The sequence below is a fragment of the Gammaproteobacteria bacterium genome, from assembly GCA_036383255.1.
GTDB lineage: Bacteria > Pseudomonadota > Gammaproteobacteria > Natronospirales > REEB76 > DASUBN01.
The window spans coordinates 1-91,670 of sequence record DASVOS010000005.1; the positions used below are offsets into that span (position 1 = coordinate 1).

The 91,670-nt window shown below is 66.7% G+C and carries 89 protein-coding genes and 1 tRNA gene; 43 read left to right on the forward strand and 47 right to left on the reverse strand.

The window, feature by feature from the left end; translation table 11 throughout:
• The 4 genes from VF651_03195 to prmB form a co-directional block, all read right to left on the reverse strand.
• Positions 1-465 (reverse strand): hypothetical protein (locus VF651_03195; protein HEX7964703.1); only part of this gene is annotated, 465 nt, incomplete at its 3' end.
• Between the two features lie 102 nt (positions 466-567).
• Positions 568-1,587, reverse strand: coding sequence for an aspartate-semialdehyde dehydrogenase (locus tag VF651_03200; protein ID HEX7964704.1), 1,020 nt, complete (start codon positions 1,585-1,587; stop codon positions 568-570).
• Positions 1,588-1,621: 34 nt separating this feature from the next.
• Entirely contained in the window at positions 1,622-2,722 is a 1,101-nt protein-coding gene (gene aroC, locus VF651_03205; GenBank protein ID HEX7964705.1) for a chorismate synthase, read from the reverse strand.
• Positions 2,712-3,647, reverse strand: a complete 936-nt coding sequence (gene prmB, locus VF651_03210) for a 50S ribosomal protein L3 N(5)-glutamine methyltransferase (GenBank protein HEX7964706.1) — start codon at positions 3,645-3,647, stop codon at positions 2,712-2,714. Before prmB ends, aroC begins: the two co-directional genes overlap by 11 nt.
• Positions 3,648-3,719: 72 nt before the next feature.
• Between prmB and VF651_03215 the strand changes: the two genes are divergently transcribed.
• Genes VF651_03215 through asd form a run of 3 tightly spaced genes read left to right on the forward strand, consistent with a single transcriptional unit; the run spans position 3,720 to position 5,664 of the window.
• Positions 3,720-4,358 carry an SCO family protein gene (locus tag VF651_03215; protein HEX7964707.1) on the forward strand — a complete coding sequence of 213 codons (639 nt, stop codon included), beginning with the start codon at positions 3,720-3,722 and terminating at the stop codon, positions 4,356-4,358.
• Complete coding sequence (locus tag VF651_03220) at positions 4,358-4,801, forward strand: copper chaperone PCu(A)C (GenBank protein HEX7964708.1); 444 nt, start codon at positions 4,358-4,360, stop codon at positions 4,799-4,801. Before VF651_03215 ends, VF651_03220 begins: the two co-directional genes overlap by 1 nt.
• Entirely contained in the window at positions 4,801-5,664 is an 864-nt protein-coding gene (asd, locus tag VF651_03225; GenBank protein ID HEX7964709.1) for an archaetidylserine decarboxylase, read from the forward strand. The genes VF651_03220 and asd overlap by 1 nt, the downstream gene beginning before the upstream one ends.
• On the opposite strand, the gene VF651_03230 is transcribed toward asd, so the two are convergent.
• From VF651_03230 to efp, 3 genes are read right to left on the reverse strand one after another with little or no spacing between them, the layout of a single operon-like run.
• Entirely contained in the window at positions 5,657-6,157 is a 501-nt protein-coding gene (locus VF651_03230; GenBank protein HEX7964710.1) for a GAF domain-containing protein, read from the reverse strand. The two genes, asd and VF651_03230, sit on opposite strands and share 8 nt — an antisense overlap.
• Positions 6,158-6,167: 10 nt before the next feature.
• The gene (gene epmA / locus VF651_03235; GenBank protein ID HEX7964711.1) at positions 6,168-7,124 is read right to left on the reverse strand and encodes an EF-P lysine aminoacylase EpmA; all 957 of its coding nucleotides are present in this window, start codon (positions 7,122-7,124) and stop codon (positions 6,168-6,170) included.
• 17 nt (positions 7,125-7,141) lie between these two features.
• Positions 7,142-7,708 carry an elongation factor P gene (gene efp / locus VF651_03240; protein ID HEX7964712.1) on the reverse strand — a complete coding sequence of 189 codons (567 nt, stop codon included), beginning with the start codon at positions 7,706-7,708 and terminating at the stop codon, positions 7,142-7,144.
• A 117-nt stretch (positions 7,709-7,825) separates the two neighbouring features.
• On the opposite strand from efp, the gene epmB reads away from it, so the two are divergent.
• Together epmB and VF651_03250 are read left to right on the forward strand one after the other, a co-directional pair.
• Positions 7,826-8,818 (forward strand): EF-P beta-lysylation protein EpmB, encoded by a 993-nt coding sequence (gene epmB, locus VF651_03245; protein HEX7964713.1) that lies wholly within the window; start codon positions 7,826-7,828, stop codon positions 8,816-8,818.
• A gap of 105 nt (positions 8,819-8,923) precedes the next feature.
• Positions 8,924-11,140 carry an EAL domain-containing protein gene (locus tag VF651_03250; GenBank protein HEX7964714.1) on the forward strand — a complete coding sequence of 739 codons (2,217 nt, stop codon included), beginning with the start codon at positions 8,924-8,926 and terminating at the stop codon, positions 11,138-11,140.
• A gap of 33 nt (positions 11,141-11,173) precedes the next feature.
• On the opposite strand, the gene htpX is transcribed toward VF651_03250, so the two are convergent.
• The 7 genes from htpX to VF651_03285 all read right to left on the reverse strand — a co-directional run bounded on the left by htpX (position 11,174) and on the right by VF651_03285 (position 19,208).
• Entirely contained in the window at positions 11,174-12,091 is a 918-nt protein-coding gene (gene htpX / locus VF651_03255) for a protease HtpX (GenBank protein HEX7964715.1), read from the reverse strand.
• A 27-nt stretch (positions 12,092-12,118) separates the two neighbouring features.
• Positions 12,119-14,404, reverse strand: a complete 2,286-nt coding sequence (gene parC, locus VF651_03260) for a DNA topoisomerase IV subunit A (protein ID HEX7964716.1) — start codon at positions 14,402-14,404, stop codon at positions 12,119-12,121.
• 19 nt (positions 14,405-14,423) lie between these two features.
• Entirely contained in the window at positions 14,424-16,313 is a 1,890-nt protein-coding gene (gene parE / locus VF651_03265; GenBank protein ID HEX7964717.1) for a DNA topoisomerase IV subunit B, read from the reverse strand.
• A gap of 90 nt (positions 16,314-16,403) precedes the next feature.
• Positions 16,404-17,006, reverse strand: a complete 603-nt coding sequence (locus VF651_03270) for a DUF3501 family protein (protein ID HEX7964718.1) — start codon at positions 17,004-17,006, stop codon at positions 16,404-16,406.
• 6 nt (positions 17,007-17,012) lie between these two features.
• Positions 17,013-17,306 carry a ferritin-like domain-containing protein gene (locus tag VF651_03275; protein HEX7964719.1) on the reverse strand — a complete coding sequence of 98 codons (294 nt, stop codon included), beginning with the start codon at positions 17,304-17,306 and terminating at the stop codon, positions 17,013-17,015.
• A 48-nt stretch (positions 17,307-17,354) separates the two neighbouring features.
• Positions 17,355-18,701, reverse strand: a complete 1,347-nt coding sequence (locus VF651_03280) for a heterodisulfide reductase-related iron-sulfur binding cluster (GenBank protein ID HEX7964720.1) — start codon at positions 18,699-18,701, stop codon at positions 17,355-17,357.
• Positions 18,702-18,785: 84 nt separating this feature from the next.
• Complete coding sequence (locus VF651_03285; GenBank protein ID HEX7964721.1) at positions 18,786-19,208, reverse strand: rubrerythrin family protein; 423 nt, start codon at positions 19,206-19,208, stop codon at positions 18,786-18,788.
• Positions 19,209-19,369: 161 nt separating this feature from the next.
• On the opposite strand from VF651_03285, the gene VF651_03290 reads away from it, so the two are divergent.
• From VF651_03290 to dxs, 3 genes are read left to right on the forward strand one after another with little or no spacing between them, the layout of a single operon-like run.
• On the forward strand, positions 19,370-19,627 hold the full coding sequence (locus VF651_03290; GenBank protein HEX7964722.1) for an exodeoxyribonuclease VII small subunit: 258 nt from the start codon (positions 19,370-19,372) through the stop codon (positions 19,625-19,627).
• Complete coding sequence (locus tag VF651_03295) at positions 19,624-20,520, forward strand: farnesyl diphosphate synthase (protein HEX7964723.1); 897 nt, start codon at positions 19,624-19,626, stop codon at positions 20,518-20,520. Before VF651_03290 ends, VF651_03295 begins: the two co-directional genes overlap by 4 nt.
• A gap of 58 nt (positions 20,521-20,578) precedes the next feature.
• Entirely contained in the window at positions 20,579-22,477 is a 1,899-nt protein-coding gene (dxs, locus tag VF651_03300; protein ID HEX7964724.1) for a 1-deoxy-D-xylulose-5-phosphate synthase, read from the forward strand.
• 2 nt (positions 22,478-22,479) lie between these two features.
• On the opposite strand, the gene VF651_03305 is transcribed toward dxs, so the two are convergent.
• Positions 22,480-22,692, reverse strand: a complete 213-nt coding sequence (locus VF651_03305; GenBank protein ID HEX7964725.1) for a DUF2945 domain-containing protein — start codon at positions 22,690-22,692, stop codon at positions 22,480-22,482.
• Positions 22,693-23,012: 320 nt separating this feature from the next.
• Here VF651_03305 and folE2 point away from each other — a divergent pair, with 320 nt between their 5' ends.
• The 3 genes from folE2 (at position 23,013) to VF651_03320 (ending at position 27,032) form a co-directional block, all read left to right on the forward strand.
• Positions 23,013-23,843 carry a GTP cyclohydrolase FolE2 gene (folE2, locus tag VF651_03310; protein HEX7964726.1) on the forward strand — a complete coding sequence of 277 codons (831 nt, stop codon included), beginning with the start codon at positions 23,013-23,015 and terminating at the stop codon, positions 23,841-23,843.
• Between the two features lie 321 nt (positions 23,844-24,164).
• On the forward strand, positions 24,165-25,094 hold the full coding sequence (locus VF651_03315) for a hypothetical protein (GenBank protein HEX7964727.1): 930 nt from the start codon (positions 24,165-24,167) through the stop codon (positions 25,092-25,094).
• 324 nt (positions 25,095-25,418) lie between these two features.
• On the forward strand, positions 25,419-27,032 hold the full coding sequence (locus VF651_03320) for a S53 family peptidase (protein ID HEX7964728.1): 1,614 nt from the start codon (positions 25,419-25,421) through the stop codon (positions 27,030-27,032).
• Between the two features lie 51 nt (positions 27,033-27,083).
• On the opposite strand, the gene VF651_03325 is transcribed toward VF651_03320, so the two are convergent.
• The 11 genes from VF651_03325 to VF651_03375 form a co-directional block, all read right to left on the reverse strand.
• Positions 27,084-28,355 (reverse strand): serine/threonine-protein kinase, encoded by a 1,272-nt coding sequence (locus VF651_03325; GenBank protein HEX7964729.1) that lies wholly within the window; start codon positions 28,353-28,355, stop codon positions 27,084-27,086.
• A 65-nt stretch (positions 28,356-28,420) separates the two neighbouring features.
• Positions 28,421-28,903 carry a phosphatidylglycerophosphatase A gene (locus tag VF651_03330; GenBank protein HEX7964730.1) on the reverse strand — a complete coding sequence of 161 codons (483 nt, stop codon included), beginning with the start codon at positions 28,901-28,903 and terminating at the stop codon, positions 28,421-28,423.
• 10 nt (positions 28,904-28,913) lie between these two features.
• The gene (gene thiL, locus VF651_03335) at positions 28,914-29,864 is read right to left on the reverse strand and encodes a thiamine-phosphate kinase (protein HEX7964731.1); all 951 of its coding nucleotides are present in this window, start codon (positions 29,862-29,864) and stop codon (positions 28,914-28,916) included.
• A 10-nt stretch (positions 29,865-29,874) separates the two neighbouring features.
• A complete protein-coding gene (gene nusB / locus VF651_03340; GenBank protein ID HEX7964732.1) occupies positions 29,875-30,318 on the reverse strand; it encodes a transcription antitermination factor NusB in 444 nt (147 codons plus the stop codon).
• Positions 30,319-30,321: 3 nt separating this feature from the next.
• Entirely contained in the window at positions 30,322-30,798 is a 477-nt protein-coding gene (ribE, locus tag VF651_03345; GenBank protein ID HEX7964733.1) for a 6,7-dimethyl-8-ribityllumazine synthase, read from the reverse strand.
• A 204-nt stretch (positions 30,799-31,002) separates the two neighbouring features.
• Positions 31,003-32,103 (reverse strand): bifunctional 3,4-dihydroxy-2-butanone-4-phosphate synthase/GTP cyclohydrolase II, encoded by a 1,101-nt coding sequence (gene ribBA / locus VF651_03350; GenBank protein ID HEX7964734.1) that lies wholly within the window; start codon positions 32,101-32,103, stop codon positions 31,003-31,005.
• Positions 32,100-32,693 carry a riboflavin synthase gene (locus VF651_03355; GenBank protein ID HEX7964735.1) on the reverse strand — a complete coding sequence of 198 codons (594 nt, stop codon included), beginning with the start codon at positions 32,691-32,693 and terminating at the stop codon, positions 32,100-32,102. Before VF651_03355 ends, ribBA begins: the two co-directional genes overlap by 4 nt.
• A complete protein-coding gene (gene ribD / locus VF651_03360; protein ID HEX7964736.1) occupies positions 32,693-33,799 on the reverse strand; it encodes a bifunctional diaminohydroxyphosphoribosylaminopyrimidine deaminase/5-amino-6-(5-phosphoribosylamino)uracil reductase RibD in 1,107 nt (368 codons plus the stop codon). The genes VF651_03355 and ribD overlap by 1 nt, the downstream gene beginning before the upstream one ends.
• Positions 33,800-33,803: 4 nt before the next feature.
• On the reverse strand, positions 33,804-34,319 hold the full coding sequence (gene nrdR / locus VF651_03365) for a transcriptional regulator NrdR (protein HEX7964737.1): 516 nt from the start codon (positions 34,317-34,319) through the stop codon (positions 33,804-33,806).
• Positions 34,320-34,329: 10 nt separating this feature from the next.
• Complete coding sequence (gene glyA, locus VF651_03370) at positions 34,330-35,598, reverse strand: serine hydroxymethyltransferase (GenBank protein HEX7964738.1); 1,269 nt, start codon at positions 35,596-35,598, stop codon at positions 34,330-34,332.
• Positions 35,599-35,656: 58 nt separating this feature from the next.
• Positions 35,657-36,613 carry an acetoin utilization protein AcuC gene (locus VF651_03375; GenBank protein ID HEX7964739.1) on the reverse strand — a complete coding sequence of 319 codons (957 nt, stop codon included), beginning with the start codon at positions 36,611-36,613 and terminating at the stop codon, positions 35,657-35,659.
• A gap of 68 nt (positions 36,614-36,681) precedes the next feature.
• Between VF651_03375 and VF651_03380 the strand changes: the two genes are divergently transcribed.
• The 3 genes from VF651_03380 (at position 36,682) to ettA (ending at position 39,843) form a co-directional block, all read left to right on the forward strand.
• Positions 36,682-37,167 carry a RimK/LysX family protein gene (locus VF651_03380; GenBank protein ID HEX7964740.1) on the forward strand — a complete coding sequence of 162 codons (486 nt, stop codon included), beginning with the start codon at positions 36,682-36,684 and terminating at the stop codon, positions 37,165-37,167.
• Positions 37,164-38,114 (forward strand): 30S ribosomal protein S6--L-glutamate ligase, encoded by a 951-nt coding sequence (rimK, locus tag VF651_03385; protein ID HEX7964741.1) that lies wholly within the window; start codon positions 37,164-37,166, stop codon positions 38,112-38,114. Before VF651_03380 ends, rimK begins: the two co-directional genes overlap by 4 nt.
• A 61-nt stretch (positions 38,115-38,175) precedes the next feature.
• Positions 38,176-39,843: an energy-dependent translational throttle protein EttA gene (ettA, locus tag VF651_03390; protein HEX7964742.1), complete on the forward strand. Its 1,668-nt coding sequence runs from the start codon at positions 38,176-38,178 to the stop codon at positions 39,841-39,843.
• 48 nt (positions 39,844-39,891) lie between these two features.
• Here ettA and VF651_03395 read toward each other — a convergent pair whose 3' ends face one another.
• On the reverse strand, positions 39,892-40,626 hold the full coding sequence (locus tag VF651_03395) for an FAD-binding oxidoreductase (GenBank protein ID HEX7964743.1): 735 nt from the start codon (positions 40,624-40,626) through the stop codon (positions 39,892-39,894).
• Positions 40,627-40,760: 134 nt separating this feature from the next.
• On the opposite strand from VF651_03395, the gene VF651_03400 reads away from it, so the two are divergent.
• A complete protein-coding gene (locus tag VF651_03400; protein ID HEX7964744.1) occupies positions 40,761-41,558 on the forward strand; it encodes a hypothetical protein in 798 nt (265 codons plus the stop codon).
• Between the two features lie 7 nt (positions 41,559-41,565).
• Positions 41,566-42,375: a methyltransferase gene (locus tag VF651_03405; GenBank protein ID HEX7964745.1), complete on the forward strand. Its 810-nt coding sequence runs from the start codon at positions 41,566-41,568 to the stop codon at positions 42,373-42,375.
• 135 nt (positions 42,376-42,510) lie between these two features.
• Here VF651_03405 and VF651_03410 read toward each other — a convergent pair whose 3' ends face one another.
• Genes VF651_03410 through hutF form a run of 3 tightly spaced genes read right to left on the reverse strand, consistent with a single transcriptional unit; the run spans position 42,511 to position 45,071 of the window.
• Positions 42,511-42,906, reverse strand: a complete 396-nt coding sequence (locus VF651_03410; GenBank protein HEX7964746.1) for a hypothetical protein — start codon at positions 42,904-42,906, stop codon at positions 42,511-42,513.
• Positions 42,903-43,724, reverse strand: a complete 822-nt coding sequence (locus tag VF651_03415) for an N-formylglutamate amidohydrolase (GenBank protein HEX7964747.1) — start codon at positions 43,722-43,724, stop codon at positions 42,903-42,905. The genes VF651_03410 and VF651_03415 overlap by 4 nt, the downstream gene beginning before the upstream one ends.
• Positions 43,725-43,730: 6 nt before the next feature.
• Complete coding sequence (gene hutF, locus VF651_03420) at positions 43,731-45,071, reverse strand: formimidoylglutamate deiminase (protein HEX7964748.1); 1,341 nt, start codon at positions 45,069-45,071, stop codon at positions 43,731-43,733.
• Positions 45,072-45,181: 110 nt separating this feature from the next.
• Here hutF and hutI point away from each other — a divergent pair, with 110 nt between their 5' ends.
• From hutI to VF651_03440, 4 genes are all read left to right on the forward strand, one after another.
• Positions 45,182-46,291, forward strand: a complete 1,110-nt coding sequence (hutI, locus tag VF651_03425; GenBank protein ID HEX7964749.1) for an imidazolonepropionase — start codon at positions 45,182-45,184, stop codon at positions 46,289-46,291.
• Positions 46,288-47,814 carry a histidine ammonia-lyase gene (hutH, locus tag VF651_03430; protein ID HEX7964750.1) on the forward strand — a complete coding sequence of 509 codons (1,527 nt, stop codon included), beginning with the start codon at positions 46,288-46,290 and terminating at the stop codon, positions 47,812-47,814. Before hutI ends, hutH begins: the two co-directional genes overlap by 4 nt.
• 294 nt (positions 47,815-48,108) lie before the next feature.
• The gene (locus VF651_03435) at positions 48,109-48,981 is read left to right on the forward strand and encodes a DUF4382 domain-containing protein (GenBank protein HEX7964751.1); all 873 of its coding nucleotides are present in this window, start codon (positions 48,109-48,111) and stop codon (positions 48,979-48,981) included.
• A gap of 30 nt (positions 48,982-49,011) precedes the next feature.
• Complete coding sequence (locus VF651_03440) at positions 49,012-49,878, forward strand: DUF4382 domain-containing protein (protein HEX7964752.1); 867 nt, start codon at positions 49,012-49,014, stop codon at positions 49,876-49,878.
• Positions 49,879-49,919: 41 nt separating this feature from the next.
• Here the strand turns inward: VF651_03440 and VF651_03445 are convergent, their stop codons facing one another.
• From VF651_03445 to VF651_03470, 6 genes are all read right to left on the reverse strand, one after another.
• A complete protein-coding gene (locus VF651_03445) occupies positions 49,920-50,381 on the reverse strand; it encodes a C40 family peptidase (protein HEX7964753.1) in 462 nt (153 codons plus the stop codon).
• 28 nt (positions 50,382-50,409) lie between these two features.
• Positions 50,410-51,432, reverse strand: coding sequence for a biotin-dependent carboxyltransferase family protein (locus VF651_03450; GenBank protein HEX7964754.1), 1,023 nt, complete (start codon positions 51,430-51,432; stop codon positions 50,410-50,412).
• Positions 51,429-52,025 (reverse strand): allophanate hydrolase subunit 1, encoded by a 597-nt coding sequence (locus tag VF651_03455; protein ID HEX7964755.1) that lies wholly within the window; start codon positions 52,023-52,025, stop codon positions 51,429-51,431. The genes VF651_03450 and VF651_03455 overlap by 4 nt, the downstream gene beginning before the upstream one ends.
• 11 nt (positions 52,026-52,036) lie before the next feature.
• Entirely contained in the window at positions 52,037-52,777 is a 741-nt protein-coding gene (locus tag VF651_03460) for a 5-oxoprolinase subunit PxpA (protein HEX7964756.1), read from the reverse strand.
• Between the two features lie 24 nt (positions 52,778-52,801).
• Positions 52,802-54,472, reverse strand: coding sequence for a urocanate hydratase (hutU, locus tag VF651_03465; protein HEX7964757.1), 1,671 nt, complete (start codon positions 54,470-54,472; stop codon positions 52,802-52,804).
• A 76-nt stretch (positions 54,473-54,548) separates the two neighbouring features.
• Positions 54,549-54,872: a hypothetical protein gene (locus VF651_03470; GenBank protein HEX7964758.1), complete on the reverse strand. Its 324-nt coding sequence runs from the start codon at positions 54,870-54,872 to the stop codon at positions 54,549-54,551.
• A gap of 175 nt (positions 54,873-55,047) precedes the next feature.
• Between VF651_03470 and VF651_03475 the strand changes: the two genes are divergently transcribed.
• A complete protein-coding gene (locus tag VF651_03475) occupies positions 55,048-55,458 on the forward strand; it encodes a BlaI/MecI/CopY family transcriptional regulator (protein ID HEX7964759.1) in 411 nt (136 codons plus the stop codon).
• Positions 55,455-56,888 carry a M56 family metallopeptidase gene (locus tag VF651_03480; GenBank protein ID HEX7964760.1) on the forward strand — a complete coding sequence of 478 codons (1,434 nt, stop codon included), beginning with the start codon at positions 55,455-55,457 and terminating at the stop codon, positions 56,886-56,888. The genes VF651_03475 and VF651_03480 overlap by 4 nt, the downstream gene beginning before the upstream one ends.
• Before the next feature lie 117 nt (positions 56,889-57,005).
• Here the strand turns inward: VF651_03480 and purL are convergent, their stop codons facing one another.
• The 3 genes from purL to VF651_03495 all read right to left on the reverse strand — a co-directional run bounded on the left by purL (position 57,006) and on the right by VF651_03495 (position 62,171).
• Positions 57,006-60,878 (reverse strand): phosphoribosylformylglycinamidine synthase, encoded by a 3,873-nt coding sequence (gene purL / locus VF651_03485; GenBank protein ID HEX7964761.1) that lies wholly within the window; start codon positions 60,876-60,878, stop codon positions 57,006-57,008.
• Positions 60,879-61,076: 198 nt separating this feature from the next.
• On the reverse strand, positions 61,077-61,838 hold the full coding sequence (locus VF651_03490) for an MBL fold metallo-hydrolase (protein HEX7964762.1): 762 nt from the start codon (positions 61,836-61,838) through the stop codon (positions 61,077-61,079).
• 3 nt (positions 61,839-61,841) lie between these two features.
• Entirely contained in the window at positions 61,842-62,171 is a 330-nt protein-coding gene (locus VF651_03495; protein ID HEX7964763.1) for a DUF1820 family protein, read from the reverse strand.
• Between the two features lie 105 nt (positions 62,172-62,276).
• Here VF651_03495 and VF651_03500 point away from each other — a divergent pair.
• Positions 62,277-62,368 (forward strand) — tRNA-Ser (locus VF651_03500).
• Positions 62,369-62,584: 216 nt separating this feature from the next.
• Here the strand turns inward: VF651_03500 and tadA are convergent.
• Positions 62,585-63,037: a tRNA adenosine(34) deaminase TadA gene (gene tadA, locus VF651_03505; protein ID HEX7964764.1), complete on the reverse strand. Its 453-nt coding sequence runs from the start codon at positions 63,035-63,037 to the stop codon at positions 62,585-62,587.
• 172 nt (positions 63,038-63,209) lie between these two features.
• Here tadA and VF651_03510 point away from each other — a divergent pair, with 172 nt between their 5' ends.
• The 5 genes from VF651_03510 to VF651_03530 all read left to right on the forward strand — a co-directional run bounded on the left by VF651_03510 (position 63,210) and on the right by VF651_03530 (position 67,678).
• Positions 63,210-65,828, forward strand: a complete 2,619-nt coding sequence (locus tag VF651_03510) for an AAA family ATPase (protein HEX7964765.1) — start codon at positions 63,210-63,212, stop codon at positions 65,826-65,828.
• A gap of 87 nt (positions 65,829-65,915) precedes the next feature.
• Complete coding sequence (locus VF651_03515; protein ID HEX7964766.1) at positions 65,916-66,191, forward strand: DUF4242 domain-containing protein; 276 nt, start codon at positions 65,916-65,918, stop codon at positions 66,189-66,191.
• Between the two features lie 177 nt (positions 66,192-66,368).
• Entirely contained in the window at positions 66,369-66,557 is a 189-nt protein-coding gene (locus tag VF651_03520; protein ID HEX7964767.1) for a hypothetical protein, read from the forward strand.
• 27 nt (positions 66,558-66,584) lie between these two features.
• Positions 66,585-67,316, forward strand: a complete 732-nt coding sequence (locus VF651_03525) for an NnrU family protein (GenBank protein HEX7964768.1) — start codon at positions 66,585-66,587, stop codon at positions 67,314-67,316.
• Positions 67,317-67,429: 113 nt separating this feature from the next.
• On the forward strand, positions 67,430-67,678 hold the full coding sequence (locus VF651_03530) for a nickel-binding protein (protein ID HEX7964769.1): 249 nt from the start codon (positions 67,430-67,432) through the stop codon (positions 67,676-67,678).
• Between the two features lie 3 nt (positions 67,679-67,681).
• Here VF651_03530 and guaA read toward each other — a convergent pair whose 3' ends face one another.
• Together guaA and guaB are read right to left on the reverse strand one after the other, a co-directional pair.
• A complete protein-coding gene (gene guaA, locus VF651_03535) occupies positions 67,682-69,256 on the reverse strand; it encodes a glutamine-hydrolyzing GMP synthase (protein HEX7964770.1) in 1,575 nt (524 codons plus the stop codon).
• A gap of 50 nt (positions 69,257-69,306) precedes the next feature.
• Entirely contained in the window at positions 69,307-70,773 is a 1,467-nt protein-coding gene (guaB, locus tag VF651_03540; protein ID HEX7964771.1) for an IMP dehydrogenase, read from the reverse strand.
• 97 nt (positions 70,774-70,870) lie between these two features.
• Here guaB and xseA point away from each other — a divergent pair, with 97 nt between their 5' ends.
• Together xseA and VF651_03550 are read left to right on the forward strand one after the other, a co-directional pair.
• Positions 70,871-72,253 (forward strand): exodeoxyribonuclease VII large subunit, encoded by a 1,383-nt coding sequence (gene xseA / locus VF651_03545; GenBank protein ID HEX7964772.1) that lies wholly within the window; start codon positions 70,871-70,873, stop codon positions 72,251-72,253.
• Entirely contained in the window at positions 72,250-73,224 is a 975-nt protein-coding gene (locus VF651_03550; protein HEX7964773.1) for a peptidoglycan DD-metalloendopeptidase family protein, read from the forward strand. The genes xseA and VF651_03550 overlap by 4 nt, the downstream gene beginning before the upstream one ends.
• A 3-nt stretch (positions 73,225-73,227) precedes the next feature.
• Here the strand turns inward: VF651_03550 and VF651_03555 are convergent, their stop codons facing one another.
• From VF651_03555 to VF651_03570, 4 genes are read right to left on the reverse strand one after another with little or no spacing between them, the layout of a single operon-like run.
• Positions 73,228-73,800 (reverse strand): cysteine dioxygenase family protein, encoded by a 573-nt coding sequence (locus VF651_03555; GenBank protein HEX7964774.1) that lies wholly within the window; start codon positions 73,798-73,800, stop codon positions 73,228-73,230.
• Positions 73,797-74,933 carry a homoserine O-acetyltransferase gene (locus VF651_03560; protein HEX7964775.1) on the reverse strand — a complete coding sequence of 379 codons (1,137 nt, stop codon included), beginning with the start codon at positions 74,931-74,933 and terminating at the stop codon, positions 73,797-73,799. The genes VF651_03555 and VF651_03560 overlap by 4 nt, the downstream gene beginning before the upstream one ends.
• A 4-nt stretch (positions 74,934-74,937) precedes the next feature.
• On the reverse strand, positions 74,938-76,044 hold the full coding sequence (locus VF651_03565) for an SLC13 family permease (GenBank protein ID HEX7964776.1): 1,107 nt from the start codon (positions 76,042-76,044) through the stop codon (positions 74,938-74,940).
• Positions 76,041-77,333 (reverse strand): amidohydrolase family protein, encoded by a 1,293-nt coding sequence (locus VF651_03570; protein ID HEX7964777.1) that lies wholly within the window; start codon positions 77,331-77,333, stop codon positions 76,041-76,043. Before VF651_03570 ends, VF651_03565 begins: the two co-directional genes overlap by 4 nt.
• Positions 77,334-77,493: 160 nt before the next feature.
• On the opposite strand from VF651_03570, the gene VF651_03575 reads away from it, so the two are divergent.
• From VF651_03575 to VF651_03635, 13 genes are all read left to right on the forward strand, one after another.
• Positions 77,494-78,033: a GspH/FimT family pseudopilin gene (locus VF651_03575; GenBank protein ID HEX7964778.1), complete on the forward strand. Its 540-nt coding sequence runs from the start codon at positions 77,494-77,496 to the stop codon at positions 78,031-78,033.
• Positions 78,030-78,533, forward strand: coding sequence for a type IV pilus modification protein PilV (gene pilV, locus VF651_03580; protein ID HEX7964779.1), 504 nt, complete (start codon positions 78,030-78,032; stop codon positions 78,531-78,533). Before VF651_03575 ends, pilV begins: the two co-directional genes overlap by 4 nt.
• 2 nt (positions 78,534-78,535) lie before the next feature.
• Positions 78,536-79,705, forward strand: coding sequence for a PilW family protein (locus tag VF651_03585; GenBank protein HEX7964780.1), 1,170 nt, complete (start codon positions 78,536-78,538; stop codon positions 79,703-79,705).
• Positions 79,702-80,250: a PilX N-terminal domain-containing pilus assembly protein gene (locus tag VF651_03590; protein ID HEX7964781.1), complete on the forward strand. Its 549-nt coding sequence runs from the start codon at positions 79,702-79,704 to the stop codon at positions 80,248-80,250. The genes VF651_03585 and VF651_03590 overlap by 4 nt, the downstream gene beginning before the upstream one ends.
• Positions 80,251-80,286: 36 nt before the next feature.
• Positions 80,287-84,204: a PilC/PilY family type IV pilus protein gene (locus VF651_03595; GenBank protein HEX7964782.1), complete on the forward strand. Its 3,918-nt coding sequence runs from the start codon at positions 80,287-80,289 to the stop codon at positions 84,202-84,204.
• Between the two features lie 137 nt (positions 84,205-84,341).
• Positions 84,342-84,743, forward strand: a complete 402-nt coding sequence (locus VF651_03600) for a type IV pilin protein (GenBank protein HEX7964783.1) — start codon at positions 84,342-84,344, stop codon at positions 84,741-84,743.
• A 98-nt stretch (positions 84,744-84,841) separates the two neighbouring features.
• The gene (gene gshA / locus VF651_03605) at positions 84,842-86,440 is read left to right on the forward strand and encodes a glutamate--cysteine ligase (protein ID HEX7964784.1); all 1,599 of its coding nucleotides are present in this window, start codon (positions 84,842-84,844) and stop codon (positions 86,438-86,440) included.
• A 5-nt stretch (positions 86,441-86,445) separates the two neighbouring features.
• Positions 86,446-86,664: a hypothetical protein gene (locus tag VF651_03610; protein HEX7964785.1), complete on the forward strand. Its 219-nt coding sequence runs from the start codon at positions 86,446-86,448 to the stop codon at positions 86,662-86,664.
• On the forward strand, positions 86,665-87,300 hold the full coding sequence (locus VF651_03615) for a DsbA family oxidoreductase (GenBank protein ID HEX7964786.1): 636 nt from the start codon (positions 86,665-86,667) through the stop codon (positions 87,298-87,300). It abuts the gene before it with no gap.
• Between the two features lie 29 nt (positions 87,301-87,329).
• Positions 87,330-88,343, forward strand: a complete 1,014-nt coding sequence (locus VF651_03620; GenBank protein ID HEX7964787.1) for a sodium:calcium antiporter — start codon at positions 87,330-87,332, stop codon at positions 88,341-88,343.
• A gap of 7 nt (positions 88,344-88,350) precedes the next feature.
• On the forward strand, positions 88,351-88,563 hold the full coding sequence (locus VF651_03625) for a DUF1289 domain-containing protein (GenBank protein HEX7964788.1): 213 nt from the start codon (positions 88,351-88,353) through the stop codon (positions 88,561-88,563).
• Between the two features lie 74 nt (positions 88,564-88,637).
• Positions 88,638-89,765: a surface-adhesin E family protein gene (locus VF651_03630; GenBank protein ID HEX7964789.1), complete on the forward strand. Its 1,128-nt coding sequence runs from the start codon at positions 88,638-88,640 to the stop codon at positions 89,763-89,765.
• A complete protein-coding gene (locus tag VF651_03635; GenBank protein ID HEX7964790.1) occupies positions 89,762-91,048 on the forward strand; it encodes a serine/threonine-protein kinase in 1,287 nt (428 codons plus the stop codon). The genes VF651_03630 and VF651_03635 overlap by 4 nt, the downstream gene beginning before the upstream one ends.
• 15 nt (positions 91,049-91,063) lie before the next feature.
• Here VF651_03635 and VF651_03640 read toward each other — a convergent pair.
• On the reverse strand, positions 91,064-91,670 hold a 607-nt coding region (locus VF651_03640; GenBank protein ID HEX7964791.1), incomplete at its 5' end, for a hypothetical protein.

The window sequence follows — 91,670 nt, forward strand, 5'->3', positions numbered from 1 at the left end:
GCTCGGCTGCGCGGCGGGTGCCTGCGCGGGCTGCGGCGCGGCAGCAGTGGGCGCGGCGTTCGCGGTCTGGAACGCCGGCGGGTTGAGCAGCACGGTGTATTCGCGGATCAACTCGCCGTTGTTCCAGTTCGCATCCAAAAGGAAGTCCAGGAACGGCTCGCGCACGGCGGCGTTGCTGGTGATGTGGATGTAGGCGGTGCCGTCAGGATTGCGCACCACCAGGAACTGGAGCTGGCCGAGCACTTCAGGCCGGTCGAGGCCGGCCTGGCTGAACTGGGTTAGGCCTGCGAGCTTGACCTCGAGGCTGTCGAGCTCGTCGCTGGTGGCACCGACCACCGCGATGTCGGCATTGAACTTATCGTTGAGCGCCGAGTTGAGCTTGATCTCGCCCAGGCCAAGCGCATTCGCTGCCATGGGCAGCGCCGCCGACACCAAGGCCAGAAGAACCTTCAGCTTCATGCTCATTACTTTCTTCTCCCCCAAACCCCCCGCCCCCCGGGGGCTCGGAGGCGGGTCAGGACCCTCTCAAGCTAAGAACGCTCTTTACAATGATGGGCTAACTATAGCTTATAAATAGCTTTTCACCAATAACTCGGCTATCTGGACGCTGTTCAGGGCTGCCCCCTTCCGGATGTTGTCGGACACCACCCAGAGGTCTAGACCCCGGGGATGGCTCAAGTCTTCCCGGATCCGGCCTACATAGACCGCGTCCTGGCCGGAGGCCTCGGTGACAGGGGTGGGGTACCCCCCGGGGCGGCGCTCGTCCAGGACCACAACCCCTGGGGCCTTGGCCAGCAGGGCACGCACTTCCCCTGCCCCGATCTTGTCCCGGGTCTCGAGGTGGATGGCCTCGGAATGGCCATAGAAGACCGGCACCCGGACGCAGGTGGCATTCACCTGGATGGCCGGGTCCAGGATCTTGTGGGTCTCCCACACCATCTTCATCTCTTCCCGGGTGTAGCCGTTGTCCTGGAACTCGTCCACCTGGGGCAGCACGTTGAAGGCGATCTGCTTGGGGAACTTGCCGCCCTCTTCCAGGGGCTTGCCGTTGAGCAGCAGCGCCGTCTCCCGGGCCAGGGTCTCGATGGCCGCCCGGCCGGCGCCGGATACCGCCTGGTAGGTCGCGACGTTGATGCGCAGGATGCCGACCGCATCGTGGATGGGCTTCAGGGCCACCACCATCTGCATGGTGCTGCAGTTGGGGTTGGCGATGATGCCGCGGGCCTTGTAGCCGGCGAGCGCCTGCGGGTTCACCTCCGTCACTACCAGCGGCACGTCCGCCTCATAGCGGAACTGCGAGGTGTTGTCGATGACCACGCAGCCGGCGGCGGCGGCCTTGGGCGCGTACGCCTTGGACACGGAGGCGCCGGCGGAGAAGAGACCGATCTGCGCCTGGCCGAAGTCGAACTTGGCGAGGTCCTGCACCACCACCTCGCGGCCGGCGAACTCGATGCGCTCGCCGGCGGAGCGCTCGCTCGCGAGCGCGTACACCTTGCCCACCGGGAACTTGCGCTCGGCGAGGATCTCCAGCAGGGCGGTGCCCACGGCACCGGTGGCGCCCACTACGGCTACATCGAAGGTCTTCACGCGGACTCCAGGTTCAGCATGGGTGGTGCGCGCCTCAGCGCGCGGAAGGCGGGATGGGCTTGAGCGGCGGCGTCACGTCGGCGTTCTGGCCGCGGTGCCTGAGCGCATGGTCCATGAGGGTGAGTGCCAGCATGGCCTCGGCGATGGGCACCGCGCGGATGCCCACCACGGGATCGTGGCGGCCGGTGACCACCACCTCGGCGGGCTCACCCGCCACGTCCACGGTCTCGCCCGGCAGGCGGATGCTGGAAGCAGGCTTGATGGCGAGGCTCACCACGATGTCCTGCCCCGTGGAGATGCCTCCCAGGATGCCGCCCGCATGGTTGCTCTTGAACCCCTGCGGCGTTATCGCGTCCCGGTGCTCGCTGCCCTTCTGCGTCACGGCGCCGAAGCCAGAACCGATCTCCACGCCCTTCACGGCGTTGATGCCCATCATGGCACGGGCCAGGTCTGCGTCCAGCTTGTCGAACACCGGCTCGCCCCAACCCGGCGGCACACCGGCGGCTGACACCGTGACGCGCGCACCGATGGAGTCGCCGGACTTGCGCAGGGTATCCACGTAGTCCTCCAGTTCCTTTACGCGGGAAGGATCCGCGCAGAAGAACGGGTTGGAATCCACCGCGTCGATGTCTTTCATGTCCAGCGCGAGAGGGCCGAGCTGGGCCAGCCAGCCGCGGATGCTGACGCTGTAGCGTTCCTTTAGGTACTTGCGCGCGATGGCGCCGGCGGCGACGCGCATCACCGTCTCCCGGGCCGACGCGCGCCCGCCCCCGCGATGGTCGCGGCGGCCGTATTTCATGAGATAGGTGTAGTCGGCGTGGCCGGGACGGAACTTATCCTGGATGGTCTCGTAGTCCTTGGACCGGGCATCGGTGTTCTCGATCAGCAGGCCGATGGGCGTTCCGGTGGTGACACCCTCGAACACGCCGGAGAGGATCTTCACCGTGTCCGCCTCGTGGCGCTGGGAGGTATGGCGCGAGGTGCCGGTGCGGCGGCGGTCCACGTCGCGCTGGATGTCCGTCTCCGTGAGCGCGAGCCCCGGCGGGCAGCCGTCCACGACGCAGCCCAGCGCCGGTCCATGGCTCTCGCCGAAGGTGGTCACGCTGAACAGGCGGCCGAACGTGTTACCGGACACGCGCCGCCTTCTTCTGGGGCTTGGCCGGCGCGCCGAGCTGGCCGGCGCGCAGCAGGAACACTTCCGCCTGGCCGCGTTCGAACTCGAGCCAGGTGAACGGCAGGTCGGGATAGGCCTGTTCCAGCGCCCAACGGCTGTTGCCCACTTCCACCACCAGGATGCCGTCCGGCGCGAGGTAACGCGGCGCATCCGCGAGGATGTGGCGCACCACGTCCAGGCCGTCCTTCCCCGCCGCGAGTCCTAGCCTGGGCTCGTGCTTGTGCTCGTCAGGGAGAGTCGCCATGTCCTCGGCGTCCACGTAGGGCGGATTGCTCACGATGATGTCGTAAGGCGCTTCCGGCAACCCCTCGAAGACATCGGCCTTGTGCAACAGCACCCGGTCCGCCACATGCAGGCGCTCGGCGTTCATGCGGGCCACCGCCAGCGCGTCGTCGGAGATGTCAGTGGCGTCCACCGCCGCGTCGCCGAAGGCGTGGGCGCAGGCGATGGCGATGCAGCCGCTGCCGGTGCACAGGTCCAGCACCCGGCTCACCCGCTCCGCATCTATCCAGGGCTCGAAGCCGGCCTCGATCAGCTCGGCGATGGGCGAGCGCGGCACCAGCACCCGCTCGTCCACGTAGAAATCCAGGCCGGCGAAACGGGCGGTGTTCGTTATGTAGGCGTAGGGCTTGCGCTCCTCCACGCGGCGGCGGATGAGGTCGTACACCGCGCGCTTCTCGGCGTCGGTCAGGCGGCCGTCCAGCAGCCAGGGCGGGATATCATGGGTGAGGCTCAAGCCATGCAGCACCAGGTTGAGGGCCTCGTCCACCGCGTTGTTGGTGCCGTGCTCGAAATGCAGCTTGGCGCGGCTGAACGCGCTCGCGCCCCAGCGGACGAAGTCCTTGGGCGTCTCCAGGCGTGAGCCGATGTCCTCGAAACGTTCCATCTCGCGCGCGGCCTCAAGGTCGGGAAGCGCCTATGATAAAGGAGTCGCGCACCCTGCTGTTATAATTCCGCCATGAAATCCAAGACCCTGCTGGCTTACGCCGGGCTATGCATCCTGGCGATCGCGGGCGGCCTGCTTGCCGGTTACCTCACTTTCCATCCCCGTCACCCGCGGCCGGTGACCGAGGCGGTGCTGCTGCATGAGGCCAAGCCGTTACCGGAATTCACGCTGAGCGATACCGCAGGTCAGGGCTTCACCCGCGCGGCCCTGCTCGGCCACTGGAGCCTGCTCTACTTCGGCTATACCCACTGTCCGGATGCCTGCCCCACCACCCTCTCGGAACTGGACCACATGCAGGGGCAACTCCGCGGCGTGCCTGCGGCGGACAAGCCCGCCGTGTACTTCATCTCGGTGGACCCGCAGCGGGACGACCTCGCGCTGCTGCGCAACTACGCGCTCTATTTCAACCCGGCCTTCATAGGGGCGACCGGCAACGTCGAGTCGCTAAAGGCGCTGACCGCTCCCCTGGGCGTGGACTTCTCCTACGACCCGGCCGATCGCAAGGGGGACTACGGCGTGAACCACAGCACCTTCGTGGTGCTGGTGGACCCGGAAGCACGGGAGGTGGCGCTGTTCACCCCACCGCTGCAACCCAAGCGCATGGCTGCCGACTACCTTGCGATACTCAAGTACTACGGAGAGAACACCTGATGCCGCGCCGACTGCCCGTCCTGCTGCTCCTGCTCGCTGCCTTCGTCCCTGCCGCTCGAGGCGAGGGTCCCAGCGTGCGCGCCGGCCATGTGTGGATACGCCAGGCGCCCCCGGGCGTGAGCGTGCTTGCGGGTTACTTCAGCATCGAGAACCTCACCGACAAGCCCCTCACGCTCACCTCGGTGAAGAGCCCGGACTTCGGCACGGTGGAGATGCACGAGAGCGTGAGCCAGGGCGGCACGGAGAGCATGCGCCAGGTGGGAGAAGTGGACATCCCCGCGCTGGGCAGCGTCGAGTTCAAGCCCGGCGGCTACCACGTGATGCTGATGCAGCCGAAGAAGAACCTGTTCGCCGGCGACATGGTGTCGCTCACGCTCGCGTTCTCCGACGGTTCCGAGCTCGCGATCCTGGCGCCGGTGCGCCGCGACCCGCCGCAGCGCTGATGTCCGCCTCCCTCGCCGACCGCATCAAGGCCTGGCTGCAGCACCCGCTGCCGCACCATGCCATCTCGCGTCTGACCCACCGCCTCACGCGCGTGCGCCACCGCGGCCTCAAGGACTGGGCGATCCGGGACTTCGCGCGCCGCTTCGGCGTGGACATGAGCGAGGCCGTGCAGGCGGACCTCGGCGCCTATGAGCATTTCAATGCCTTCTTCACCCGGGCGCTGCATCCCCATGCGCGCCCTGTCGCCGCCGGCGCGAAGGACGTGGCCTGCCCCGTGGACGGGGCCGTGAGCCAGATCGGCGCGATCGAAAGCGGCCGAATCTTCCAGGCTAAGGGCCAGGCCTTCACCGCGCTGGAACTCCTCGGCGGCGATGCCGCAGCCGCAGCCCTGTTCGAGCATGGCAGCTTCGCCACGCTCTACCTCTCGCCGAAGGATTACCACCGCATCCACATGCCGCTGGACGGCACGCTCACCCGCATGACCCACGTGCCGGGACGCCTGTTCAGCGTGAACCCGCCCACCACCCGCGTGGTGCCGCGGCTGTTTGCCCGCAACGAGCGGGTCGCTTGCCTGTTCGACACGCCCGCCGGGCCCATGGCCCTGGTGATGGTGGGCGCACTGAACGTGGCCAGCATCGAGACGGTGTGGGCCGGCGAGGTGACTCCGCCCAAGGGCGGGAAGGTCAGGAGCTGGGATTACCAGGCAGGCGAGGTCAGACTAGCCAAGGGCGCCGAGGCGGGCCGCTTCAACATGGGTTCCACGGTGATCCTGCTGTTCGCCCAGGGCCGCATCCGCTGGGAACCTGGCTATCAGCCCGCCTCGTCCGTGCGCATGGGCCGGAAGATCGCCTCTATTATCTGAGGCTATCCAAGAAGACCTTCGCCAGAGCTTCCAACCCAGCCTGATCTTCCTTGTCGAAGCGCGCGAGCTTGGGGCTGTCCAGGTCCAGCACGCCCAGCACCTCGCCCTCGTGGATGAGCGGCACCACCAGCTCCGAGCGGGAATCCCCGTCGCAGAAGATATGGCCCGGGAAGGCGTTCACGTCCGGCACCAGCTGCGTCTCACGGGTCTTAGCGGCGGTGCCGCAGACGCCCTTGCCGAGGGCGATGTGCACGCAGGCAGGCTTGCCTTGGAATGGCCCCACCAGCAGTTCGTCGCCCTGCATGCCCTTGTTGATGAAGTAGAAACCCACCCAGTTCACGTCCGGCAGGCTGTGGTAGAGCAGCGCCGAGAAATTGGCGGCATTGGCCACGCGGTCATGCTCGTCGTGCAGCAGGCCCTTGGCCTGGGACAGGAGGTCCCCGTAGAGATCAGCCTTGCTATCCGCCTTCACCTTCTTCAGCTCGAAACTCATCTCTCTCTCCTCAGGCCCGGTCCGCCGGGAACGCGATCACTTCCTCTATAGACCGGGCACCGGCGGCGATCATTACCAACCGGTCGAAACCCAATGCTACGCCGGCGCAGTCCGGAAGACCTTGCTCCAAACCCGCCAACAGGCCCTCGTCCAGCGGCACCTCCATGAGGCCCTGGGCCTTGCGGTAGGCCCTATCCGCCTCGAAGCGGCGCCGCTGCTCGGCCGCGTCCGAGAGCTCGTGGAAGCCGTTCACCAGCTCCACGCCGCCGATGAAGGCCTCGAAGCGCTCCGCCACCGGCGGCTCGCCGGGCCACACCCGGGCCAGGGCAGCCTGGCTCGCCGGATAGTTATATATAAAGGTGAGGCGCCCCTTGCCGAGCGCCGGGTAGACCAGGTCCCCCGCCACCATGTCCAACCAGCCGTCGTAATCCAACTGGTCCTCGGCCGGCACCTGGCGTCCCGCGCGGTTCAAGGCGGCGATGCAGTCCTTGCTGCCGGCGGTGACCACATCAAAGCCCGCATGGGTCTGGAAGGCCTCCCGGTAGGTGAGGTATTCCGGCGGATCGAGTTCCGGCAGCAGCGCGCCGATCAGCTCCGCCACCTCCGCCATCAGCTGGTGATGGTCGAAACCGATCCGGTACCACTCCAGCATGGTGAACTCGGGGTTGTGCATGCGTCCCGCCTCGCCGCTGCGGAACACCTTGCAGAGCTGGTAGATATCGCCCACGCCTGCGGCGAGCAGGCGCTTCATGGGGAACTCCGGAGAAGTGTGAAGGTACAGATGACCCTTGCGGCCATCCTCGACACGGAAACTCTGGATGTGGCGGTCGGTGGCGCCTGCCCGGGACAGGGCCGGCGTATCCACTTCCAGCACGCCACGGGTGGAAAAGAAAGCGCGGAACTTCGTCAGAAGCTCCGCGCGCAGCTTGAGATTATCTAGCGAGGCTGTGGGCTGCCAGTCAGACATGACTGACGCGCGCGGGCTTACTTAGCCCGGGCGACATACTCCGCAGAACGGGTGTCGACTTTGATCAGGTCGCCTTCGTTGATGAACAGCGGCACCTTCACGGTGGCGCCGGTCTCCAGCTTGGCAGGCTTGCTGCCTCCGGTGACGGTGTCGCCGCGCGCGCCGGGATCCGTCTCGGTGACCTTGAGGATGGCGAAGATGGGCGCGGTCACGGCCAGGGGCTTGCCGTCCCACAGCATGATCTTGCAGAGCTCCTCGCCCTTCAGCCAGTTCTTGGCATCGCCCATGGCGACAGCGTCGGCGGCAAGCTGCTCGAAGTTCTCCGGATTCATGAAATGCCAGAACTGGCCATCGCCATACAGGTACTGCACGTCCAGCTCGGCGATGTCGGCGGCCTCGACGGTATCGCCGGACTTCAGGTTGCGCTCCAGCACCTTGCCGGTCTTGAGGTTGCGGATCTTGATCCGGTTGAAGGCCTGGCCCTTGCCGGGCTTCACGGCTTCGTTCTCGAGGATGGCATAGGGGTCGCCATCCATCATGATCTTGAGACCGGATTTGAATTCGCTGGTGCTGTAGCTGCTCATGGAGATATCCGCCAAGTGTTAAAATGGGCCCGGGCCGCCCCATATCGACAGGTGCCGCCCGAAAAAGCGCGTAATCATACCCTACCGCCCGTCTCCGGGCAGCCCCACGAACCACCCATGACCACCCGCTGGCAGACCGAGATGGCCGAAGCAGTGCGCGACCCCGCCGAGCTGCTGGCGCTGCTGGAACTGGACCCGCGCTGGCTCGAGCCCGCGCGCCGTGCCGCCGCGGGCTTTCCCCTGCGGGTGCCGCGCGCCTTCCTGGCGCGCATCGCCAAGGGCGACCCGGCCGACCCGCTGCTGCGCCAGGTGCTGCCCCTGGGCGAGGAGCTGGCAGCGGCTCCGGGCTACAGCCGCGACCCCGTGGGCGACCTGCCGAGCGTCGCCGCGAAGGGACTGCTCCACAAGTACCGTGGCCGGGTACTGCTCATCACCACGGGCGCCTGCGGCGTGCACTGCCGCTACTGCTTCCGCCGTCACTTCCCCTACGCCGAGGAGAACGCCCGCAGCGGCGAATGGAAGGAGGCGCTGGACTACCTCGCCGCCGACCGGAGCGTGCGCGAGGTGATCCTGAGCGGCGGCGATCCGCTGGCGCTCAGCGACGAGCGCCTGGCGGCCCTGGAGCGGTCGCTCTCGGCCATACCTCATATAAGGAGGTTGCGCATCCACACCCGCCAGCCGGTGGTGCTGCCGTCCCGCGTGGACGAGACGCTGCTCGGCTGGCTCGAGGCCTCGCGGCTGCAGAAGGTGATGGTGCTGCACGTGAACCACGCGCGCGAGATCGACGCCGCGGTGAAGGAAGCCTGCGCGCGGCTGCGCGGGGCCGGCGTCACGCTGCTCAACCAGACCGTACTGTTACGGAAGGTGAACGACTCGGCAGAAGCCCTGGAGGCATTGTCCGAGGCCTTGTTCGAAGCCCAGGTGCTGCCCTACTACCTCAACCTGCTTGATCCGGTGGAAGGCGCCGCGCACTTCGACGTGCCGGAAGCCGAGGCGTTGGCGCTCATGGACGCCATCCGCGCCCGCTTGCCTGGCTATCTCGTGCCCAAGCTGGTGCGGGAAGTGCCGGGGGCTCCGGCTAAAATGCCGGTGTTCCAGCCGGCGAGATAGCCATCGACCGTGACGGTAATCACGGCGCTCACTGGTAAAAGTGTCGTGGATGGGATAAAAATACCCTCCGCAACAAAGAGTTATCGGGTCTTCTAGGGAGTCCTCTTGTCGCCACGCAGCGTCCTGCCTGTCCTCGTCGTCGCGCCCTCGCAGAACGACGCGGAAACCCTCAACAGCACGCTGCGTAACGCGGGACACGCCGTCCGTCCCATCTGGGTGGCGAGCATCGACGCCGCCGAGAAGAGCATCAAGCAGCAGAAGCCCGACCTGATCCTCTGCTCCACCAGCGTGCCGGCGGCACCCTTCGCCGACGTGGTGCGCATGCGCGACATGACCTTGCCGAACGTGCCGATCATCGCCATCGGCGACAGCCTGAAGCCCATGATCGTGGCCGAGATCGTCAACACCGGCGCACGTGACCTCGTGTCCATGGCCCAGGTGGAGCATCTGCAGGCGGTGGTCTCGCGCGAGCTGGAGGTGCTGCAGCTGGCCCGCGACTTCGAGCAGGCCAGCATCAAGCTGCATGAGTACGAGAAGCGCATCAACCTGGTGGTGAAGGAGTCGAAGGACGCCATCAGCTACGTGCACGACGGCATCATCCTCTCCGCCAATCCCGCCTTCCTGGAGCTGTTCGGCCACAAGGAGAGCGCGGATATCGAGGGCACACCCATCCTGGAGTTGTTCGAGAGCGCATCGCAGGGCGCGCTCAAGGAGGCGCTCAAGATCGCCGGCAAGGACCAGGCCGTGGAACCGCTGGAAGTGAAGGGCCTTCCGGCGGAGGGCAAGCCCTTCAGCACCGTGCTCGAGTTCGCGAAGGTGGAGGTGGATGGCGAGCCAGCCATCGCCATCTCCATCCGCAGCGATGCCGGGGCGAAGGAGGCCCAGGCCAAGACCCAGCAGGCGCAGGAGCTCGCCATCAAGGTGCATACCAAGGCCCAGGAGAAGGCGGAAGGTTTCGCGCAGCAGATCGAGCAGCTCACCCAGCAGAACGAGCAGCTCACCCAGAAGCTCGCCGCCAGCGTGCAGCAGCTCACCAGTTTCCGCAACCTCGACCTGTTCACCGGCCTGCTGAACCGCAACCGCTTCCTGGAGGTGCTGAACCAGGCCATGCAGGAACCGCCCAAGGGCGCGGTGCGCGCGCTGGTCATCATCAAGCCGGACAAGTTCACCGCCGTGGCCGAGAAGGTGGGGGTGCTGGCGAGCGACAACATCATCAAGGCGCTCTCGGACCTGATCCGCAGCATGGGCGAGAAGGACGACCAGATAGCCCGCTTCGGCGGCACCGTGTTCATGGCCATGGTGACCCGCGCCAAGCTGCCGGAGGTCGCCGCCTGGGCCGACAAGCTGCGCACCACCGCCGCGAGCCGTATCTTCCAGGCGGGCGGCAAGTCCACCAGCCTGACCATCAGTCTCTCCTATGTGGAGATGGATGCTGCCCGCACCAACGCCGAGAAGCTGCTGGAGGACGCCGAGCAGGCGCACCGCACCGCGCTCCAGCAGGGCGGCAACAAGGTGGTGGGCTGGACGCCCCCGACCGTCGACGCCGAGGGCCGCGTCACCGATACCGAGTGGCAGCGCCGCTTCAACGAGGGCCTCAAGAACAACAAGTTCATCCTGGCTTTCCAGCCGGTGGCGAGCCTCACCGGCGAGGCCACCGACCTGCATGACGTGCTGGTGCGCATGCGCGGTGACAAGGACGAGGAGATACCGCCGAAGGACTTCCTGCCGGCGGCCGAGCGCATCGGCATGATGCCAGCCATCGACCGCTGGATCCTGGAGAACTCGGTGCGGATGCTGGCGGAGCGCGCGAAGGCCGGCAACAAGAGCAGCCTGTTCGTGCGCCTCTCGGACCAGTCGCTCACGGACAAGGGCCTCCTGCCCTGGATCGAGAAGCTGCTCGCGGGCGTCACCGGCATCGCGCCGGGGGCCCTCATCTTCGAGATCCCGGAGAAATCCGCCGAGAAGTACCTCACCGACACCAGCAGCTTCGCCGAGAGCGTCCAGAAGCTGAAATGCGGCTTCGCGCTGGAGCACTTCGGCATCGGCCACGATCCGATGCATACCCTCGACCTCATCAAGGGCGTGAACTACCTCAAGATCGACGGCAGCATCAGCGCGGTGCTGGCCACCGATCCCAAACGCAGCGACATGGTGAAGAAGATCGTGGAGAAGGCGCAGGGCGCCGGCATCAAGACGGTGGCGGAGCGGGTGGAGAAGCCCGAGACCATGGCGGTGCTCTACACCCTAGGCATAGAGTTCATCCAGGGCAACATAGTCCAGGAACCTGAAGTCGTCATGACCGACGCTCGGGCTCCCCGCTAAGGAGCGCCAGCTCCGCATCCCTGCTCCGCTACGTCAAAGATCTTGTTTGAAATTCTGCAGCGCCGCGATGCGCTCTTCCAGCGGCGGATGCGACAGGAACCAGCGGTTCGCGCCCTCGGCCGAATGGTCATGGACGCCGAAGGCCTGCAACGGCTTCGGCAGTGTCCCCTTGTTCCCGGCCGCATCGCCCTCCTCCAGTGTGCCGAGCCGCTTGAGGGCATCGATCATCGCATTCCTGCCCACGAGCTTGGCGCCGCCCGCGTCGGCGCGTAACTCGCGGCGCCGGCAATGAGCCATGACGATGAGCGTGGCCAGGATGCCGAGCGCCGATTGCAGGAATATCACCACCAAGAACACGATGATGGCTGCGCCGATGGAGCGGCCGACCCGGTTCAGGACGGCACCCAATCCCCGCGAGACCAGCCACGAGAAGAAATAGATGAAAGCGTTGAGCACGCCTGTCAGGAGGGTCATGGTGACCATGTCGCCGTTGGCGATGTGGCTCACCTCGTGCCCGATGACGGCCTGTAGTTGCTGGCGGTTCATGTCCCGCATCAGCCTGCTGCTCACGGCCACCAGCGCGTGGTCCCGGTACATGCCGGTGGAGAATGCATTGATCTCATCGGACGGGTAGATGGCGACATCGGGCATGCCGATGCCGGCCTGGCCAGCCAAGCGCTCCACGGTGCTCTTGAGCCAGGCCTCGTCGGGATTGGCAGGCGCCGTGATCGCCTTCGCCTTGGTGAGGCGCAGAGCCGCCCACTTCGAGAGTGCCAAAGATACGAAAGCACCGGTCATGCCCCAGACCAGCCCCACCACGAGGACACTGAAGACGGTGTCGGTACTGAGGTCGACCACCCCGAGCGCTTCGAGCAGGCCCAGGACCAGGCTCATGACGATGAGCACGGCGAAATTGGTGATCAAGAACAGGACGAAACGCCAGGTGATCATGGACTCCCCCTGCCTGACCCAAATAGTCTAATCCTTGCGGGACCTGCCCGGCCAGCGGGATTCGGGGTACAGGGCATCCACGGTGCGGTAGTTCTTGGGCAGCTTGAGGCCCTTGCGGCCGCGGTCGCCCTTGTACTCCGCGAGCTCCTTGGCGGAGAGCGTCATGTGACGGTTGCCGCAGACGATCACCATGCTCTCGCCCGCCGGCACGCTGGTGATGGCCGCCATGGCCTCCTCGCCCGCCGCGTGCTTCTTGGTGTTGATGCCCATGATCTTGTTGCCCTTGCCGCGGGCCAGCTCCGGCAGGTTCTTGATGGCGAAAGCCAGGATGTGGCCCTCGTTGCTCACCGCCACCAGGGTGTCGGTCTTCACGTCCTTCACCGGCGAGGGTACGCTCACCTTGGCGCCCGGCTTCACCTTCAGCACCGCCTTGCCGGCGCGATTGCGGGTGACGAGCTCGGCTAGCTTCACCACGAAGCCGTAACCCAGGTCGTTCGCCACTAACCACAGGTCCGTGGGCTCGCCAATCAGGGCGCCCGCGAAGGTCGCGCCATCCGGCGGGGAGACGCGGCCCGTGAGCGGCTCGCCCTGGCTCCTGGCCGAGGGCAGCGTGTGGGCCGGCAGCGTGTAGGCGCGGCCGGTGGAGTCCAGGAAAACGGCTGGCTGGTTGCTCTTGCCGTAGGCGGCGGTGAGGAAGGCGTCCCCGGACTTGTAACTCAGGGTCGTGGGGTCCAGCTCGTGCCCCTTGGCCGCACGCACCCAGCCCGCCTTCGACAGCACGACCGTGGTCGGCTCGGTGGGCAGGAGCTGGGTCTCGTCGATGGCCTGGGCCGCGATGGCCTTCTCCACCAGGCGCGAACGGCGCTCGTCGCCGAAGGTCTCGGCGTCCGCCGCGAGCTCGGTGCGGATCAGCTTCTTGAGCTTGGCCTTGGAAGCCAGCGTCTCCTCCAGGCTCTTGCGCTCGGCGGCCAGCTCCTTCTGCTCACCCTTGATCTTCATCTCCTCGAGCTTGGCCAGGTGCCGCAGCTTGAGCTCCAGGATCGCCTCGGCCTGGATGTCAGAAAGCTTGAACTTCTTCATCAGCACGGGCTTGGGCTCGTCGTGCTTGCGAATGATGGCGATGACCTCGTCGATGTTGAGGTAGGCCGTCAGCATTCCAGCCAGGATGTGCAGGCGCTTCTGCACCTTGTCGAGGCGGAACTCCAGGCGCCGGGTCACGGTCTTGAGGCGGAACTCCAGCCACTCCTGCAGGAGCTCCTTGAGGTTCTTCACCGCCGGCCGGCCGTCGAGCCCGATCATGTTGAAGTTGACCCGGTAGCTGCGCTCGAGGTCGGTGGTGGCGAAGAGATGCGCCATCAGCTCGTCCGAGTCCACCCGGTTGGAGCGCGGCACGATCACGAGCCGCGTCGGGTTCTCGTGGTCGGACTCGTCGCGCAGGTCCTCCACCATGGGCAGCTTCTTGTTGCGCATCTGGGTGGCGATCTGCTCCAGCACCTTGGCGCCGGACACCTGGTACGGGAGCGCGGTGACCACAATCTCACCGGTGCCCTTCTCGCGGCTCCACTTGGCGCGCACCCGCACGCTGCCGTTGCCCGTGTCGTACATCTGGCGCAGCTCGGTCTTGGGCGTGACGATCTCCGCCGCGGTCGGGAAGTCCGGACCCTTGATGTGCTCGCACAGGTCGCGCACCGTGGCCTTGGGATCATCCAGGAGGTGGATGCAGGCGGTGGCGACCTCGCGCAAGTTGTGGGGCAGGATGTCGGTGGCCATGCCCACGGCGATGCCGGTGGTGCCGTTCAAGAGCACGTTCGGCAGCCGCGCCGGCAGGAGCTTGGGCTCCTCCAGGGTGCCGTCGAAATTCGGCTGCCAGTCCACAGTCCCCTGCCCCAGCTCCGAGAGGAGCACCTCGGCGTACTTGGAGAGCTTGGCCTCGGTGTAGCGCATGGCGGCGAAGGACTTGGGGTCGTCGGTGGAACCCCAGTTGCCCTGGCCCTCGATGATGGGATAGCGGTATGAGAACGGCTGGGCCATGAGCACCATGGCCTCGTAGCAGGCGGAATCGCCGTGCGGATGGTACTTGCCGAGCACGTCGCCCACGGTGCGGGCGGACTTCTTGGGCTTGGACTGCCAGTCCAGCGAGAGCTCTGACATGGCGTACACGATGCGCCGCTGCACGGGCTTGAGGCCGTCGCCGATGTGCGGCAGCGCCCGGTCCAGGATCACGTACATGGAGTAATCCAGGTACGCCTTCTCCGTGAACTCCTTCAGGGGCTGCTGCTCGGCGCCCTTCACCGTATACATCTGCTCGGCCATGGTCACTTACCTATAGATGTCAGATTTCAGCCAGGTTGCCCTTCTTCTCCAGCCAATCCTTGCGGTCGCCGGAGCGCTTCTTCGCCAGCAACATGTCCATGAGCTTGTCGGTCTGGTCCTTCGCCTCCAGCGTGAGCTGCACCAGCCGGCGGGTGTCGGGGGCGATAGTGGTCTCGCGCAGCTGAGACGGGCTCATCTCGCCCAGACCCTTGAAGCGCATCACCGTCGGCTTGCCTCGCACCTTGTCCTTCACGAGCTTGTCCAGCACCGCCTTCTTCTCATCGTCGTCCAGTGCGTAGAACACCTGTTTGCCGATGTCGATGCGGTAGAGGGGCGGCATGGCCACGAACACGTGGCCGGCCGTCACCAGCGGCCGGAAGTGGCGCACGAACAGCGCGCACAGGAGTGTGGCGATGTGCTTGCCGTCGGAGTCCGCGTCCGCCAGGATGCAGACCTTGTTGTAGCGCAGTCCGTCCAGCTTGGAGGAACCCGGCTCGACGCCGATGGCGATGCTGATGTTGTGCACTTCCTCGGAGGCGAGGATCTCGCCCGGTTCCACTTCCCAGGTGTTGAGGATCTTGCCGCGCAGCGGCAGGATCGCCTGGAACTCCCGGTCGCGGGCCTGCTTGGCGGAGCCGCCGGCGGAGTCGCCCTCCACCAGGAAGAGCTCCGACTGCTTGGGCTCGCCGCTGGTGCAGTCGGCCAGCTTGCCCGGAAGGGCCGGGCCGGCGGTGACCTTCTTGCGCACCACCTGCTTCGCCACCTTCATGCGCGCCTGCGCGTTCTCGATGGCGAGCTGGGCGATCTGCTCGCCCGCCTCGGTGTGCTGGTTGAGCCACAGTGCCAGGGCGTCCTTCACCACGCCGCCGACGAAGGTCGCGGACTCGCGGGAGGACAGCCGCTCCTTGGTCTGGCCGGAGAACTGCGGATCCACCATCTTGAGGGAGAGCACATAGGCGGCGCGGTCGCAGATGTCCTCGGGCGCCAGCTTCACGCCGCGCGGCACCAGGTTGCGGAACTCACAGAACTCGCGCACCGCCTCGGTGATGCCGGTGCGCAGGCCGTTGACGTGGGTGCCGCCCTGGATGGTGGGGATGAGGTTGACGTAGCTCTCGCTGAAGATCTCGCCACCCTCGCCGGGCAGCCACACCACCGCCCAGTCCACCGCCTCCTTGCCCTGCTGCACGCCGCCCGTGAAGGGCTCGTTCGGCAGGTACTCGGCGCCCTCGAGGGAATCCACGAGGTAGCCCTTGAGGCCGTCGATGTAATGCCACTCCTCCTTCTCCAGGGTCTGTTCGTTGATGAACTTGACCGTGAGGCCCGGGCACAGCACCGCCTTGGCGCGCAGCACGTGCTTGAGCTTGGGGATGGAGAACTTGTTGCTGTCGAAATACTTCGGGTCCGGCCAGAAGCGCAGCAGCGTGCCGGTGTTGGCCTTGCCGACCTCGCCCTGAGACTCGAGCTTGGTGACGCGCTTGCCGTCCTTGAAGCCCATGTGCCAGCGCTTGCCGTTGCGCTTCACCCACACTTCCAGCTTGCTGGACAGGGCGTTCACCACCGACACGCCCACGCCGTGCAGGCCGCCGGAGAACTGGTAGTTCTTGTCCGAGAACTTGCCGCCCGCGTGCAGGCGCGTGAGGATCAGCTCGACGCCGGTCACCTTCTCCTTGGGATGCACGTCCACCGGCATGCCGCGGCCGTCGTCCTGCACCGAGAGGGAGCCGTCCTTGTGGACGATGACCTCGATCTTCTTGGCGTGGCCGACGATGGCCTCGTCCACGCTGTTGTCGATGACTTCCTGGGCGAGATGGTTGGGGCGGGAGGTGTCGGTGTACATGCCCGGGCGCTTGCGCACCGGGTCGAGGCCGGAGAGGACCTCGATGTCTGCGGCATCGTATTTTGCGGCCATGCTGCGGGAATCACCCTGCTGGATAAGCAGGCGCCCCGGGCGCCCGCGATGGCGGGGATTCTACCTGAAACAGCGGCTATTGCAGGGCTTTCAAGCCAGGTCGGCGACGAGAGACTTCCGCAGTTCCGCCGGCACCGGCTTGAGCTCATGACGGTATGCCGGATGGTCCGCGCCCGCGTCCAGCTCGGCGCCTTCCTTCAGCGCACGCGCCATCTCCGGTGTGAGTTCGAAGCGCAGGAAATGCACCGAGGAGGTCTTCTCCTCCGTTTCTCGCTCCAGGTCCTCGTCGGCGATGGGGTGGACCTTCTCCTGGCCGCGCACCTGCAGCCACACCTTGTCCTCGACACCGATGAGCTTGGCCAGCGCCTGGCGCCGCTCCTCCACGTCGCCGAACTCGATGAGCATGGTCGCCTTCCAGTTGGAGCCGTCCGGGATCAGCGGGTTGTAGGCGTCCAGCTCGTCTTGGATGCCCGCGGCCTCGAAGATGCGCTCGGCGCGCAGCATCTCCTGCACCTGGTAACGCATGGTCTCGCGGTCCTCGAACAGGAGCGTGAGGTTGGGCCCGATGTGCAGGGTCCGCGCGCGCTTGTGCGCGATGATCTCCTGGCGGAACGCAGCGCGCTTCTGCGCGTACTCCTCCAGGCTCCACAGGTCCTTGCGTTCCAGTTTGCCGTTCGCGATCTGCATGTTCATGTCGCTCTAGTCCTCTTTGTCCTTGATGGGCCCCTCGGTGAAAAGGTATTCCCTCAATTCCTTGTTGAAGCGCGGGTTGCGGCGGCGGATCCACTCCAAGGTCATGGCCGCGTGCTCGATCTCCTCGTCACGGTTGTGGGCGAGCACGGCTTTCAGCTCCGGATCCTTGGCGGCGGCGACCCGCTGGTTGTACCAGTCCACCGCCTCCAGCTCCTCCATGAGGGAGACGATGGCGCGGTGCAGGTCCCGGACCTCGTCCGGCAGCTCCTCGATCGGCTCGTGATATCCCTCGCTGGACATGGTCATCTCCTGGAGTCCGAAGCGGATGTTCGATTGTACTGCTCTGAGTCAGTCCAGACCGTAGGCCTTGCGAAGCAGTTCCATCGGCAGTTCGGGTTCCTTGCGGTCCTTGAGGCCGTTCTGGATCTGCTCCGCGGCCATGGGGCAGTCGCTTATGTAATGGTCGCAGCCCGACCCTTCCACCTTGGTCATCACCGGCCGGCCGATCTTCATGGAGATGCCGTGGTACTCGCTCTTCACGGCATAGGTGCCGTTGTGGCCGGAGCAGCGCTCGATGGCCTCGAGCTTGGTGTCCGGCACCAGCTCCAGCACTTCCTTGGTCTTGAGGCCCACGTTCTGCACCCGCTGGTGACAAGGGACGTGGTAGGAGACCTTGCCGAGGCTCTCCTTGAAGTCGATCTTGAGCTTGCCGGCTTTCTGCCGGAGCGAGAGGTACTCGAAGGGATCGTAGAACGCGTCCCTCACCTTGATCACCTGCGGATCGTCCGGGAACATCAGCGGCAGCTCCTGCTTGAACATGAGCACACAGGAGGGGATGGGCGCGACCAGGTCCCAGCCTTCGTCCACCAGCTTGGCCAGCATGGGAACGTTCTCTTCCTTATATCCACGGATGGTGTCGAAGTCGCCCAGCTCCAGCTTGGGCATACCGCAGCAGTTCTCGGAAGGCGTGAGCCGCACCGGCATGCCGTTGTGCTCGAACACCTTGACGAGGTCCGTGACCATCTCCGGCTTGTTGCGGTTGCCGTAGCAGGTGAGGAAGATCGCCACCTTGCCGCGGGTCTCGCCGGCGGGCTCCGGCTGCGCCGCGAGCGGCGCGTGGTCCTTGAGCTGCTTGCGCGCGGTGTCACTGTGGAACTCCGGCAGCACCGCGTCCGGGTGGATGCCGAGAGTCTTGTCCAGCAGCTTGCGCACGGCGCCGTTCTTGTTGGCGGCGTTCACCGCCTGCGCCACGACGGGGATGCCCGCGAACTCGCCCATCTTCTGCGGCGCGGAGAGCATGCGGTCGCGGAAGCCCGCGCCCTCCTTCTTGAACTTCACCGCCTTGGCCCGGAGCATGAGGTGCGGGAAGTCCACGTTCCAGGGATGCGGCGGCACGTACGGGCACTTGGTCATGTAGCACATGTCGCACAGGTAGCAATGGTCCACCACGTCCCAGTAGACCTTCTTGTCCACGCCGTCGAGCTCCAGCGTGGGCGACTCGTCGATGGCGTCGAACAGCGTAGGGAAGGAGTTGCACAGGCTGAAGCAGCGGCGGCAGCCGTGGCAGATGTCGAACACCCGCTCCAGCTCTTTCGTCAGCGCCGTCTCGTCCCAGAACTCGGGTTTCTGCCACTCGATGGCATGGCGCGTCGGGGCTTCCAGGCCCCCTTCCCGTCCTTCGCCGATCTTCGCCATGAGCGCTCCTTAGTGGATAAAAAGCGGGGGTGCTTAACACCCCCGCATCATCTCAACAGTCCGTCCGCCGCGGGTTGACCCAGGTCACTTGCCCAGGGTATCGAGCGCCTTCTGGAAGCGGTTGGCGTGGGAACGCTCCGCCTTGGCCAGGGTCTCGAACCAGTCAGCGATCTCGCCGAAGCCTTCCTCGCGGGCGGCCTTGGCCATGCCCGGGTACATGTCGGTGTACTCGTGGGTCTCGCCGGCGATGGCGGCCTTCAGGTTCTTGTCGGTGGCGCCGATCGGCAGGCCGGTAGCCGGGTCACCCACCGCCTCCAGGTATTCCAGGTGGCCGTGCGCGTGGCCGGTCTCGCCTTCCGCGGTGGAGCGGAACACGGTGGACACGTCGTTGAAGCCTTCCACGTCCGCCTTGTTTGCGAAGTACAGGTAACGGCGGTTCGCCTGGGACTCGCCCGCGAAGGCCTCTTTCAGGTTCTTCTCGGTCTTGCTGCCTTTCAGGTTGCTCATTTCATCCTCCGGTGCTGTTCTCTATCCATTCCAGGGGGGGCCACGCTCATCCGCAGCCGTTTAGACTAAGTCTAAAATGTACCCTTCGCGGCCGGCACTGTCAACGGGTTTGACCCTATCCTGACCCGCGCGTATCGTGCCCGGCCCAGAAGGAGACCCAAGTGGCCAAAGCCGCCAAGACCGATCCCGCCGCCGGCCTCGACTTCGAGAAGGCCCTCGCCGAACTCGAGGAGATCGTCTCCACCCTGGAGAAGGGCGACCTCAGCCTCGACGCGGCGCTCAAGCACTTCGAGCGCGGCATCAGCCTCACCCGCCAGTGCCAGGCCTCCCTCAAGGATGCCGAACTCAAGGTGGAGATGCTGGTGGAGAAAGGCGGCAAGCAGTCGCTTGAACCCTTCGAGACCGAAGAAGACGAATGACCCCTTCGTTTAAGGACCGGGTGCCGGATTACTCCGCCCGCATCGAGAAGGTCCTGGACCTCTGGCTGCCCTCCGCGGAGAAGATCCCGCAACGTCTGCACTCCGCCATGCGTTACGCCGTGCTGGGCGGCGGCAAGCGCCTGCGTCCGCTCCTCATCTATGCCGCCGGGGAAGCCCTGGGGATGCCGCCGGAACGGCTGGATGGCCCGGCAGCCGCGGTGGAGATCATCCACGCCTACTCCCTCATCCACGACGACCTGCCGGCCATGGACGACGACGCGCTGCGCCGCGGCCGGCCCACCTGCCACATCGCCTACGATGAGGCCACCGCCATCCTCGCCGGGGATGCACTGCAGGTGCTGGCCTTCCAGATCCTCGCCGAGGACCCGTCCATGACCGCCTCCCCCGCCGCGCGGGTGGAGATGTTGAAGAGCGTCGCCATCGCCAGCGGCTCCGCCGGCATGGCGGGCGGCCAGGCCATCGACCTCGCCGCCGCCGGCCGCCAGCTGGATCTCGCCGAGCTCGAACTCATGCATATCCATAAGACCGGCGCGCTGATCCGCGCCAGCGTGCTGCTCGCCGCCCAGAGCGCAGCGGGACTCGAGGCCGCGAAGCTGGCGGCGCTGGACCGCTACGCCAAGTGCGTGGGCCTCGCGTTCCAGATCCAGGACGACATCCTGGACGTGGAGGGCGAGACCTCGACCCTGGGCAAACAGGCGGGCGCCGACTCTGCCCGCAACAAGCCCACCTACCCCAGCATCCTGGGCCTGGAACGCTCCAAGCAGCGGGCCACGGAACTCAGGGACGAGGCGGTGCAGGCCCTGGCGCCCCTGGGCGAGGCCGTGGCACCCCTCATCTGGCTCGCGGAATACATAGTTTCCCGGGAAAGTTGAGCCTTTATAGCGGCGTCCAAACGCCGGATAATAGGCACCTGACCTCCCCGGGCACCCCATGACCCCCATCCCCTCCTCATTCCCGCTGCTCGCGCGCGTCGACTCGCCCGCGGACCTGCGCAAGCTGGATGAGCATGAGCTGCAGCAGCTCACCGATGAGCTGCGCGCCTACCTCATCAAGACCGTGAGCGGCGTGGGTGGGCACTTCGCCGCAGGCCTGGGCGTGGTGGAACTCACCGTGGCCTTGCACTACGTGTTCGACACCCCCCGCGACCGGCTGGTGTGGGACGTGGGCCACCAGGCCTATCCCCACAAGGTGGTCACGGGCCGGCGCGACGAGCTCGCCACCATCCGCAAGCTCGACGGCCTCGCGCCGTTCCCGCGCCGCCTCGAGAGCGAGTTCGACACCTTCGGCGTCGGCCACTCCAGCACCAGCATCAGTGCCGCCCTCGGCATGGCCATCGCCGCCCAGCAGAAGGGCGAGCATGACCGCCACGTGGTGGCGCTCATCGGCGATGGCGCCATGACCGCCGGCATGGCCTTCGAGGCCCTGAACCACGCCGGCAGCCTGAACGCGAACCTGCTGGTCGTGCTCAACGACAACGACATGTCCATCTCCGGCAACGTGGGCGCACTGTCGAACTACTTCGCCAAGGTGCTCTCCGGCCAGGTGTACGCGCACCTGCGCGAGGGCGGCAAGAAGGCGCTCTCCATCATGCCGCCGGTGAAGGAGTGGGCGCGCCGCTCGGAAGAGCACGTGAAGGGCATGGTGATGCCCGGCACGCTGTTCGAGGAGCTGGGCTTCAACTACATCGGCCCGGTGGACGGCCACAACCTGCATACCCTGGTGCAGACGCTGCGCAACATGCGCGCGCTCCGGGGTCCGCAGTTCCTGCATGTGGTCACCCGCAAGGGCAAGGGCTACGAGCCCGCCGAGAAGGACCCCATCAAGTGGCACGGTCCGTCCGCGTTCGATGCCGCCACCGGTGTCATCAAGGAGAAACCCTCCGCCGGACCCACCTACTCCGAAGTGTTCGGCCAGTGGCTCTGTGACATGGCGGCGCGGGAGCCCAAGCTCATCGCCATCACCCCCGCCATGCGCGAGGGTTCCGGCATGGTGGAGTACGCCGAGAAGTTCCCCGATCGCTACTTCGACGTGGGCATCGCCGAGCAGCATGCGGTGACGCTGGCCGCCGGCATGGCGGTGGAAGGCATGAGGCCCGTGGTGGCCATCTACTCCACCTTCCTGCAGCGCGCCTACGACCAGCTCATCCACGACGTGGCGCTGCAGAACCTGCCGGTCCTGTTCGCCATCGACCGCGCGGGCCTCGTGGGCCCGGACGGCCCGACCCATGCCGGCAGCTTCGACCTCTCCTACATGCGCTGCCTGCCGAACCTGGTGCTGATGGCGCCGGCGGACGAGGACGAATGCCGCCAGATGCTCTACACGGGCATGACGCTGGAACAGCCTTCCGCGGTGCGCTATCCGCGCGGCCGCGGGCCCGGCGTGAAGCCCGCCGGGAAGATGACCGCGCTGCCGGTGGGCAAGGCGGAGCTGCGCCGCCGCGGCAAGCAGCTGGCCCTGCTCTCCTTCGGCGCGCTCCTGGAGAACGCGCGTGCCGCCGCCGAGGCGCTGGACGCGACCCTGGTGAACATGCGCTTCGTGAAGCCGCTGGATACGGCGCTCCTGCTGGAGCTCGCCGGCAGCCACGAGGGTTTCGTGACCATCGAAGACAACGCGGTGGCCGGCGGCGCCGGTTCCGCGGTGGACGAGTTCCTGGCGGCAAGCGGCGTGAAGATGCCGCTGCTCAACCTGGGCCTGCCGGACCTGTTCCTGGAGCACGGCTCCCGCGAGGATTGCCTGGCCATGGCGGGCCTGGATGCGGAGGGCATCCGCAAGTCGATCGAAGCCTGGGTCGCCAAGAAGATGCCGCGGCAGCGCAAGGCCGCCACCTGATTTCAGTGCTTGCGGTGGAGCGCGCTGCCCTTGTGCATCGCCACGTGGTCGGTCTTGTCGCTCTTGATCTCGTACTGCGGGTCGTCGCGGCTCGCGTGATGGGTGTGACCCTTGTAGTCCGTGTCCCGGGTGTGGACCTTCACGATCTTGCCGCTGACGTGGCCCGCTTCCGAGTTCCAGCTCACGTGGTCGCCCACCTTGAACCTTGTGGTCATGCTGCTCACCTCCTTCCTTCGACCCTAGGCCGCGCACCGCGCGGGGTCAAAGCTTGACGACATAGGGCTTATGTCGCAGGACCGAAATCGGGTGGAAATCGTCGCAGCGGAGTAGTATCCTAGTAAATCACTCAGGTATGTGCGACCGCCTAACCCGCCAAACGAAACGAGGGATTTTGGCCTCCGGCGCGGCGAGCAGGAGGGAGCGTACTCTTAGCGTACGTGACCGACTGCGAGTCCGAAGCGCAACGACGCCAGAGAGCAAAAGACCCGTTTCAGGTGTAAGAAGACAAAATTCAGCGTGTCCGTGGAGAATGTGAATGAACGTCCCCAGCCAGCCTGCGAAGAAAGCCAGCGTGACCCACATCGAGGACGTGCAGTCCAGCGCCGACACGCGTCGCATCCCCATCAACAAGGTGGGCATCAAGGACATCCGCCACCCGATCCGCATCAAGGAGCGCAGCGGCGGCGAGCAGCATACGGTCGCCAACTTCAGCATGTACGTGCATCTGCCCCAGGATTTCAAGGGCACCCACATGTCCCGCTTCGTGGAGATCCTCAACAACTACGAGCGCGAGATCACCGTGGACAGCTTCAAGGAGATGCTCACGGACATGACCGAGCGCCTGGAGTCGGGTGAGGGTCACATCGCCATGACCTTCCCCTACTTCATCAACAAGAAGGCGCCGGTCTCCGGCGTGCAGAGCCTCCTGGACTACGAGGTCAGCTTCATCGGGGAACGCAAGGACGGCGAGAACTGCATGCGCATCAAGGTGGTGGTGCCGGTCACGAGCCTCTGTCCCTGCTCCAAGAAGATCTCAGCCTACGGCGCCCACAACCAGCGCTCCCACGTCACCGTGAGCTGCAAGGCCAAGGGCTTCATCTGGATCGAGGAGATCATCGACATCGTAGAGAAGGAGGCCTCCTGCGAGCTCTATGGGCTCCTGAAGCGCCCCGACGAGAAGTACGTGACCGAGCGCGCCTACGACAACCCGAAGTTCGTGGAGGACATGGTCCGGGACATCGCGGTGAAGTTCAACGCGGACGACCGCATCCGCGCCTACGTGGTGGAGTCCGAGAACTTCGAGTCCATCCACAACCATTCCGCGTACGCGATGGTCGAAAAAGACAAGGACTCGGTGTCCGCATAAGTCACTTCGACATATGTCCACAACGAAGGCCGCACATTGTGCGGCCTTTTGCTTTTATACCGAACCGTCTTGCATCAGTGACGAGACGTTTACTTGCATCCGGTGAATGCTGTGCTATACCCAACAGCTGTCACCAAACGGAACCAAGGATCTGGTTCGCACAGAACAGGTGACAAGGATGCCGGCTCCGGCCGGCTTTCATAATTCTACTTAACCCAATCGGGGGTCTACATGAAGACCAGTGTCGTTCTCTGGGCGTCGCTCGCGACTGCCTTGTCTGCTACTGCGATATCCGCCACGGCCGCACCTCGGGCCGGCTCCATGGTCGGCAATCCCGCCGGCAACGTCCGCATCCTCGAACGCGGCCAGCGGCCAGTGGTGATCCACCCGACGGTGGATGGCATCAAGATGCAGCGCGAGGAAGCCCGTGCCACCCAGAAGGCCAGACCGCGCAAGTCCGTCAACCTCACCTACCACGGTGGCGTGGGCGGCATCGGCGTCGAGACTTCTCCCAAGCTCTATCTGGTGTTCTACGGCTCCCAGTGGACCAACAACGATCCGAGCGGTGAGGCGAGCCTGCTGCAGTCCTTCTTCAGCGTGGTGGGCGGCAGCTCCTGGGCCAACTCCGTCACCCAGTACTGCCAGGGCGTCCCCAGCGGCACCACCTTCTGCAACGGCGCTGGCCAAGCGGCGGGCAATCCGTCGGGCATCCTGCAGGGCGTGTGGTTCGATTCGGGTTCTGCGGCCCCCAGCCGCCCGAGCCAGTCGCAGCTCGCCGCTGAGGCGGTGCGTGCCGCCCAGCACTTCGGCAACACCGCCGCGGGCAGCAACAACAGCACCCAGTACGTGATCGCCACCGCCACCGGCAACAGCGCCAGCGGCTTCGGCACCCAGTACTGCGCCTGGCACAGCTCAACGAGCTCCAGCTACGGCAACGTGGCTTACACGAACCTGCCGTACATCACGGATGCGGGCTCGAGCTGCGGCGCCAACTTCAACGGACTGGGTCCGAAGGCCGGCGTCACCATGGTGTCGGGCCATGAGGCGACCGAGACCATGACCGACCAGTTCCCGAACGGCGGCTGGCTCGACGGCAGCGGCGCGGAGAACGCCGACAAGTGCGCCTGGATCTCCTCGGGCCAGGGAGCTTCCGCGAACGTGAGCTTCCCCGGCGGCGGCAGCTATCCGGTGCAGTCGCTGTGGAGCAATGCGTTCAATAACGGCGCGGGTGGCTGCGTCCTGTCGTATTGATGACTGGATAACCAGAGTCCCAGGGGTTTTTGGGCCGGAGGCGGCGACGCCTCCGGCCTTTTTATCTGCATATGCACAGGCATGGACGGTTGCTGTTCGCCAAGAAACTTCCATCGGCTGATATAAAAGAGCCGCACATCATGCGGATTTTCACGCTTCCACGAAATTTACTTCATCGGCTCGCTTTTAGCGGCCACACAAGCTTGCAAGCCTTGAATCCTATGCTATATCCCTTAGCGGTCACCGCAGGCAAACAACAACAAGGTGACAACGAGCCGGATATAACGCCGGCGCTACACAATCCATCACCCACTCGGGGGTTACATGAAGACGTCGAAACTGCTGTTGCAGGCAGCGATCACCGCTGCCGTATCCGTTCCTGCGCTCTCTTCCGCCGCCAGCCTGGCTCATCAGGAACGGGGCATGGTGGCGAACAACGTGCCGGCCATCGTCGCCAAGTCGCACCTCGTCGGCCGTCACAACCCGGCGGGCAACCTTTCGCTCATCGTGAGCCTCAAGCTGCACAACACCGGCCAGCTGGAGAGCTTCCTGCGCGACGTGCAGGACCCCTACAGCCCCAACTACCACCACTTCCTCACGCCGCAGACGTTCACCGAGCAGTACGGCCCGACCCGTGACGAGGTCGCCGCCGTCAGCGAGTTCCTGAGCCGCAACGGCATCCGTGTCACGGACGTGTCCGAGAATCGCATGCTGATCCACGCCCAGGGCCAGGTCGCCGCGGTGGAACGCGCCATGGGCGTGACCATCAACGACTACAGCTACGGCGTGCGCCGCTTCTTCGCGGCGTCCTCCAACCCGCGCCTGCCGGCGGAGGTCGCTTCCTCCGTGCGGTCGGTGATGGGCCTCAGCAACTCCGACGTGATGCGCCCGCACCTGGTGATGTCGCCCAACGGCAAGCCGGGCGGCGGCGGGACCCCGGCGGGCTTCTCGCCCAACCAGATCGCCACCGCCTACAACTGGCCCTCGGTGACCAGCACCGCCAACGGCGCCGGTGTGAAGATCGCGGTGGCCACGGCATTCACCTACAAGAGCTCGGACCTCACGAGTTTCTGGAGCCAGTACGGCCTGCCGAGCCACAGCGTGACCGCGATCGCGGTGGACGGCACCACACGCAAGACCGACGTGGAGACCACCCTGGACATCCAGCGCAGCGCCGCCATGGCGCCGGGCGCCGCGATCCTGGTGTACGAGGCCGCCAACGCCCAGCTCACCACCTTCACGGACTGCTACAACAAGGTGGTGACGGACAACCAGGCGGATGTGATGACCACCAGCTGGGGCCTGGATGAGAACAGCACCCCGGTGTCCAGCATGCAGGCGGATGACGCGATCTTCGCCCAGGCCTCGGCCCAGGGCATCGCGCTGTTCGCCGCGGCGGGCGACAACGGCGCCTCCGACGGCACCAGCGACTCCGACAATGCCGACTTCCCGGCCTCGGACCCGCACGTGACCGCCGCGGGCGGCACGCACCTGGTGCTGGCCAGCAACGGCAGCATCTCCAGCGAGACGGTGTGGAGCGGCAGCGGCGGCGCGGACAGCGTGCAGTTCGGCCAGCAGTCCTGGCAGGCGGTGCGCAACGTGCCGCAGAACGGCCATCGCGTGAGCTCGGACCTGTCCATGGACGCCGACCCCAACACCGGCTACTCGGTGCTGAGCGGCGGCCGCTGGGCAGTGTACGGCGGCACCAGCTTCGTGGCGCCGGAACTCGCGGGCCTGTTCGCGGTGCGGGTGGGCCAGGTGGGCCGCCTGGGCCAGGTGAACGCGCTGATCTACGCGAACGCCGGCACGAGCAACTACTCGACCGACTTCCACGACATCACCTCGGGCAGCAACGGCTTCAGCGCCGCGGCCTTCTGGGACTATCCCACGGGCTGGGGCACGCCGAATGCGTCGAGCCTGATCTCGCACATCAACTAAATAGAAGATTTTGAGAAAACTGAGGCCGGAGGTGGCGACACCTCCGGCCTTTTATTTAGGCCGCTCACTGCGGGTGAGGCGCTCGATCATCCCGCGCATGAACATCTTGTGGAAGCGCAGCTGGCAGGACATGGTGAGCTGCTCCAGCAGGGTGGCGCTCACCTTCAGCACCGAGCAGGCGCTCTTGGCCACGATCGCGGAAGTGCTCTTCTTGCCGCCCATGGCGGCGGCCTCGCCGAAGCAGTCACCCTCGTGCAGGCGGCCCACGGCCTTGTTCTGGCGGCGCACCTCCGCCTCGCCGGATACCACCAGCAGGAAGGCATCGTCCATGTCTCCTTCCACCAGGATGGACTCGTCCATGCCGTAGCTGTGCCAGCGGCCGGCCTGGAGGATCTCGAAGATCTCGGGATAGGTGAAGTCCTTGAAGAACGGCAGGCGGCGCAGCATGGAGAAACGCTCCTGCTCCGCCATCTCCTGGTCCAGCTGGTCTAGCTTGCGCACCGCCTGGGAGAGCGCGGTCGCGAACTCGATGCCGCTCTGGTAGCGCTTGGCGGGGTCCTTGGAGATGGCCTTGGAGACCACCTCCTCCAGCACCGTCGGCACGTCGGGACGCAGGCGATGCAGCGGCGGCGGCGTGGCGTAGATGATCTGGTGCACGAGCTTGGACAGGTTGTCCCCGTAGTAGGGGCGCTTGCCCGAGAGCAGCTCGTACATGACCACGCCGAGTGAGTAGAGGTCGGTCTGCACCGAGGCCGGCGCGTGGCGCATCTGTTCCGGGGCCATGTAGCTCGGGGAGCCGACGAGGCCCTTGACCTGGGCCTCCTCGTTGCCGGCCATCTGGGCCACGCCGAAGTCCACGATGCGTACGTCGCCCTCGACCGTGAACATGATGTTGCCGGGCTTGATGTCGCGGTGGATGAGGCCGTTGCGGTGGGCATAGTCCAGCGCCTTGGCGCACTTGAACACCACTTCCACCACCTTGCGCACCGGCAGCAGGTTCTCGATGCGGCAGAAGGTGGTGAGCGGCTTGGCGCCGCGCACATACTCCATGACCACGAAGCAGTGGCCGGCGTCCTCGCCCGCGTCGTAGATGGGCAGGATGTTGGGGTGCTGCATCTTGCCGACGAGGTAAGCCTCGTTGAAGAACAGCTTGCGCCGGGTGCGGGCATCCGCCTCCGGCACGTTCTCGTCCAGGCTGTAGAGCTTGAGGGCCACGTCCTTGCCCAGGAACGAGTCGTGGCACAGGTACACCGTGCCGGTGGTGCCCCGGCCGAGTTCCTGCGTGACCACGAATTTCCCGAGCTTGGCGGGTATCGCCCCCATCCCTAGTTCCCTTTTGTCAGTTCCACCAGTGTTGCAGACCGGCGCCCGCCGCGTCCAGCGGGGACTCAGCCGTTCAGCAGGCGGGCTGATACGTTCAGCAACACGCAGGCGATGAGCGCCGCCGCCACATCATCCAGCATGATTCCCACCCCACCCTTGATGCGCCGGTCCAGCCATCGGATGGGCCATGGCTTCCAGATGTCGAATAGCCGGAACAGCAGGAAACCGCCCAGCATCCACGCCCAGCCGAAAGGCAGGCCCAGCATGGCGATGAGATAGCCCACGATCTCGTCCCACACCACGCCCTTGGGATCGTCCAGGCCGGTGTTGGCGGCGGTATATCCGCAGATGAACACGCCCGCCACGAGCATGGCCGCCAGCGCCGCCAGATACACGGTGTCCCCTGCCTGTGCGAGCAGCACATATATAGGTATCGCCACCAAGGTGCCGGCGGTGCCAGGCGCCTTGGGGGCGAGGCCCGCACCGAAGCCGTAGGCCAGGAGGTGCACCGGATGCGTGAATACCTGGCGTGCGCTTAAGTTCCCCATGGTCATCCTTCTAGAAGTGCCGGTAGCCCGCGTGTGGATATTCATGCAGCCGCCCCGCCGCGTCCACGCAGTGGATGCCGGGCTGCGCCTCGATGCTGCCGATGCAGGCCACGGGACAGCCGGTCTCTTTCATGCGTTGCTCCACCGCCGATGCCTGGGCCGCGCGCACTGTGAAGCAGAGTTCATAGTCATCGCCGCCCGTGAGCGCGAGGCGGCAGGCCTCGTCCTGGCCATGGAGTTGCAGTAGTTCCGGTGAGAGGGGCAGCTTGTCCAACGCCAGCTTCGCGCCGTGATGGCGCGCTTCCATGAGATGCGCAAGGTCCGCCAAGAGGCCGTCCGAGACATCGATCGCGGCGCTGGCGAGACCCCGAAGCGCCTCGCCCGCCGCGAGGCGCGGCTCCGGATATGCGAAGCGCCGCACGCAAGCGTGCTGCATGTCCGCCTTGCCCGCCTGCAATAACTTCAGGCCTGCCGCCGCGTCACCGGGATGGCCGGTGACGTAGACGAGGTCGCCGGGCTGCGCGCCGGCACGGGTGAGCGCCCGGCCCTTAGGCACAAAGCCCTGGACCGTGAGGGTGATGTTGAGCGGCCCGCGCGCCACGTTGCCGCCCACCAGCGCCACGCCGTGGCGCTTCGCGAGGGCGAAGAAGCCGCGGCTGAAGGCCGTGAGCCAGGCTTCGTCCGCCCCGGGCAGCGTGAGTGCCATGAGCACCCACGCGGGCTTGGCGCCCATGGCCGCGAGGTCGCTCAGGTTCGAAGCGAGGGCACGGTGGCCGATGGCCTCGGGATCGAGGTCTGGCGGGAAGTGCACGCCCGGCACCAGGGAATCGGTGCTGACGGCGAGTTCCTGGTCCGGCGGCACCCTGAGCAGCGCCGCGTCGTCGCCGATGCCCAGCACCACGTCGTCCCGCCTCACCGCCGGTGCGGCGAAGTGGCGGCGGATGAGCTCGAACTCGTCCATACGGAGCGGGTCAGCGCGCGGCGCGTTCCGCCTGGCGCAGCCCGGCGGAGGTCTTGTCCAGCACGGCGTTGATGTACTTGTGGCTATCCTCGGCGCCGAAGCCCTTGGCGAGCTCCATGGCTTCGTTCAACACCACCCGATAGGGCACATCGATGCGGGACTTGAGCTCATAGGTGCCGATGAGCAGGATGCCGCGCTCGATGGGATCGATCTGCTCCACCGGCCTGTCCAGGTGCGGCTGGAACAGGGCCTGCAGCCCGGCGCTGTCGCCGATGACGCCCTTCACCAGCTCCTGGAAGTACTCGCCATCCACATCCTTGGTGTTCTGGCTCGCCTCGAGTTCGGCGATCAGCTCGCGGGCATCGGTGCCGTTGAGCTGCCATTGGTAGAGACCCTGCAGCGCGAGGCGCCTGGCCTTGCCCCGGGCGCGCGCGCCCTGCGAGTTGCCGGCCATGCTTCAGCCCTCCAGCTTGCGCAGGAGGTCGGCCATCTCGATGGCCGCGAGCGCCGCATCGGCGCCCTTGTTGCCGTGCTTGCCGCCGGCCCGCTCGGTGGCCTGCTCCAGGTCATCGCAGGTGAGCACGCCGAACACCACCGGCAAGCCGCTGTCACGGGCCGCCTCCGACACGCCGCGGGCGCACTCGCCTGCCACGTAGTCGAAATGGGGGGTACCGCCGCGGATGACGGCGCCGAGGCAGATGACGGCCTCGTAGCTATTGCTCAGGGCGAGCTTGCGGGCGGCGAGCGGGATCTCGAAGGCGCCGGGCACGCGCACCACGTCCAGGTCCTGGGCGCTGATGCCGGCCTCGGTGAGGGTCTGCAGGGCCCCCGCCACGAGCTTGTCCACCACGAAGTGGTTGAAGCGCGCCGCGACGATGGCGATGCGCAGGCCTTTGGCGGAGCGTCCGCCTTCTATTGTTCTGTGCCCGGCCATAGGAAAGAGCTTTGAAAAGTCAGGAAGCTATTTTAACTTAGAAATCATCTTCACGGACTTAAGAAACAAAGTGCCCTAAAAATTGGAGATTTTAGCCGCTGGCGAAGCAAAAATCCCCGAGCCACCGGAGCGTACTCCGAGTGTACGTGAGGATTGTGAGGGGATTTTTAACGAAGCCAGGGGGCAAAAGATCAATGTTTAGGGTCAGTCCGGAGTGACGTACTCCACGACTTCCAGGCCAAAGCCCGAGAGACCGTGCATCTTCTTGGGCTGGCTGAGCACGCGCATGCGTGTCACCCCCAAGTCCAGCAGAATCTGGGCACCGACGCCGTAGGTGCGAAGGTCCGCCGCCCCCGGCTTCTCCTCGGCTGCGGCGCCGCCGGCCTGCAGCCGCTGCATGAGTTCGCCCGGCTCCTCCGGCTGGCGCAGCACCACCAGCACCCCGCCCTCCTTCGCGATCTTCTGGAGCGCCTTGCGCAACGGCAGCCCCAGGCTGTCCCAGTTCACGCCCAGCATGTCTCCCAGGGTGTCCTGCAGGTGCACGCGCACCAGGGTGGGCCCGCCGGCCTCGATCTTCCCGGCGGTGAGCGCGAGGTGCATGGCCTTGCTGACCCGGTCCTCGTAGGCCACCAGATTGAACTCGCCGAACTCGGTGGGCACGCTGCGCTCCGCCACCCGCTGCACCGTCTTCTCCTTCTCGATGCGGTAGCGGATGAGGTCGGCGATGGTGCCGATCTTGAGGCCGTGCTGTTGGGCGAACTTCTCGAGGTCCGGACGGCGCGCCATGCTGCCGTCCTCGTTCAGGATCTCGACGATCACTGCCGCCGGTTCGAGACCCGCGAGGCGCGCCAGGTCGCAGCCCGCCTCGGTGTGGCCGGCGCGGGTGAGCACGCCGCCCGGCTGGGCCATGAGCGGAAAGATGTGGCCGGGCTGCTTCAGGTCCTGAGGCCCCGCGTCCGGCTTCACTGCGGTGCGAACGGTGTGGGCGCGGTCGTGGGCCGAGATGCCGGTGGTGACGCCCTGAGCCGCCTCGATGGAGAGGGTGAAATTGGTGGTCTGCTGGCTGTCGGTGTCGCTCACCATGAGCGGCAGCCGGAGCTGCCGGCAGCGCTCACGGGTCAAGGTGAGGCAGATGAGGCCGCGCCCGTAGCGCGCCATGAAGTTGATGTCCTCTGCACGGCACATCTGCGCTGCCATGATGAGGTCGCCCTCGTTCTCCCGGTCCTCGTCGTCCATGATGACGACCATGCGCCCGGCGGCGAGCTCGGCGAGGATGTCCTCCACGCGATCCAGCTTGCCGCTCACGGCGCACGCCCCGCCAGCATGCGCTCCACGTAGCGCGCCACCACGTCCACCTCCAGGTTCACGCGGCTGCCGGGCTGGTAGCTGCCGAAGACGGTGTGGGCCATGGTATGGGGGATGATGTTCACGTCGAAGGTGTCACCCTGCACTGCGTTCACGGTGAGGCTGACGCCGTCCACCGCCACGGAGCCCTTGTGGGCGATGTACCTGGCGAGTCCCGCCGGCACCTGGATGTCGAAGCGCACCGAGCGCGCCTCCTCGCGGCGGGACTTCACGGTCCCCAAGCCATCCACGTGGCCGCTGACGAGGTGCCCGCCCAGGGGTGTGCTCAAGGTCAGGGACTTCTCCAAGTTCACGGGGGAACCGGGCTCGAGGCCGCCCAGCGTGGTGAGAGAGAGGGTCTCCCGGGACACGTCCGCATCGAAGCCCTGCTCGCGCCTGGCGATGACCGTGAGGCAGCAGCCGCTGACGCAGATGCTGTCCCCCACCTTCACGTCCTGCATGGAGAGGCCGCCGATGGACAGTCGCAGGTCACCGCCCGTGGGCGTGAGCGCCTCCACTTTGCCGACTGCCTGGATGATGCCGGTGAACACTACTGCTTCTGCTTGGGCCGCAGGATCAGCCGCATGTCCGGGCCGGTCATGCGCGCGTCCACGATCTCGAGCTCGCGACGCTCCTGCATGGAACTGATGCCCGGCAGGCTGAACATGCCGCGGGCCTTGTCGCCGAGCAGGCTCGGGCACACGTAGAGGATGAGCTCGTCCAGGAGGCCCGCCTCCAGCAGCGCGCCGTTCATGCCGGCACCCGCCTCCATCAGCACCTCGTTGCACTCGAGCTCCGCGAGGGTCTCGAGGATGGCCTTGAGGTCCATGAAGCCGCGCCGCTCCGGGAACACCTGGATGTTGGCGCCGATGGCGTTGAGGGCCTCATGCTCCTCCGGGTCGTCCACGCCGGTGGCGATGTAGACCAGGTCGGGGTTGAGCTTGAACACCTTGGCGTCCACCGGCGTGCTCAGGTTCGTGTCCACGACCACCTTCTTGGGCTGGCGCCACTCGCCCGGCAGGCGCACGGTGAAGGTGGGGTCGTCCGCCAGCAGCGTGCCGATGCCCGTGAGCACCGCAGAGCTGCGCGCGCGCCAGCGGTGCACGTCCTCGCGGGAGGCATCGCTGCTGATCCACTTGCTCTCGCCGTTGGTGAGCGCGGTGCGCCCGTCCAGGCTCGCGGCTAGCTTGCTGCGCACCCAGGGGCGGCCGCGGGTCATGCGGCTGATGAAGCCGGGGTTGAGCGCCTTAGCCTGCGCGGCCATGAGGCCCTCGTCCACCCGCACGCGCGCGGCGGTGAGGCGCTCGAAGCCCTTGCCGGACACCTCGGGATTGGGATCGCCCATGGCCGCCACCACGCGGGTGATGCCTGCGGCGGCCACGGCGTCCGCGCAGGGCGGTGTCTTGCCCTGGTGGGAGCAGGGTTCCAGCGTCACATATAAGGTGGCGCCCTTGGCCTCGCCGCCGGCATCCTGGATGGCCAGTATCTCGGCGTGGGCTTCGCCCGCGGTCTTGTGGAAGCCGCGGCCCACCACCTTGCCGTCCTTCACCACTACGGCGCCGACGCGCGGGTTGGGATCGGTGGTGTAGAGGCCGCGCTCGGCGAGCTGCAGGGCTTCGGCCATGAAGCGGGAGTCATCGGTCGTGAAATCGGTCATGGGTTCACTTCTTCTTTTCGTCTTCCGGCAATAACGGCATCTGCTCGCGTTCCAGCGCGGCGCGGGCCGACTCGCCCTGCAGCCGCTCGATCTCCTCGCGGAACTCGTTCACGTCCTGGAAGCTGCGGTATACCGAGGCGAAGCGCACATAGGCCACCTCGTCCAGCACCCTCAGCTCCTCCATCACCCAGTCGCCGAGCTGGCGCGACTTGATCTCACGCTCACCGGCCACCTGCAGGCGGTGGATGATGCGGGACAGCGCCGCCTCCATGGCCTCGGTGCTGACCGGGCGCTTCTCCAGCGCGCGGGTCATGCCGGAGCGCAGCTTCTGCTCGTCGTAGGGCTCGCGGTTGCCGTCGTTCTTGACGATGCGCGGCATCACGAGCTCGGCGCTCTCGAAAGTGGTGAAACGCTCGCCGCACTTCTCGCACTCGCGGCGGCGGCGCACCTGCTGCCCCTCGCCCGCGAGGCGCGAGTCGATCACTTTCGTGTCTTCGTGGTTGCAGAACGGGCAGTGCACGGCGCGTCCGTCAGAACTTCACGCTACCGCCGTACACCGGGAACTTCTTGCACATGGCCAGCACCTTCTGCCGGGTATCGGCGATGACCTTCTCGTCGCCCATGTGGTCCAGGATGTCTGCGATCCAGCCGGACAGCTCGCGGAACTCGGCCTCCTTGAAGCCGCGGGTGGTGGACGCGGGCGAACCCAGACGCAGGCCCGAGGTGACCATGGGCGGGCGCGGGTCATTCGGCACCGCGTTCTTGTTCACGGTGATGTTGGCCGCATGCAGGGCCGCATCCGCGTCCTTGCCGGTGATGTCCTTGCGCACCAGGTCCAGCAGGAACAGGTGGTTGTCGGTGCCGCCAGAGACCACGTCGTAGCCGCGCTTGATCAGCGCGTCGGCCATGGCGCGGGAGTTGTCCAGCACCTGCTTCTGGTAGGCCTTGAACTCCGGCTGCAGGGCCTCGAGGAAGGCCACCGCCTTGGCGGCGATCACGTGCATGAGCGGGCCGCCCTGGGAGCCGGGGAACACCATGGAGTTGAGCTTCTTCTCGATCTCCTCGTTGGCGCGGGCCAGGATCAGGCCGCCGCGCGGGCCGCGCAACGTCTTGTGGGTGGTAGTGGTGGTCACGTCCGCATGGGGCACCGGGTCGGGGTAGTAGCCGGCGGCCACCAGGCCCGCGACGTGCGCCATGTCCACGAACAGGTATGCTCCGACGGAGTCGGCGATGGTGCGGAACTTCTGCCAGTCGATGCGACGGCTGTAGGCGGAGAAGCCCGCCACGATCATCTTGGGCTTATGTTCATCGGCGAGCTTCTGCACCTGGGCGTAGTCGATCTCGCCGGTCTTAGTGTCGATGCCGTACTGCACGGCGTTGAACACCTTGCCCGAGAGGTTGACCTTGGCGCCGTGGGTGAGGTGGCCGCCATGGGCCAGGCTCATGCCGAGGATGGTATCGCCGGGCTTGAGCAGCGCGAAGTACACCGCCGCGTTGGCCTGGGAACCGGAATGGGGCTGCACGTTGGCGTAGGCGGAGCCGAACAGCTTCTTGGCACGCTCGATGGCGAGGCGCTCGGCCACGTCCACGTACTCGCAGCCGCCGTAGTAGCGCTTGCCGGGATAGCCTTCCGCGTACTTGTTGGTCATCACCGAGCCCTGGGCCGCCAGCACCCGGGGGCTGACATAATTCTCGGAGGCGATGAGCTCGATGTTCTCCTCCTGGCGGCGCAACTCGTCGCGCAGGGCATCATTGAGTTCGTCGTCGAACCCGGCGATCTGCATGTCGGGAGTGAACATTCGGAAGGCTCCGCGGGATGGGTGATCAGCGGCGCCTATTTTACAGCAGCGCCAAAGGCTACGTGGCTAAAAAAGACTCAAGCACCCCATTCCAGCCCAGGGCGATGTTCGTGCGGTTATAGCCCCCTCCCCCCATGCCCACGATGCGGCCATGGCCCAGCTCCTCGGCGATGGCGCAGAGCCGCGTGGCGGCGTGCGCATGGGCCGCGGGCGTGAAGCGCAGGTGGGTGATGGGATCACCGGCGATGCTGTCGGCACCGCACTGGAACAGGATGAACTCCGGTTTGCCGGCCTTCAGGTACTCCTCCACCCACTCCCAGGCGCGGCGGAACTCCGCGTCCCCCGAACCCGGCGGGAGCGGCAGGTTGAGCTTGGTGCCCTTGGCCGGGCCCGCACCGGTCTCGCCCGCAGCACCGGTACCGGGATAGAGGAAGCGGCCGTCCTCATGCAGGTCGGCGAACAGGAGGTCCGGGTCGTCCTCGAAGGAGTAGAACACCCCATCGCCGTGGTGCGCGTCGATGTCGACATAAGAGATGCGGCGCAGGCCATGCCGGCGGCGCAGCGACTCGATGGCGACACCGATGTCATCCAGCACGCAGAAGCCGGCGGCATGGGCGCGCGCCGCGTGGTGCAGCCCAGCGATGGGCACGAAGGCACGGCGCCACTCCCCCGCCATCACACCGTCCACCGCATTTAACGTTGCGCCCACCACCTCGCAGGCCGCTTCATATATACCCTGCTGCGCGGGCGTGTCACCCTCGTCCAGCCAGCCATCGCCCCGGTGGCTCGCCTCCTCGGCGAAGCCCAGGAAGTCACGGGAGTGAAACATCTCGAGCTGCTCGCGCGCGGCCGGCTGCACCGGGACGGCGTGCACGCGCTTGTCCAGACCGCGGGCGCAGCTCTCGCGCCAGAAGGCGCTGAAGCGGTCATGGCCGAAGGGGTGGCCCTCGCCGAAGCCGTAGTGCGCCTGGCGGGGGTCCTGGCACACGCCCACCTTGAGCAGGGAATCCGGCATTTGACACACACCTCCTCGCGAAGCCCGGTGTATTATGGACCCAAGCCCCATCCGGCCGCATTCCAACGATGAACGAAGTCCCAACCACACCGCTGCAGGTCGGTTGGCGCGAGTGGGTCGCGCTGCCGGAGCTCGGCATCAAGCGCATCAAGGCCAAGATCGACACCGGCGCGCGCACCTCATCGCTGCACGCGTTCGCGGTCGTGACCTTCACGGAGAACGGCCGGCGCCGCGTGCGCTTCGGACTGCACCCCAAGCAAAATCACACCGTGCCGGAGCGCTTCTACGAAGCGGACGTGGTCGAGGAGGAACGCTGGGTCACCGACTCCGGCGGCCATCGCGAGCAGCGCCCCGTGATCCTCACCCTGCTGCAGGTGGGAGCGGAGAGCTGGCCCATCGAGATCACGCTCGCCTCCCGCGACAGCATGCGCTTCCGCCTGCTGCTGGGCAGGAGTGCCATGCAGGGCCGCATGACCATCGACCCCGCCGCCTCCTACGTCACCGGCGCGCGCCGCAAGCCGAGAGCGGGCCAGCCCGCCGACGGGCGCGCATGAAGAAGAAGAAAAAGAAGAAGCCGGGTCGGCTCAAGATCGCGATCCTCTCGCGCAACACGCGGCTCTACTCCACCAAGCGGCTGGTGGAAGCCGGCATCAAGCGCGGCCACGACATGTACGTGATCGACCCGCTGCGCTGCTACATGAACCTGGCGACCGACAGCCCCGAGATCCACTTCAAGGGACGCAAGCTCGCTGGCTTCGACGCCATCATCCCCCGTATCGGCGCCTCGGTGACGTTCTACGCCACCGCCATGCTGCGCCAGTTCGAGATGACCGGCGTGTTCACGCTCAACGACTCCGACTCCATCATGCGGGCGCGCGACAAGCTGCGTTCGCTGCAGCTCCTGTCGCGCGCAGGCATCGGCCTGCCGGTGACCGGCTTCGCCCACGCGCCGGACGATACCGAGGACCTCATGACCCTGGTGGGCGACGCGCCGGTCATCATCAAGCTCACCGAGGGCTCCCAAGGACAGGGGGTGGTGCTGGCGGAGACGCGCCAGGCGGCGGAGAGCGTGATCGACGCGTTCCGCGGCCTCAACGCCCACTTCATGGTGCAGCGCTTCGTGAAGGAGGCCCAAGGCGCCGACATCCGCTGCTTCGTGGTGGGCGGCAAGGTGGTGGCGGCCATGAAGCGCCAGGCCCGCCGCGGCGAGTTCCGCGCCAACCTGCACAAGGGCGGCAGCGCCGAGGAGGTGAAGGTGAGTCCCCAGGAGCGCGACATGGCGCTGATGGCGGCGGAGATCATCGGCCTCAACGTGGCCGGCGTGGACATCATCCGTTCGTCCCAGGGCCCGCTGATCCTGGAGGTGAACTCCTCGCCCGGCCTGGAGGGCATCGAGGCGGCCACCCGGAAGGACATCGCCGGCGAGATCATCGGCTTCATCGAGGGCCACGCCCGCAAGTACCGCATCCCGAAAGGCGCCCGCAACGGCAAGAACGCCTGATTCCCCGCCGGTTCACGGATATAATCTGCGTCCCTGAACTCCCCGCCCCTCCAGCAGAGCCATGGCCCAATACATCTACACCATGCACCGGGTCGCCAAGGTGGTGCCCCCGAAGCGCGAGATCCTGCGCAACATCTCCCTGTCGTTCTTCCCCGGCGCCAAGATCGGTGTGCTGGGCCTGAACGGCTCCGGCAAATCCACCCTGCTGCGGATCATGGCGGGGGTGGACACCGAGATCAACGGCGAGGCGCACGCGCTCGCCGGCACCAAGATCGGCTACCTGCCCCAGGAACCGCAGCTCGACCCCGCCAAGGACGTGCGCGGCAACGTGGAGAGCGGGCTCACGGAGATCGTGGAAGCCAAGGCCAAGCTGGAGGCGGTGTACGCCGCCTACGCCGAGCCGGACGCGGACTTCGACAAGCTCGCCGCCGAGCAGGCGCGGCTGGAGAACGTGCTGCAGGCCGCCGGCGCCACCAACCTGGACCACGTGCTGGAAGTGGCGGCGGAAGCGCTGCGCCTGCCGCCCTGGGACGCGGACGTCAACAAGCTCTCCGGCGGCGAGCGCCGCCGCGTGGCGCTGTGCCGCCTCTTGCTCTCCAAGCCCGACATGCTGCTCCTGGACGAGCCCACCAACCACCTGGACGCGGAGTCGGTGGCCTGGCTGGAGCGCTTCCTGCAGGAGTATCCCGGCACCGTGGTGGCCGTGACCCATGACCGCTACTTCCTGGACAACGTGGCCGGCTGGATCCTCGAGCTAGACCGCGGGCACGGTATCCCCTGGCAGGGCAACTACTCCTCCTGGCTGGAACAGAAGGAGAAGCGCCTCGAGATCGAGGAGAAGCAGGAGACCGCCCACATCAAGGCCATGAAGGCCGAGCTGGAGTGGGTGCGCACCAACCCGAAGGGCCGCCATGCCAAGAGCAAGGCGCGCATCGCCAAGTTCGAAGAACTGTCCTCCCAGGAGTTCCAGAAGCGCAACGAGACGCAGGAGCTCTACATCCCGCCGGGCCCGCGCCTGGGCGAGCTGGTGGTGGAAGCCAAGGGCGTGAAGAAGTCCTTCGGCGACCGGCTGCTGTTCGACAACCTGGAGTTCAACCTGCCGCAGGGCGGCATCGTCGGCGTGATCGGCCCCAACGGCGCCGGCAAGACCACCCTGTTCCGCATGATCACCGGCAACGAGAAGCCGGACGCGGGTGAGATGCGCATCGGCCCCAGCGTGAAGATCGCCTACGTGGACCAGAGCCGCGACGCGCTCAATCCGGACAAGACCGTGTGGGAGGAGATCAGCGACGGGCAGGACCTCATCACCGTCGGCACCTGGACCACGCCCTCGCGGGCCTACGTGGGCCGCTTCAACTTCCGTGGCACCGACCAGCAGAAGCTCGTCGGCCAGCTCTCGGGCGGCGAACGCAACCGCGTGCACCTGGCCAAGGTGCTGAAGGTCGGCGGCAACGTGCTGATGCTGGACGAGCCCACCAACGACCTGGACGTGGAGACGCTGCGTGCGCTGGAAGAGGCCGTGCTGGCCTTCCCGGGCTGCGCGGTGGTCATCTCCCACGACCGCTGGTTCCTGGACCGCGTGGCCACCCACATGCTCGCCTTCGAGGGCGACAGCAAGGTGGTGTGGTTCGAAGGCAACTACGCGGATTACGAGGCGGACCGCAAGCGCCGCCTGGGCGCCGATGCGGACCAGCCGCACCGCATCAAGTACCGCCGGTTGAAGGACTGAACGGGAAAGACGGAAGAGGAAACGAGACGGCGCCGCGAGGCACCGTTTTCAATTGGACGAGACGTACTTTTCTCTGCGCAGATTCGTATTGTCGAAGCCGATGGCCTTGAGGCGTTCCACCGCGGTGTCGATCATGTCCGGGTTGCCGCACAGGTACACGATGTCGCGCTTGGGATCGGGCTTGAGCTCCATCAGGTGCTCCTGCACGTAGCCCTTGCGCTCATGGGTCTGCGCCGGTTCGGAGACGCGGCGGCTGTAGCTCGCCACGAACTCGAAGCCCGGGTTTTCCTTCGCGAAACCCAGGAAGTCGCCGCCGAACAGGCACTCGTCCGGCCCGCGCACGCCCAACATGACGACCGCGCTGTGGCTCTTGGCCGCCAGCAGGCCCTTGAGCTGCGGCAGCATGGCCCGGTAAGGCGAGACGCCGGTGCCGGTGGCGATGAGCATGTAGCGTGAGGGCGGATCCTCCCGCAGCACGAAACGGCCGAAGGGACCGGTGGCGGACACGAGCTCACCCGGCTTCATGCCGAACAGGAGCCCTGTGGCGCGGCCGCCCTCCACCTGGGTCACCGCGATCTCCACCTCACCGCTGCTGCCCGGGATGGTGGCGACGCTGTAGCTGCGGCGCAGCTCCATGTTCTCGAAGGGCAGGTGCAGGGTGATGAACTGCCCCGGGACATAGGTGAAAGGCTGGCCGTCGGCGCGGCGGAAGCTCATCTGCAGCACCCGCGGCGTGACCATCTGGCTCTCGGTGAGGACGAAGTTGAACTTCTCGTGGCTCATGGATTCCAAACAGGTCTGTGTTGGAGGGGCAGGATATCGGTCCAGGCGCCAAAGCGCGGCGCACTTTTTACCATATCTGACGCGATAAACCGAGCCCTCAGGCTAGTATCTAGGGTCTCAACGGAGGGATACCCATGCGCAAACTCCTCATCGCCACCCTGGCCACATACGTCCTGGCCCTGCCGCTCGCCGCCCTGGCCGCTTCCGACCCTGGTACCCCAGCGCTGCTGAAACAAGCCGTGGCCGGGAGCTGGCGCTCCGATGCCCACAAGGCCCGCGACCAGTACCGCCACCCGGTGGAGACCCTGGAGTTCTTCGGCCTCGAACCCGGCATGACGGTGGTGGAGCTTGCCCCCGGCGGCGGCTGGTACACCGAGATCCTGGCACCGGTGCTCAAGGATCACGGCCACCTCATCGCCGCCACCGGCCGCACCACCGGCGCCTACGCCGACATGCTCAAGCAGCATCGGGCTGAGTTCGGCGACGTCAAGCTCGTGGAGTTCTCGCCGCCGGACAAGGTGGACCTGGGCCCCGCCGGCTCGGCCGACATGGTGGTGACCTTCCGCAACACCCACGACTGGCTCAACGACGGCGAGGCGGAACTGGACGCGGTGTTCGACGCCGCCTTCAAGGTGCTCAAGGCCGGCGGCGTGCTGGGCATCGAGGAGCATCGCGCCCGTCCCCACTCCGACGCCCAAGTCTCCTCCAAGAGCCTGCACCGCATCCCGCAGGACTACATGATCAGCATGGGCCTCAAGCATGGCTTCGTGCTGGCCGGCGCCTCGGAGATCAATGCGAACCCGAAGGACGACGGGAGCGTGAACGTGCACCAGCTCCTGCCGGACCTGGCGGGCGACGACCCCAAGCTCAAGGCCATCGGTGAGAGCGACCGCATGACCCTCAAGTTCGTGAAACCCAAACAACAAAGGTGATGCCGCGATGCGATACCTGAAACCCCTGCTCCTCGGCTGTGCGTTGCTGCTCCCCGCAGCGGTGGGCGCGGCCGGTGACAGCGCTGATGCCGCCATCCGCGATGCCCTCAAGGGCGCCTGGCGCGCGCCGGCCAACGTGGCGCGTGACCAGTACCGCCACCCCCTCGAGACGCTGGAGTTCTTCGGCCTCAGGCCCGACATGACCGTGGTGCAGCTCTGGCCCGGCGCCGGCTGGTACACGGAGATCCTGGCGCCGGTACTCAAGGACCGCGGCAAGCTCATCGACGCGGCGCTGCCGCCCAAGGGCTACGGCGAGTCCAGCACCAGCCAGCGCTATCTCAGCAAGCTCAAGGCGGATCCGGTGGTATACGGCAAGGTGCAGGTGGTGGACTTCGCGCCGCCCACCAAGCTCGACTTGGGACCCGAGGGCTCGGCGGACATGGTGCTGACCTTCCGCAATGCCCACAACTGGGAGAGCGACCACCAGCTGCCTGCGGTGTTCCAGGCATCCTTCAAGGTGCTGAAGCACGGCGGCGTGCTCGGCCTCACGGATCACCGGGCCGCCCCCGGCAAGACCGTGGAGCAAGTGTTCGATTCGGGCTACATGCCCACCGACTACATCATCAAGATCGCCGAGCAGGCGGGCTTCAAGCTGGTGGCGCAGTCCGAGATCAACGCGAACCCGAAGGACACCAGGGACTACCCGCACGGCGTGTGGACCCTGCCGCCGACCTACACCTTGGGCGACAAGGACCGGGCCAAGTACGCGGCCATCGGCGAGAGCGACCGGATGACGCTGAAGTTCGTGAAGCCTTGAGCTGAATCGATGGAAAAGAAACGGCGGCTAGCAAAGCTAGCCGCCGTTTTTATTTCGATTTCTTTTGCAGGTTGAGAGTCTTGCCGTCCCTGGCGGGTCGGGGCCCCAGCTCGACATCCCTGTCTCGCGGCCGAGCTATCGCTCGGCCCCTCCCACCCATTGCGCGTCGAGGTGCATCAGCTGCCACAGGTTGCCGTCGTACTGCCAGCTCACGCGGCAGAGCCAGGTGCCGGGCAGGCGTCCCGGGCCCGCGCTCGCTTCCTTCCAGGCGTAGTTGAACTCATCGCCGGGCTTGCCTTCCGGCAGCGTCAGCCGCACAGGCGCCTGCGGCGACAGCTTGCGGATCTCAAGCTCGACGCCCGGCGCGAGCGGGCTCAGGCTGTCCTTGAGCGGGGGTGCACCCGGCGCCGGCAGGCTGCCGGGACAGCTGAGCTGCACCGGGCCGCCATCCGCCGCATAGGGATCGCTGACGCTCTGGCAGGCCGCGAGGACCAGCACCGCGGCGGACAGAAGGCCGAGTCGTGCGTTCATTTGCTCACCTGCCTGCGCTTGTGGATCTCGGCGATCAGCCCCGCGAACACTTCCCGCATCACTTCCTTGAAGCCCGTGAACTTGGAATTGGTCATCGGAGTGCGGTCGGGATAGGCCTCGTCCAGGTACAGGCCCCAGCGCATCTCGAGCTGCAGTGCCGCGACCCGCGGTATCTGACCGTAGTGTTCGGTGATGTAACCGCCCTTGTAAGGGTTGTTGCGGCGCACGGTGCGGCCGGCAGCGGTGAAGCCATGCTCCACCGCGGCGGTGAGCCAGCCGGAGTTGCTCTTGCCATCCCGGTCGCCGAGGTAGATGTCGTGCTCCAGCTTGGCGTGCAGCAGGTTCGGTTTCGAGGAGACGCTGTGGGCATCTATGAGCACCACGCCGCCGAAGCGCGTGATGCGGCTCTGCAGGAGTTCCAGGAGGCGCGCGTGGTAGGGCTGGTACACCATGGTGCGGCGCCGCTCGATCTCCTCGGCGGAAGGCGGGGTCTGGTAGATGTCCTCGCCCCAGAAGGTCTTGCTCGCCACCATGCCGGTCTCGTAGCGGCCGGGATAGAGCGGCTTGTCGTCCGGCGGCCGGTTCAGGTCCGCCACGAAGCGGCTGTAGGTGGCATAGATGGTGGTGATGCCGAGGGACGGCAGGAAGTCGTAGAGGTGGTGCAGGTACCAGTCTGTCATCGGCAGGCTGCGGATATAGCTGGAGGCGAACTCGGCGCGGATGGACTCCGGCACGTAGATGCCGGTGTGCGGGATGCTGACGACGATGGGCACCTCGACGGTGCTGGCGTCACGGACGTGGAATGAACTTATCTTCATGCTTCCTCACACGGAGTTGAGCCGCAGCATGGCCCGGCCGAACGCGCGAGCGCTCTCTTCCGCTCCATGGCATACACCCCCGCGCATGCGCCTTTGCCCACCCACGTAGACGTCGCTGATGTCGGCGCGGCTGCCGCCGATCACCAGTGCATCCATGAAGCTGTCGGCGTCATGGCCGCGCAACGGGGCCGCGTCGCGGTGGAAGGCCACCACGTCGGCATAGTGTCCGGGCGCGAGCGCGCCGCTGGAGTGCCCCAGCGCCGCGGCGCCGCCGCGGCAGGCTTGCTGCCACAGGGGGTTGCCCAGGCCTTCGCGGGTCGCGAAGCGGGCGCGCCGTTCGGTCCGCAGGCGCTGGCCGTACTCTAACAGACGCAGCTCCTCGATGCCGTCGATGCGACAATTGCTGTCGGAGCCGACTGCGATGCGTCCACCTTGGGACACGAACTCGTCGGCAGCGAACAGGCCGTCACCGAGATAGGCCTCGGTGATCGGACAGAGCACCACGCTCGCGTCCGCCTCGCGCACCCGCGCGCATTCCGCGGCGCTCGCGTGGGTGGCGTGGACGAGGTTCCAGCGGGCATCCAGCTCGACGTGCCGCGCCAGCACCTCGATGGGCGTGGCGCCATAGGCGGCCTGGCATTCCTCCACCTCGCGGCGCTGCTCACTGATGTGGATGTGGATGGGCGCGCCGTCACCCATCACCTTGCGCGCGCCTTCCACCAGCGGCCGCAGGAGCTCCGGTGGCACCGCCCGCAACGAGTGTGGCGCGAGCCCGAGCTCCACATCCTTCAATTCCGCCAGCAGGCCGCAGAAATCCTCCACGCTGCGGTGCACGAAGCGCTGCTGCTCATCCCGCGCCGGCTTGCCGAAACCGCCTGCCTGGTAGAACACCGGAAGAAGACGCAGGCGGATGCCCACTTCGCGCGCAGCGTCGATCACCGCCCGGCCCATCTCGGCACCGGGGCGTCCATCCGGCAGGTGATGCAGGTAGTGGAACTCGGCTACGCTGGTGAAACCGCCCCGCAGCATGTCGAAGAAAGCCTCGCGGGCGATCACGAACATGTCCTCGGGAGTCACGCGGCTGGCGAGGCGGTACATGGCCTCGCGCCAGCTCCAGAAGGAGTCCTCCCCGCCTCTTGCACCGGGCACTTCGCCATAGCCGGCGAGGGCCCGCTGGAAGGCGTGGCTGTGGGCATTGGGGATGCCGGGGACCGCGAGGAAGCCGTCATGGGGACCGCTGGCGGGTTCCAGCCGTTCGATACGCCCGTCCGCGCCCACCACCAGCGCCTGGTCGCGGACGATACCCTGGGGAGTGAGGACGTATTCAAACGCCAGACGGGTCTGCATACTTATATGTTCTCATATGAAACCCCCGGGAGCCGTGCATTGTGCATGACCTGCTGATCAAAAACGCTAGGGTATATACCCCAACGACGGGCGCAGTCCCGGCCTCGACCTTGGCGATAGACGCCGGGAAAGTGGCCGCGGTGGGATGCCCCGAGGACGCACCGGCACGGGAACAGCTGGATGCCGAGGGCATGCTGCTGCTGCCGGGTTTCGTGGACTGCCATACCCATGCCCTCTACGCGGGCGACCGCATGGGCGAGCACCTGCTCAAGATGCAGGGCGCGAGCTATGCGGACATCTCCAAGGCGGGCGGCGGCATCATCAGCACCGTGAAGGCGGTGCGCATGGCGAGCGAGGCCCAGCTCATCGAGGAGACGCTGCCGCGGCTGGAAGCGCTGCGTGCCGAGGGCGTCACTGCCATCGAGATCAAGAGCGGCTACGGCCTGGACCTGGAGAACGAGCTCAAGATGTTGCGGGCCATCCGCGCCCTGCCCCGCCATATCCCCATGGACGTGACCGCCACTTTCATCGGCGCCCACACCGTGCCGCCCGGCACGGAGCGCGAGGACTACCTCGAGCAGGTGCTGGAGAAGATGCTGCCGGCGGTGGCTGAGGAACGCCTGGCGGACGCGGTGGACATCTATGTGGAACACATCGCCTTCAGCGTGGCCGACCTGGAGCGCCTGGCGGAGAAGGCGGCGAAGCTCGGCCTCAAGCTGCGCGCCCACACCGACCAGCTCTCGAACCTGGGGGCCACCCGCCGCGCCGCGGAGCTGGGCGCCCTCTCCTGCGACCACCTGGAATACACCGTGGAGACGGATGCCGCCGCCATGGGTGAGCGCGGCACTGTGGCGGTGCTGATGCCGGGCACCTTCTATTTCCTCAAGGAGACCCATAAACCGCCGGTGGATCTCCTGCGCAAGCACAGGGTGCCGATGGCCGTGGCCACGGACCTCAACCCCGGCACCTCGCCGGTGGCCAGCCTGCTCACCGCCATGCACATGGCCGGACTCCTGTTCGGCCTCACCGCGGATGAGGTCCTGGCGGGGGTCACGGTGAACGCCGCGCGCGCACTCGGCCGGGAGGGTAGAATCGGCGCCCTCGCGCCGGGGCTGGACGCGGATTTCTGCCTCTGGGACCTGCCGGCGCCCGGTTACCTCAGCTACCAGCTCGGCGGCCTCAAGCCCGCCCGGCGCTTCTTCAAGGGAAAGCCCGCATGACCAGCCTCACGCTCACCGGCGCGGATCTCAAGCTCGCGGACCTGCGGGACTTCGACGTGCGCCGCCCCCAAGCGATACTCGGCGAGCATGCCCGCCGCGCGATGCAGGCGAGCGTGGACACGGTGCGCAAGGTCATCGACACCAACCAGGTGTGCTACGGCATCAACACCGGCTTCGGCGCCCTGGCACGCGAGCGCATCTCCCGCGACCGCCTCACGCAGCTCCAGTACAACCTGGTGCGCAGCCACGCCTGCGGCGTGGGCGAGCCGCTGCCGGCATCGGTGGTGCGGCGCATCTTGCTGCTCAAGGCCAACAGCCTCGCCATCGGCAACTCCGGCATCCGTCCCGAGGTGGTGGACACGCTCCTCGCGCTGCTCAACCACGATGTGTTGCCGGTGATCCCGTCGCAAGGCTCGGTCGGCGCCTCCGGCGATCTCGCACCCCTCGCGCACATGACGCTGGCGCTGATCGGGGAAGGTGAAGCGATCCACCAGGGCAAGCTGCTGGAGGGCGAAGCGGTGCTGAAGGCCGCCGGCGCGAAGCCGGTGCAGCTCGAAGCCAAGGAGGGGCTGGCACTCCTGAACGGCACCCAGCTCAGCGCGGCGCTGGCGCTGCAGGGCCTGTTCGGCGCCGAGGCGGCATTGGCCGGGTCTATCGTAATCGGGGCACTGACTGTAGAAGCCCTGGCCGGCAGCTACAGCCCCTTCGACGCGCGCATCCACAAGGCGCGCAACATGCACGGCCAGATGAAGGTAGCGGAACTGTTCCGCGGCCTGCTCACAGGCAGCGACATCTGGAAGAGCCATCAGGGCTGCGACCGCGTGCAGGACCCCTATGCCCTGCGTTGCATGCCGCAGGTGTACGGCGCGGTGTGGGACACCCTGAAACACGCCAGCGGCGTGCTGGAGCGCGAGCTCAACAGCGTCTCGGACAACCCGCTGATCTTCGGCGAAGACGTGCTCTCGGGCGGCAACTTCCATGCCGAGGCCCTCGCTTTCGTCTCGGACTTCATGGCGGTAGCCGCCACCGAGCTCGGCAACATCTGCGAGCGGCGCATCGACCTCTTGCTGAAGAAGGTGAATCCGCGCCTGCCCATGTTCCTGGCTCGGGATCCGGGCGTGGAATCGGGCTTCATGATCGCGCACGTCACCGCGGCGGCGCTCACCTCCGAGAACAAGACCCTGGCCCATCCGGCCTCGGCTGACACGGTACCCACCTCCGCCGGCCAGGAAGACCACGTGAGCATGGCGCCCTGGGCGGGGGTGAAACTCGGACGGGTCCTCGCGAACCTGAGCCACATCCTGGCGGTGGAAGCCCTGGCGGCGGCCGAAGCCATCGACCTGCAGCGCCCTTCCCGGACCACCGCCGAGCTCGAACCGGTGCAGGCGGCTATCCGCCGCCGGGCCCCAGGTACCCAGGGCGACCGGCGGCTGGATGGCGACATCACGCGGCTGGCTGCTGCCCTCTTGGACGGCTCCCTGCTGGCGGAGTCTGTCCCGGCCTTCACACGGTTAGCGCTCTAAGCATTCACCCCGGTTTCTCAAGCCGGACAGGGCGTCCGGACTCGTTCTAGATTTATGTCTTAAAACAGACATAACGCCGGTTTTCCTCTATACTCGTTTTGAAGCGTTTAAGACGCCTTCGCGCAACGCGGGGGAGTCCGGGGCCTCTCGTTTTCCCCCTTTGACGAGAGGCCCCTCTTTTTTGCGCGACCCCGGACCTGCGGACAGCGCGTCAACCCCAAGGTAAACTGCGCTGCCCGGCGGTCGTTAACCCCTCGAGTGACAGTCCCGCCTCGCCCAAGACCTGGAGAATCCATGCTGAACCGGATGCTGAAGATCGCCGCCCTGGCGCTCCCCACCCTATTGCTCGTGAGTTGCGGCGGCAACACCATCAACGGTGTCAGCTTGGCGATCACCGATGCGCCGTTGGACCTGGCCACCTCGGTCAACATCAGCTTCGCCAAGATCGAGTTCAGCGGGCCCAAGGTCGCCCCCTTCAAGATCAACATCAAGCCCGCCAGCAGCGTGGATGTGTTCCAGCTCCAGGGCGGCATCTCCGCTACCGTGCTGGCCGGACTGCAGGTCACCCCGGGGCATTACACGAACCTGCAGGTGACCCTGGCGGCAGACCCTAACACCGCCCAGTCCAACATCACCCTGCCCGATGGCCTTCACATCCTGTATATACCGGCGGGGGTCTCCTCCAAGGTGGACATCCCCATCGATTTCACCATCGCCAGCGGCGGCACGGTGAACCTGACCATGGACGTCGACCTGCGCAAGTCCATCATCCAGGACCCGGACGACCCGACGAAATACCAGCTGATCCCCTCCATCCGTGCGGTGGAGAACGAGCGCTCCGGCACCATCACCGGGAGCGTGGACTCCGCGCTCATCACCTGCCTGTCTCCGGCGGTATACGTGTATAGCGGCGACGTCACGCCCACCGACGTGGACATCGACGACCCCACCCACCAGCAGCCCCTCGGCACCGCACTGGTGGGCCTCAATGCCACCACCGGCAACTACAACTTCACCGTCGGTTTCCTGCCGGTGGGAGACTACACCGTGGCGTTCACCTGCCAGTCCACGCTGGACGTCGCGAATCAGCCCAATGACATAAAGTTCGCCTCCGTGACCCACACCTCGGTACAGCCACTGGTCACGAGTTTCATCGCGCTGCATTGAGCTAGACTCAAGGCAGTAAGGAGACCTGCCATGAAGCACATCCGCATCCTCCTGGCCCTGGGCCTATCGGCGCTCGCCGGCTGCAACGGCGAGAGCGGCAGTGGGCGCATCGGCATCGACCTCACCGACGCGCCGGCAGACGGCGCCAGCAGCGTGGTGGTGGCCTTCACCGGTGTGCGCGTGAAACCCGCCGGTGCCGCGGCCATCCAGTACATCTTCCCTCGAAGCGTACAGGTCGACCTCGCCGAGCTGCAGGGTGGCGCCAGCGCGCCCCTGCTGCACAACCTGACCCTGCCCGCCGGCCACTATGAATGGCTGGAACTCGAGGTTAGCGCCACGCCAGGCGCGAAGGATTCCTATGTGGTGGATGCGAACGGCAAGCACGGCCTGGTGCTGGCATCGGGCACCGGCCTGCGGATCGCCGGCGGATTCGACGTCAAGGCCGACGAGAGCAGCCCCTTCATCGTGGACTTCGACGCGCGCCGCTCGGTACTGCCGCCCGCCAGCGCCTCCAGCGACTTCCGCCTCAGTCCGGTGCTGCGCATGCTGGACGAGCGTGCCGCCGGCAACATCGTCGGCTCGGTGCTGCCGAGCCTCGCTGCCGCAGCCGGCTGCGTGCCGGTGGTATATGTGTACCGGGGCGACGTGGCTGCTCCGGCAGGCCTGGACAGCTCCGGCTCCGCGCCGCAGCCCGTGACCGAGGCGCCGGTGAAGCTCGAGACGCGCTTCGGCACCTACCGCTTCACCGCCGCCTATCTCCCGGCAGGGTTCTACACCCTCGCCTTCACCTGCGATGCGGGGAACGACGATCCCAGCCTCGCAGACGCGGTGAGCTTCGACTCGGTGGGCACGGTGCAGGCCATAGCCGGCAACACCATCCTCACAGCGCTGCACTAAGAGAAAGCAAACTCTCTGAGCGTCATGAGCGGGGCAGCAGCTTAAGGGCGGCCGGCACCAACGTAGTGCTCGTTCCAGTATCCGGCGTTCATCCATGCGCCAGCCACCGGCTTGCCGGTCTCGGGCGCGTGGATGAACCAGCCATCCCCCGTGTAGATCCCCACATGCATCGCCGTCCCGCCGAAGAAGAACACAAGATCGCCGGGTTCGAGGTCCGCGCGCGGCACGCGCCGGGTGTGGTCGTACTGGGCCTGGGCGGTGCGGGGCAGGCTCACGCCCAACCTGCCATAGGAGTAGTAGACGAGGCCGCTGCAGTCGAAGCCCAGGGGGCTGTGGCCGCCGTAGACGTAGGGCACGCCCACCTGCTGTTCGGCGAGGGCCGTCACCCGCTTGCCCAGATCCACCTCGCGGGGTGTAGCCGCCACGGCCGCACCGGGCTCCGGCCATTCGGCACAGCCGCCGAGCAGCGAGATCATCATGAGCGTGACCGTGAGGGTCTTCACGCCCCCATTATATAGAGGGCGCTTCCGGCTACTTGCGGATGCGTATGCGCCGCTGTCCATCAGACAGCGCGGCCTGCTTGAGGCTCGCGTGGGTCCCGGCGAGGCGCATCAGGGCGCGGGCCGCCAGCAGCCCCTCATCCGCCGGGATTATGTCCTGCACGAGTCTCTCCTCCTGTTCGCGGAGTGCCGCAAGCGCATCGGCACGGCTCACATCCATGAAGCATACCTCCATGCCGGGCGCGAGCTGCGCCAGGCGCGGCAGGTCCGCGCCGATCACTACTGCGATCACGGGATAGCCGCCGGTGGTGCCATGGTTGGCGAGCAGCGCGATGGGCTGGCCTGACGATGGCACCTGCAGCGCACCGCTCACCATGCCCATGGAAGGCAGTTCACCCTCCCATCCACGCGTGAGCGCCTGGCCTTCCAGGCGCACACCGGTGCGGTCGCCCATCTTGGACACCCGGTAGACGGAACTGCGCAGTGCGAGTCGCGCATCCGGCGTGAACCAATCCTGCTGCGGTCCGGGCAGCGTGCGCAGCCGCACTGACCGCCTGTACTCAGGAGGCGATCGCAGGTACGCGGCCTCTTCCCTGACTGGCGTCCCGACGGCAAGACGCATGCCCGCCGCGAGCGCCGGCGGCCCGAGCCCCGCGAGGGTATCGCTGGAGCGGCTCCCCAACAGCACCGGCATGTCGATGCCGCCGGCCACCGCGAGGTAGCTGCGCCAGCCGGTGAAGATGCGCCCGCAGGCGAGCTCGCTGCCGGCTTTCACCGCCAAGGTCTGGTACATGGGGACCGGCGCACCGTCCAACAGCACTTCCATCGCACCCCCGCAGAGGGCCACACGTGAATCGCACGCAAAGCGCAGCGTCGCACCCTCCTCCGTCATCTCCAGTCCCGCCGCGCCATCCGGGTTGCCCACCAGACGGTTGGCGACGCGCAGGTCGAAACGGTCGACGGCCCCCGCCTCCGGCACGCCCAGATGCGCATGACCCAAGCGCCCAAAGTCCTGGATGGTGGACAGCAGGCCCGGCCGGATGACCTCGATCATGGCGCGGGCCTGAAGCGCACCCGGTCGCCGGGGGCGAGCAGCGCAGGCACGGCGCGGGCGGCATCGAAGAGCGAGGCATCGCAGCGGCCCAGCAGGTGCCAGCCGCCGGGCGTCGCCTCGGGATAGATGCCGGTGAATTCATCGGCCATGGCGACGCTGCCGGCCGGCACGCGGGTGCGGGGATCGGTGCGGCGCGGCAGCTTGAGTCCCGCGTCCAGGCCGGTGAGGTAAGGGAAACCCGGCGCGAAGCCCAGGAACGCGACGGTGTAGAGCGGCGCCGCGTGGCGGCGCACCAATTCCGCCGCCTCGATACCGAGCCGCTTCGCGCAGGCAGCGAGGTCCTCGCCGTGATACCGCACCGTGAACTCGTGCAGGCGGGGTTCCGGCGCAGCCGGCGTTGCGCGCGCGAGTTCCGGCAACCGCGCGGCCAGCGCCTCCAGGTCCGTGAGCAACGGGTCCGCTTCGACGAGCAGCGACGCCTGGCCTGGCGCCAGTTGCCGCAACCCGGGCAGCGAGGCTCCGAGCAGCGCGCGGCGCAGGTCCTGGGCCGCGGCGGCGTCCGGGGTCTCGATCAGCAGGGCGCCCTCACCCATGAAACTCGTCTTCATGTGAATGCGACGAGCTCGACGCCCGCATCCAGGAGTGCTTCCCGCAGGGCCGCGGCCATGGCCACCGCGCCCGGTGTGTCGCCGTGCACGCACAGGGAACGTGCCGCGAGCTCGAAAGGCTTGCCGTCCACGCTCGGCATCATGCCGCCACGGAGCCAGGCGAGTGCACGGGAGGTGACTTCGCTGACATCGGTAAGCAACGCGCCCGGCTCGCCGCGGGGCTGCAGACGGCCATCGTCCCGGTAACCCCGGTCGGCGAAGGCCTCCCCCACCGCTTCCACGCCTGCGGCGGCGGCGCGGCGCGCGGCCATGCTGTCCGGCAGGGTGAGGAGCTTGAGCGCGGGAGAGAAACCCTTGAGCGCGGCGATCACCGCGTCGGCGGTGGCGGGGTCATCCGCCATGCGGTTGTAGAGCGCGCCGTGGGCCTTGAGATAGCGCACTTCGGCACCCGCGCTGCGGGCGATGGTGGCGAGCCCGTTCAGCTGGCCGGCCACGCTGGTGGCGACCTCGGCAGGCGGCAGGTCCAGGTCGCGGCGGCCGAAATGCTCGCGATCGGGATAAGAGACATGGGCGCCGATGCGGACGCGGTGCGCAAGGCAGGCCTCCACGGTCCGGCGCATGGTGCCGGGATCGCCGGCATGGGCGCCGCAGGCGATGTTGGCGCTGGTGAGGAGCGGGATGAGCGCTGCATCGTCGCCGCACTCCTCCCCCACGTCGGCGTTGAGGTCGATGCGCATGCCGACGCCGCGCTTCAGGTCCGGTCAGCGGGTGCCGAACATCGGCAGGTCGAGGCCGCGCTCCCGCGCCACCTCCACCGCCCGTTCGTAGCCCGCGTCGGCGTGGCGCATCACCCCGGTGCCGGGGTCGTTCACCAGTACCCGCGCCAGGGCCTCCTCCGCGCGTTCGCTGCCGTCAGCCACGATCACCACGCCCGCGTGCAGCGAGTAGCCCATGCCGACGCCGCCGCCGTGGTGGAAGCTCACCCAGGTGGCGCCGCTCGCGGTGTTGAGCAGCGCATTGAGGATCGGCCAGTCCGCCACCGCGTCGGTACCGTCCCGCATGCCCTCGGTCTCCCGGTTGGGCGAAGCCACCGAGCCCGAGTCCAGGTGGTCGCGGCCGATGACGATGGGCGCCTTGAGCTCGCCCTTGCGCACCATCTCGTTGAAGGCGAGGCCGAGGCGATGGCGTTCCTTGTAGCCCAACCAGCAGATGCGGGCCGGCAAGCCCTGGAACTTGATACGCGCGCGGGCCATGTCCAGCCAGCGGTGCAGGTGCTTCATGTCCGGGAACAGTTCGCGGGCCTTGGCGTCGGTCTTGTAGATGTCCTCCGGGTCGCCAGAGAGCGCAGCCCAGCGGAACGGCCCCATGCCCTCGCAGAACAGCGGCCTTATATAGAGGGGCACGAAGCCCTTGAAGTCGAAGGCGTTGGTGACGCCGGCGTCCTGCGCCATGGCACGGATGTTGTTGCCGTAGTCGAAGGTGGGGATGCCCTTCTGCTGCAGGCCGAGCATGGCCCGCACCTGGCGCGCCATGGATTGCTTGGCGAGCTCAACGTATTTCTTGGGGTCCGCCTTGCGCAATTCGGCGGCCTTGGCGAGCGAGTAACCCACGGGGATGTAGCCGTTCAGGGGGTCGTGGGCCGAGGTCTGGTCGGTGACGAGATGAGGCAGGTGATCGCCCTTAAGTATCTCCTCGAACACTTCCGCCGCATTGCCGAGCAGACCCACGGATTTGGGCTCGCCCTGCTCCGCCGCCTTCTTGAGGTATGCGATCGCATCCTTGAGGCTCGTGGCCTTGTGGTCCAGGTAACCCGTCGCTAGACGCTTGTCGATGCGGCTCTCGTCCACCTCCACCGCCAGGCAGTTCAAGCCTGCGAACACCGCGGCCAGGGGCTGGGCCCCACCCATGCCGCCCAAGCCGCCGGTGAGCAGCCACTTGCCCGATGCAGAACCCTTGTAATGCTGCCGCACCGCCTCGGCGAAGGTCTCATAGGTGCCCTGCACGATGCCCTGGGATCCGATGTAGATCCAGGAGCCGGCCGTCATCTGGCCGTACATCATGAGGCCTTTCTTATCCAGCTCGAAGAAGTGGTCCCAGTCGGCCCACTTGCCCACCAGGTTGGAGTTGGCCAGCAGTACGCGCGGCGCGCCGGCGTGGGTCTTGAACACCCCCACCGGACGGCCGGACTGGATCAGCAGGGTCTCATCGTCCTCCAGGCGCTTGAGGGTCGCCACGATGGCGTCGAAGCTCTCCCAGTCGCGGGCGGCACGGCCGATGCCGCCGTACACCACCAGTTCCTTGGGGTTCTCGGCCACCTGCGGGTCGAGGTTGTTATGCAGCATGCGCAGCGCGGCTTCCTGCTGCCAGCCCTTGCAGCTCAGCTTGGATCCGGTGGGCGCGCGGAGCTCGATGTCGCGGAAACGGGTGGCCACTCGATCATCCTGGTGCACAAAAAGACAGGGCCGGTATTGTACCCGGCCCTGTCTGGGTCATTGAACCTGAGGAGCATCAGCCGCCGCTGCTGCTGGCTCTCGTCTGGGTGTTGTTATTCTGGGCATTGCGTATCGCGTCCTGGGCGGCCTTCCGGCGCGCAGCCGCTTCCTCGGGGGTCATGCAGATGCGCTGTGGCAGCAGCGAGCCCAGCGGCTTGCTCTCCTCGCACACCAGCTTGGGCTTGGCAGGAGCAGCCTGGGCCGTCGCCGGGGCGGTGCCGCTGGCGGAAGCCGGGGCAACGCTGCTGCCGGCCGCAGGGGCGGGAGTCTCAGGATTGGAGGCGCAGGCCGCGATCCCGAGGGACAGGGCTAGGCCACAGGCGAGGGCGAACTTGGTCATGAGCGGTTTCTCCAGGCTTTTCAGGGCTTACGCCCATGGGGAATCTACTAAGTGAATAGTATTTTAGCCATCCAGCAGGCTTTTGCAAGGGGGGTGTACTAGATTTCTAGTAGCTGGTCTATACTCAGTCACAGCGCTGCCCCCGGGGCGGCACCTTGCCACAGGGAAATCCGACATGTCACCCAGACGGCCCGCCCCCGCCACCCAGGTCCCGGAACCCACCGAAGCGGAACTCGAAGTCCTGCGCGTGCTCTGGCAGCAGGGTGACTGCACCGTCCGCCAGGTCCACGAGGTGCTGGCGCAGGGCAACCCGGTTGCCTACACCACCGTGCTCACCACCCTGCAGATCATGCACCAGAAGGGCTTGGTCAAGCGCGACGCCTCCGAGCGTGCCCACGTCTACGCAGCCGCCCTCAGCCAGCGCAAGGCCCAGAAGCGCTTCCTCGGCAAGTTGCTGCACCGGGTGTTCGAGGATTCGGCTGCCGAGCTCGTCATGCAGGCGCTCGGTTCCGGCAAGCCGGCGAGCGCCGAAGAGCTGGCCATGATCCGGGCCAGGCTCAACGAACTGGAGGAGCAGCACAAATGAACACCCTCCTCGATACTCCCTTCGCCTACCACCTTGGATGGACGCTGTTGCACTTCCTCTGGCAGGGGCTGCTGGTGGCGGCGATCTATGCTTGCTTACGCAGCGTCATGGCTGATGCCTCGCCGCAAGCACGCTACGTGCTGAGCCTTGGCGCCCTGGCGCTGCTGGCGGTGCTGCCGCTCATCACATTCCTCTACCTCCTGGGAACGCCGGTGGAGGTGCACACGATCACCGGCTATGCCGCCGGCACCCATGCGGTCATGCCGCCCCAGAGCGCCACGTTCAGCGAGAGCCTGCGCGTCCTGCTGCATCCGCTGGTGCCGTGGACGGTGCCGGCCTGGAGCGCCGGCGTGGCGCTGCTCGGTTTCAAGTCCCTGGCCGGCTGGTATCAGGCGCGCATGCTGACGCGCCACGCTTCCCACGCCGCGCCCGACGCCTGGCAGGAGACCGTGGCCAGGCTGGCGGCCCAGGTGGGCGTGCGCGTGCGCATCCACCTCATGGTGACCGCGCGGGTCGCGGTGCCCTGCGTGGTGGGCTGGCTCAAGCCCGTCATCCTGCTGCCTCCTGCGGCGCTCACCGGCCTCACCACCCTGCAGTTGGAGATGGTGCTGGCCCATGAGCTGTCTCACATCCGACGCCACGACTACCTCGTGAACCTGCTGCAGGTGGCGGTGGAGACGCTGCTGTTCTACCACCCGGCGGTCCGCTGGATCTCCCGCGACGCGCGCCGCGAGCGCGAACTGTGCTGTGATGATTCGGCGGTGCATGCCTGCGGCGATGCGCTGCACTACGCGCACGCCCTCACCGACCTCGCGACCCTGCGCGCCGGCGACATGAGCCCGGCGCTGGGCATCAACGGCGGCGACCTGGCGCTGCGGGTGGAGAGGCTCATCACTCCGCACCATGCCGCCACCGCGCCCCGCCTCGCCAGCGTGATGCTGGCCTCGGCCCTATGCCTCAGTGGTTTCCTGGCACTGGCTTCGGCGCGTCACATGCCGATGCCGCTGCTGCAGGGCTTCACGCTGCCGATGCCTCAGCTGCTGCAGTCCTCCGCCTACCGCGAACCGGTGACGGTGCAGCGCGCGCTGCTGGCACCGACCCAGGCCCGCGCCGAACTGCCGGCCGCCGGCAGGCTGCCGCGGCTCGCCGGCAAGGGGAGCCTCACCCCAGCGCTCCTCGGTGAAGTGACCTCGCCGCCGGAGCCCTTGCAGGCCTCGGCGACGGCGGCGGCCGCCCCGATGGAACCGGTGGTCATCGGCGGTAAGTCCCTGGCTGCGACGCTGGTGGATGCGCGCGACCCGACGTTCGTCGCGAGCAAGCGCGCCGCAGCGCCCATCAAGGTCATCAACATGAACCACGCGGATGCGCCGGCGCCCAAGGGCGAGCATGAATACTGCGAGCCGCTCACCGGCTCGCGGGTCTGCAACTGACCCCGACCTGACGACTCAGACTGGAACGGCCCCTCTGGGGCCGTTTCTTTGAGACCATCTTAAAAGCCACTGCGCTCGGCGTGACTTAAGGTGGTTTCAGCAGAGCTTGCCCGACGCCTAGCCGACCCAGGCGCGGGCATTGCGGAACATCCGCATCCAGGGCGAGTCCTCACCCCACTCAGCCGGGTGCCAGGACATCTGCACGCTCCGGAACACCCGCTCCGGGTGCGGCATGAGCAGGGTCACGCGCCCGTCGGTGTTGGTGATGCCGGTGATGCCGAGCGGCGAGCCGTTGGGGTTCGCGGGATAGGCTTCCGTCACCCATTCGCGGTTGTCCACGAAGCGCAGCGCCACCCGTCCGCCGGCCAGGAGCTGCTGGGCCGCGTCGGGCCGGTCGAACAGCGCGCGGCCCTCGCCGTGGGCCGTGACGATGGGGATCACCGAACCCTGCATGCCGGCGAAGAACAGCGAGGGAGAATCCAACACCTCCACCAGCACGAGGCGCCCCTCGTACTGCTCGGAGGCATTGCGCACGAACTGCGGCCAGCCGGCGGTGCCGGGGATCAGGTCGGCGAGCGCCGCCATCATCTGGCAGCCGTTGCAGACGCCGAGGCCGAAGCTGTCGGCGCGATTGAAGAACTGGCTGAACTCCTCGCGGGCGCGCGGGTTGAACAGGATGGACTTGGCCCAGCCCTGGCCGGCGCCCAACACGTCGCCGTAGGAGAAGCCGCCGCAGGCCACCAGGCCCTTGAACTCGGCGAGCGCGACCCGCCCCTCCAGCACGTCGGTCATGTGAACGTCCTGGGCGGCGAAGCCGGCCCGGTCCAGGGCGGCCGCCATCTCCACCTGCCCGTTCACGCCCTGTTCGCGCAACACCGCCACCCGGGGCCGGGCGCCCTTGCCAATATAAGGAGCGGCTGGGTTCTCGGCGAGGTCGAAGCTTAGCTTGGCATGCAGGCCGGGATCGCCGGCATCCTGCTTCGCCTCCCATTCCCGTTGCGCGCCGGCAGGGTTGTCCCGCAGGCGCTGCATGTGGAAGGAGAGCTCGCTCCAGGCGCCGTGCAGCTCGGCGCAGGCCTCATCCAGCAGCGCCTCGCGCGCGCGGCTGATGACCATGCGGCCGTCATGGCGCGGCGCACCCAGGGCATGCACCAGGGCGCCAAGCCCATGGCGCTCGAATATCGCATGTACGCGTTGGGCGTCGCGACCGTGCACCTGCAGCACCGCGCCCGCCTCCTCGGCGAACAGTGCCGCCAGGGTGTCGCCGCCCAGGGCATCCAGGTGCAGGTCCACGCCGCAGTGGCCGGCGAAAGCCATCTCCGCCAGGGTCACGAACAGGCCGCCGTCGGAGCGGTCGTGGTAAGCGAGCAGGAGGCTCGCCGCCACCAACTCCTGTACCGCGGCGAAGAACCCGGCGATGAGCTTGGGATCGTCCACATCGGGAGCGGTATCGCCGCTCGCCCCGAACACCTGCGCGAGGCATGAACCGCCCAGGCGGTTCTTACCCTTGCCGAGATCCACCAACAGGAGCTGGGTGTCGGCGAGGGCAGCGTGCAGCTCGGGGGTCAGCGTACGGCGGATGTCCCGAACCGGGGCGAAGGCCGTCACCACCAGCGACAAGGGCGCCAGCATGGTGCGGGTGGCGCCATCCTGCTGCCATACCGTCTTCATGGAGAGGGAGTCTTTGCCCACCGGGATCGCGAGGTCCAGCGCCACGCACAGCTCGCTCACGGCCTCGACCGTGTCGTAGAGCGCGGCGTCTTCCCCCGGGTTTCCGCAGGCCGCCATCCAGTTCGCCGAGAGGCGGACCTTGGCGAGGGAACCGATGTCCGCGGCGGCGATGTTGGTGACCGCCTCCGCTACTGCCAGGCGGCCGGAGGCCGGCGCGTCGATGGTGGCGACCGGTGTACGCTCGCCCATGGCCATGGCCTCGCCGGCATAGCCTTCATAGCTCGCGGCGGTGACGGCGAGGTCGCTCACCGGCACCTGCCAGGGGCCGACCAAGGGGTCGCGGTGCACATGGCCGCCCACGGTGCGGTCGCCGATGGTGATGAGGAAGCCCTTGTCCGCCACCGCCGGCAGGCGCAGCACGCGGAACACCGCCTCGCGCAGTTCGATGCCCGAGGTGTCGAAGGCTTGGCGCGTCGCTGCCACGCGCTTCACGTCGCGCAGCATCTTGGGCGGCTTGCCAAGCAGCACCTCCATGGGCATGTCCACGGGCGGCTTGCCGAGCAGCGGATCCTGCACCTTGAGCTGGCGGTCGCCGGTGGCCTCGCCGATCACGGCATAGGGGCAGCGTTCGCGGGCACAGAGCTTCTCGAAGTCGGCGAGGCGCTCCGGCGCCACCGCCAGCACGTAGCGCTCCTGCGCCTCGTTGCACCACACCGCCATGGGCGACATGCCGGGTTCGTCGCTGGGCACACGGCGCAGGTCGAAGCGGCCGCCGCGGTGGCTGGCATCGATGATCTCAGGCACCGCGTTGGACAGGCCGCCGGCACCGACATCGTGGATGGAGAGGATCGGATTGTTGGCGCCCTGGGCCCAGCAGCGGTCGATGACCTCCTGGGCGCGGCGCTCCATCTCGGCGTTGTCGCGCTGCACCGAGGCGAAGTCCAGGTCCTCGGCGGACGCGCCGCTCGCCATGCTGGAGGCGGCGCCGCCGCCGAGACCGATGAGCATGGCGGGACCGCCCAGGACGATGATCTTGGCGCCCACCGGGATCTCGCATTTCTCCACGTGCGGCGCGCGGATGTTGCCCATGCCGCCCGCGATCATGATCGGCTTGTGGTAGCCACGCAGGGTGCCGCCCACCTCCTGCTCATAGCTGCGGAAGTAGCCTCCGAGGGCGGGACGGCCGAACTCGTTGTTGAAGGCCGCGGCGCCGATGGGGCCCTCGAGCATGATGTCGAGCGCCGAGACGATGCGTCCGGGTTTGCCGAAATCCTTCTCCCAGGGCTGGGTGAAGCCGGGGATGCGCAGGTTCGACACCGAGAAGCCGGTGAGACCGGCCTTGGGCTTGGCGCCGGTGCCGGTGGCGCCCTCGTCGCGGATCTCGCCGCCGGCACCCGTCGCCGCGCCGGCGAACGGCGCGATGGCGGTCGGGTGGTTGTGGGTCTCCACCTTCATGAGGATGTGGATGTCCTCCTGGTGGTAGGCGTATTCATCGTCCGCCGGGCGCGGGAAGAAACGCGCACCGCGGCTGCCCTCGATCACCGAGGCATTGTCCTTGTAGGCGGACAGTACGCCCTTGGGCGTGTGGGCATGGGTCTCCCGGATCATGTCGAACAGAGAGCGCGCCTGCTGCCGTCCGTCGATCACCCAGTCGCCGCGGAAGATCTTGTGGCGGCAGTGCTCGGAGTTGGCCTGGGCGAACATCATGAGCTCGGCGTCGCTGGGATTGCGGCCGAGGCGCTGGAAGCCTTCCACCAGGTAGTCGATCTCGTCCTCGGAGAGAGCGAAGCCGTAGTCACGGTTCGCGGCGGCCAGCGCCGGACGGCCGCCACCCATCACGTCCACGGTGTTGAGCGGCGCCGGCGCGGTCTGGGCGAACAGCTTCTGTGCCTCGTTCGCATCGAACAGCACCGACTGGGTCATGCGGTCATGCAGCATCGCGGTGGCCTGCTTGAGGGCATCCATCGCGAGGCTGCTGCCGTACAGATAGTAGGCGACGCCGCGCTCGATGCGGCGCACCTTCTGCAGGCCGCAGTTGCGGGCGATGTCTGTGGCCTTGCTGGCCCAGGGGGATACGGTGCCAAGGCGCGGCACCACCAGCACCAGGCTGCCCCCGGCCGGCACGTCGTGGTTCACGCCGTCGTTGAGCAGCCGCTCCAGCAGCGCGCGGTCGGAGGCGCCGGGCGTACCTTCGGCATCAACGAAGTAGAGGAACTGGGTTTCGAGACGGTCTATGCCGGGGACGCGTTTCTGCAGTTTCTCGAGCAGGATCCGGATGCGGAAAGTGGAGAGTGCCGGACCACCACGAAACTGAAGCATCTTCGATCCTGGAGGCGGGTGCGGAGCGGTATTTTACAGTAAAACCCGGACCCCCGCTCCAGCCCTCATAGAAGCGTAGCGAGCGCAGGCAGGGCGAGGCGCAGGGCGGCGAGGACCCGGAGCGTACTCTTCAGTACGTGAGGACTCCGAGCTGCCCCGCAACGAAGCCATGCCAAGCGCAGTAGCTTCTATGAGGGCCTAGGAAATCTCGCGCCATTCCAAGCCGTACTCCTGGTCTGCTATCCCTATCCACTCCTCATCGCAATCCATCGCCTCGGCAAGAGCCGTCCTGGCCAGTTCAGGCTTGTTGTTCTTCTCGGAGAGGTGCGCCGCCACCAGATGCTGCAGCCATTGCTTGTCGAGCCCGCGCAAGAGGTCCGCCGCCTGAGCGTTGCTGAGGTGGCCCAAGGGCCCCCCTACCCGGTGCTTCAGGGAAGGCGGATAGGGCCCGTCCTCCAGCATGTCCCGGTCGTGGTTGCACTCCAGCAGCAAGGCCGCGCAACCGCTGAACATGCGCTTGATGTGGGGCGTCACGCTGCCCACGTCCGTGAGCAGGCCGAAGCGGTGCGCGCCGCCGTCGAACAGGAACTGCACCGGTTCGCGCGCGTCGTGGGGTACCGTCACCGGCGTGACCTCGATCTCGCCGATGACCAGCTTGGCGTGGCTGTCGAAGGGCTCGGCAGCAGCGAAGCCGAGCTTGAGGCAGGCCTGGCGGGTGCCAGCGGTGCAACGCACCGGGATACCATGGCGCGCGGCGAAGCGCATCACGCCGGAGGCGTGGTCGCTGTGCTCGTGAGTCACCAGGATCGCCGCCAGGGACGTGGGCTCGACGCCGCAGCGGGCAAGGCGCAACTCCGTCTCGGCGATGGAGAAGCCGCAATCCACCATGAGGATGGTGTCTCCGGCCTGGATGAGGGTGGCGTTACCGCGGCTGCCGCTGCCCAGGGAGGCGAAGCGCACGCCTTATTTCTTTCCCGGGGTGTAGAGAGGCACCGGGAACGGAGTGACGTTGGTCCCGCCTTCCACCGCGGTGATCTTGGCGGTGCCCTCGCGGGCCACCTCATCGATGCGCACCACCGAGTGCATGGGGATGTAGCTCTTCTTCACGCCCTCGAATTCGGTCTTGAGGCGCTCCTCGCCCGGGTCCACCACCACCCCGCCGCGTTCGCCGAACACCAGCTGCTCGATCTCGATGAAACCCCAGAAGCCTTCCTGGCTCACTTTGCGGGCATAGACCTCATAGAGCTTGCCCTGGCTCATGAAGATGACTTTGTAGATGTGGCGTGGGGGCATGGCGTGGATACCGTGGATTCTGCCGCGAATTTTACCCAAGACCCCGCGAAGCCGCCATGAGAAGGCTGCCCAAACCCGGCAAGTCCTGTAAAATACGCGCCTCCTGGAGAGGTACCGAAGCGGTCACAACGGCACCGACTCGAAATCGGTTGGGGGCTAAACGCCCCACGTGGGTTCGAATCCCACCCTCTCCGCCAGACCAAACGAAAAGGCCCCCTGTTTCAGGGGGCCTTTTTTGTTTGGTGATGAGGGCGGATTCGAACCACGTAGATATCGGCTGGTTCGACAAAATCGCCGGGAGCGATTTTGAACCGCGCGCAGCGCGGGCCCGAAGGGCGGCGGGAGGGACAGCCCGCCGTAATCCCACCCTCTCCGCCATACAAACGAAGGCCCCTCGCGGGGCCTTTTCCGTCTCAGCGCTTACGCGCGAAGAACTGTCTCAAGAGGCCTCCGCACTCCTCCGCCAGCACACCACCCGCCACATCCAGGCGGTGGTTGAGCTTGTCAGTGCGGGTCAGGTCGAACACCGAACCGGCGGCGCCGGTCTTGGGATCGGCAGCGCCATACACGAGGCGCGCGACCCGCGCGTGGACCATGGCACCGGCGCACATGGCGCAGGGTTCCAGTGTCACGTACAGGGTAGTGCCAGTGAGCCGGTAGTTCTCCGCCATATGGGCAGCGGCGCGCAGCGCCATCACCTCGGCGTGGGCAGTGGGGTCATGGGTGCCGATGGGCTGGTTCCAGCCGGAGCCGAGCAGCACCCCATCCTTCACCACCAAGGCGCCCACCGGAACTTCGCCCGCGGCTCCCGCCTGGCGAGCGAGCGACAATGCCTCGCGCATCCACTTCTCGTCTTCGGTGCTCATACCTTCGGTCCCGGGTCGAGGGGAATATCATAGGGCACAGTCCGGTCTTACGGGGCCGGGATACCCCTACGGTATAATGAATCCCGAAGCAGGCTGTGTCCCAACCACAACTCGAATCGGCCTGCCGGTGACCGCAACAGGGTGCGGCCGGGCAGCCGGAACGGGGACAGCCATGTCTTTGCTTGAACGCCAACCCTATCTCGACGTGCTTGTCTCGTCCCTCGAGCGCTGCGGGATGGGCACGGGCCACGTGGTGCTGATCGCCGGCGAAGCCGGCATGGGCAAGACCTCGCTAATGCGCGAGTTCGCCGCGCAGCAGGCCAAGTCGGCGCGGGTGCTATGGGGCGGTTGCGAAGCCCTGTTCACACCTCACCCGTTGGCACCGCTCCATGACATCGCCCTGCAGATAGACGCAGGTTTCGCCGCCGCCATCGCCGCCGCCTCAAACCGGCATGAGATCTTCAACGTCACCCTCGACCGCCTCTCTCGCATGCCGCCGTCCACGGTGGTGGTTATCGAGGACGCCCATTGGGCCGACGAGGCGACCCTCGACCTCATCAAGTTCCTCGGCCGCCGTCTGCAGCGGCTCGGCATCCTGTTGGTGATCAGTTATCGGGATGACGAGGTGACGGACAAGCATCCGTTGCGCTCGGTACTGGGGGACCTGCCACACAAGGCCGTGAGCCGCATCCGCCTGCCGCCACTCAGCGAAGGTGCCGTCGGCTCCCTGGCAGAGGCGGCCGGCCGCCCCGCCGCGGGCTTGCACGAGCTGACCGGCGGGAACGCCTTCTTCGTGACCGAGGTGCTCGCCACTTCGACGGAGGATATCCCCTCGACCGTGCGTGACGCGGCCATGGCGCGCATCGCGCGACTGCCCGAGGCGGCCCGGCGCATCGCCCACATGATCGCGATCGTGCCCGGCAAGACCGAACGCTGGCTTATGGATGCGACCATCACGCCACAGAGGGAAGCGCTCCAGGAGTGCCTGGGGGTGGGCATGGTGGCGCATCCGGATTACTCGATGAGTTTCCGCCACGAACTGGCGCGTCGCGCGGTGGAGGACAACATCGCGCCCGATGAACGCCGGGAGCTGCACGCGACGGTGTTGGCCGCCCTGCTCGCTCAAGGCGAAGGCAAGGTCGCGGTGGGCCGGCTGGTGCATCATGCAGACCAGGCGGCAGATGAGGTTGCGGTGCTGCGCTTCGCACCCGCGGCAGCCGCGGATGCCGCCGCGGTGGGCGCTCACCGCGATGCGGCCGCCTACCTGAAGGTAGCGTTGCGTCATGGCGAGACGCTGGACGACGCGCGGCGCGCGCAACTGCTGGACCGCTACTCCTATGAGTGCTACCTCATCGACCGTATACCCGAGGCGATCCAGGCCCGCACCGCCGCGCTGGAACTGTGGCGAAAGCTCGATGCGCGTCTCAAGGAGGGCGACGACCTGCGCTGGCTGTCACGCATCACCTGGTACGGTGGCCAGAAACAGGTAGCGGAAGCATACGCCCGCCAGGCGGTGGCCTTGCTGGAGAGACTCCCGCCCGGCCGCGAACTGGCCATGGCCTACAGTAACGTCGCCCAGCTCTACATGCTGTCCTCGGAGATGGAGCAATCCCTGCTGTGGGGACGCAAGGCGCTGGAGCTCGCGACTGCCCTGGGCGAGACCGAGATCCAGATCCATGCCCTCGGCAACGTCGGCGCCGTGAAACTCCTGGCGGACGGTGCATCCGGACACGAGGAGCTGGAACGCTCCATGCAGATGGCCAAGGCCGGCGGGTTCGAGGAGCACGCCTCGCGTGCCTACACCAACCTCGGCACCGCCTACCTGCGCACCCGCAACCTGCCGCTGGCCATGAAGTACCTCGATGCCGGCATCGCCTACTGCGAGGAACGGGACCTGGACTCCTGGACCCGCTACATGAAGGCCCAGCGCTCCGACGCGCTGCTGGGACTCGGCCGCTGGGACGAAGCTGCCGATGATGCGGCCTCGGTGCTCAAGCACGCGGCGGCAGCGGCCATCATCCGCATACCGGCGCTGGTGACACTCGGCCAGCTGCGCGCCCGGCGCGGCGACCCCGACATGGACAGCCCGCTCGACGAAGCCTACCGGCTGGCGGTGCCGACCGGGGAGTTGCAGCGCCTGGGACCGGTGATGGCGGCCCGCGCCGAGGTGGCCTGGCTGCAGGGCACCACCAGCGAGGAACTGCTGCAGGAGCTCGAACGCACCTACGAGATGAGCCTGGGGCTCGCCGATCCCTGGGCCCAGGGAGAACTCGCGTTCTGGCTGTGGCGCAACAGCCGGCTTGGACGCAAGCCGCCCGCCAATGCAGGCGCGCCCTACTTGATGCAGATGCAGGGAGACTGGCGCGGTGCCGCCGAAGCCTGGCGGGCCATCGGCTTGCCCTATGAGCAGGCCATGGCGCTCGCGGACGCCAAGGAAGAGATGCCGTTGCGGGAGGCTCTCACCATCTTCGAACGGCTCGGCGCGAACCCGATGGCGGGGCAGGTGAAACGCCGGCTGCGCGCCAGCGGCGTGCGCGGCATCCCGCGCGGCGCCCAGGAGCGCACCCGCCAGAACCCGGGCGGCATGACCAACCGGGAGATCAAGGTGCTGGCGCTGGTGGCGGAGGGGCTGCGCAATGCCGAGATCGCCCGCCGCCTGTTCCTGTCCGAGAAGACCGTGGGGCACCACGTCTCCTCTGTGCTGGCGAAGCTCGGGGCCAAGTCCCGCGGGGAGGCCGTCGCCACCGCGGCGCGCTTGGGCCTGGTGCTGCCGCCGGAGCCCAGTAAATAGGGAGAAATCCCGATGTCCCCCTTGCCCTGCCCGCCTATCCTGCCCAGCGTCGGAACAAGCCGATGACGGTCTGTAAGGAGATGGCCCATGCCTCGCTACGTGGTGGAGCGCGATTTCGCCTCCGGAGTCCCCATCCCTGACGGCGGCGAGGAAGGTTCCCGGCTCTGCCTCCTGGTAGTGGAGAACAACGCCAGCGACGAGGTCACCTGGGTCCATTCCTACGTGAGCCGCGACAAGAAGAAGAGCTTCGACATCTACGACGCGCCCACGCCGGAGGCGATCCGCCGGGTCGCCATCAAGAACAGCCTGCCCGTGAACCATATCACCGAGGTGATGGTGTTGGACCCCTATTTTTACCGCTGACGAGATACCGGAGTCAGCGCGCCATGGCGGGGCTACACTCCTCTCCGCCATGGCGTCTTTTTACCCCTGCCGGCCCTCGCGACAGCGAAAAATGGGGGGTTCTCCCGATGTCGGGCCGCCAAGCCGGACCTAACCTCCCAGCGTCGGATACCGACGCCTGATAAGGAGAGGACGCGTATGCACCCCCAGCTGCCGGACTCCGGTTTCAACACCGCCATCCAAGCGACTCCCAGCGAGGAGCACACCGAGATCTGCTGCCGCGTGGTGGAAGGTGGCCACACCGGGGAACTGCTCTGGCTATATCCGCATGCCAAGGCGGGGAACGGTGCGGTGTGCAGTTTCTTCGCCCGGCTGCTTGATCGATAACCCGCCCACAACGAGTGGAGTAATCCCATGGGAATCATCGTCTTCTTGTACGGCCTCCTCTGTTATTCGATCGGCGTCGCAGCGCTGCTGTACGCCATCTTGTTCACCGGTAACCTGTGGGTACCGAAGAGCGTGGATTCAGTCCCCGAGACGGGCATGCCTGCGGCACTGGTGATAGATCTCTGCCTGCTCGCGCTGTTCGCCTTCCAGCACAGCGTGATGGCGCGTCCCGGCTTCAAGAAGGTCTGGACCCGGGTCGTCCCCACTGCCATGGAGCGCAGCACCTACGTGCTGGCCTCTGGCGTGGTGCTTGGACTCTTGTGCTGCCAGTGGCAGCCGATCCCGGGCACCGTGTGGAGTGTGGCGAACCCCATAGGCCGGCTGATACTGCAGGCGGGGTTCTGGCTTGGCTGGGTGATCCTGCTCAGCTCGACGTTCATGATCAACCACTTCGACCTGTTCGGCCTGCGCCAGGTGTACCTGCGGCTCAAGAGCGCGCCCTACACGCCGGTGCCGTTCGTGCAGGTGGCTTTCTACCGGTTCATCCGCCATCCCATCATGCTCGGGATCCTGATCGGATTCTGGTCCACCCCCGACATGAGCCTGGGTCACCTGGTGCTGGCCGGCGCCAGCACCGGCTACATCTTCCTCGGCATCTTCCTGGAGGAGCGCGACCTGCGGCGCGAGCACGGTGCGACTTACGAGCACTACCGGCGCAGCACCTCGATGCTGCTGCCGCTGCCGCGCAAGCCATCCTGACGCAGGAACAAGCGAGCCGTGGCGGAGCGATCCGCCACGGCTCGCTTCCGCGAGGGAATAATCGACGAGTCACATCCGTCTAGGCATGCGGTACACGATGCAAGGAACAACCAATGCCCCGCTACTTGGTGGAGCACGATTTCAGCCAAGTTTCCGACAGTCGTGCCGGCATCGGCATTGGGCGCGGTGGACAGGTCACCTGGTTGCGCGTCTATATGAGCGCCGACCGGAGCAAGGGCTTCTGCGTCTATGATGCGCCGTCGGCGGATGCGATACGCGAGCTGGCGTCGCTGAACAACCTGCCGGTGCATCAGATCACGGAAGTGGAGACGATGAGCTGGGACCCGCGCTGGGCCCCGTGAGGCTCACTCCCACTCGATGGTGGCTGGCGGCTTGCCGCTGATGTCATAGACCACCCGCGAGATGCCCTTGGTCTCATTGATGATGCGCCGGGAGACGTGGTCCAGGAACTCATAGGGCAAGTGCGCCCAGCGGGCGGACATGAAGTCGATGGTCTCCACGGCCCGCAGCGCCACGACGTACTCGTACCGCCGGCCGTCCCCCTGAACGCCCACGGACTTCACCGGCAGGAACACCGCGAAGGCCTGGCTCACCTTGTCATAGAGCGCCGCCTTGCGCAGCTCTTCCATGTAGATGTGGTCGGCCTTGCGCAGCAGGTCGGCGTATTCCTTCTTCACCTCTCCCAGGATGCGCACGCCCAGGCCGGGGCCCGGGAAGGGGTGCCGGTACACCATCTCGTGGGGCAGGCCCAGTTCCACTCCGATCTTGCGCACTTCATCCTTGAACAGTTCCCGCAGCGGCTCCACGAGCCCGAGGCGCATGCCTTCCGGCAGCCCGCCCACGTTGTGGTGGGACTTGATGACGTGAGCCTTGCCGCTGGCGGCGGCAGACTCGATCACGTCCGGGTAGATGGTGCCCTGGGCCAGCCAGCGGGCATCCTGGATCTTCGCGGATTCCTCCTCGAACACCTCCACGAACAGCCGGCCGATGGTCTTGCGCTTCTGTTCCGGGTCGGTGACGCCGGCCAGCGCCTTCAGGAAGCGGGCCTCTGCGTCCACCCGGATCACCTTCACGCCCATGTGCCTGGCGAAAGTCTCCATCACCTGGTCACCTTCGTGCAGGCGCAGGAGGCCCGTATCCACGAACACGCAGGTGAGCTGCTTGCCGATGGCCTTGTGCAGCAGCGCCGCCACCACGGAGGAGTCCACGCCGCCGGAAAGGCCTAGCAGCACGTGATCCTTGCCTACCTGGGTGCGCACAGCAGCCACGCGGTCCTCGATGATGCTGCCGGAGTTCCACAGGGCCTTGCAGCCGCAGAGCTCCAGCACGAAGCGCGAGAGGATCGCGCCACCCTGCAGGGTCTGGGTCACCTCCGGGTGGAACTGCACGCCGTAGAAGCGGCGCGCCTCGTCGGCCATGGCGGCGCAGGAGGCATCCTGCGAGAGGCCGGTGCGCACGAAGCCCGGCGGCAGCTCGGTGACGGAGTCGCCGTGGTTCATCATCACGTGCAACAGCGGCTTGCCGTCGCGGTGCCCGTCATCGATGCCGTCCAGGAGGCGCGACGGCGCCGTGACGGTCATGTTCTCCATGCCGAACTCACGGTGGGTGCCGGGGAGCACCTTGCCGCCGAGCTGGGCCGCCATGTCCTGCATGCCGTAGCAGATGCCCAGCACCGGCACGCCGAGCTCGAACACCGCCCTGGATGCCTTGGGCACCGCATCGCCGACCACCGACTCGGGACCGCCGGAGAGGATGACGCCCTTGGGAGAGAACGTGCGTAGCGCCTCGTCGCCGATGTCCGGCAGGTGCACCTCGCAGAACACGCCGATCTCCCGTACCCGGCGCGCGATGAGCTGGGTCCACTGGGAACCGAAGTCCAGGATCAGGATGCGGTCGCTGTGTATGTTCTGCTGGCTCAAGTTCCCGTCTCCCTAATAGCCGGAAGGCCGCTGGGCGGCCTTCCTTGTCTTCATTCGCTGCGGTAGTTCGGTGCTTCCTTGGTGATGGTCACGTCATGGACGTGGCTCTCGCGCATGCCGGCACCGGTGATGCGCACGAACTCAGGCAGGGTACGCATGGTCTCGATGTCCTTGGAGCCGGTGTAGCCCATGCTGGAGCGCAGACCGCCCATGAGCTGGTGCACGATCGCCACCAGTGAGCCCTTATAGGGCACGCGGCCTTCGATGCCTTCCGGCACCAGCTTCTCGACCTCTTCGGTCGGGTCCTGGAAGTAGCGGTCAGCCGAGCCCTGCTTCTGGGACATGGCGCCCAGGGAGCCCATGCCCCGGTATGACTTGTAGGAGCGGCCTTGGTACAGCTCCACCTCGCCGGGGGCCTCCTCGGTGCCGGCGAACATGCCGCCGATCATGACCGCGTAGGCGCCGGCCACGATGGCCTTGGCCACGTCGCCCGAGTAGCGGATGCCGCCGTCGGCGATGAGCGGCACGCCGCTCTTGGCGAGAGCCTCGGCCACGTTGGCGACCGCGGAGATCTGGGGCACGCCCACGCCGGCCACGATGCGGGTGGTGCAGATGGAGCCAGGGCCGATGCCGACCTTGACGCCGTCGGCGCCCGCCTCCACCAGCGCCTTGGCGGCGGCGGCGGTGACGATGTTGCCGCCGATGACCTGCAGGTCCTGGTACTTCTTCTTGATCATGCGCACCCGGTCCAGCACGCCCTTGCTGTGGCCGTGGGAGGTGTCCACCACGATGACATCGACGCCCGCCTCCACCAGCGCGGCGACGCGCTCCTCGGTCTCGGCGCCGGTACCCACCGCCGCGCCCACGCGCAGGCGGCCGTGCTCGTCCTTGCAGGCGTGCGGATAGTCCTTCGCCTTCTGGATATCCTTGACGGTGATCATGCCGCGCAGCTGGAACTTGCCGTCCACCACCAGCACCTTCTCGATGCGGTACTTGTGCAGCTTGGCGAGCACCTCCTCCTTGTCGGCGCCCTCCTGCACGGTGACCAGGCGGTCCTTGCCGGTCATGATCTTGGAGACTGGCTCGCCGTAGCGGGTCTCGAAGCGCAGATCGCGGCTGGTGACGATGCCGACCAGCTGCTGCCCCTCCACCACCGGCACGCCGGAGATGTCGTGGGCCCGGGTGAGCTTCATCACCTCGCCGATGGTGGTGCCGGGAGTGACGGTGAAGGGATCCTTGATGACGCCGCTCTCGAACTTCTTGACCATGCGCACCTGGCGCCCCTGCTCCTCGGCGGTCATGTTCTTGTGGATGATGCCGATGCCGCCTTCCTGGGCCAGGCTGATGGCCAGCCGCGCCTCGGTCACCGTATCCATGGCGGCCGAAAGCAGCGGGATGTTGAGCGTGATATGTCGCGTGAGGCGAGTGGAGAGGTCCACGTCGCGGGGCAGCACTTCGGAGTAGGCGGGGACCAGGAGGACGTCGTCGAAGGTGAGGGCTTCCTGGACGATACGCATGCGGGCTCCGGGCTGCGTGGCGGTAAATCGCGGGATTATAAACTTTTCCCCCACCCCGGGTAAAATCCCCCGTGACCCCGCCTTGGTATCATGGGCCATGGCGAGCACCCCGGAAGCCGATCTCTTCACCCCCGTGCGCAAGGTCTTCAGCGTCTCCGAGCTCAACCGCGCCGTGCGCGGCCTGCTGGAGGGCGGTTTCCCGCTCTTGTGGGTGGAGGGCGAGGTCTCCAACCTGGCGCAGCCCGGCTCCGGCCACCTCTACTTCTCCCTCAAGGACCCCCAAGCCCAGTTGCGCTGCGCCCTGTTCAGCGGCCGCGGCCGGCTGCTGCGCTTCAAGCCCGCCAACGGCATGAAGGTGCTGGCGCGCGGCCGCGTCGGCCTCTACGAACCGCGCGGCGACTACCAGTTCATCGTCGAGCATCTGGAGGAAGCCGGCCACGGCGCCCTGCAGCGGGCCTTCGAGGAACTCAAGCGCAAACTCGCGGCGGAAGGGCTGTTCGACGCAGCACTCAAGCGTCCCCTGCCGCGCGTCCCGCGCCGCATCGGCGTAGTGACCTCGCCCACCGGCGCGGCCCTGCGCGACATCCTGAGCGTGATCCGCCGCCGCTATCCGCTGGCTGGAGTCGTGTTGTACCCCGTGCCGGTACAAGGCGAAGGCGCCGCCCAGAAGATCGCCGCCATGCTTGGACAGGCCTCTGCCCGCGCCGAGTGTGACGTGCTGATCCTGGCCCGGGGCGGCGGCTCGCTCGAGGACCTCTGGGCATTCAATGAAGAGCCGGTCGCCCGCGCCATCCGCGCCTCGGCCCTCCCCGTGGTCAGCGGCGTGGGCCACGAGATCGACTTCACCATCGCGGACTTCGCCGCCGATGTCCGCGCGCCCACCCCCACCGGCGCCGCCGAGCTCGTGACGCCGGACCGGGCCGACTGGGAACACCGCCTGCTGCAGCAGGCGCTCCGGGTGGAGCAGGCGCAGTTGCGCGTGCTGGCGGAACTGCGCCGGCGTATGGACTGGTGCAACGCGCGGCTCATCCAGCTGCACCCCCGCCGCGTACTGCGGGACAGGGCGCAGCGCCTGGATGAACTGCACCTGCGCCTCGGCCGCTGCATGCGCGCGCAGCTCAAGCATGATCACGCCCGCCTCGGGCATCTCGCCGCCTCGCTGCGGGAGCACAGCCCGCTAAAGCGCCTTCACCGCGCCTCGGACCGGCTCACGGCCCTCGGCGTGCAGCTGCAATCCGCCGCACGAGGGCACCTCACCCGCACCGGGAACCGCCTCGCGCTGGCGCTGCGGACGCTGGACGCCGTGAGTCCCCTGGCCACGCTGAACCGCGGCTATGCCATAGTCAGCGATGCCGCCAGCGGCGCCATGGTCGGCCATATCGGCGCAGTGCGTCCGGGCCAGACGGTGCATGCCCGCCTCGCGGATGGCAGCCTGCTGGCCGAAGTGAAGGAGACGCGCCGCGAGGACAAGAAGCCATGAAGCGCGTGCTCACCTTGCTGGCACTCTTGTTTTCACCGGTGGGTGTCTTGGCGGCAGCGCCCTTCCCGCTGGACGACGCGGTGCCGGGCGGTGTCGCGGTGGTAGAGCTCCCGGAGAGCGCGGCCACTCCCCAGGTGGAGTACTCAGGACAGCGGATGATGGTGGTGCGCCACGCCGGCCACTGGTACGCGCTGGTGGGCTTGAGTCTCGATACCGTGCCCGGCGAGAAGGCGTTGGACATACTGGTGGCGGGCGACGCCACACTGCACGTGGCCTTCAGCGTGATGCCCAAGAGCTACCCTGAGCAGGCGCTCACCATCGCCGACCCGCAGATGGTCAACCCCAGCCCGGAACAGCTCGCGCGCATCGACAAGGAACAGCAGCGCATGGCCAAGGTCATGGGCCAATGGCGCAAGACCCCCCGCCCCGGAATCAGCTTCGTGTGGCCCGTGAAGGGACCGGAGACCTCCGCGTTCGGCCTGCGCCGCGTACTGAACGGCGAGCCGCGCAGCCCCCACAGCGGCATCGACATCGGCGCGCCTGCCGGAACACCGGCGCTGGCGCCGGCGGATGCGGTGGTGGCAGACATCGGCAACTACTACTACTGCGGCAAAACCCTGACCCTGGACATGGGGCAGGGATTGTTCAGCGTCTACTGCCACCTGAGCCGCATCAAGGTGAACGTGGGGCAGAAGGTGAAACGTGGACAGCTGGTGGGCAAGGTCGGCGCCACCGGACGCACCACCGGGCCGAACCTGCACTGGACCGTCCGTCTCAACGAGGTGCCGGTGGATCCGCACGTGTTCCTGGGGAAAAACTCACCCACCCCGCCGCCGGTCACGCCACCTCCGCCTGCGACGATGCTCCCTCCCGCCCAGGCCACGGCGCCTGCCGCGACATCTTCCGCTGCTCCGCCCATGGCGACGCGTGCGGCGCCCGCCGCCGCTACCGGGTCCGTCACGCCGCTATGAAGGTCAGACGTTGTAGCTGAGGGGTTTGCTGTTGCGCTGGAACCAGTCGCCTTCGACCGGCTCGAACACGTGGCAGGCCTTCATCTCACCGCCATAGATGTGCAGCGAGACGGCACTCTGGTCGGAAAGCGGATTGCGGATCAGATGATATTCATGGGGCGGGATCAGACAACCGGCTGAGCCGGTGCCGGCCTGCACCGTGCCGCAATATTCGAAGCGGAAGCGCTCGCCCTGGCGTTCGGCGATCTCGAACTGCTGCACTTCGATCTGTCCGCGCCATACGCCTTCCACGCACCACATGCCGGCGTGATCGTGGATCAGGGTGCCCTGCCCCGGACCCCAGGTCATGGCCACCACGGTGTAGCCAAGGTCCTCGCTGCGGTACAGGAGACGCCGGGCATAGCTCTCCTTGCAGGGCGAGCACAGGCCGGACGGCAGGTCCACGCTCTTGTCGCGGAACATCTCGCACAGAACGTCCTTGATCGCATGGGTGGTCTTGCGCGGGTCGGCACGGCGCACCGCCTCGTCGAGCAGCGGGATCAGGCGGTGCGAACCTTGGAAGTCGACGGCGCTCACAGTGTCTCCAGGAAATCGCCGATGGCGGGGCGGAAGCGCTCCATGTCCACCAGGAAGGAATCATGGCCCTGCTTGGATGCCAGCTCCAGGAAGCGGGTGTCCGCGCCGGAGCGGCGCAGGCTCTCCGCCAGTGCCCGTTGCTGGTGCAGGGGGAACAGGATGTCGCTGTCCACGCCGATCACCAGAGCCTGCTGGAGGCGCAGGCGCTGCAGCGCCTTGTCCACGCTGCCGCCGTGCTCGGCCACGTCGAACAGGTCCATGGCGCGGGACAGGTACAGGTAGCAGTTGGGGTCGAAGGCGCCGATGAAGGACTGGGCGCGGGACTCGAGGTAGGCCTCGATCTCGAACTCGACTCCGAAGGCGTCGATGCCGGCGTCCTTGGCACGCTCGCGGCCGAAGCGCTCGGACCATTCGCGGGCGGAACGGTAGGAGATCATGCCGAGCTTGCGCGCGAGCCGCATGCCTTCGCGCGGACCCTCGCCCGGCGCATAGTGCCCGCCGGCCCAGGCGCCGTCGGTGCGGATCAGCTCGCGTTGCAGCGAGCGCACTGCGATCGAGAAGGGTTCCGAATGGGTTGCGGAGGAGATGCTGACCAGCACGCCCACCTCGCCCGGATACATGATCGTGTAGGCGAGCGCGCTCATGCCGCCCATGGAGGGTCCCATCACCACGCGCACCCGCGGGATGCCGAGCGCCGCCAGGAGGCCGTGGGCCGCGGAGGCCACGTCCTCGATGGTGAGCTTGGGGAAGGCGGGACCATAGGGCTTACCGGTGCGCGGATCCGTAGATGCGGGACCCGTGGAACCGTAACAGCTGCCGAGGGAGTTCACGCAGATGACGTGGAAACGGTCGGTATCGATGGACTTGCCCGGCCCGAGCATCTCCTCCCACCAGCCCGTCGATGGGTCCTCGCCGCTCGAGGCGGCGTGGGCCGAGGGCGAGAGGCCGGTGAACAGCAGCAGCACGTTGTCCTTGGCCGCGCTGAGCCTGCCCCAGGCCTCGTAGGCCACCTGCACTTCGTCGAGCTCGCCGCCCAGGCGCATGCGGAAACGGCCGGGCAGCGTCACGAGACGCCTTGCGCCGGCGGTGGCCGGCGCGGGACTCTGGCTGTGCAGCGTGAGGTGGGGCTTCATATGCCTATTTTACCAGCAGCCAGAGCCCAGTGAGGCCGCCCGCCAGCAGCAGAAAAGGCAGCGACCAGGCATGGAACCCCCCCAGGCTGCCGTGGCGGCCCGCCAGGCGGAGCGCGATGAGGTTCGCCAGGGAGCCCACGATGAAACCGAATCCACCCATGTCCGTGGCCCACGCCAGGACGCGCCAGTCACCGGAATAGCTGGAGAGCAGGAGCGTGGCCGGTACGTTGCTGATGGCCTGGGAAAGCCCCACGCCCATGAGATAGAGGGCCGGGGCGTGTCCCAGGTCCGCCCTGTGGAGCATGCCCGCCACCCATGGCAATCCCGCCATCAGGCGCAAGTCCACGAACATCAGCACGAACACCAGTAGCAGCGGCCAATCCAGACGCAGCAACACGCCGCGGAAGCAGAGCAGGAACAGCCCGGCGACCGCCGCCAGGGCCGGCAGGGCGTAGTGGAAATCCGCACACGCCACGAACGGCACGAACAGCGCAGCCGACACGGCAAGCAGCGGCCGGTGCACCGTGATGTCCGTGCCCTCCGCCTGCAGGCGCACCGGCTGCGGCCGGAAGCCCCACAACGTGAATCCGAGCAGGCAGGTCGACGCGATGAGCGTGGGCACCGCCATGACCGCGATGAAATCCAGGAAGCGGGTGCCGGAGGACTGCCACAGGAAGATGTTCTGCGGGTTGCCGATGGGCGTGAGCATGGAACCGGTGTTGACCGCCAACGCCTCGAAGGTCACCAGCCGCGTCAGCGGCAGTTCGGCGAAACGGCCCAGGCTTAAGGTGAGCGGCACCACGATGAACAGCGCAATGTCGTTGGTGAGCACGGCACTCAGCAGCCCCGAGCTGCCCACCAGCACCAGGGCCAATGCGCGCTCGTCCTGCACCAGCCCGGTGATGCGCCAAGCGAGCCGTTGCAGGAAGCCGCTGGCTTCGATGCCGGTGGTGAGCAGCAACATGCCCCCCAGTGTCGCCACCGTGGGCCAATCCACCAGCCGCGGGTAACTGGGGATGCCGGCGGGGTTCAGCGCACTCAGGAGCAACAACGCGGCCACGAGCGTCCACAACAGGACGTCCCCGCGCAGGCTGTAGCCGGGCTGACTCAAGGCTGCTTGTAGATGACGCCGTCCTTCATGACGAAGGCGGGATGAGCGAGCACGCCGATGTCCGCGGTGGGGTCGCCCGGCACCGCCACGAGGTCGGCGAACGCGCCGGGGGCTATGCGGCCCAAGTCCTTCTCGTGTCCCAGGATCTTTGCGTCCACCGCAGTGGCGGCGAGCAGCGCCTGCGCGGGCGTCATGCCGTCCCGCACCAGCCATTCCAGTTCCCGGTAATTGGTGCCATGGGCATATACCCCCACATCGCTGCCACAGCCCACCGTGACGCCGGCCTTGAGCGCGAGCCCCAGCGCATGGGCGGCATCCTGCATGCTCGGGCTCGCCGGGGTCTTGCCGGGCACGTAACCCTGGAAGTACTGAGAGTAGGCCTCCTCTGCTGTGAGGGTAGGGAGGTAGGCCACGTGATGCTCGGCCATGAGCTTGAACACCTCGGCAGTGCCGCCGTAACCGTGCTCGATGGTATCCACGCCCGCCAACGCGGCGCGGCGCATGCCTTCGGCAGTGGTGGCGTGGGCCGCCACCGGCCGGCCCAGGGAATGGGCTGCCTGCACCAAGGCGTCCAACTCCTCCTGGCTGAAGGTCGGCACGGTGGCCCCGTCCGGCCCGCAGCGGTAGTCCGCATACACCTTGATCCAGTCGGCGCCGTGGCCGGCCTGGGTCCGCACCGCCTCGAGGATCGCGGGCACGCCGCTCACCGCCTCGGCACCCTGGGGCAGCGCGAGATCGTCGCGGAAGCCGCGCGGGCCTGGACCGTAACAGCCGCTCGCCACGATGGCGCGAGTCGCCACCCACAGGCGCGGTCCCGGGACGAGCCCTTCGGCGATGGCGCGCTTCAAGGAGAGATCGGCGTAGCCGGCGCCCTCGGTGCCCAAGTCCCGCAAGGTGGTGAAGCCGGCCATGAGCGTGGCCTCGGCGTGCTTAACCGCCTGGATGGTGCGGTAGGCCTCCGGCTCCTTGAGCACCTGGTCGTTCCAGAGGGTCTCGTCATAAGGGTGCAGGAACAGGTGCGAATGGATATCCATGAGCCCCGGCAGCAGCGTCATGCCGGGGAGCTCCACGATGCGCCCTCCCGCCGGCACCGCAACCTTGTCGGCGGGCCCTACGGCGGCGATGCGCTGTCCTTCCACCCTCACCACCCAGCCGGGGTGCAGCCGCGCATCGTCGGCCGTGAACACGGCTGCCGGCCGCAGTACATAGGTGGCGGGGGTCCCGGCGGCGGCCAGGGGGGCGACCCCGGCCAGGAGCCAAAGCAGGATGCGGAGCACGGACTGCGGCATGGGACCTCCCTCGCCCTAGGCGGGCGGACCGGCACATATATTAGTGTCCCCGGGGCCCTTGCGCCGGGCGGGCTCCAGGACCTCGCCGTCCGTCGCCCCTTTCCCGGCGCTGGTCGCGCCAGCGTCGCAATCCTAGGGGTAACACCCTAGTATTTTGGGCATGAAAAGGACCGCCGGCTTCACCCTGATCGAGCTCCTGGTCACCATCACCGTGGTGGCGGTGCTGATCAGCGCTGCTGTCCCCAGCTTCAAGACCACCATCCAGAACGGCCGCATCACCTCCCAGACCAACGATTTCCTGGGAGCCCTGCTCATCGCCCGCTCCCAGGCGATAGCAATCAACTCGGATGTGGTGGTCTGCGCCAGCAGTGACGGCGCGACCTGCGCCAACTCAACCGACTGGAACGTGGGCTGGCTCGTGGGCCCCGGCACCCCTTCGGCCATCACCTCGGTGCTGCGGGTGCACGAGGCCCTGGTGGGCAACAACACGCTTCAGAACGACCTGCACGCCAAGAGCGTGGTGTTCACCGCCGGCAGCGGCGTGCCGAAGGCGGGCACCGAGATCAATTTCAGCCTGTGCGACTCCCGCGGCGAAGCCAACGGTCGCTCCATCTACCTCAGCTTCGTCGGCGAAGCCCGGGTCTCGCCCACTGCGGGCAAGCAGATCGACAACACCACCGACCTGGACTGCACTCCGTGAACAGGCATGCCACGCACCGCAAGGCTTCTGGCTTCTCCCTCATCGAGGTGCTGATCGCGCTGGTGATCCTGTCGGTGGGCCTGCTCGGCATCGCCGCCATGGTGAGCGTATCCCTCAAGAGCAAGGACAGTTCCTACTACCAGACCCAGGCCACCACCCTGGCCCAGGCCATGCTGGACCGCATGCGAGCGAACCATGCCACCGCCACCTCCGGCGGCTATGACTTGGACATCGCCGCCGCCGACCCGACGGCAGCGGCCTGCGTAGGCTCCGCCGTCACTTGCTCGGGTACCGAAATCGCCAGCTTCGACCTCGCGGATTGGCGCGCCAACCTCGCGAACACCCTGCCGGACGGCAAGGGCGGTATCGCCACCGTGGCAGTGGCCCAGTTCACCCAGGTGACCATCACCATCACCTGGAACGACCAGCGCGCCAACCGGGCGCTGGGCGGCGATGCCGCCAGCGACACCGCCACCTACACCCTCACCTCGGGACTGTGACCATGGCCGCCAGGAAATCTCTCCCGCGCCAGGCCGGCTTCACGCTGGTGGAGCTGATGGTCGCGCTGGTGCTGGGCCTCATCCTCACCTCCGGCGTGATCTCGGTCTACATCACCAGCAAGAACACCTATAACGTGAACAACGGCCTGGGCGCGGTGCAGGAGCACGGCCGCTTCGCGTTCAGCTTCATGGATCCGCAGGTCCGTATGGCGGGCTATCACGGCTGCGCGCGCAAGCAGTCGCCCCGCAACAACAGCGGCACCGGAGCTGACCCGGTGTATGACTACACGACGGGCGTGTATGGCTACGAGGCGGCCGGCACCGGCATCGGCGACAGCCTGACCCTGGACGAGGCCACCGCCAGCACGGTACTGGGCGATCCTGCCTCCTGGACGCCAGCCCTCGACACCGGCGGCGCAGGTACCCTCTATGCGACGATCAAGCCCTATATCGTCGCGGACAGTGACGTATTCATGGTACGGGAACTCGCCGGCGCGCCGTACCCGCTGGTCGGGACCTTCGACGACGGCGCTACCCTGTTCGTCTCCACCACCGACAAGGCTGCGGACGGAGTCACCGATGTCAACGATGCGGAGTTCTTCTCGGTGGGAGAGATCGCCATGGTGGCGAGCTGCGGCCAACAGCCTCAGGTGTTCACCGTCGCAGCCGTAGACACCGGTGCCGGCACCATCACCTACGATAGCCTCGGCGGCCTGAAATTCGATTCCGGTGGCAACGTCGGCGCGGCACTCACCTATGCCTACTACGTAGGGAGGGGCGTGGACAATGGCCCAGCGCTCTATCAGGCGTACCTTAAGAGCGATGGCACCTTGGAGACGAAGGAACTCGTCTCCGGCATAGAGAACATGCAGGTGCTCTATGGCGTGGGTGACGGCGGCGATGTCCCAGTCACCATCAATTTCCAGACCGCCGACACCGTCGACGCCGGAGGGCTCTGGTCCAGGGTGGTGTCGATCCGCGTGGCGCTCATCGCCCGTAGCGACGACAACGCCGTGGAGAAGGCCCCGGACGATGCACCCGTGTTCCACATGCTCGCCTCGGACCCGGTGGCCGACAAGAACGGCGACGGCTTCCAGCTCACTCTGCCCCAGGACCGGCGCCTGCGCCGCTATTTCGTCCAGACCTTCTCCGTCAGGAACGCGTTGCCATGAACGTCACCGCCCGCCATCTCCCGGTCCGCTTCCGCCGCCAGCGCGGCGTGGTGCTGGTGGTCTCGCTGCTGATGCTGCTGGTACTGACGCTGATCGGTCTCGCCGCCACCCGCAGCACCGCCATCGAGCAGCGCATGACCGCGAACCAGAACGACAGGGCGGTAGCGATACAGGCTGCCGAGGCAACGCTGCGCGACGGCGAGAGCCTGCTGAACTCCGCGGGCCTGCCGAACTTCGCGCTGAACACGGCGGGCGCTTATACCGCCACCACGATGACCGTGGACTGGAAGACCATCGACTGGGACGATCCGGCGGCAACGATCGCCTACGAGGGCGGCTTGCAGCCCTCCCCACAGGTGGCGCCGCGCTATTTCGTGGTGCTGACCACCACGACGGTGGACTCGGCCGGCAGCAGCCTCTCGGCGGACGCTGCGGAGACGAGCAAGCTCGTCTATTACGTCTACGCGCGCAGCATCGGCCTACGCAGTGACATCACACTCAGCGACTCTTCAGCCGTGGTGCTGGAAAGCGCCTACGCCCGCTGAAAGGCGCAGAAAAGAATACCGAGGAGAGCCATCATGATGAACCGCAAGCTCCGTACCCTGTTGCTCGCCACCGTTGCGGCGCTGCTCACCAGCGGTGCCGCCGTGGCCGGCGGCCTGTCCATCTCCACCCAGCCGCTGTTCGTCACCACCGCGGTGCCACCGAACATCGTGGTGGTCCTGGACGATTCAGGCTCCATGGCCTCCGCCTTCGTGCCGGACAACCTGGACGACAGCACCAGCCTCACGGTTCAAGTCACGGCGCCGATTCCTTACGTCACCACCACTACCAGCGCCACGGTCATCGTAACCGGTCCCACCACCAATACTGCCTCGGTCGTTGCAAAGAAATTCAGCGGCAAGTGGCACTTTTCATGCCCCTCGGGATACGACGAGAGCAGCCCGTGGACCAGTTCTGGCAGTACCAGCACATCTTATGGCAGCGACACTTGCACCCAGCAGACTTACAGTTATTCCTGCCCCTCCGGTTACACCCTCAACGGCTCAAGCACCGGCACCTCCAGCACCGCTCCCAGCGGCACAACTTGCACCCAGAGCACCAGTGCCTATACCTGCCCCAGCGGCTGGACTACCAATGGCAGTGGCAGTTCCGCCACCTGCACTGGCTATCAGACCGTGAGCGTACAGGGCGAGAACTCGGTGATGTTCAAGGCCGCCGCCTACAATCCGCTGGCCTATGACCCGACCATCACCTACGACGCCCCTTTCAAGGCCGACGGCACGCTCTATACCACCAGTTTCACCGCCGCCTATATCAACGGGTTCGACACCAGCCGCGGCAGCGTGAACCTGTCCACCAGCTACCGGGCCACGGTCAGCTACGCCCCTAACAGCACCGGTCAGACTACCAACGACTGCGACGGCACCTTCACCATCTTCAGCACCACCAGCACGTCGGGAAGCTGCGCGAATAGCATGGGCGGAGTGGCCGCCTATTACTACGTATACGACGGCACCAACAGTGGCTGCACCGCCAGCACCAAGGACTCGCGCTGCTACGACAAGGTGACCGTGGCTGCCGCCGAGCAGCAGAACTTCGCCAACTGGTACTCCTTCTACCGCACCCGCAACCTCACCACCGTGAGCTCCGCGGACCGCGCCTTCAGCCAGCTCTCCACCACCATGCGTGTGGCATGGATCAACCTCGGCTCCTGCACGGCGTTCGCTTCCACGGGTTGCGCCGGCTGGAGCGGCAGCGAGTATGACAACCGCATCGCGCAGTTCAGCGGCACCCACCGCAGCGACTTCTTCAACTGGCTATCGCGCCTGCCGGCCAACGTCTCCACCTACCTGCGTGTGGCGCTGGAGACCGCAGGCAAGTACTACCAGACCAGCGGCGTCAACAGCCCCTACGCGGAACAGCCGCAGGTCACCGCGGGCACGGAGTTCGTGTGCCGACCCAATTACACGGTGGTGATGACAGACGGCCTGTGGAACGACAGCAGCAGCAGCCTGACGGTGAGTTACAGCAACGCCGACAAGACCGCTGTGACGCTGCCGGACGGCACCAGCTACACCACCAGCATCCACCCCTACTACGACAGCTCGTCCACCAGCCTGGCGGACATCGCGTTCCATTACTGGGCTACCAACCTACGGCCCGACCTCGGCACCACGGCCTCGCTGCAGTACATGCCCTACACCAAGAACATCTCGGTGGTGGACAGCGTCAACGGCACCGCGAGCCTCATCCCCTACTGGAACCCGCAGAACGACCCGGCCTCTTGGCCGCACATGAACACCTTCACCGTCGGCCTAGGGATGAGCAACATCCTGACCAGCCCGAAGTGGAATGGAGGCACCTTTACCGGCACCGGCTACGGCGACCTGGTGACCGGCCATACGGCCTGGCCGGCGGTCAGCAGCAACTCCTCCAACAACGTCTATGACCTCTGGCATGCCGCCATCAACGGCCGCGGCCAATTCTTCTCGGCGGACAGCCCGCAGGACATGGCCCAAGCCTTCAACTCCATCGTCTCGCGCATCACCGGCCGCGTGGGCTCCTCCTCGGCCATCGCCGTGAACTCCACGCGCCTCGACTCCAACACCGCCATCTACCAGGCGCAGTTCAACAGCTCCGACTGGTCCGGTGAGGTGCTGGCCTACAAGATCAACACCGACGGCAGCGTCGGCGCGGTGCAGTGGCAGGCCACCCAGAAACTGCCGGCGTTCGGCAGCCGCAACATCATCACCTGGGACAACACCAACAAGAAGGGCATAGACTTCACCTGGGCCACCCTCACCTCCAACGAACAGGCGGCGCTGAACAAGAACATCAGCGGCGTCACCGACAGCAAGGGCTCCGAGCGGCTCGACTACCTGCGCGGCGACCAGAGCAAGGAGCAGAGCCAATCCGGCGGCGTCTACCGCAACCGCATCTACCTGCTGGCGGACATCGTCAACTCCAACCCCCTGTTCGTCGGCACCCAGAACTACGGCTTCGTCAACCTGCCGGGCAGCGAGGGCACCAGCTACAGCAGCTTCGTCAGCAGCAAGACGACCCGCACCGAGACGCTGGTGGTGGGCGGCAACGACGGCATGCTGCACGCCTTCAACGCCAATGCGCCTGACGACGACGCCAACGCAGGCTCGGAACTGTTCGCCTTCGTGCCCCGCGGCATCTACGGCAACCTCAGCGCACTCACCGATCCGCTCTATACCCATCAGTTCTACGTGGATGGATCACCCCAATCGGTGGACGCCTACGTCTCAGGCGCCTGGAAGACCCTGCTCGCCGGCACCACCGGCGCCGGCGGCCGCGAGATCTTCCTGATCGACGTGACCGATCCCGCCGCCGTGACCAAGTCCAGCGTGATGTGGGACTACGACGGCGCCCTCGCCGCCGACGACGACATGGGCTATACCATCGGCCAGCCCACCATCGCGCGCATGCACGACGGCAAGTGGTACGTCATCTTCGGCAATGGGTACAACAGTCCCAACCAGCACGCCGTGATCTACATGTACCGCATCAGCGACGGCACGCTGCTGAAGTTCGACAGCAAGGTGGGCGGCATCAACGGCATGTCCACCCCCAACCCGGTGGATTACAACGGCGACCGCATCACCGACGCCGTCTACGCCGGCGACCTGTTGGGCAACGTGTGGAAGCTGGATACCAGCGACGCCAATCCGTCGAACTGGACCTATGCCACCTATGGGACCGGCGGCCCCGCTCCGCTGTTCACTGCCGTGGACGCCAACAGCAACGTGCAGCCGATCACCGAGCGGCTGCAGGTGGGCAAGAACTCCGCGGGCCAGGTGATGGTGTTCTTCGGCACCGGCACTTACTTCCTGACCGGCGACAACGCGGTACCCTCCAATCCGCCGGTGCAGGCGTTCTACGGCATCATCGATGACAAGGGCAATACTGCTGCCGACCAGGTGCAGCAGAGCGCCCTGCTGCAGCAGACCGTCCTCCAGGAGAAGACGGTCAATGGCACGCCGCTCAGGATCACCAGCACCAATCCGATGACCAGCGACAACCAAGGCTGGTACATCAACCTGGATTATCCCAAGGCGCAGGGCGAGCGGGTGGTCAGCGACGCGGTGCTCGACAATGGCCGCGTGATCTTCACCACCGTGATCCCGCAGGGTACTGCCTGCCAGTACGGCGGCATCTCCTGGCTGATGGAACTGGATATCGACAACGGCGGCCGCCTGGATGTCTCGCCCTTCGACACCAATGGCGATGGCAAGGTGGACGGCAACGACTTCGTGAGCGTGGACCTGGTGGATGACAAGGGCAATACCGTCACGGTCTCCGTCCCGGCCAGCGGCAAGCAGTCCAACGTGGGCATCATCAAGACGCCGGGCATCATCAGTGCCGGTACCCTCGAGTACAAGTACTACTCGGGCAGCACCGGCGCCATCGGCATGACCGTGGAGAGCGCCAACTCGAGTGGCGGCCGCCAGTCCTGGCAGCAGCTGCAGTGACCGTAGGCTGCACCCGTCCGCTGGTCGGACGGGTGCAGGCCTGGGCGATGGACACCGGCCCGGCGGACAGGCACACTTTCGCATCGCTCCGGGCGGCTCATGGGAGGGCCGCCTCAATCCAAACGGGAGATCGCAGCATGTCGCGCAACAAGGGTTTCACTCTCATCGAACTCATGATCGCGGTGGCTATCGTCGCCATCATCGCCGCCATCGCCTACCCTGCTTACACCAAATCTGCGATGAAGGGCCGTCGCGCCGATGCCAAGGCCATACTCACGCAGGTGAGCCAATCGCTGGAGCGCTGCTATACGCAGTATGGGCTCTATACCAGCGCGAGCTGCACCCAGACCACCGCGATCACCGGCGGCGCCAGTGTGGACAGCGCTCAGAAGTACTACACCGTGACTGGTGTCGTCAGCGGTACCGACTACACCCTCACGGCCACGGCGGTCAGCGGTGGCCCCCAAGGCAAGGACACCGACTGCCCCACTCTGACCCTGACGAGTGCCGGCGCGCAGGGACCCAGCAGCTGCTGGTAACCGGCAAAAAATCCCAGGTGAGCTGTTACGGCCGGTCACACCGGCCGTAACTTTTTGTGCGGCTTGATGGCTGGCGTTTTGTCTCCATATACGCCACCATGACCGCGCCCTCCCCCGACCTCACCCCGAGCATGAGCGACCACTCCGGCCTGGAAACCCGCCTGGCTAAACTCGGCTCCGCCGTACTTCTCAAGGAAGGCGGCAAGGGGCTCGAGAAGGAGAGCCTCAGGGTCACCCGCGACGGGCGTCTTGCCCAGACTGGGCATCCCGCTGCGCTGGGCTCGGCACTCACCCATCCGCACATCACCACCGACTACTCCGAGGCTCTGCTGGAGTTCGTCACCTCGCCCTTCATGGACGTACGCGCGACGCTCGCCTCGCTCCACGACATCCACGCCTTCAGCTACGCGAACATGGATGGCGAGATGCTGTGGGCCACCAGCATGCCCTGCGGCCTGGACGGCGACGCGAGTATCCCCATCGCCCGCTACGGCCGCTCCAACGTGGGCATGATGAAGCACGTCTACCGCCTGGGGCTCGGCTGGCGCTACGGCCGCACCATGCAGGCCATCTCCGGCGTGCACTTCAACTATTCCTTCCCGGAGAAGCTGTGGCCGACGCTGCATGCGCTGGAGGGCGGCACGCGCACGCTGCGGGAGTTCCAGGACGAGTGGTATTTCCGTGCGTTGCGCAACTTCCAGCGCCTGGGCTGGCTGGTGCCGTACCTGTTCGGCGCCTCCCCGGCCATGTGCCGCACCTTCCTCGGCGGGCGCGACCTCAAGTTCCCCGAATTCGACACCCACACCCTGTACGAGCCCTATGGCACGTCGCTCAGGCTCTCGGACATCGGCTACAAGAACAACAACCAGGCGCGCATCGGCGTCACCTACAACAGCCTGGCGGACTACGTGGCGACCCTGGGCCATGCCATCAGCACCCCCGAACCGGAGTACCAGCGCATCGGCGTGAAGGTGGACGGCGAGTGGCGCCAGCTCAACGCCAACGTGCTGCAGATCGAGAACGAGTTCTACGGTTCGATCCGGCCCAAGCAGCCCATCGAGAGCGGTGAGCGCGCCACCCTCGCGCTCAAGCGCCGCGGGGTGATGTACCTGGAAGTGCGGGCCCTGGACGTGAATGCCTACGACCCAGTGGGGGCCGACGAGCCGGCGCTGCGTTTCATCGAGGCGCTGCTGCTCCTGTGCCTGCTTTCCGACAGCCCTCCCACCACCGCCGAGGAGCAGGCCGCCATCGGCCGCAACCAGCTCGCGGTGGCGCGGCGTGGGCGGGAACCCGGGCTCGAACTCACCCGTGCCGGCCGGCCGGTACGGCTCAAGGACTGGGCACAGGAGGTCTTGGCGGCCCTGGTCCCGGTGTGCGCGCTGCTGGACCAGGACGAGCCCACCCAGCCCTATGCCGTCACGCTGGCGGCCCAACAGGCAGCGGTGCAGGACCCGGGCCTCACCCCCTCGGCGCGAATCCTCGAGGACATGCGCCGCCACGGCGAGAGCTTCTTCCGCTTCGCCAAGCGCCTCTCGGAGGCGCATCGCGACCGCTTCCTGGCGAGCCCCCTGCCTTCGGACACGGCGGCGCGCATGGCGGCCGAGGCGCGGACCTCCCTGGAGGAACAGGCCGCCATCGAGGCGTCTGATAAACTACCGTTCGAACAATATCTCGACCGCTACTTCTCCCAGAGCTGAGAGACATGAGCACCCAGACCAAGAAGCGCTTCGGTATCCGCTGCACCCTGCCACCCGGCGATCCCATGTCAGCCCCGCACCTGCTGGGTCCCGATTGGGTCGCGGAACGCTGGTATGCCACCGAGCAGGAGCGCGATGAGGCGCTGGCGGAATTCAGCGGCGTCCACATCTATTCCCGCCGCGGCGACAAGCCTAGCGTCATCTACACCAAGATCACGCGTTAAGTGCGCATAGACGTCTTCTCTGACGTCGTCTGTCCCTGGTGCTACGTGGGCAAGCGGCACCTGGAGGCCGCACTCGGGCAGGCCGGTGTCACCGACGCCGAGATCCACTGGCATGCGTTCCAGCTCAACCCGGATCTTCCGCCCGAGGGCATGGACCGGCGCGCGTATCTGATGGCCAAGTTCGGTACCGAAGGCGTCGAACGCATCCACGAGCGGGTGCAAGAAGCGGGCCGCGCTGCCGGCATCGCATTCGAGTTCGAGAACATCCGCCGCAGTCCCAATACCTTCGACGCACACCGCCTGCTACAGCTCGCCGGCCCGCGCCAGGGCGCGCTCAAGGAGGCACTGATGCGGGCCTACTTCCTGGAAGGCCGTGACGTGGGCGACCGTGCCACGCTGGCGGCCATCGCCGTCCGTACCGGCATCGAAGGCGACGTGCAGGCCTTGCTCGCGGGAGACGCCGGTGCACAGGCGGTGCGGGATGACCTCGCGCTGGCCGGCCGCATCGGTATCAGCGGCGTGCCGTTCTTCATCTTCGGCGGGCGCTACGCCCTGGCCGGCGCGCAGCCGCCGCAGGTGCTCGCGCAGGCGCTGCAGGCCGCGCGCAACGCGCCTGCCGCCGGGCCAATCGGTTAGAATCGCAGCCATCCCGACGGAGACGGACCTTGCTGATCCTGGATAGCCTGCTGCTCCTGGCCGCCCTCGTGGTCATCCTGGTGGGGGCCGAGCTCTTCACCAACTCCCTTGAGCACACCGGCGAGCGCTTCGGCCTCTCGGAAGGCCTGGTGGGCTCGGTGTTCGCGGCAGTCGCCACGGCGCTGCCCGAGACGGTGGTGCCCATCATCGCGGTCTTCTTCGGCAGCGCCGACGCAGCCTCCAGTGAGGGCATCGGCATCGGCGCCATCTTGGGCTCGCCCCTCATGCTCGTCACGCTAGCCCTGGCGCTCATCGCGCTCGCCACCGGCAGCAAGCGCGGCTGGACCCAACCCTTGAAACCCGAACTCAGCGGCCTGGTGCGCGACCTCGGTTACTTCCTGGTGGCCTACGTGATCGCCTTCATCGGACTGTTCGTGCCGCGCGAGTCCGGTGCCATCCACGCGGTGGCGGGCCTGTGCCTGGTGTTCCTCTATGTCTACTACGTGTACAACACCATCCAGGCCTCCGCGGCGTTGGTGTCCAAGGGGCACGGCACCACCGCTCATGCCCCCCTCCTCATCACCCGCTTCAAGCTGCCCCATACTCTGCCCTGGGAGTTCACCCAGATGGCGGTGGGCCTCGCATTCATCATCGGCGGTGCCAAGCTGTTCGTGAACGGCGTGGAGCAGGTGGCCGAGATCACGGGCATCGGCGTGCTGGTGCTGTCGCTCATCATCGTGCCGGTCGCCACCGAGATGCCGGAGAAGTTCAACAGCATCCTGTGGGTGCGGCGCCACAAGGACACCCTCGCCTTCGGCAACCTCTCGGGCGCCATGGTGTTCCAGGGCTCGCTGCTGCCGGCCTTCGGCCTGCAGCTCGGCACCTGGACCGCCAGCCGCGACGTGCTCTGGACCATGGGCATCACCATGGCCATGGCCCTATGGACCCTGATGCTCGCCCTGCGCCGCCGCCTGACGCCTGCCGGACTGCTGGTGAACGGCGCCGCCTACGTGCTGTTCCTGACGGTCATCCTGATCGGCTGAAGCCCCCATGGTTTCCCTCGTCCCCTCACCCTGCGTGCGCAACTGCTGCCTGGACGAGCGGGATGTGTGCCTGGGTTGCGGCCGCAGCCTCGATGAGATCCGCGCCTGGAGCGAGGTGGGTGATGCGGAGCGGCTGGCTATCCTGGAACGCGCCACGGCTCGCCGTGCCGAACGGGAAGCCCGTCGGCTGGCTTGGCAAAGGGGTCCTGGACAGCCCTAAAGAGCCCTGCCCCGCAGTTGTGCCGCTGCCGGGTTATGGATATTGTTTGACATATGAATGGCTCCGGACCCGCTATGCGCCTGCTGACGCTACCCTGCCTCGCCGCCCTGCTCGGAGCCTGCGCCGCCCATGCGCCGCTGGTCACCGGCAACGAGCGCTGGACCTACCTCGGCAACGACCCGGACGGGACCCAGAACATCTACATGCGGCTGCAGGATTTCGACCGCAAGCAGGAGATCGCCACCGCCCTGTTCCGTTTCGAGTTCATCGGCCCGCGGCCGCTCACCACCGGCGACTTCAAGCAGGTCAGCTACATCGAGCGCCGCGACCTAGTGCAGGTGGACTGCCGCAGCCAGACCCTGAAGCTGCTGGATGAGACTTACCACGACGTGGAGGACCGCCAGGTGTTCCACGTGAAGCCTGACGCAGATACCGACCCGGCCCAGGTGTTCGCCGGCGGCGTCAGCGACATCGTCTACGAGGGTGCCTGCGGCAAGTCCATCGAGTGGCAATCCCTGGGTCAGGACCCGCAGAAGACCCAGGACATCTACGCGCGGGTGCAGGCGGGCGGCCAGGGCAAGCACCCCATCGTCAAGGCGCGCTTCCGCTTCGTCTACCACGAGCTGCGCGAGATGACCGCCGCGCCGGCGCTCAACATCGTGCGCTATCAGAGCCGCCAGGCCAACGTGATGATGGACTGCGCCAACCAGACCGTGAGCCTGCTGCACGAGACCTACTACGATGCCGATGCCGTCGCCGTATTCGGCGTGACGCCGCCGAAGGACGCCCATCCCGACTCGGTGGTCCCCGACGGCGTCACCGGCATCATGTACAAAGCAGCCTGCGGCATCCCGCTTGACTGGACCTACCTCGGCACCGACCCCCGCAACACCCAGAAGGTCTACCTCATGGGCAAGCCCGAGCCCGTCTCCGGCGGCAGCGTCGAGGCGCGTTTCCGCTTCGAGTACCTGGCGCCCGGCAAGCTCACCACGGGCGCCGACCTGCATCAGATCGAATACACCACCCGTACCGCGGACATGACCATGGACTGCGGCGTCTACACCCAGAGACTGCTGCGCGAGTCCTACCAGGACGCGTCCGGCCGGGAGGTCTTCACCGTCAAGCCCGCCACACCGCAGACGGTGCTGGCGGTTCCGGAGGCATTGAGCGGCATGATCCAGAAGGCGGCCTGTCAGCCATGAGCGTCGGCGTACCCAAGCAGCTCGGAAAATACACCTTGGGCAAGGAGCTCGGGCGCGGCGCCTCGGGCATCGTGTACCTGGCGAACGACCCGTTCGCGCACCGCGACGTGGCGATCAAGGTCTATCTCTCCGACGCGGACATGGATGCCTCCAAGGCCAAGCTCTACCGCAAGCTGTTCTTCAACGAGGCCCATGTCGCCGGCAAGCTGGTGCACCCCAGCGTGCTGCCGATCTACGACGCCGGCGAGGAAGGCGGCCTACGCTACGTGGTGATGATGTACCTCGAGGGCTACAAGTCACTGGCCGAGCACACCCGGCAGGACAACCTGCTGCCCATCAAGAAGGTGGTGGAGGTATTCTTCGCCATGGCCAAGGCGCTGGATTACGCCCACCGCAACGGCGTGATCCACCGCGACATCAAGCCCGCCAACGTCATGATCGGACCGACCGGCCAGATCATGATCGTGGACTTCGGCGTCGCCAAGCACGCCTTGGGGCAGTCCACCCAGATCACCGGTATCGTCGGCACACCTCGCTACATGTCGCCGGAGCAGGTGCGGGACGAGGACGTGGGCAACCAGACCGACCTGTTCTCGATGGGCGTCATGATCTACGAGATGCTCACCGGCGTGCCCTGCTTCTTCGGCGACTCGCTGCCGAGCCTGACCCACCAGATCATCAACACCGAGCCGGCGCCGCTCTCGCAACTGCGCAACGACGTGCCGGACTCGCTCAACAAGATCGTGCTGCGCTGCCTCAAGAAGAACCTCAAGCAGCGCTATAAGACCGGCATGGACGTGGCCGGCGACCTCATCAACGTCTCCGACGCGCTCAGCAGCCAGGCCGAAGAGATCGCCGAGCAGGAGCGCTACAACCTGCTCAGCAACCTGACTTTCTTCAGCGAGTTCACCCAGCCCGAGATCTGGGAGATCATGCACGCTGGCGCCTGGAAGAACTTCAAGGCCGGTGACGTGGTGGTGAAGGAAGGCGAGCTGGACGACAGCTTCTTCGTCATCGTGTCGGGTGAGGCGACCGTGCACAAGGGCAAGACCCTGCTGGGCTCGCTCAAGGCCGGAGACTGCTTCGGCGAGATGGGCTATCTCAATAAGACCAAGCGCAGCGCCACGGTGCGGGCCAAGAGCGACGTTAGCGTGCTCAGGGTCAATGCCACCCTGATGGAGAAGGCCTCGCGCGACTGCCAGCTCAGGTTCTACAAGGTGTTCGCCCACACCCTCATCGAACGCCTGACTCACACCACAGAGAAGCTGCAGGCAAACGCCTGACCCGGAGCCTTCGGCTCAATCCACCTGGGTCCTGAATACCAGCCTGAAACTGGGCGACGTCGCGCCGGTCTTGCCGTTCATGAAGGTGCCGGCGGTGAAAGTGGCCTTGATGCACTTCACGTTCGCATCCAGCGTGCCGGCACCGCCGGTGGGCGAGTAGCTGGTTGTGCAGGCGGCGTTCGAGAAGAACGTGTAGGTCGGCGCCGAGAGGCCGCTGCTGGTGGTGCCGTCCGTGAAGCCCGGGCTGCCGATGATGTAGGTGGTGTTGGTGGGGATGGCGTCGCTGATGGACACGCCGTTGGCACGGCCCTTGCCGCTGTTGCTCACCACCACGCTGTACTGGCTGATGCTGCCGCTCACGGCGCGGGGCTTCACGCTGCCCAGGGGATCGGAGATCACGCTCACGGACTTCACGATGGTGAGGCTCGGCCGGCGCAGCTCGAAGCTGCCGTTGGCGGTGTGGGTGACCGTGCCCTCGGTGCCTTCGAAGCCCTTGACCGTTGGAGTCCAGAAGCCCTCCGCGACGGTGTCGCCGAGGACATAGCCGATGGTGTTGGTGGGTGAATTGCTGTAGTACTCGAAGGTCTTGGTGTCGGCGCCGGAGTCCGCCACCTGGACCATG

Bases quoted from the DNA above. Each gene is read 5' to 3' on its own strand.
- prmB (HEX7964706.1), bottom strand. From the start codon at position 3,647: ATGGAACGTTTCGAGGACATCGGCTCACGCCTGGAGACGCCCAAGGAC.
- VF651_03215 (HEX7964707.1), top strand. From the start codon at position 3,720: ATGAAATCCAAGACCCTGCTGGCTTACGCCGGGCTATGCATCCTGGCG.
- VF651_03220 (HEX7964708.1), top strand. From the start codon at position 4,358: ATGCCGCGCCGACTGCCCGTCCTGCTGCTCCTGCTCGCTGCCTTCGTC.
- asd (HEX7964709.1), top strand. From the start codon at position 4,801: ATGTCCGCCTCCCTCGCCGACCGCATCAAGGCCTGGCTGCAGCACCCG.
- VF651_03230 (HEX7964710.1), bottom strand. From the start codon at position 6,157: ATGAGTTTCGAGCTGAAGAAGGTGAAGGCGGATAGCAAGGCTGATCTC.
- epmA (HEX7964711.1), bottom strand. From the start codon at position 7,124: ATGTCTGACTGGCAGCCCACAGCCTCGCTAGATAATCTCAAGCTGCGC.
- efp (HEX7964712.1), bottom strand. From the start codon at position 7,708: ATGAGCAGCTACAGCACCAGCGAATTCAAATCCGGTCTCAAGATCATG.
- epmB (HEX7964713.1), top strand. From the start codon at position 7,826: ATGACCACCCGCTGGCAGACCGAGATGGCCGAAGCAGTGCGCGACCCC.
- htpX (HEX7964715.1), bottom strand. From the start codon at position 12,091: ATGATCACCTGGCGTTTCGTCCTGTTCTTGATCACCAATTTCGCCGTG.
- parC (HEX7964716.1), bottom strand. From the start codon at position 14,404: ATGGCCGAGCAGATGTATACGGTGAAGGGCGCCGAGCAGCAGCCCCTG.
- parE (HEX7964717.1), bottom strand. From the start codon at position 16,313: ATGGCCGCAAAATACGATGCCGCAGACATCGAGGTCCTCTCCGGCCTC.
- VF651_03270 (HEX7964718.1), bottom strand. From the start codon at position 17,006: ATGAACATGCAGATCGCGAACGGCAAACTGGAACGCAAGGACCTGTGG.
- VF651_03275 (HEX7964719.1), bottom strand. From the start codon at position 17,306: ATGTCCAGCGAGGGATATCACGAGCCGATCGAGGAGCTGCCGGACGAG.
- VF651_03280 (HEX7964720.1), bottom strand. From the start codon at position 18,701: ATGGCGAAGATCGGCGAAGGACGGGAAGGGGGCCTGGAAGCCCCGACG.
- VF651_03285 (HEX7964721.1), bottom strand. From the start codon at position 19,208: ATGAGCAACCTGAAAGGCAGCAAGACCGAGAAGAACCTGAAAGAGGCC.
- VF651_03295 (HEX7964723.1), top strand. From the start codon at position 19,624: ATGACCCCTTCGTTTAAGGACCGGGTGCCGGATTACTCCGCCCGCATC.
- dxs (HEX7964724.1), top strand. From the start codon at position 20,579: ATGACCCCCATCCCCTCCTCATTCCCGCTGCTCGCGCGCGTCGACTCG.
- VF651_03305 (HEX7964725.1), bottom strand. From the start codon at position 22,692: ATGACCACAAGGTTCAAGGTGGGCGACCACGTGAGCTGGAACTCGGAA.
- folE2 (HEX7964726.1), top strand. From the start codon at position 23,013: ATGAACGTCCCCAGCCAGCCTGCGAAGAAAGCCAGCGTGACCCACATC.
- VF651_03315 (HEX7964727.1), top strand. From the start codon at position 24,165: ATGGTCGGCAATCCCGCCGGCAACGTCCGCATCCTCGAACGCGGCCAG.
- VF651_03320 (HEX7964728.1), top strand. From the start codon at position 25,419: ATGAAGACGTCGAAACTGCTGTTGCAGGCAGCGATCACCGCTGCCGTA.
- VF651_03325 (HEX7964729.1), bottom strand. From the start codon at position 28,355: ATGGGGGCGATACCCGCCAAGCTCGGGAAATTCGTGGTCACGCAGGAA.
- VF651_03330 (HEX7964730.1), bottom strand. From the start codon at position 28,903: ATGGGGAACTTAAGCGCACGCCAGGTATTCACGCATCCGGTGCACCTC.
- thiL (HEX7964731.1), bottom strand. From the start codon at position 29,864: ATGGACGAGTTCGAGCTCATCCGCCGCCACTTCGCCGCACCGGCGGTG.
- nusB (HEX7964732.1), bottom strand. From the start codon at position 30,318: ATGGCCGGCAACTCGCAGGGCGCGCGCGCCCGGGGCAAGGCCAGGCGC.
- ribE (HEX7964733.1), bottom strand. From the start codon at position 30,798: ATGGCCGGGCACAGAACAATAGAAGGCGGACGCTCCGCCAAAGGCCTG.
- ribD (HEX7964736.1), bottom strand. From the start codon at position 33,799: ATGACCGATTTCACGACCGATGACTCCCGCTTCATGGCCGAAGCCCTG.
- glyA (HEX7964738.1), bottom strand. From the start codon at position 35,598: ATGTTCACTCCCGACATGCAGATCGCCGGGTTCGACGACGAACTCAAT.
- VF651_03375 (HEX7964739.1), bottom strand. From the start codon at position 36,613: ATGCCGGATTCCCTGCTCAAGGTGGGCGTGTGCCAGGACCCCCGCCAG.
- VF651_03380 (HEX7964740.1), top strand. From the start codon at position 36,682: ATGAACGAAGTCCCAACCACACCGCTGCAGGTCGGTTGGCGCGAGTGG.
- rimK (HEX7964741.1), top strand. From the start codon at position 37,164: ATGAAGAAGAAGAAAAAGAAGAAGCCGGGTCGGCTCAAGATCGCGATC.
- ettA (HEX7964742.1), top strand. From the start codon at position 38,176: ATGGCCCAATACATCTACACCATGCACCGGGTCGCCAAGGTGGTGCCC.
- VF651_03395 (HEX7964743.1), bottom strand. From the start codon at position 40,626: ATGAGCCACGAGAAGTTCAACTTCGTCCTCACCGAGAGCCAGATGGTC.
- VF651_03400 (HEX7964744.1), top strand. From the start codon at position 40,761: ATGCGCAAACTCCTCATCGCCACCCTGGCCACATACGTCCTGGCCCTG.
- VF651_03405 (HEX7964745.1), top strand. From the start codon at position 41,566: ATGCGATACCTGAAACCCCTGCTCCTCGGCTGTGCGTTGCTGCTCCCC.
- VF651_03410 (HEX7964746.1), bottom strand. From the start codon at position 42,906: ATGAACGCACGACTCGGCCTTCTGTCCGCCGCGGTGCTGGTCCTCGCG.
- VF651_03415 (HEX7964747.1), bottom strand. From the start codon at position 43,724: ATGAAGATAAGTTCATTCCACGTCCGTGACGCCAGCACCGTCGAGGTG.
- hutF (HEX7964748.1), bottom strand. From the start codon at position 45,071: ATGCAGACCCGTCTGGCGTTTGAATACGTCCTCACTCCCCAGGGTATC.
- hutH (HEX7964750.1), top strand. From the start codon at position 46,288: ATGACCAGCCTCACGCTCACCGGCGCGGATCTCAAGCTCGCGGACCTG.
- VF651_03435 (HEX7964751.1), top strand. From the start codon at position 48,109: ATGCTGAACCGGATGCTGAAGATCGCCGCCCTGGCGCTCCCCACCCTA.
- VF651_03440 (HEX7964752.1), top strand. From the start codon at position 49,012: ATGAAGCACATCCGCATCCTCCTGGCCCTGGGCCTATCGGCGCTCGCC.
- VF651_03450 (HEX7964754.1), bottom strand. From the start codon at position 51,432: ATGATCGAGGTCATCCGGCCGGGCCTGCTGTCCACCATCCAGGACTTT.
- VF651_03455 (HEX7964755.1), bottom strand. From the start codon at position 52,025: ATGGGTGAGGGCGCCCTGCTGATCGAGACCCCGGACGCCGCCGCGGCC.
- VF651_03460 (HEX7964756.1), bottom strand. From the start codon at position 52,777: ATGCGCATCGACCTCAACGCCGACGTGGGGGAGGAGTGCGGCGACGAT.
- VF651_03470 (HEX7964758.1), bottom strand. From the start codon at position 54,872: ATGACCAAGTTCGCCCTCGCCTGTGGCCTAGCCCTGTCCCTCGGGATC.
- VF651_03475 (HEX7964759.1), top strand. From the start codon at position 55,048: ATGTCACCCAGACGGCCCGCCCCCGCCACCCAGGTCCCGGAACCCACC.
- VF651_03480 (HEX7964760.1), top strand. From the start codon at position 55,455: ATGAACACCCTCCTCGATACTCCCTTCGCCTACCACCTTGGATGGACG.
- purL (HEX7964761.1), bottom strand. From the start codon at position 60,878: ATGCTTCAGTTTCGTGGTGGTCCGGCACTCTCCACTTTCCGCATCCGG.
- VF651_03495 (HEX7964763.1), bottom strand. From the start codon at position 62,171: ATGCCCCCACGCCACATCTACAAAGTCATCTTCATGAGCCAGGGCAAG.
- tadA (HEX7964764.1), bottom strand. From the start codon at position 63,037: ATGAGCACCGAAGACGAGAAGTGGATGCGCGAGGCATTGTCGCTCGCT.
- VF651_03510 (HEX7964765.1), top strand. From the start codon at position 63,210: ATGTCTTTGCTTGAACGCCAACCCTATCTCGACGTGCTTGTCTCGTCC.
- VF651_03515 (HEX7964766.1), top strand. From the start codon at position 65,916: ATGCCTCGCTACGTGGTGGAGCGCGATTTCGCCTCCGGAGTCCCCATC.
- VF651_03520 (HEX7964767.1), top strand. From the start codon at position 66,369: ATGCACCCCCAGCTGCCGGACTCCGGTTTCAACACCGCCATCCAAGCG.
- VF651_03525 (HEX7964768.1), top strand. From the start codon at position 66,585: ATGGGAATCATCGTCTTCTTGTACGGCCTCCTCTGTTATTCGATCGGC.
- VF651_03530 (HEX7964769.1), top strand. From the start codon at position 67,430: ATGCCCCGCTACTTGGTGGAGCACGATTTCAGCCAAGTTTCCGACAGT.
- guaB (HEX7964771.1), bottom strand. From the start codon at position 70,773: ATGCGTATCGTCCAGGAAGCCCTCACCTTCGACGACGTCCTCCTGGTC.
- xseA (HEX7964772.1), top strand. From the start codon at position 70,871: ATGGCGAGCACCCCGGAAGCCGATCTCTTCACCCCCGTGCGCAAGGTC.
- VF651_03550 (HEX7964773.1), top strand. From the start codon at position 72,250: ATGAAGCGCGTGCTCACCTTGCTGGCACTCTTGTTTTCACCGGTGGGT.
- VF651_03560 (HEX7964775.1), bottom strand. From the start codon at position 74,933: ATGAAGCCCCACCTCACGCTGCACAGCCAGAGTCCCGCGCCGGCCACC.
- VF651_03570 (HEX7964777.1), bottom strand. From the start codon at position 77,333: ATGCCGCAGTCCGTGCTCCGCATCCTGCTTTGGCTCCTGGCCGGGGTC.
- VF651_03575 (HEX7964778.1), top strand. From the start codon at position 77,494: ATGAAAAGGACCGCCGGCTTCACCCTGATCGAGCTCCTGGTCACCATC.
- VF651_03585 (HEX7964780.1), top strand. From the start codon at position 78,536: ATGGCCGCCAGGAAATCTCTCCCGCGCCAGGCCGGCTTCACGCTGGTG.
- VF651_03590 (HEX7964781.1), top strand. From the start codon at position 79,702: ATGAACGTCACCGCCCGCCATCTCCCGGTCCGCTTCCGCCGCCAGCGC.
- VF651_03595 (HEX7964782.1), top strand. From the start codon at position 80,287: ATGAACCGCAAGCTCCGTACCCTGTTGCTCGCCACCGTTGCGGCGCTG.
- VF651_03600 (HEX7964783.1), top strand. From the start codon at position 84,342: ATGTCGCGCAACAAGGGTTTCACTCTCATCGAACTCATGATCGCGGTG.
- gshA (HEX7964784.1), top strand. From the start codon at position 84,842: ATGACCGCGCCCTCCCCCGACCTCACCCCGAGCATGAGCGACCACTCC.
- VF651_03610 (HEX7964785.1), top strand. From the start codon at position 86,446: ATGAGCACCCAGACCAAGAAGCGCTTCGGTATCCGCTGCACCCTGCCA.
- VF651_03625 (HEX7964788.1), top strand. From the start codon at position 88,351: ATGGTTTCCCTCGTCCCCTCACCCTGCGTGCGCAACTGCTGCCTGGAC.
- VF651_03630 (HEX7964789.1), top strand. From the start codon at position 88,638: ATGCGCCTGCTGACGCTACCCTGCCTCGCCGCCCTGCTCGGAGCCTGC.
- VF651_03635 (HEX7964790.1), top strand. From the start codon at position 89,762: ATGAGCGTCGGCGTACCCAAGCAGCTCGGAAAATACACCTTGGGCAAG.